Consider the following 112,602-nt stretch of genomic DNA (forward strand, 5'->3'; position numbering starts at 1 on the left):
CGTGCTGCTGAACCTAGGGCATGCATACGCCCGCTTGGGCCGCCAACCCGAGGCTCGGCAAGCCTACGGCAGCCTGCTGCAAAGCGCTGTACCCGAAGTACGCAGTGTGGCCCGGCAACAGTTAGCCGTTTTGGCTGCGGCCGATGGCAACTACGCCCAAGCCACCGCTCTGCTACGGCAAGCCTTGCTCGACAATCCGCGCAACACCGCTGCGCGCTACAACTACGAACTGCTTCGCCCCTACCAAGGCCGCCGCAACGAGCCCAATCTACCGCCCCCACCTGCCGAACGCCAGCCGCAGCCGGGTGGTGCCGGCGAGCAATCAGCCGATACGCAGCCGGCCCAAGCGCCGCCGCAAGCCGCCCCCGCTAGCGGCAACCAAGCCACTGGGCAAGGTAGCCAAACCGGCAACCTGGGCGGTAATACCAATCGGGCAACCGCACAGGGCAACAACCCTGGCAGCACGCAGGGCCTCGATACGAATGCCAACGACACCGGTGGTCCGCCAAACAACAGCGGCACCAGCGGCGAGGCGGCCAACCCCACCGATAACCGAGTAATTACCCGCCAGCGCTTGGCTCCGCTGAACCTGAACGAGGCGCAGGCCCGGCAACTATTGGACGCGCTGCAGGCCGCCGAGCAGCAGTATTTGCAGCAGCTGCCCCACAAAGCCACGCAGCGCCCCGACCCCCGCAAGCCCGCTTGGTAGCCCTAGGTGCCTGGCCGCCTAGTGCAGTAAGGCACCCGAAAATTCCTACTACTTTTGGCCTGTCGCTGCCATGCGGCAGCCCAGCCCGACTTTCTACTACAACCCCACCCTTTTACATTCATGCAGACGAAAGAAGTCTATATCATTTCGGCGGTGCGCACGCCCATCGGTTCGTTTGGCGGCAGCTTGGCCTCGCTTTCGGCTACCGAGCTGGGCGGCATTGCCCTGAAAGGCGCCCTCGAGAAAGCCGGCGTGGAGCCCAAAGAGGTGCAGCAGGTAATCATGGGCAACGTGATTTCGGCCAACCTGGGCCAGGCTCCGGCCCGCCAGGCTGCCCTGAAAGCCGGCCTAGGTTACGAGGTGGAGTGCACCACCGTAAACAAAGTGTGTGCTTCGGGTTCAAAGGCCATTATGATGGCCGCCCAAGCCATTATGCTGGGCCACGCCGATGTAGTGCTGGCCGGCGGTATGGAAAGCATGTCGAACGTACCGTACTACCTCGACAAAGCCCGCTTCGGTGCCAAGTACGGCCACAGCCAGATGATCGACGGCCTGATGAAGGACGGCCTGTGGGACCCCTACCACAACTACGCCATGGGCAACGCGGCCGAAAACACGGCCAAGAAGATGGGCATCACCCGCGAAGAGCAGGATGCCTTTGCCATTGAGAGCTACACCCGCAGCGCCAACGCGGCCAAAGCCGGCAAAAAGAAGGACGAAATCATTCCGGTTACGATTGAGCAGCGCGGCAAAACCGTGGTGGTTGAGGACGACGAGGAGTACACCAAAGTCGACTTTGCCAAAGTACCCGGCCTGAAGCCGGCTTTCATCAAAGAGGGTGGTACCGTAACCGCGGCCAATGCCTCTACCCTCAACGACGGCGCCGCCGCCGTGTTGCTGATGAGCAAGGAAAAGGCCGAAGCCCTAGGTGTTACGCCGATTGCGCGCGTACTGGGCTTTGCCGATGCCGAGCAGGCGCCGGAGTGGTTCACCACCTCGCCTTCGCTGGCTATTCCGAAGGCCCTGAAGTACGCCGGCGTAACGCCCGAGCAAGTCGACTTCTACGAAATCAACGAGGCTTTCTCGGTAGTATCACTTGCCAACAACAAGCTGCTTAAGCTAGAAGGCTCGAAAGTGAACGTGTACGGCGGTGCCGTGTCGCTGGGCCACCCGCTGGGGGCTTCGGGTGCGCGCATCGTAACCACGCTGCTGAACGTGATGCGTAACGAAGGCGGCAAGATTGGGGTAACCGGCATCTGCAACGGTGGCGGTGGCGCCAGCAGCCTCGTGTTCGAGAAATTGTAATTGCTGCTCGGCGAATTGCTGGCTCGCAGTTCGCTGGCTCATGCGCACTGAATTCCGGTGCCACGTCTTTCGGGTCGTGGCACCTTTTTTTTGCCTAGGGCAGCGCCAAGCCCTAGGTGCCTAAGTGGTATTTCTGCAAGCCCCGGGCAGGCAGCACCTTTACGAGCGCAACTGTGTTTAGCCAACTGCCCGAAAGCTTACGCGTAGCTTCGGCACAATTTTTCTAGGACAAGCGCAGTTAATTCGAAAGCGCATATTTGACGGCATGAACAAACTACTGCTGGCGGGCTCCCTCCTGCTGCTAGCGGCTCCGGCCTGGGCCCAACGCCCCCGCGTCTTCACCACATACTTCGATACCACCCACACCAAAAAGCGCGAAGTGTACCGCGCCTTGGTAGGGGCCGATACCGTGATGGAAGGCCCTTACAAACGCTTTTACCGCTCGGGCAAGTTGGAGGTGCAAACCAGCTACCGGGGCGGCAAGCCCGATAGCGCCTACGTGGAGTTTTTTGCAACGGGGCAGCGCCGACTTGAAGTAACCTTCAAAGAAGGCCAGCGGCAAGGACCTTTCCGCACGTTTTACCCCACGGGCAAAGTAGCGCAGGAAGGCTCTTACGTCGACGACCAGCCCACGGGCAATATCAAGATGTACCACCCCTCGGGCGAGCTGAAACTGGAAACCACGTTGGAGCGCGGTCAGCCCTCCGGTGTGGTGCGCCAGGTGTATGCCTCGGGCAAGCCCCAGGTTGAGATGACCTACAAGGACGGGCAGCCCAACGGCGTGGTGCGCACCTACTTCCCCAACGGGCAGCTGCAAAGCGAAGGCACCTACCGCAACGGCCTGTTGGCCGGCGGCTACAAAACCTGGTACAGCAACGGCCAGCTCGAAACGGAGGTGACCATGGACAACACCGGCCGCGGCACCATGCGCACCTACTACCCTACGGGCAAGCTGCGCACCGAGGGCAACTACGTGCCGGCCACCGTCGCTACCCGGCAGGTAACCAACCAGCTCGGCGACGACCTTACCAAACGCGCTCAACAGCTAGCCCCCGGCACGGCCAACCTCGAAGGCGCCGTGAAAACTTACTACGAGGACGGCAAGCTGAAAAGCACACAGAATTACAAAGCCGGTTTGCTGACGGGACTATCCCGCTACTTCTACCCGTCGGGCAAGCCGGAGCAGGAAGTGGTGTACTCCAATGCGGCCAAAGATCGTAAGGTGACGGTATTTTTCGAGGAAGGCGGCGTGAAGGAAGAGCAGGAGTACAAGAACACCCAGCGCAACGGCACGTGGCGCACCTTCTTCCCCAACAGTAAGCAGGTGCAGCGAAAGGAAACCTACCTCAACGGCCGTTTGGTGGGCGACCAAACCACCTACTTCCCTACCGGTCAGGTTCAGCGCAAACTCACCTTCGAGGGCGGCAAAGCCGTGGGCGCCGAGCAGGAATTCTACCAGTCGGGTAAGCTCCGGAGCGAAACTGCTTGGAAGGCTGGGCTGAAATCGGGCCCTTTCCGCCAATTGCGCGAAGATGGTACCCTGGAGGTACAAGGACAGTTCCGCAACAACCGCGAAACCGGCGTGTGGAGCTACTTCGGCCCCGATGGCAAAACCGTATCGGAAAAGAAGACTTTACGGAATGGGCAGGTAGTTGCCCCCGGTACCAAGTAAACCGCAGCCTGTAGGCTACAGCCACAACCGCCAACTCGTCCTGGGTTGGCGGTTTTCTTTTGCCCGAGGTAGCCTCAACCTAAGCATATGCCCTGCACATTTATATATGATGTAGCATATAATTAACGGGGCCAGCAGCGTTAATTAAAAAGTTAAGGGTTGGTTGTAACCATTGCCCTAGGTCGGAGTTTCCACCATCGCATTCAGGCCTCGAAAAAATTTTACCGCCAGATGCATCCTACGAAAATATTCGTAGTCTTTGGTTTGAATGGTGAGTGAAAAGGACGGCGGACCGCGGCCGTCGTTCTACCCGCTCCTGCTCGGCTTACTTGGCAGCTGCCCCGGCAGCTGGCAATGCTTACCGAACCTCGGCTGGCCTACTGCTAGGCTGCACTGCAAGCTTTGAAACTGCCGCACAACGAACAACCGCCGCCTACCTAGGTAAAAAATTATTCAAACACTAGGCAACGCCTCCCCCCGACTTTCCATCTACCCTTCTGAAAACGCCCTTGGAGCATAGCAGAAGGCGAATTGAAGATTAACAATAAAAAAATTTAGCTAGTACCTTGCGTTACAAAGTACCTATCATTACCTTTGAAGCGTTGAAAGAGTACGCCGCATGCGGGGCCCGGTAACCGACCGGACCGCCAGCCGCCCACCAACCGGGCTGCAACCCGCACACGGTATTTGGCGACTTTCAGCTACCAATACCTCCTTGAGGCTCAGCTGATAGTCTTGCGTCTGCCATCGTTGGTCGGACGGACAGCACCGAGTGGAACCGCGGCCACCGGCTGCCCGACGGCACCCCCCGTTCGTGTAACCTTTTTTCTTTCTCAGGTCATGTTACTTTCAATGTTCAACCGCGCCCTAATGGGTGCTGGCCTCCTCGCTGCATCCATTTCGCAACCCGCTGCCGCCAACTTCTCGGAGGTACCTAGCGCCCACACTGGCGTTCAAATCACGGGCTCCTTCAGCGGTACGCTCATCGACCAGTACACTGGCCGGCCTATTAACCAAGCCACCGTTGCCTTAATGCGCCACGACAACGAGCAACTGATTGCCGGTGCCGTAACCGCTGACAACGGCGAGTTCCGACTCGACCGCGCCACTTTCGGTCGTTACATGCTGCACGTCGAAATTGCTGGCTACGAGCCGCTTCACGAAGAAGTAGTCATTGCTGCCGGTCGCGATGTAGTAGACCTAGGCAGCTACGGCCTCATCCCGCTGAAGGCTGTTGCCACCAACTCCGCACAGCATAAAATGACGCTGGTAGCCCAGGACTAACCACCTGCTGCCTCGTATGCGCCTCCTTCCTTCTTTCCGCGCTTCAGTTATCCAACCGTGCCACGGCACGCTATTTAGCCCAACCGGGGAGCAAGCATTCGCAAAACCACCTTGCTCCCCGGCCTAACGGCCCTTCGCCTCCTTGCCTATCAGCGGATTCGATCCGCATTTTTTTCCGCCATGTACCTTGCTTAACAAGGTACATGTCAATGCAAAAGCACCCAAGCAGCCGTTGCGCTGCGCCTCACCTCACCATTTAAGCCCATGTTTGCACTATACTCATCCAAAGCCCTGTGGTGCGCTCTTCCGGTAGCGGTTTGCACGTCGATGGCTGCTCAGGCCCAACAAGCCCCTGGCTCGGTAGCCGGCACCTTGCTCGACAAAGCAAACAACCAGCCCCTGCCCTTTGCCAACGTGGTGCTGCTCCGCGCCCAAGATTCGACGCTGGTAACGGGTACCGCCACAACGGAAACCGGCCGCTTTAAGCTCGAGAAAGTTGCCCCGGGCACCTACGCCCTCCGCGCTACTGTGCTGGGTTATCAGCCGCTGCGCCGTACGGTAACGGTTGGCGCTGCAGGCGGCGATGTTGACCTGGGCTCGGTGGCGCTGCAACCAACCACGCAGCAACTAAAGGGCGTGACGGTAACGGGTGAGCGGACAGCGGTGGAGGACAACTTGGACAAGAAAGTCATCAACGTAGAAAAGGACCTGACGACCGTAGGCGGCACGGCCGTAAACGTGTTGCAAAACGTGCCTTCGGTGGCTGTTTCGCCCGATGGCACCGTGAGCATGCGCGGCAGCTCCAACATTACCATCCTGATCGACGGCAAACCCACCGGCGCGGCCAACGGCGGTGTGGGCAACCGGCTGGAGCAAATTCCGGCCAGCAGCATCGAGAAAGTGGAGGTGGTAACCAACCCCTCGGCCCGGTACGATGCGGCTGGCGCGGGTGGCGTCATCAACATCATCCTGAAGAAGCAAAAGAAAGACGGCTGGAACGGCCAGGCCACGGCCACCATTGGCACCCGCGACAAATACAACGGCAGCCTCAGCCTGAACCGCCGCACCGGCAAGCTGAACGTGTTTGGCTCGGCGGATGTGCGCGACATGGACTTCCGCTCGACGATGTGGATGGACCAGTACACCACCGTGGAGGGCAACTCGCTGCGCACCGCGCAGCAGGGCGGCAACCTGCGCCAAAATAAAACCTACAACGGCCGCCTGGGCTTCGATCTGAACCTGCCGGCCAACCAGAGCCTAACGGTAGCATTCGAGCCGAACCTGAACCGCAGCCGGAACACCGGCTGGCAAGTAGCCAACCTTACCGATGCCGCTGGCACGCGCCGCATTGCCAGCACCCTAGGTGTGCGCGAAAATGTTGACAACCACGAGGCATCGGCCGATTACCGCCGCACCTGGGAGCAGCACAAGGGCCGCGAGCTAACTGCCAACCTGGGATATACTTACCTGAACGCCAACGTGGTAGTAGGCCAACGCAACACCGAAGGTACCGCTACCGACGATTTGCGCGAGTGGAAACAAGACATAGGCGTGAACCTGCACGGCGTGGCAGGGCAAGTGGATTACACGCACCCCCTAGGTGAGAAAACGCGCTTTGATACGGGCCTTAAGGGCCAATGGCAAACCAACGAAGGCACCTACGATTTCATGCGCCAGGATGCCGAGGGCGAAGAAGCAAAGCGCGTAGCCGACCGCTCGTACGCCTACACCTTCAATGAGTACACCCAAGCCGCATACGCCACTTACCAAACCGAGGTGGGCAAATGGAAGGTGCAAGGCGGCCTGCGCGCCGAGTACACCAACACCAGCGGCTCTGTAAAGAACGGCCAAGGCCCCTTTAAGCTGGAGTACCTCAATTTGTTTCCGTCGGCTACGGTGGTGCGTGCCCTGCCCACGGCCGACCAGCGCGTGCAGCTGAGCTACTCGCGCCGCCTCAACCGCCCCAACTTCATGCAGTTGCTCGCCTTTCCGCTCTACCAGGATCAGCGCAGCTACCGCATCGGCGACCCCAGCCTGCGCCCCGAGTACATTAACGCGCTGGAGCTGGGCCACCAGATGACGCTGGGCCAGGCCAGCCTCAGCTCGACGCTGTTCTACCGCCAAACCAACAACGCCATTCAGCGCCTCACCAAAATCGATACGCTGGCCACTCGCCTCTACGGCAACGGCGCGGTAATCACGGGCCAGTACGCCGACAACTTTGGGCGGGCTTACAGCTACGGCGCCGAGGTATCCTGGAACCAGCCGCTGACTAAATGGTGGCGCGTAACGGCCAACGGCTCGTTGTTCCAGACGAATGTAACGGCCGCCACCGGCAACGAATCGAGCCGCCGCACCGTGTCGGGCACGGCCCGCCTGATGAACTCCTTCAGCCCCACACCCAAGCTCGATGTGCAGCTAACCGGCAACTACCGCGCGGCCGTGCTCACGTCGCAAGGCCGGGTGGCACCGGTAGGCTCAGTGGATATTGCCTTCCGTCATCGCCTCTTCAACGACAAAGCTGCGCTAACCCTGCGCGTATCGGATATCTTCAACACCCAGCGCAACCGCGTAGAGGCCTTCGCCCAAACGCCCACTACCGATTACCGCGCCACCATGTACAACAAGTGGGAGTCGCGCGTCGGCTACCTAGGTTTCTCTTGGTACATGGGCAAAAATAAGCCGCCGAAAAAGATTGAGAACCAGCCGCAAGGTGGCGGTGGCGGCTTCGGCGGCTAACCAGCCCCACGCCGGCCCTCTATCCTTCTGAACAACGCGCCGCGGGGCTGCTACTGAGAGGCAGTAGCCCCGCTGTTTGCCGGCTGAGTGCCCTTGCCTCTCACCCAATGATGTGGGCCCGTAGCCGAGCTCCTTTACGGCAGCATTATGGCAAAAATTTCCGAGGGGCAAAAACCTTGATTGCACACTTAAAACGCACATTTTCAGCTGCATCACATCATCGTGCGATTGATGCGCGCCTACCGGCCAAGCTACCTTTGTAACGTTAGTTCAGAGCAACCTAGGCACCGGTTAAGCAACTGAAAACCCAAGCACCCGCTGCCCTAGGTCGCCTAGCCAACGGCTCGCCCTGAGCAACATTTGGGCACCGGCACCCAGCAGTACCGCGGCTGCTCTCGCCTACCGCCCTCCTCAACACTGCAACTTCGACCAACTACTACTATGAAAACGACTGCTGCCTTCCGCTCCCTTTTTTCGGCCCTCGCCCTGATGCTGGCCCTTTACGCCACCGCCGCCGTTACCTCCCGAACAGGCCAGGTAACCGGCACCGTGCTCGACGCGGGCACCAAAGAAAGCATACCGCAAGCCCACGTGGTGCTGCTCCGGGCCCGCGACAACGCCTACGTAGCCACCGCCACCACCGCCCCCGATGGCAGCTTCCGCTTCAAAAACTTGCCCTTCGGCCAGTACAAGCTCCGCACCACCATCCTGGGTTACCAAGAGCCACAATCGACGCTGAAGGTAAACGCCTTGCAACCGCGCCTCAACCTAGGCAAGGTGCAGCTCGAGCCCGTGAACCTGCCCGCCGAGCAAGCCCCGCTGGCATTGGCCAATACCGCGGGCGCTTCGGCCCTCATTATGCACTAAGCTTTCTTTCTGAGCTATGGCCGAGCGGGGCCGCAGGTACCTTACCTGCGGCCCCGCTTGCGTTTGGGTTACCCGCTGCGGGCCCGCGGCATAAACATGTGCCCTAGGTACTGCGGCACCTAACCTTGTCCGTATGCGTTTCTGGCCCCGTATCCTTCGCCTGCTCATGTCCGCTTTCGTTGCCTTTGTGGTGCTGCTGATGTCCGGAACGCTGATTCCGCGCAACGCGGCGTTTCGGCAAACGCCCGATGGCGTGCCGATGTATGTGGTGTCGAACGGCTTCCACACCGATTTGGTATTGCCTATCCAAGAGCCCCGCACCCATACCAACTGGCTGCAGCGCACCGGCAACGCAGCTCTACAAGCGCGCTTCGCCGGCTACGAGTACATAGCGTTTGGCTGGGGCAACGAGGCGTTTTACCTCGAGTCGTACGGCGGGCGCATGCCCAAGCTGGGCACCGTGCTGCGAGCCGTGCTGCCGGCCCGTACGCTGATGCACGTAGGCTTTTACCGCGGGGCACCTAGGCCGCGCGAGCGGGTGGTACCGCTGCGTATTTCGGTTGATGAGTACCGGCAACTCACCAACTACATCGAGCAATCCTTCCGGCCCGACTCGCTCGGCAATTGGGCACTGCGCAACGAAGCCGGTTACTCGCCCGACGATTTCTTTTTCCGGGCTCGGGGCCGATACCACTCCCTACGCACCTGCAACGACTGGACCAACCAAGGCCTGCACCGCGCCGGCATTCGGGCGGCCCTTAAGGCTCCGCTGGCCGCCTCGGTGCTGTACCAAGTGCGCCAAGCCGCCGAAAAAAGTAAGTAGGCGGTGCAACACCTCGGGCGCGGCCGGGTCTTTGCTCGGTTTTCGGCCGCAGCGCCAGAGCAGAAATTTAAAACCTGCAGCGCTGTGGTGAGTTGTTGAGCCGTGCGTTGTCAATTCACTTTCAATGAGTTCAGTTTTTACTTCTTCCTCGCAGCAGCTGCCTAGGCTGTTGCTCGTCATTTTATTGCTGTTGCCGCTGAGCGTGTGGGCCCAAACCACCGGCTCGGTAACGGGCACTTTGCTCGATGGCTCCAACGGCCAGCCGGTGCCTTTTGCCAACGTGGTGCTGCTCCGCGCCCAGGACTCCACGCTGGTAACCGGCGCCCAAACCGCCGACAACGGCGCGTTCAAAATCGAAGGCGTGCCGTTTGGCAACTACTCGCTGCGCGTAACGCAGTTGGGCTACCGCCCGGCGCGGCGGCCCATTACGCTGTCGGCCGAGCAGGCTTCGTTGGCCCTAGGTCAGTTGCGCCTGCGCTCCACCACGCAGCAGCTGAAGGGCGTAACCGTAACGGGCGAACGGGCCATTGTGCAGGACAACCTCGACAAGAAGGTCATCAACGTATCGAAGGACCTGAGCACTGTGGGCGGAACCGCCGTGGATGTGCTGCAGAACGTGCCCTCGGTAAACGTGGACCAGAACGGCTCGGTGTCGCTGCGCGGCTCGCAAAACGTAACCATCTACATCGACGGCAAACCCACCGGCGCCGCTGGTGGCGGCCGTGCTGTCAACCTCGATCAGATTCCGGCTTCGCAAATTGAGAGCGTAGAAATCGTGACGAACCCCTCGGCTCGCTACGATGCCGAAGGCTCGGGCGGTATCCTGAACATTGTGCTGAAAAAGGAGCAGCGCAACGGCCTGAACGGCTCCGTAACGCTGAACGCCGGCACCCGCGATAAGTACAACGGCTCGGTGGCCCTGAACCTGCGCCAGGGCAAGTTCAACTTCTTCGGCAACTACGACGCCCGCTACGACAACCGCTTTACGCGCCGCAACCTCGACCAGGTAAGCACCCTGCGTGGCCGCGTAGAACGCGATTCAGCCATCGTGCTGACGCAGCGCGGCCGCGGCGACCGTACCGGCATGTCGCACAGTGGCCGTTTCGGTTTCGATTACACCCTCTCGCCGCAGCAAACCATTACGCTTTCGGTACAGCCGCGCCTGAACACCTCCGACGCCATTGAGACGCTGAACGCCAACCGCCGTTACGCTCCCACCGGCGCCGACCGCGGTTCGTTTATCCGCCGCAACGACTCCGAGGGCCGCAACCGCTCCACAGACTTCACGCTGGATTACCGCCGCACTTGGGCCGGCCAAAAACGCCGCGAGCTGATGGCCATGGCGGTGTTTACGCCCATCCGCAGCGAAAACATTACCGATTCGCGCCTCGACTCGGTGCAGGCCCGCCGCTTGCCCGCGCAGCCGCAACTGCAGCAGCAACGCAGCGACAACCGTCTCGACCAGGGCTCGGCCCAAATCGACTACGTGCATCCCTTGGGCGAAAAAGGCCGCCTCGACCTAGGGCTCAAAAGCGTGATGCGCCGCACCGATGCCGACTTCCAGTTTCTGCTCGGCCTATCGGATGCACTCCCGCTTACCTTCGACGCCAGCCGCTCCAACCGCTTTAAGTACGAGGAGTACATTCAGGCTGCTTACCTCACGTACCAGAACGTGCGCGGCAAGCTGAACTACCAAGTGGGCCTGCGCACCGAGCAAACCAACGCCCGCGGCCGCCAGCTCAACACGGCGCCCGCGCCCGGCGGCCAGCCCTTCCCGGCCGAGTTCCGCCGCAGCTACTTAGGGCTGTTCCCGTCGGTAACGCTGGCCTACGACGTTTCGCCTTCGCAGCGCGTGCAAGCCAGCTACTCGCGCCGCCTCAACCGCCCCGACGTCAACAGCCTCAATCCCTTCATCGATTACTCCGACCCGCTGAACTACCAGCAAGGCAACCCCTACTTGCTGCCCGAGTACATCAACGCCTCGGAGCTGGGCTACCAGTGGTTTAAGGGCCGCACCAGCGTTACGGGCACGGCCTTCTACCGCTACTCCACGGGCGTGGTGCAGCGCCTGCGCGAGCTCGACGCCGAAACGGGCATCACCACCACGCGTCCGCAAAACATCTCAAACAGCCGCTCCTACGGCGTAGAGGCTTCGCTGGCGCAGCCCTTGGCCAAGTGGTGGCGCGTGTCGCTCAACGGCTCGGCTTTCCGCAACGTAATTGCGGCCAGCACCGGCACCGAGCTCGACAACAAGAACTTCGCCTACACCGGCCGCCTGAACTCGGTGTTTACGCCCATCAAGTCGCTCGATTTGCAGGTGTCGGCGTTCTACCGCTCGCGCACCGTTACCACGCAGGGCTCGTTCGGCCAGATTTTCTCCACCGAGCTCGGCGCCAAGTACAGCGTGCTGAAAGACCGCGGCGCCATCACCCTGCGCGTTTCCGACGTGTTCGACACGCAGCAGTTCAACATCCAGTTCCGCGGCCCCAACTTCCGCAGCGACAACGAGTTTAAACGCGAAACCCGCGTGGGCTTCATCGGCTTTACGTATCGTTTCGGCCAGGCGCCCGGCGAGGGCGGCCCGCAGCGCGGCCGTGGCCGGGGCCGCGGCGAGCAGCAGCAACAGCCTCAGCAGGATGACAACCTAGGGGGCGGCGACTTTGGCGGGTAGGGGCCTCACCCCCCGGCCCCCACTCCCGCGGAGAGGGGGAGCTTGGTGTCAGCAACGATTCCGTTCAACGATTGCGGGGCCGCCGAACTTAGGTTCGGTGGCCCCGCTTATTTACCTGCCTGCTTAGGTTGCCAATGGCCCCGGGCACCTTGGGGGCGGCGGCCAAGGCGCGAGCCGCAGCCGCCGCAATCGTTGCACGGAATCGTTGCTGACGGCTGGCTCCCCCTCTCTACGGGGAAATGCGCGTCGAGCATTTCTTCGGGGGCCGGGGGGTGAGGCAAATCCAACCCAGGCAGTACCTTCGCGGCCACATTTCCGCATTCACCTCCCGAATGAGCGCTCAGAAACCCAGCATTCCCCGCGGCACCCGCGACTTTGGTCCTCAGCAGGTAGCCCGGCGCAACTATATCTTCGGCGTAATCCGCCGCGTGTTTGAAAAGTTTGGCTACGCGCCCCTCGAAACGCCTACCATGGAAAACCTGTCGGTGCTGACGGGCAAGTACGGCGAAGAAGGCGACCAGCTGTTGTTCAAAATTCTGAACTCGGGCGACTTCGCCAAGGATGTTACGGCCGAAGATTTGGCCGCCGGCGCCAAAAAGGTGCTGCCCAAAGTAGCCGAGAAGGGCCTGCGCTACGACCTCACGGTGCCCTTTGCGCGCTACGTGGTAATGAACCGCAACCAACTTACGCTGCCCTTCAAGCGCTACCAAATTCAGCCGGTATGGCGCGCCGACCGCCCGCAGCGTGGCCGCTACCGCGAGTTTGTGCAGTGCGATGCCGACGTGGTGGGCACCACCTCGCTGCTGTGCGAGGCCGAGATTGTGCTCATGATTGACGAGGTACTGTCGGCCCTAGGTCTGACGGACTTTACCATCAAGATCAACCACCGCGGCGTGCTTTCCGGCATTTACCAAGCCCTAGGTGGCGTGGGCACCGAGTCGGATTTGTTTGTGGCCATTGACAAGCTCGATAAGATTGGCGTGGAAGGCGTCAGCAACGAGCTGCGCCAGCGCGGCTTCCCCGACGAGGCCATCGAGAAGGTGTTCAACTACCTCGAAGTCGACGGTTCGTTCGAAGAGAAGCTAACCCAATTGCGCACCGCTTTCGGCACCGATGGCGTATTGGCCGATGCCGCTGCCGGCCCCGCCAAAGGCCTCACCGACCTAGAGCAGGTGCAGGGCTATCTGCAGGATTTCGGCTTCGAAAACTTCCAGCGCCTCGATTTCGACGTGACGCTGGCCCGCGGCTTGAGCTACTACACCGGTTGCATCTTCGAGGTGAAGGTGAACAACGTGCAGATGGGCAGCATTTCGGGCGGCGGCCGCTACGACAACCTCACCGGGGCATTCGGCCTACCGGGCCTCTCCGGCGTGGGCTTCTCCTTCGGCGTCGACCGCATTTACGATGTGCTTGAGGAGTTGCAGCTGTTCCCTGAAGGTGCCGTTTCGGCGCCGCTGTGCCTCATTGCCAACTTCGACCAAGAGGGCCGCGCCACCGTGCTGCCGCTGCTGCGCCAGCTGCGCAACGCTGGCCTGGCCGCCGAGCTCTACCCCGAGGTTTCGAAGCTGAAAAAGCAGTTTGAGTATGCCGATAAGCGCGGCATTCGGTACATGCTACTCGCCGGCCCCGATGAGCGCGCCGCTGGCTTGGTAAAGCTCCGCGACATGCGCGCCGGCAGCGAAGTTGCGCTGCCAGCGGGTGAGGTAATCAGCCAGCTATTGGAATACGGCGCCGAGCAACGCTAGCCTCGCTGACGGCTCGTTTTGCCAACCCCTTTTGCCACCAGCCCGCCGAGCCCTCTGCGGGCTGGTGTGCTTTTGGCACCTAGAGTTTAGTCGTTGTTTCCTCTGTCATCCTGAGCAGAGCGACTAGCTACGGCCCTACTCTAAACTTCCTGCCTAGGTCAAGCCGAAAATTTTCGGGCAAACGAGTAGCTTCCGGCTTTGCTAGCCCACCCACTAGCTCCACCCTTCCCCACCCATGCCCGATACGTTTCACCTCAACCCCGCTACTTACCTCGACCTAGACACCCTCGAACAGGTAATTCAGCAAAAACACAGCATTGCGCTCGGCGACGACGCCCGCCAGCGTATCGAGCATTGCCACCACTACCTGCACCAGCGCTTGGCGCAATCCGATGCGCCGGTGTACGGCATCAACACGGGTTTTGGGGCGCTCTGCAACACCAGCATTCCGCCCGCCGACCGCACCCAGTTGCAGCAAAACCTGATGATGTCGCACGCGTGCGGCACCGGGGCCGAAGTGCCCGCCGAGCTGGTGCGATTGATGCTGCTGCTGAAAGCCCAAAGCCTCAGCTACGGGCACAGCGGCGTGCAAGTGGCCACCGTGCAGCGCCTGCTCGATTTCTACAACCGTGGCATTGTGCCGGTGGTGTATCAGCAAGGCTCCCTAGGTGCTAGCGGCGACTTGGCCCCGCTGGCCCATCTGTGTCTGCCCCTGATTGGCCTCGGCGAAGTGCTGTTTGAGGGGTACCGCCTCGCTGCGGCCGATGCCATGCACTTGTTCAGCTGGCAGCCCATTGCGTTGCAAGCCAAAGAGGGCTTGGCCCTGCTGAACGGCACGCAGTTTATGCTGGCCTACGCCGTGCACACCACCTTGCGCGCCCGCCGCTTGCTGCAGGCCGCCGATGTAATCGGGGCTATTTCGCTCGAAGCGTTTGATGGCCGTCCCGACCCGTTTGATGAGCGCCTGCACCGCATTCGGCCACACGCAGGGCAAGTGGCCGTGGCGCGGCACATTCGGGAGCTGCTGCACGGTAGCGAGCTACAAGTGCGTCCCAAAACCGCTGTGCAAGACCCCTATTCCTTCCGCTGCATGCCGCAGGTGCACGGCGCCTCGCGCGATGCAGTGCAGCACGTAAGCCAAGTGGTTGAAACCGAGTGCAACGCCGTTACCGATAACCCCAACATCTTCCCCGAGAGCGACGCCATCTTGTCGGGCGGCAACTTCCATGGCCAGCCGCTGGCCTTAGCCCTCGATTACTTGGCCATAGCCGTGGCCGAACTTGGCTCGATTTCGGAGCGGCGCACCTATCAGCTCATCAGCGGGCAGCGCGATTTGCCGCCCTTCCTGGTGGCCGAGCCCGGTTTAAACTCCGGCCTGATGATTCCGCAGTACACGGCTGCCAGCATCGTCAGCCAAAGCAAGCAGTTGTGCACGCCCGCTTCGGTAGATAGCATTGTGAGCAGCAACGGCCAGGAAGACCACGTGAGCATGGGCTCCAACGCCGCCACCAAAGCCCTGCGCGTGCTCGAGAACACCGAGCAGGTGCTTGGCATTGAACTACTAAATGCCGTGCAAGCCCTGCAGTTCCGCCGGCCGGCGCGCAGCTCGGCTGCCCTCGAGCAAGTGGTAGAAGCGTTTCAGGCGCAAGTGAGCTTTGTGGCTACCGACCGCGTATTGTATCCGTCGCTGCACAAAGCGGCCGAGTTTGTACGTACCTACCAATGGGCCTAAGCCACGGCGCGCACCTTGGCGTTATTTTGCGCAAATGAAATATGAAAACGGGCGTTTGGGCGTTGGGGCGAGCATGATGCTGCGTTGCACGCTGTTGGGCTTGTTATTGGTGCTGAACTTAGGCTCGGCACTGGCGCAGGTGTGCTCCAACGATGCCTTTGGCCCCACGGCTTGCTTTCGGGTATACGACGATGCCACCGGCCAACTGCTCGATGGGCCCGGTCAGCCCGTTACGGTGCTCTGCGCGGGCTCGCGCATCCGGCTGCGCGACTGCAGCGGCCAGAACTACCCGCGGCAAAACATCCGGTACATCTTCGATTGCTTTTCGACTACCAATACCAACCTCGATACCCTAACGCACCGCACCGTGCCCAACACGCTGGGCACGCTCATCATTCAGCAGAACACCCCCAACCCGGGCGGGCCCGGCTACCCTACGGGCACGGGCCAGCTGTTTTCGCGGCGGTTTGAGGTGCGTGCCCGCCCGCAGCCCGATTTTACGTTCGCGTACTGCGGCACAGCTCGTACGCAGGTGCAAATCACTGTACTGCAGCCGCAAGCCAACGTGCAGTACGAGGTGCAGGTAGGCAGCGGCCCGCGCCAGCCCGTTACGCAGCCCACCGCGGTGTACGCAGCTACGCCCGGCGCCACTACCATTACGGTATTTGGCAACTACCGCGACGCCCGCATTTGCGAAGGTGCCACTACCAAGCCCTACCCCGTGCAGGCGGCGCCCCAAAGCCCTGTGTTGCAACGGCTGGCTGTGCAGGGCAACACGTTGGAGTTTGGGTTTGCCGCCCTGCAACCCGAGTACCGCTACGTGCTCGAGCAAGACGGCAACAGCGTGGCCGCTTTGCCGGCAGGCAGCACAACTTATTCGCTTGCCAACGGTGCCCTAGGTAGTTGCTACCGCTTGCGCCTCAGCGATGCATGCGGCAGCTTATCGTTGCCCTCGGCGCAGCTTTGCCCAGTCAGCCTTACCGCCACTTCAGCAAATGGGCAAAACCAGCTAAACTGGGTGCAGCCGCCCGGCAGCAACGTAACCGATTACCAAATCAGCCGCAACGGGCAAGTGCTGACTACCGTGCCTGCCACCACCACGGCTTACACCGATGCAGCCGTAACCTGCGGCCAAAGCTACCGCTACCAGATTACGGCGCGCACGGCCAACGGAACCTCACTCTCGGACACACGCACGGTGCAAACCAGCGTGGGCCAACCGCCCGCCCCGCCGCAGCTTTCAGTGTCCGTAGCGCTTGACAATACCGTTGAGGTAACTACCCTCGGCCCGGCCCTAGGTGCCGGTAACCGCCTGCAGCTGCGCCGCTTTGTGGGCGGCTCCGCACCGCAATTGCTGCCACCCGCCGGGCAACTGCCTGTTACCGACCAGCCGGGCACCGTAACGCGGCGTCGGATTCCGTGCTACACCGGCGTGCTACTTGATGCGTGCGGCACGGCTTCGGCCGAGGGCCCGGCGGCATGCCCGCCCGCCCTAGGTGCCCAGGCCGCCGATGCCGACGGCAGCCGGGTGCAGCTGCGCTGGACGGAACCCGCCGGCCAGGGAAGCGGCTGGACGTACCGCCTCCTCACCCTCGATGCCAACAACCGCGAGTTGCGCAATCAGCCCGTAAGCGACACTACGTACCTCGATGCTCAGCCGCCTGCCGAGCGCCAGGTGCTGCGCTACCGCCTAGCCGCCACCAGCAACGGGCGCACCGTGTACAGCAACATTGCCACCGTTAGCCGCCCGGTGGTAGTGGTGGTGCCCAACGCCTTCAGCCCCAACGCCGATGGCCTGAACGATGTGCTGGAGGTAAAAGGCCGCTTCCTGAGCACTTTCAACTTCACCATCTTCGACCGCAACGGCGTGGTGGTGTTCCGCGGCACCGACCGCACCCAAACGTGGGACGGTCGCGTGCGGGGCGTGGTGGCCGCGCCGCAGGTTTTTTCATTTCAGTTCGAAGCCATCGACGAAACCGGCCAGCGCGTGGTACAGCGCGGCACCATTACGCTGCTGCGTTAGGTACCCTTACCTGCTACTACTTGCGCCTTGCGCCGTACTTTTGGCGCCGCTGCGTGCTTGGGTCAACTCCAGAGCCACGTAGCCAATTCTTTTTTAACTAACAATCAACAACATACCTCGCTTATGTTTGATATGATGGGCATGATGGGTCGTTTCAAGGACCTGCAGGAGAAAGTGAAACAAGCCCAGGAAGAGCTGAAAAACATCACGGCAACGGCTGAGGCCGGCGGCGGAATGGTACGCGCTACGGCCAACGGCAAGCGCCAGCTGCTGAAGCTCGAAATTGACGAAACGCTGCTCTCGCCGCAGGATAAGGACATGGTGGCCGACCTGGTGGTGGCTGCCGTGAACAAGGTGATGGACGAGGTGAACGAGAAGTCGAAAGAGCACATGAAGCAGCGCACCAGCGGCCTGCTGCCCAACATTCCTGGTCTCGACTTAAGCGGCTTTGGCTTATAACACCCCAGCTGATGGCGGCTACAACGCCTCCGATGTAGCCGTAGTCATCCTGAATTGGAACGGGCAGCGCTGGCTGGAGCAGTTTCTCCCGTCGGTGCTGGCCCACTCCGACAATGCCCGCGTGGTAGTAGCCGACAACGCCTCCTCCGACAACTCGGTGGCTTGGCTGGCCGCGCACCACCCGCAGGTGCAAGTACTGCAGCACGCCGAAAACCTAGGCTTCTGCCAGGGCTACAACCATGCCCTAGGTCAGCTGCTAAACTATAAGTACTACGTGCTGCTCAACTCCGATGTGGAGGTAACAGCCGGTTGGCTGCGCCCCCTGCGCGAGCTGCTCGAAAGCAACCCCAAAGTCGCCGCCGTGCAGCCCAAAATAAGGGCTTACCACGCCCGAGCCGAGTTTGAGTACGCCGGTGCGGCCGGTGGCTACCTCGATCGGCTTGGCTACCCCTTCTGCCGCGGCCGTTTGTTCGATACCCTCGAAACTGACCTAGGCCAGTACGATGACACGCGCCAAGTAGCCTGGGCCACCGGCGCCTGCATGATGGTCAGCGCGGCAGCTTGGCATGCACAGCAAGGCCTGGAGCCTGAGTTTTTTGCGCACATGGAGGAAATCGACCTCTGCTGGCGCCTCTGGAACGCGGGCCACGAGGTATGGTACCACGGCGCTAGCACGGTGTACCACGTGGGCGGCGGCACCTTGCACAAGTCTAATCCCCGCAAAACCTACCTCAACTTCCGCAACGGCCTGGCGCTGCTGTACAAGAACTTAGCCCCCGGCGAGTTGTGGCCTACGCTGGTTACACGCATTGTACTCGACTACGTTGCCGCCGCCCAACTGCTGGCTAAAGGCAACGCTGCCGATGCCGCGGCAATCGTACGGGCGCATCGGCACTTCTTCGGTAAGCTGGGGTACTGGCGCACCCGGCGCCAACTGGCTAAGCCGCAGCTGCCCGCAGCCCAACGGCCCGGCACCTACCTAGGCAGTTTGGTGTGGGCGTATTTCGGCCAAGGCAAGCGGCGCTTTTCGCAGCTCGGGCTCGGGTAACCAAGCTTTGGGCATGGTGCCAGCTGATGAAAAAACGGCCGGCAAGTTTGCTTGCCGGCCGGTGTTGCTGATGCGTCCAGGCGTCATGGCCCTAGGTGCCGCTGCCCTTACAAATCCCACACGGTGCTGCGCTGGCGGCGCATGGCCCGGCGCACGTTCATCCAGAAAGCCAGGGCGAAGTACAGCACAATGGGCGAGCCGAACGTGAAGAACGAAGCATACACGAAGGATAGCCGCACACTGCTGGTTGAGAAACCCAATTTGTCGCCCAGGGCATTGCACACCCCGAAGCTCTGCTGCTCAATAAAGTCAGTAATTCGTTTCATAGCTGGGTGATGATCAAGGCAGTTCAGTCGATAATATAACTTGCGGCAAGCCGAACGTCAAGCAGAGCAGCGTAAAATTTGCTGGTGCTATGTCCGAAAAGCGGCTAATTGCGTTAAGGGTGCTGATTTTGCCGTTTGAATTTAGTTGCATGAGAGTTTCGCGCACCGCGCTCCTACGCCTCCTTCCGGTCGTTACGGCCGTTGTATTGCCTGCTTGTACGCTGCCGCGCATGCTGCGGGTTGCGCAAGAGGGCCAACAAGTTCAGGTGCGCCCCCCCGTGCTCGAGGCCAACGGCGAAAACGTGCTGGCCGAACTTGAAGTGCGCGTGCCGGCCGAGCACCTGCACAAAGGAGCGGTGTATGAGCTGCCGTTGCGCTACCGCTACGACAACGGCCTGCGCGAAGATACGGCCGGCACCGTACGCTTCGTGCTGGGCGAGTTCGTGTACGACGAGCAAGACCGCAACACGGTGGTGGCCAAAAAGCCCATTGCTTTCCCGTACGAGCCGCGCAAAAACCCCGGCCAGCTTGTAACCGTGCCGCAGGTGCGCCGCCTCAAGCCCGGCGGCAAAGTACTGAAGGCCGAAAAAGAGCTGCTGGTAGCCCGCGGCGTGGTGCTGCCCAGCCGCCTGGTGGTGCGCGAAGCCGAACCCGTCACCTACCTGCCCGAAGAAGCCAGCCTGGACGGCGGCGGCACGCGCGTGCTTCCGTTCTTTTTCGACGAAGGCCAGAGCACCATCCGCAACTACTTGGGCACCAACGTGGCTGCCCTGGAGGAGTTTATCGAAGCCAATCAGCACACCGAAAAGGTGATGATTGTGGCCGGCCACTCGCCCGACTCTCTCGACGCCCACGACCCGCGCCTATCCGACAAGCGGGTGCAGGCCCTGATGCGCTTCTACAAGCGCCGCCTCGACAACAACTCCTACCTGAACTCGCTCAGCTCGGTTAAATTCGAAACCCAGGCCTACCGCCGCCGCTGGGATTTGTTTCTGAGCAAAGTGCAGGCCTCCGCGTTGCAGCCCGAGCAGATCGATTCGGTAGTGAGCATCATCAACGACGCACGCGGTACCTGGGCCGAAAAGGAGAAGCAGCTGCACACGCTCTCGTTTTTCGACTACATCGAGCAGTACGTGTACCCCGTAATGCGCTTTGGCACCGTGGCCGTGCGCTACACCGCGCCGCAGCGCCTGCAATCCGAGATTTACATTCTCTCGAAGAAGATTGTAGAGAAGGAGCTGGAAGCCGATGCCCTCACGCCCGAAGAGTTGCGCTACTCCGCTACGCTTACCCCGTTGCTGGCCGAAAAACAGCGCATTTACGAAACCGCCGTGGCCACTTCGGGCCGCTGGGAAGCCTACCACAACCTGGCCGTGGTGCTGCTGGAGCGCTCCGAAAAAGAGGTGAGCGACAAAGTGCGCCGCGCCTATCAACGCCGGGCAGCTACCAACTTTACTTTGGCCGCCCACCGCAACCCCACGGCTACCATGTTCTCGCACGTGGCCACGGCCTGGCACCGCGCCGGCGACCGGCTCGAGGCCTTGCAGAATTACGACTACGCCATAAAGCTAGGCGGGCCCAAGCCCATCTTGGATAAGGTATTTGCCGATAAAGCAGCCCTCGAAATCGAGATTGGGCAAGTTGACGACGCACTTCGCAGCCTGAGCTACAGCGACAAGTCGTACCAGAACGTGATGAACCGCGCCCTCATTTACCTGACCAAGGAAAACTACGACGGCGCCGCGCAGATTTACCAAGAGGCGCTGAACCTCAAACCCAACGACCCCATGGCCTATTACTGCCTGGCCGTGGTAGCAGCCCGCGCCCAGCGCGAAGGCGACGTGGGCCAGTACCTACGCCGCGCGGTGCAACTCGACCGCTCCTTTGCGCAGCGCGCCGTGGAGGACCTAGAGTTCCGCAGCTACGCCAGCAGCAAAACGTTTGTAGAGGCCCTGCGTCAGTAGAAAAACAAACTCCCCTTCTCAGATGAGGAGGGGACGCCGCCGCTAAAGCGGCGGCTGGGGTGGTTGACAATCGTTGCTGACGTTGTTGAGCCCTTTGGCGATGCCCCCTGTGTCTATCATCTTGAGGCGCCAGCCGAGGGACCTCTTACCATGTCATAAACCAAGCCTAGGTCGTGCTGGCTTAAACATCCTTAGGTCAGCGCCTCTGGATGGCTGCGAAAACGACGTTGATCCATCAGCTAGCGGCTGCATTACGTGGTCAGGTGGAGGGCGCGGCTTTTCGTTCGGCTCCCGATTTGCCCACTCCCGCCTATCATTGTAGCTTTACGGGCCGGTTCCTCGCGAGCCGGCTTTTTTTCATTGACCCGACTTTTTCTTTCCTGACATCTACATGCGGACGATCCAATTCCGGGAAGCCCTGCGCGAAGCCATGTCCGAGGAAATGCGCCGCGATGCGAGCGTGTTCCTGATGGGCGAAGAGGTAGCCGAATACAACGGCGCCTACAAAGTAAGCCAAGGCATGCTCGACGAGTTTGGCCCCGAGCGCGTAATCGACACGCCCATTGCCGAGCTGGGTTTTGCCGGCATCGGGGTGGGCGCAGCCATGAACGGCCTCAAGCCGATCATTGAGTTCATGACGTTCAACTTCTCGCTGGTGGCCATCGACCAGGTAATCAACTCGGCCGCGAAGATGATGTCGATGTCGGGCGGGCAGTACACCGTGCCGATCGTGTTCCGCGGACCCACGGGCAACGCCGGCATGCTGTCGTCGCAGCACTCGCAGAACTTCGAGAACTGGTACGCCAACACCCCCGGCCTGAAAGTGGTGGTTCCGTCGAACCCCTACGACGCGAAAGGCTTGCTCAAGTCGGCTATCCGCGACCCCGACCCCGTGATTTTCATGGAATCGGAGCTGATGTACGGCGACAAAGGCGAAGTACCCGAAGAAGAATACCTAATTGAAATTGGCAAAGCCAACGTGGTACGCCAGGGCAAGCACGTTACCATCGTGTCGTTTGGCAAGATGATGAAAGTGGCCCTAGGTGCCGCCGACGAGCTGGCCAAAGACGGCATCGAGGCCGAAGTAATTGACCTGCGCTCGGTACGCCCCATCGATTATGCCACGCTGGTGGAGTCGGTGAAGAAAACCAACCGCATGGTAGTTGTAGAGGAAGCTTGGCCGCTGGCCAGCATCAGCTCGGAGCTGGCCTACCACGTGCAGCGCTACGCTTTCGATTACCTCGATGCGCCCATCCGCCGCATTACCTCGGCCGATGTGCCCCTGCCCTACGCGCCTACGCTCATCGAGGCGGCGCTACCCAACGTGGGCCGCACCGTAAAGGCGGTAAAAGAAGTGCTGTACCGCTAGCTTGCCGACAACCATTAGGGTTAAAAGCGACAACGCCACCGAAGCAATTCGGTGGCGTTGTCGCTTTTAACCGGTAATCAGCTCCCCCGGTTGGGCCAAGTTGCGCTCCAGCTGCCACACAAAGCCTAGCGCCAAGCCTACAACCAGCAGCACAGCCGCAACCAGCACCGGCCACCGCCGGGGGTTGCCCCGAAGCCAATGCAACAAGTGTTGCCCCTCGAAGCACAAAGCGCCGAGCAGCAGCAAATGCCAGGGCATTAGGTACCGGCACTCCATTGCCGTTGGCACAGCTGCCAGGCAAGGCAACGACACGGCCAACAGCACTAGGGCTTGTCGAAGGCTGAATTTTCCGCGCAGCGCAGCTAAGCCAAGAACGGCAACGCCCAAGGCCAACAACCCAAAATTGGCTGCCCGGTACCCCCAGCGCATGGGGCGTAGCTCCTGCAAGTAAGGCGTGGGGTACTTCACATCAAAACCGCTGATTAGGTGCCGGGCGTAGATGCCGGCCACCGTGGCCGGATGCCGGCTTATGGCTTGCAAGTAGGCGCCTAAGGTGGCAAATTCGGTTTGGCCTAGGTGCCGCAGCAAGGCCTGCCCATCAGGGTCGAAGTACAATACTTGCGCGGCGTGATGCTGCGGCCCAATGTTCGTTTCGTACTTCTGCACGGCCAGGCTCCAACCCAGCTTGTCTATTAAAGCGTCGTGCTTGTCGAAAGGGTTGTAGCGCGTGAGCACCAATGGGGTGTAGGCATTAAAATGCCGCACGTTTAGCCACAGCTGCGGCCCCAAAACGGCGCCCAGTCCCAACATCAGCAACGCAAGCCGCACCACGCGCGTGCGCCACCCTACCGCCGATACGCCTACCAACACCAGCACCGCTGGCAGCGCTATGGCGTACACGCTGCGCAGGTTCAGGCTGGCCCCGAGCAATGCGCCGGCGGCCACCACTTGCCACCCGCGCGGCGTGGGTGGCAACAGGCACCACAGCGCAGCCAGCAAGGCCAACAGCGCTGGAAAGTCGGTAAGGGGAAAGTTGAAGTAATCGCGCCAGAACGCAAACCCCAGGGCCACAAAGAGTAGCTGCGTCGCAAGCGTTTGCCGGGAGCCCGGCCGGTACCGTCGCCACACCGCCGGCACAGCCCACCCGAACAGCAGTGCCGCTATCAAGGCGCCAATTAGGCGGGTAAAAACAATGGGCGATACACCGCTAAAAAAGGCCACTACCCGGGCTGGCAGCAACAGCAAAGGCCACAAATACCCCCTCAACGAATTGTCGAAAGCCAAAAAGTTGAAGCGGTGCCCGGGCTCCAAAAACTCTACGGCAATGTACCAGTACAGCAACGCATCGTGGTGGAGCTGGTCGTAACCCGAAAACGGCAGGTACCCTAGGTACAGCAACAAAGCGACCAGCACGGGCAGCCCGCGGCGCTGCCTTTCGGATAAGTGCAAAATATGCGGTAACATTGAGTGTAAAGGTGGAGCAATAAACCGACTCCGTTTGCCTTGTTGCCCTCTTGTTTGGCTGCCCGCATGAATCACCGCCTCCACCTCCGCTTCGAGCAGCTTGAAAACGCGACCGAAAAATTGCTGCAATCGGCCGAAAACCTAGGCGAACAGGCCTACCAACTACCGGCCCCGGGGCAATGGTCGGCGGCGCATGTGGTGCACCATTTGCTGGCTTCGGAGGCGGCCATTGGGCAATACTTGCAGCAAAAACTGCGTGAGCAAACGCAGCTTGGCAGCGGTACCATGGCCATGCGCTTCCGGTCGGGGTTGCTGCGCCTGCTGTTGCGTTTGCCAGGCATCAAGTTCAAAGCCCCAAGCCGGGTGGCTGCGCTTACGCCAGCAACAGCTGCCGATTTGCCTTCGTTGGCCGATATGCGCGCGCAATGGTTGGCCAGCCGGCGCCAGCTCGAGCATTTGCTAAACGAGTTTCCGGGGCAGCTTATCAGCCGGGCAATTTTCAAGCACCCTAGGGCCGGGATGCTCACCATTCAGCAAACGCTCGATTTTATGCTCGACCACGTGCTGCACCACCAACAGCAGCTGGGGCGCATTGGCAAAGCGCTGCGCAAAGCAGCTTAGGAGCCGACTTGCGGGCTGCGTTCGATTTCGGCGTAGGAGCTGTGCCGGTCGAGCTGACCTAGGGCGGCTGCGAGTTCGGGCGGCGGGGTGGCAAGCTTGCGCAGGCGTAAATCAAGCCAGGCGCCATCCACGGTAATAATGGCCGACTCGCGCCCGTCGGCTTTGTAAATGGTGTGCACAATGCGCCACCGGCTGCCATCGGCGCTAAGCCCAGCCAGCTCGGCCCCCACCTTAATGGTTTCGTTCGGGCTAATTTCCTTCAGAAAGCGCGTGTCTTCGCGGAACAGGATGGGTCCGATGCCCAGCTTGGCAAACTTGGCGAGCGGAAAGCCGGCATCCTCCAGAAAGTCGAGGCGCAGCTGCGCGGCATAATCGTTGTAGGCCGAGTGGCGCATGTGGCCGTTCGGGTCGAGGTCGGCCCACCGAATGGGGTATTGTTTGTGGTATTGCATGGGTTGGCAAGTAAGCGCCCGGCTATGGGCTACGCGGCGGTTAGCCGCGGCGGGTGAGGCGCACTAAAAATTGTTGCTGATCGTCTTCGTCCACAAACTCAACATCGTAGCCGGCTTCCTCGGCATAATCCTGCACAATCGTAGGATCGGCGAACAGCCAGTTAAACTGCTGCCCGGTTTGGCCCTGGTAGCTCATCTGGTACTCTACCTCGCCGTAATAGGGTCCGTTTAGGTTGAAGTTGAGCGCGCCGTCTTCGTCTTCGTAGACGTAGCTGATGTCGGAGCTGGTGGCCAAAATTTGCCCGCCGGGCACCAGCAGCTGGTGTGCTTGTTTCAGGAATTTCTCCAGCCCCTCGAGCGTGCCCACCACCCCGAGGCCGTTCATGAGCATCAGCAGGGTGTCGTAGCGTTCGGCGGAGGTGGCGGTTAGCTCAAACACATCGTGGCAGGCTACCTCGCGCACGCCGCGCTGCTGCATTACCTGCACAGCCCCGGCCGAAACATCGATGGCCTTTACCTGAAAACCGCGGTTTTGGAGCTCCAAAGTGTGGGCACCGGCGCCGGCCCCTAGGTCGAGCACCCGGCCGCGGCACTCGTCGAGGGCGGTGCGCTCGAGCTGCGGCATTTCCCAAAGCGTGCGGAAGAAGTACTTGGCAGGCAATGGCTCGTCTTCGGCCACGCTGCTGTGCACCGTAATGGTAGCCGATTGGTTGCCGCCTAGGTAATCGAGCAGTGCCGCGCCAATGGGGTCGAAAGCAGAAGCCATGAGGGGGGGTTAGAGTCGGGAGGTGGGTGTTGGCAAAGCGCACGGGCCAGGGCAGAACCTCGACGCCACGTTGCGGCTACCAAACACCGCACGCTAAAAGCGGCGGATGAGTAGTACGCCAACCAGCAACAAAAGTATGCCGGCTACGCGGCCCGCCGATACGCGCTGCACGGGCAAGCCCAGCAAACCAAAATGATCGAGCGCCACCGATAGCAGCAGTTGCCCGGCAATGAGCAGCCCAAAGGTAAGCGCCACGCCCAGGCGGGGCGTGAGCAGCGTAACCGAGCCCACGTAAAAGGCCCCGATGATACCGCCCAGCCACACCATCGGCGACTCGGTGCGTGCAGCCCCTGCCAAGCTGCTCAGGCGCATGCCCGAACCTAGGGCAATTAGCAACAGGGTAACGGTGCCGATGGCAAACGATGCCAGCGCCGCCACCACCGGCCCGCCGCCGGCGCGGGCCAGCCGGGCATTTAGCGCTGCCTGCACCGGCAGCAAGGCGCCCATGCTTACGGCCAGCAGCATCAACAACAATCGATTCATAAAACGCAAATGAAAAAACGCGGCAAGTTAGCCACAACTATGCGCCAAGCCTTCGGGTTACCCAAACAAAGCTCTGCTTATGCCTACGCCCCCCTCCTCCGCACCGCGCTATACCAAAAGCACCTTGCCCACCAAACCGTGCGCCACGTGCGGGCGGCCGTTTGCCTGGCGTAAAAAGTGGAGCCAGTGCTGGGACGAGGTAAAGTATTGCGGCGAAAAGTGCCGGCGCAACCGCCCGGCCTTGCTTAGCGCCGAAGCCAACACCCGGCCCTAGGTGTATCCTTGGCCGAGGAGCTTGCGTTGAGCACTTACCACAACCTTCCGCAACCTCCCATGTCCTCGAACCTCGATTACCTCGACCCCAACCTGCTGCCGCTGGAACAAAAAGTTATTGCTTACCTCGAAGCCGAAGAAGCCGTGCGCCAGGCCGAGGTGGAGGCCCGCATGCTGCAAACGCCCCACCCGTCGGCTACCGACGTGGCGGCCAACAACTTTATCCAGAACATTCCGGCCGTGGAGCCGCCCCGCCCCTTGGCCGAAGTGCAGCAGCAAATCGAGCGGCTGCAGCAAACCGTTGCTCAACTGCGCGAAGAAGTAATGCAACTGCTGCCTGCCCGCGATGAGTGGGTAAAAGTTAACCTAGGGTACGGCCCCAGCCGCGTAGGCGCTTTCCGGCTCGACAATCCTACGCCCGACCAGCCAGAGTACATGCTGCGCGTGGTGCACTAACGTTATCAAGCAAAGGCACAAACGAAAAAAGCCGCTCCCTGATGCAGGAAGCGGCTTTTTAAGTACTCCGTAGGGGAATCGAACCCCTGTTGGCAGAATGAAAATCTGCAGTCCTAACCCCTAGACGAACGGAGCGTTTGTCGTTTGACGATGCAAAGGTAAGAAAGCTGATTTCAATTCCGCAAGCCGCAATCGTTGTTTGGGCACTAAAAACGCGGCTCAGCAAGCTACCGACTTGATTTTCACCCATTAAAAAATTAACACAAACACAACAATTAACAACTGGCTTCTCTTGCACGCCGGTAATAAGCCAAATATGCCAGCCGAGCGCGGACAAGCATAGGGCGCCCAGTGGCAACCTAGGAAGTCCGCGCTCGGCCAACACCTATATTTTTTCCGGAAGCAGCAGGGCCTCTTCGTAATTGCCAAGCACGGGCTGGCCGTTGCTGGCTTGCGTTACCGCCTCCACCAACAGTTTTCCGCCTACAAAAGCACCCTTCCACGATTCGCCAAGGCCCCCGAACACTTCCTCCCGGTCGCCGCGCGAGCGGAGCTTGTTGATGCCGACCTTGAAGGCCCGGATTTCCTTGGCCGTACGCTGCGCCCACTTCTGGTCGTCGGAGGCCAAGGCGGCCACCAGGGCGCCGTTCGAGATGTTCATCTCCCCTACCAGCTCTTCTACCCGATCCACGAGCACGACGCTGTCGATGGGGCCGAACGGCTCCTTAAAGTACAGCTCGCTTTGGCGTGGCAGGTTTACCAGGGCCCGCGGGGCACGGTAAGCCGAGCGGTCTTGGTTGGGCAAGAACAAGGAATCGTCGAGTTGGCCTTCGTAAATGGGCGTGGCACCGGTTTTCAGCGCGTCGGCGTAAAGGCGGTCGAGGTCTTCGGCCTGGCGGCGGTTGATAACGGGACCAAACGCCAGATCGGGCAGTTTGTCGTCGGGGTTATCAACCAAGGTTGGGTTGCCCACTTTTAGGCTGCGGGTGGCATTCCAGTAGGTTTCCAGGAACTTCGGAAACAAACTGCGCTGCACCACAAACCGCACGTAGGCAGTGCAGCGCTGCTTGCCGTAATCGTAGCCCTTCTTCAGCTGATCTTCGAGCGCCGCCCAGTCGGAGTAATTCCAAATGCCGTAGGTGTTCACGCCTTCCATCTCCAGCATGTAGCGCTTGTGCACCGAGGCCAGCGCATCGGCAATGTTGCGGCCGTTGTAGCGCCCGCCCACAAACGAAAGGCAGTCGATGGCATCGTTTTTCACAAGTACGTCGCTTAGCTCGCCGCCCGAGCCGCTTACCAGCGTTACGGGCAGGCCACAGCGGCGCGCAATGGCAAAGGTGAGGCTCAGCGAAATAAAGCCGCCATCGGTGGGCGTTTTGGCCACCGCCGCGTTGCCGCACAGCACTTGCACCAGCACCGCGTGCAGCAGCACCGACATGGGGTAGTTCCAGGAGGCGATGTTCGATACCACACCTAGGGGCTCGCGGTTGCCAAGCATGTCCTCGATGTTGTCGACGTACCACTGCACGCCGTCGATGGCGCGGTCGATGTCGGTAAAGCCCAGCTTATAGGTTTTGCCGATTTCCCACATCAGCAGCTTGCCCACGAGGTCGGCCTGTTGCCGCAGCTGATCGAGGCAGTCCTGCACGCGGCGGCGGCGCTCGTCCAAGTCGGTTTTGGCCCACTTATCGGCTTCGGCGTTGGCGAAGGTAACGGCCCGCAGCGCGGTGTCGCGGTCGAGCATGGGCAAAGCTCCGAGCACCGAACCATCAATCGGCGACACAAAATCCTGCGGCTTGCCGGGCTCCTGCCAGCGGCCCTCGAGCAGGTTGAGGTACCGGCCGCTTGGGTCGAAAATTTCGGGAGCGACTTGCTTTACCTGCGCCACGAGGCCGGCAAACGCTACTTCGGGCGAAATGATTTTAGGCATTGGGTAGTATGCAGATAGAAGTGAAAAACCACCGCTAAGCGCGGCCGGCCGCGGCAGCCCGTTGGCCGCCATGACGGCAACGATAGTGAACAACTTCCACAGTTGCCTCAGCTCCTGCCCCGCATTACCCAACGCTGCCGGCACCTAGGGCCGTGAATGGGCACAAGCCTACCTCGCCCAGCCTAGCCCAATCGCAAGCTGCCACAATGACAAAACTCGAGCATTTGTTTTTCTAGCGCGTAAAGGAATATTACTATTACCGTGGCAGGCCTACTGCCACCTTACCTGGCTGACTTACACGCTGCATTTGTCGAGCCGCCAATTTTAGTTGTCAGCCAGCAGCACCTGACGCCGGATATAACCACTCCCACGGCGCAGCAGGGCATAAAAAAAGGGCAGCTATGAGCCGCCCTCTTTTCCACAACCAAAACACCTAAAAAACTATTCTTTCGCAAAGATAAAGACAATCTTCGTGCCAGAAACTATTTTTTACAAAAAAGTACCTAGGGCAACCCGATGCTTACCGATAAGAGCTGCAATGCGCACCAAAGGTTGCATCGCCGCCTTCGTTGCGAAAGAAAGCATTGCCTTAACAGGCGAACATTTAAGTTGGTGCCCGACTTTTTCAACTTCGCCTAAATTTTTCGCTGGCGCTGGCAGCGCTACCTTGGTCCGCGAGCATTGCGGGGCGGAGCGTACTTTTGCAGCCCTTTCCCGTTCAGTAACTATGGATACACCCAATCCCGAATTCATGCGCGAGGCCATTCGCCTCTCGATAGAGAAGATGCAAGCCGGCCACGGCGGCCCGTTTGGCGCCGTTATCGTGAAAGACGGCCGAATCATCGCCCGCGGCTTTAACCAAGTAACGAGCACCAACGACCCCACTTGCCACGCCGAGGTTGACGCCATTCGCAAAGCCTGCAAGGAGCTCGGCACTTTTCAGCTCGACGGCTGCGACTTGTATACCAGCTGCGAGCCGTGCCCCATGTGCCTAGGTGCCATTTACTGGGCCCGCCCCCGCCGCGTATTTTACGGTAACACTAAACAGGACGCGGCTGCCATCGGCTTCGATGACCAGTTCATCTACGACGAAATCGAGAAGCCCCTCTCCGACCGCCAAATTCCGATGGAGCAAATGCTGCCCAACGAGGCCATTGCCGGTTTTCAGGCTTGGGAAAAACACGAGAGCCGCACAGATTATTAACCCAATTTTCATCCTGGGCTAAAGCGAAGGACACCATGACGCCTGAATAACCTAGGATTGGATAGTTAGGTTACTCACTGAGGTGAGAGGGTCCTTCGGCTAACGCCTCAGGATGACATACAGCAATTCGTCAGCTTCTATCAACAAGAAAGCCCGGCAACCGAGAGGCTGCCGGGCTTTTCCGTTGTAAGTAGCACCTAGGGCTTAGCGACGCATGCCCATCATGCGGGCCATTTGCAGCATGCCGCCTTTGCTTTGGCTCATTTTGTTCATGGTGCGCATCATTTTGCGCATCTCGTCGAACTGCTTCATCAGGTTGTTTACCTGCTGAATGCCCTGGCCCGAGCCGGCGGCGATGCGCTTGCGGCGCGAACCGTTCATGATATCGGGGTTGGCGCGTTCCTGCGGCGTCATCGAGCGGATAATGGCTTCGATGGGCTTGAACGCGTCGTCGTCGATTTCCACGTCCTTCATGGCTTTGCCCATGCCCGGAATCATGCCCACCAGATCCTTCAGGTTGCCCATCTTCTTGATCTGCTCGAGCTGCGAGAGGAAGTCGTCGAAGTTGAACTGGTTTTTGCGGATCTTCTGGTTAATGCGCTTGGCCTCTTCCTCGTCGAACTGCTGTTGAGCGCGCTCTACTAGCGAGATTACGTCGCCCATGCCCAGGATGCGCTGGGCCATACGGTCGGGGTAGAACAGGTCGAGCGCCTCCATCTTTTCACCCGTCGAGATGAACTTGATGGGCTTCTCCACCACGGCCCGAATCGAGAGGGCAGCACCGCCGCGGGCGTCGCCGTCGAGCTTGGTGAGCACCACGCCATCGAAGTTGATGCGCTCGTTGAACGACTTAGCCGTGTTCACAGCGTCCTGGCCGGTCATCGAGTCCACCACGAACAAGGTTTCGCTCGGGTTGATGGCGCGCTTCACCTGCTCGATTTCGCGCATCATCTCCTCATCCACGGCCAAACGACCGGCGGTGTCGATGATGACTACTTTCTTGTTGTTCTGCTTGGCGTGCTGAATGGCGTTCTGGGCAATCTGCACGGGGTTTTTGTTCTCCACCTCGGAGTACACCTCCACGCCGATTTGCTCGCCGAGCACTTTCAGCTGGTCGATAGCAGCCGGGCGGTACACGTCGGCGGCCACCAGCAGCACCGTGCGGTTTTGCTTTTTGATGAACGAGGCGAGCTTGCCGGCGAAGGTGGTTTTGCCCGAACCCTGCAAACCCGACAGCAGCACCACGGCCGGGTCGCCTTTGATGACGATGTCCTGCTTCTCACCGCCCATCAGTTCGGTGAGTTCGTCGTACACAATCTTCACCATGAGCTGGCCCGGCGATACTGCGGTGAGTACCTCGCGGCCCATGGCCTCGTCCTTGATCTTGTCGGTGACTTCCTTGGCCACCTTATAGTTTACGTCGGCATCAACCAGCGCGCGGCGGATTTCCTTAACGGTCGAGGCAACGTTGATTTCGGTGATGCTGCCTTGGCCCTTCAGGGTTTTGAAGGCGCGGTCGAGCTTGGTAGATAAATTATCAAACATGGGTTGTGCGTCGCAAAAGAATGCTTCGGGCAGAAGGCCTGACGCCGGCAGCAGCGCCCCTCGCGGGGCACCCGCCTAGCAGGCACCAAGCACAAAAATAGCCACAAAACCATGAATGCCGGTTCGGTGGTATACATTCGCGTTTCCCGAACACCAAAAAGTGCCTTGCCGTGCCCGCGCCGCTTCGTTTGCTGGTCGTTACCTACTACTGGCCCCCATCGGGCGGGGCAGGCGTGCAACGTTGCTTAAAGTGGGTAAAGCACCTGCCCGAAATGGGCGTGGAGCCCACGGTAATAACCGTTGACCCGGCCGTGGCGGCCTACCCCGTGCTCGACCCTTCGCTGGAAGCCGATGTGCCGGCCGGCGTGCGCGTGCTGCGCACCAGCACCATCGAGCCTTTTGGGGCGTATCAAAAACTTACGAACCGGCCCATTCCGCACGGTGGCTTTGCCAACGAAGGCCGCCCCTCGCTGGCGCAGCGCGTTGCCCGGTTTGTGCGCGGCAATTTGTTTCTGCCCGATCCGCGCCGCGGCTGGAACCGGTTTGTGCTGCGCCAAGTGGACGAGTTGCTGGAAGCCGGGGAGCGGTTCGATGCCGTGCTTACCTCGTCGCCGCCGCACTCCACGCAGCTGATCGGGCTGGAGCTGAAGCGCCGCTACGGCCTGCGTTGGTTGGCCGACATGCGCGACCCCTGGACGGATATTTACTACAACCAGGCCCTGCACCGCACCGCCTTGGCCCGCCGCATCGATGCGCGCTACGAACGGCAAGTGCTGGAAGCGGCCGACGTGGTAATAACGACCAGCTCCGACACCCGCCGCCTGCTCCTAGGTAAAGCATCGGGCCTGCCTACCAACAAGTTTGTGGTGCTGCCCAACGGCTACGACGAGGCCGACTTTCGGCAGCCCTCTGCCCCGCCCACCGATCAGCTGCTAATTACTTACGTGGGCACCATCACGGGCCAGTACCACGTGCAGCCGTTTTTGGAGGAAGTGGCGGCCTGCGCCCAGCGCCACCCCGACGTGCCGCTGCGCTTGCAGTTTGTGGGCCGCGTGGGCAAAGAGGTAGAGCGGCAAATTGCCCAAGCCGGCTTGCAAGAGCGCACTGATTTGCTCGAGTTTGTGCCCCACGACCAAGCCGTGGGTTATTTGCTGCGCAGCACGGCCCTGCTGCTGGCCATTCCTGATGTGCCGCACAACCTAGGGATTTTGCCGGGCAAGCTGTTCGAGTACATGGCCGCCAACAAGCCCATCATTTGCATCGGCCCCACGGGCTCCGACGCCGCGCACATCCTCGACGAAGCGCACGCCGGCATGGCATTTGGTTACGACGACCGCCGCGACATGCAGGAGCACCTGAAGCAATTGGTGGCGTCGTGGCAGCAAAACCCCAACCTCGATTTGCCGGCCTTTAGCCACTCGCGCTACTCGCGCCGCGCGCTTACGCAGCGCCTAGCGGGGCTTATTCGGGGGTAATACACGGCGGTAGCGCGGACTTCAGTCCGCGTTGGCCAGAACGAACAGAGCTGGATCGGCAGCACACAACAACGCCCCCAGCATGTGCCCGGAGCCAGGATTGATTTTACTATCTGTGGGCTGCGGACTGAAGTCCGCGTTACTTCTTGCTACGATTTCAGCCGGTCCAGCACTTTGCGCACGGGCTTGGGCAGGGCATCTAGCAAACCGGCCCGCAGCCGACCTAGGGCCGAGCGGCCGAGCTTTTGGCCTTGCCATTGCGCTAGGTTATCGGCGAGCTTTTCGGCCAGGGCTTTGTAGTGCGGGCGTTGGTAATGGCGGATGTTGTTGGTGACGTCGGCGCGGGTACGCACTGTGTCGCGCACATCAATGAGGTAGCAATTGGGCGTGCGCTCCACAAAGTCGGCCAGGGCTTGGTTCATCAGCCGGTGGCGTTCGGTGGCGCCGGCTTCGGCCGAATCCGGAATTGTTACTTCGGCACCGGTTAGCAGCAACAGCGGCACATTGGCGGGCAACTGCGCGCGCAACCAGGCTAGGTTTTGCTGAAAACGCTCGGGCGTAAGCGGCCCTAGGTACGTAAATGCCTGCCGGAAACGCCGCAGAAAAGCTTCGTCCATGCCGCGGAATTTGCGCTGCTGATAGCGGCGAGCCTGCTCGGCCGGATCAACGGTGGTCAGGTTTTGGTAGCCACCAAACGGTATGGCAATGCCGGTGGTGTTTTCACGGTACAGGTCTTGGGTATAGTCCATCAAGGGGCTATACACCACGGCATCGTAGCCGCCTTGCCACAGCAACGGCCGGAAAGCTTCGGCATCGAGAAAAGGCAAAGCGGCGGCCAGGCGTTGCTGCTCGCCGGGCGGCAGCGTGCGGCTCAGGCGCAGCAGCTCGGTGTGCTCGGTGTGTACCGGTATCTGATTGGCGTTGACGTAGTTAAAATCTTCAACCACGTCGAGCTGGTACGTCTGCAAATACGGCGTGAGTTGCCCTAGGTCGCAGCCGCCTTTGAGCAGCACGCGGAGGCGCGGCTTCGTTGCGCCCGACTGGGGCTTGGCCTCGTTCTCGGGGCGGTGCGTTATGGGGGTTATCCAGTCGGGCTGGGCGGTGGGGCTTAGCTGGGTAGCCACGTCGCCCTGCACCGCGAGTTGCGGAAAGCCTAGGTGCGCGTACGTCCACTGCTCCACCCCCAAGTGCAAAATGCGGCAGCTGAACGTAAACTGCTCCAGCTCATTGGTTTGGGCGTTGAGGCAGTACACGCCCACCAGGCCATAATCGCCGAAACGGTCGTGCACGCGCACGGTACCCCAGCGCAAAGCGGGGTTGGCCAAGCTGGCTTCCAGCTCGGCCACGGCTACGCGGCGCTTGGTGTAGTTCAGCTGGTTGGAGCGGTTGATGAGCTCGTCGATGCGGCCGAGGTCGGGGCGCAGGTTGTCGGCGCCTTCGCGCACTTCCACGCGCACTTGAGCATCGCGCAAAAAAGCCAAGTTGTCGCCTTGGTACTCGGCGCGGGCTTGCTGCTGCCGCTCGAGCAGGCGGTACTGCTCGAGGCGGGCGTAGGTGGGGTCGGGCTTACCTAGGGCGAGCAGTTGCGGGGCCAGGCGGGGCAAGTCGGCCGGGTCGGCTACTTGCAGCTTAGGGTTGTAGTGCAGCGCTTCGGCCCGGTTCATGGGGTTGTCGTCGAGGAACAAGGCATTGGGCGCCCGCAGCTGCATATCCTCGAGCAGTTGCTTGATGATGGGGCCCTTGGGCTGCCAGCTAACCCGCAAAAACACAAACCACTCGCGCACGCCCAGCTCCGCGAGCTTGACTTCCGCGGGCCCTAGGTCGTTTTTGCTGACGACGGTATGGATGATGCCCCGAGCCGCGGTGGCGCGCACCAGCTCCACGTTGTCGGCCAACGCTTCCACTTCGCCCTCCGACAGGGTGCCGCGCCAGAACGTATCATCCAAATCCCAGATGATGAGCTTGATCGGGTTTTCGGTTGACAGTTGCGAGTTGTCAGTTGTCAGATCAGGCATTGGGGAAAGCGTTGGGTTGTCAGTTGATCGTTCTCAATCGTTGGCAGTTATGCGTGCGCCCGTCGGCATAATTTTACCGGCGGCCCTCCGCGCATTACCCACAACCGGCAACTCACAACTTGGCTAGGGCGCAAAACTACGCAAACCCCGCCCCGATTGCCTACTTTTGCGCCCTTGCCGGCCTGGGTCGGCAAGCCACAAAACGCAAGGCATGGCCCTCGACCTCAACCATAAATCCATTCTGCTGACCGGCGGTACCGGTTCGTTTGGCAAACAGTTCGTGCAGTTGGTGCTCGATCGGTACCCCCAGGTAAAACGCCTCGTGGTGTTTTCGCGCGATGAGCTGAAGCAGTACGAAATGGCTCAGCAGTTTCCGCAGAGCAAATACCCGGCAATGCGCTACTTCATCGGCGACGTGCGCGACGCTGAGCGCATGAAGCGCGCCTGCGAAGGCATCGACATTATTGTGCACGCCGCGGCGCTTAAGCAGGTGCCGGCCGCCGAGTACAACCCGATGGAGTGCATCAAAACAAACATTTTCGGGGCCGAAAACGTGATTAACGCCGCTCTCGACTGCGGCGTAAAAGATGTGGTGGCCCTGAGCACCGACAAGGCGGCCGCGCCCATCAACCTGTACGGCGCCACCAAGTTGTGCTCGGATAAGCTGTTTGTGGCCGCCAACAACATGAAAGGCGCGCGCGACTTGCGCTTTTCGGTGGTGCGCTACGGCAACGTAATTGGCTCGCGCGGTTCGGTGGTGCCGTTCTTTTTGCAGGAGCGCCAGAAAGGCGTGCTGCCCATTACCCACCCCGACATGACGCGCTTCAACATCTCGCTCGAAGAGGGCGTTGACTTGGTGCTGTACGCGCTGGAGCACTCCTGGGGCGGCGAAATTTTCGTGCCGAAGATTCCTTCCTATAAAATCACGGAGTTGGCCACGGCCATTGCCCCCAACTGCGAGCAGAAGATTGTGGGCATCCGGCCCGGCGAAAAGCTGCACGAGGAGATGATTACCGAAACCGATGCCCTGAGCACGGTGGAGTTGGAGAAGTACTACGTTATTCTGCCCTCTACCCCGCCCTGGAGCGAGGAAGAGTTTATTCAGCACTTCGGCGGCAAGCGCGTGCCATTGGGCTTTCACTACGATTCGGCCAACAATACCGAATGGCTGGATGCCGAGCAGCTGCGCGAGGAGATTCGCCTGCACGTCGACGCGGAGTTCGAGGCTTAAGCTAATAGCCGAGCACCAAGCAAAAAGGGTCTGCTGTTCAGCAGACCCTTTTTGCTATTGCAGCACTTCCAAATTGCCCTTGAGGCGCTGGCCCGTGCGGTTGTGTATAAGTTCGTAGTAGTACACGCCGTTTGGCTGGTTGGCGCCCCAGTTGTTTTTATAGGAGTGGGATTCGAAGACGAGCTTGCCCCAACGATTAAAGATGCGGCACCGCCACTCGTAAGCCAGTAGCCCCTTGGCGTAAAAAGCATCGTTTTGCTGGTCGCCGTTTGGGGTGATGATATTTGGCAGGTCGGGGCAATCCTGAACGCGCAGGTGCACTTGCCCCGAAGTACTGCACCCGGCAGGGCTGGTTACGGTAACCTTGTAATCTCCGGTTTCGGCTGCGGTGAATGTGGGAGCCGTGCTGCCGTCGTGCCAGCGGTAGGTGCTGCCGGCGGGTTGCGAACCGGGGCTCAACACGCTCTCCTGGCCGTGGCAAAGCACGGTATCGGCAGTAAAGCTGACTTGTGGACGGGCATCTACCTGCACTACCTGGGAGGCCGTGAATTGGCGGCCATCGGTGGCCGTTACGCGCAGCGTTACGGTGTACTGGCCGCCCGCTGCATAGCTATGGGCAGGCGCTTGCCCGGCAGCCGTATTGAGTGGCCCCGATGATGGTTCGCCAAAGTCCCAGGCGTAGGCCGAGGCTGTTACAAATGGGCTCAGCGATGATGAAAACTGAATCGGCTCGCCTGCGCAGCTGCGGCCTGCCGTAACGCTGCCGGCTCCGGTAACTACCACGGGGGGCAAGTTTAGGTCGTTGGGCGAGAGTGGCAACGTGCCCGACCCTGCCGATCTAGGCTGTAGGTTAGGGGTGCCAAACTGCAGTTGAGCGGCATTGCCCAGGGCGTTGGGTTTGCTGATGCAGCCGACGAAGCTGTTGCCGTAGACAAGGTAGATCTTGCCGTCGGGCGCAAGCTTCATATCGGTAACGTAGGAGCCGTAACCCGGCCCCCTAGGTACTTGCACTTGGGTGCGGCTGGCATCAACTGCCTGCGCCGAGCCAGCTAGCAGGTTGTACTGCAAAGGGTAAGTGCCGGCAGAGTCGACATACAAGCGGGAGCAATCGGGCGAAAACTCGAGGCCTTTCAGCGCGCTAAGTATGCCGCCACCGCCGCTGTTGTTTGAATACCAGTTACGGCCCATAAAGCGGGTTGGCAGCACCTGAGCATTGTTCACCTCGCCGGTGGCCGTGTTGAAATCGGCAAGCTCGAGGTGGCCTTCGGTATAGCGCACAGAGGTGGGGCGTTGCGCACGCACATGCGACAAGAAGGCGAGCCTGCGGCCGTCGGGCGAAGCTTTCAGAATGCCACCCGAGCCGATCCAACGCGGCTGGTAACTAACTATTGGCACCGCGGCCAACCCCGCGGCCGACAAGAGCCAGCTCATGTATTGGCCTTCGTCGGAAACGCCGACCAACCACAGGTCTCGGCCGTTGGTGTGGCGCACCGCAGCCCAGTTGCTGCTGAGCCCATAGATAGGTGCTTGGGCGTGCAGCACCCACAGGGGCAGCTCCAGGCTGTCGCGCGCCACAATTCCTCCTAGTCCACCGCGGGCGCTCATATCAACTACCACGTAGGGCAAAAACAGGCGAGTATTGCCGCCCCCAACGGGGTACTCGTTGCTGTAAAACTCGCGTTGGCTGGCAAACACGTAGTAGCGCGAGCTGCTGCCTGGCTGTGGCAAAGCCATTACTTGCCGCCGGTTGAAACCAGAAAAGCGCAGCACCTGCGAAATGTTGCGGCCGGGCATGGGGCGCCAGTTACGGTCCCACACGGTGTAGGCATCGGAAGCAAACAGAAAATTACCGGCTGCATCGGAGATAGAAGCTGCTCCTTGTACAAACTTCCATTTGCCGTTGGTGAGCACACTTGGTGCTGGGCTGGCGTTGACAAACGACAGGCCCGTACTGTCGCCAAAATACCAGTTATGATACTCGCGCTGCGCCCAAACTGGGGCATTCACTAAAAACAACAGCAACATTACTAACCCCGCCCGATAACAATATTGTGTATAGCCCATTCTTACAAAGCAAAGTGAGGCAGCAGCGTAGCTCCTAGCTACGGAGCACGACGCCTATCTTTGAGGTTGCATGAGCACTACTGTATTCCGCCCCATTCCGTACGGCCGCCAGCACATCACCGAAGCCGACGTGCAGGCCGTTGTCGAGACGCTGCAATCCGATTTTCTGACCCAAGGCCCCAAAGTGGCCGAGTTCGAGCAACGGTTCGCCGAGTACATTGGCGTGGAGTACGCAGTGGCCGTGAGCAACGGCACGGCGGCTTTGCACCTCTGTGCCATGGCTTTGGGTGTGCAGCCGGGCCAGCGCGTCATCACCACGCCCATCACGTTTGCGGCCTCGGCCAACTGCGTGCGGTACTGCGGCGGCGAAGTGCACTTCGTGGATATTGACCCCGCTACGGCGCTCATCGACCTAGGCAAAGTACGCCAGCTGCTGGAGCAGCACCCCAAAGGGTATTTCAGTGGGCTGATTCCGGTGGATTTTGCCGGCCTGCCCGTGAACCTGGAACAAGCGCGCCAGCTGGCCGATGAGTTTGGCCTCTGGATTATCGAAGATGCCTGCCACGCGCCGGGCGGCTCCTTCCTCGACAGCCAAGGCCGCGAGCAGCGCTGCGGCAACGGGCAGCTCGCCGATTTGGCCATTTTCTCCTTTCACCCCGTTAAGCACATTGCTACCGGCGAAGGCGGCATGATTACCACCAACCGCCGCGACTTGTACGAGCAACTGCTGCTGCTGCGCACCCACGGCATCACCCGCGACGCGGCTCGCCTCGGCCTGCCCGACGAAGGCGGCTGGTACTACGAAATGCAGGAGCTCGGCTACAACTACCGCATGCCCGATATGCTCTGCGCCCTAGGTATTACGCAGCTGCAACGCGCCGATGAAGGCCTGGAGCGCCGCCGCCAACTGGCCCGGCAGTACGACGCCGCGTTTACTGAGGTGCCCGGCATTACGCCATTGGCTGGTGCCGCCGGACATGCCTATCACTTGTATGTCATTCAGGTAGAAGACCGTCGGGGACTTTACGACTTTTTGCGGGCACGCCAGATTTTTGCGCAGGTGCACTACATCCCCGTGCACACCATGCCCTACTACCAGCAGCTAGGCTGGCAGCGCGGCGACTTGCCGTTGGCCGAAGCCTACTACGCCCGCTGCCTGAGCTTGCCGATGTTCCCTTCGCTTTCCGATGAGGAGCAGCAATACGTAATTGATTCGGTACGGGAGTTTGTAGGGGCGTAATGACGGCCGACGCGTTCATCAGCCGGCTTGCCCTCGGTACTGCGCAATTTGGCTTGGCCTATGGTATCAACAACACCCTGGGCCGGCCTACCGACGAGGTGGTGCACCGCACCTTGGCCGAAGCGCAGGCGGCTGGCATAGCCCTACTGGATACCGCCGCGGCCTACGGCGACAGCGAAACTCGCCTAGGTCAGTGGCTAAGCAAGCAGCCCACCACCGCTTTTGAAATTGTTACCAAAGTCGGCGCGGCGCCGGCGAGCGAGGTCCTCGGTTCGGTGCAAGCCTCCTTAGCACGGCTACAGCAGCCACAAGTATACGGCGTGTTGTTTCACGACTTTGGTGCTTTGCAGCTCCAACCCGAAGCGTGGCAAGGCTTGCTAGCAGCCCGGGCAGCGGGTTATACCCAGCGCATTGGCGTATCACTCTACCATCCGTGGCAGGCCGAATGGCTGCTTGAGCACGGCTATCAACCTCAGTTGGTGCAGGTACCCTACAACGTACTCGATCAGCGTTTTGCCTCGCTGTTGCCCAGCTTGGCCAACGAGGGCATCGAGGTGCACGGGCGTTCAGCCTTTCTGCAAGGCTTGTTGCTACGCCCCTTGCATACGCTGCCCGCATTCTTCGAGCCGCTGCAGCCCAAACTGGCGCAAATGCGCGCGGTGGTTGCCGAAGTTGGTGTTCCGCTCGAGGCTGCGCTGCTGCTATTCGCGGCTACTGCACCAGGCATGAGCCGCGTGGTAATTGGCGTAGATTCGCCCGAAAACTTGCAAGCCAACCTTGCCGCGGGTGCTTACTTGCCGCAGTTCGGGCAACTGCGCGAGCAGCTACAAGCTTTTGCCGAACCTACCGACACGTACATTCTCCCTTACGCATGGCCAACCCCGCGCTAGCGCCCTACGCAAATATGTTTTCGCTGCACGAGCAGGTGGTGCTGGTAACCGGCGGCTACGGGCACCTAGGCAAAGCCATTGTGCTCGGGCTGGCAGCACACGGGGCCAAGGTGGTAGTGCTCGGCCGCAACGAAGACACCTATGCTGAAGCCTTTCCCGATATGGAAGGCCTCCACTTTCAGCACTGCGACGTAGCCGATACCGCTTCTGTGAAAGATGCCTATGCAGCCGTTCGGGCGCAACTGGGCTTACCGGCGGTGCTCGTGAACAACGCCTTCTACAGCCGCGGCAACCAGCCCGAGGCGCTTACCGACGAGGAGTTTGCCTTTGGCCTCGATGGTTCGCTCGGCAGCGCCTACCGCTGCATCAGGGAGGTACTGCCGTACATGCGCGAGCGGGGCGCTGGCAAAATCATCAACGTTGCCTCGATGTACGGCGTGGTAGCCCCCGACTTTGCGGCTTACCAGGCTACGCCGCAGTTTACCAACCCGCCGCACTACGGCGCAGCCAAGGCCGGGGTCATTCAGCTTACCAAGTACTTCGCCTCGTACCTAGGGCCGCACAACATCCAGGTAAACTGCGTTTCGCCTGGCGCCTTTCCGAGCTCCGGGGTGCAGCAACACGCCGAGTTTGTGCAGCAATTGGAGCAGCGTATTCCGCTGGGCCGAATTGGACAGCCGCAAGACCTAGCCGGTGCCTTTGTGTTTTTGGCCTCCAGCGCTTCAGATTTTGTAACGGGCCACAACCTGGTTGTCGACGGCGGATGGACAATTCGCTAACCCCCTTGCGCGTTGGTGCGTTGGTGCAGGCCCGTATGGGCTCCACGCGGTTGCCGGGCAAATCCCTGATGCCGCTGCCCCTAGGTAGTGCTACCTCGGTGCTGAGCCATGTGCTGGCGCGGGCCCAAGCTGCCAAGCAGGTACATGCGGTGGTGGTGGCTACCTCTGCCCTACCCACCGACGACGCCATTGCCCACGCCGCCCAAGCGTGCGGCGTTGCCGTTTACCGCGGCGATGAGCAGGACGTGCTGCGCCGTTTTAACGAGGCTGCCCAAGCACACCAGCTCGATGTGGTGGTGCGCCTCACGGGCGATAACCCCGCCATCGACCCCGGCTACCTCGACCGCGCCGTAGCTGCGCACCTTGCCAGCAAGGCCGACTACACCCTTACCACGGGGTTGCCCCTAGGTGCCAATTTCGAAGTATTGAGCCAGCAGGCCCTGGCGGCCGCATTCGCGCAAGCCACAGCGGCCGAGGAGCGTGAGCACGTAACCCCGTACCTTCGGCGGCACCCCGAGTTGTTTCGGCTGCAAACGCTCGACTTCGGAACCGCTGCCGTACCCGCTACGCTGCGCCTAACCCTCGATTACCCCAGCGACTACGCCTTGCTGCACCTGCTCTTCAGCACCTTGCCGCCCGGCTTCGATTTGGCGGCGGTGGGCAAGCTGCTGCGGCTGCACCCGTGGTTGGCGCACATCAACGATCAGAACACGCAAGTAAAAGTGTAAGCTATGGCTGCTCCTGCTTCGCCCCGGTTGGTATTTCGTGCCGATGGCAACCCGCGCATCGGCTTGGGCCACGTAATGCGGCTGCTGGCGTTGGCCGACATCCTGGGCCAGCAGTACCCAACGGTATTTGTGGTGCAGGAGCCTTGGGCCGAGCTGATGCAGCTGCTGCGCGCTGCCTGCGACGAGGTGGTAGAAGCGCCGCCTATGCCGTACGAGGGCGAACCGGCTTGGCTGGCGCAGCAGGTACTACAGCCCACCGACGTGCTAGTGCTCGACGGCTACGGGTTCGAATTCAACTACCAGCAAGCCGTACGCCCCCACGTAGCTCGCCTGGTTTACATCGACGACCTGCATAGCTTTCCGCAAGCCGCCGACCTCATCCTTAACCCGGCTGGCGGTATTTCGGCCAAAGATTACGAGCTACGCCAGCCCGGCGCGCAAGTGCTTTCGGGCCCACGCCACGCGCCGCTGCGTCCGGTTTTTCAGCAGGCAGCCCAACAACCAACCCCAACAGATGCATCGGCCCACACGGTGCTGGTGTGCCTAGGTGGCGCCGACCCTACGCAGCAAACCCAGCGCATTACGCATATGCTGCTTGAGCTCGAGCCCATACAACAGGTACACGCCGTGGTGGGCAGCGCCTTTGCCGGTTGGGATGCCCTGCAAAGCTGGGCCAACGATCAACCACGTCTGCTGCTGCACCGAAATTTAGGAGCGGCCGAGATGTGCGCCCTCATGCAACAATGCGGCACGGCCGTTTGCTCGCCCAGCACCATCAGCTACGAGTATTGCGCGGCCGGGGGCGGCCTGCTGTTTGTGCAGCCAGTAGCCGACAATCAGCACGACATCGATTTGTTTTTGCGCAGTTCGGGCCTGGCGTTGCCGTTCCATGCGGCTACCAATGTGCTTACCTCGCCCGAGGCCGGCCGCTTAGCCGAGCAAATGCGCCATGCACAGCGCCGGCAGTTCGATGGCTTAGCTCCGCAGCGCTTGCACCAAGCGTTTGCGGCGCTGCTGTTGCCTGCACCCACGTTTCGCTTACGGCTGGCAACCGCAGCCGACTCCGATTTGCTGTTTGCCTGGAGCAACGACCCAACCGTGCGGCAGTTCTCCTTCAACCCCAACCCGATTGAGCGCGCCGAGCACGACGTTTGGTTTACGAGCCGCCTCAACAATCCCGAGGCGGTTCTGCTCATCGCCGAGGACGATGCCACTCACACGGCCCTAGGTCTCATTCGGTTTGCCATTGCTGGCACCGAGGCCACGCTCAGCTACCAAATAGCCGCCGAACACCGCGGCCGTGGCTTGTCGGCGCCGCTGCTAGCTGCCGGCACCGAGGCACTACACCAGCTCCGGCCACAGGTGCAGCGGGTGTTGGGCCACGTGCAACTCCGGAACGAGGCTTCCTTGAAGTCGTTCCGGCGGGCGGGGTTTGCTGAGCTACCAACGGCCGCGGCAACGCACCCCGAATCGCTTACTTTTGCGTGGGTTTATTAAGCCTCCCGTTACTTATCAGCACCCGGACATTTACCCCAACCGGCTGCGTATTAGCCTCTGCCCTCTGCAAAGCAGACGCCAGGTGCTGCACGTCGGTTTCCACTTGTTTGCCTGCCTCAGCGGAATGAACATACAGATTGGCTCCCGCCTGATTGGCCCCGATCAGCCGCCCCTCATCATTGCCGAGCTTAGCGGCAACCACAACCAGTCGCTCGAGCGCGGCTTGGCCATCGTCGATGCCATGGCCGCAGCGGGTGCGCACGCCATTAAGCTGCAGACGTATACCGCCGAAACCATGACGCTACGCGGGGCTTACCGCATCGACGACCCGACATCGTTGTGGTACGGGCGCGAGCTGTATGAGCTCTACGAGGAGGCCCACACCCCTTGGGAGTGGCACCAAGTGTTATTCGACCGCGCCCGGCAACACGGCATGTTGGCTTTCAGCTCGCCTTTCGATGAAACGGCAGTCGATTTTCTGGAAACGCTCGACGTGCCGGCTTATAAAATTGCTTCTTTCGAGAACACCGATTGGCCCCTACTGCGCCGCGTAGCTGCCACCGGCAAGCCCGTGATTATGAGCACCGGCGCAAGCAAATTGGCCGAGGTAGCCGAAGCTGTAGATGTGCTGCGCAGTGCTGGCTGCAAAGAGTTAGTGCTGTTGAAATGTACCAGCACCTACCCCTCAACGCCCCAAAACACCAACCTGCGCACCATTCCGCACTTGCAGCAGCTGTTTCCGGATGCGTTGGTGGGCCTCTCCGACCATACCATGGGCGTGGGTGCCGCCGTAGCCGCCGTGGCCCTAGGTGCTTGCGTGGTGGAAAAGCACGTGACCTTGCGCCGTGCCGATGGCGGCGTTGATTCGGCCTTCTCGCTTGAGCCCGAAGAAGTTGCCCAACTGGTTACGGAAACCGAACGCGCTTGGCAAGCCTTGGGCAACGTGCAGTACGGCGTGCAGCGCGCCGAAGAAAAAAGCCGCTTGTTTAAGCGTTCCATCTACGTGGCGAAGGACATCCGATTCGGCGAACCGTTCACGGCCGACAACATTCGGGTGGTGCGCCCCGGCGACGGACTGGCACCTAGGTTCTACGACCAGGTGCTCGGCCGCACGGCTCGCCACGACCTGAAAGCTGGTACGCCGCTCACCTGGGACGTGCTCTAATGCCGGTTTGGCCACCTACCACCCGGGTTGCCCGCCTGCGCGATGCGCTGCAGTTGCGCTTTACGCCGCTGTTTGCTTCGTTGCCCGCCACCACCCTCGAGCCTATTTCGCCGGCCAACCCGCTGAAGCGCTTGGCCAAAGTACTCGGCTATACGGCGGTGCGGCTGGTGGGCAATATGTTTCGGCCCATCCGCAACCCCGAGCAGTTGCGTGGCGCGGTGTGGCTGTACGTGGTGAGCCAAAACAACTACGACTCGCTGCGCTTTATTCGGGAGCACCGTTCCGATGCTGTGCTCGTGGCTGGCCAAGCCAAGCAAATCGGCCGCTACAACCAGCAGGTAAATCGCCTCTCCTTACGTCGTAAGGTACTCTATTACTGGCAACTGCCCGAAGTGCTCCTGGGCTTGTGGCGCAGCGAAGGACCTGGGGCCTGGCGTTTTTTCGATCTGGTCTTCAACGCCATTGGCTACTACGAGGTGTACCGACGGGCGCTGCGGCATTACCGGCCGAGGGCCGTGGTATTTGCCAACGACCACAACGACGACGCCCGGGCCCTGTTGCTGGCCTGCATAGCCGAAGGCGTACCGACGGCCTACGTACAGCACGCGAGTGTGAGCACCAACTTCCCGCCCCTAGGTTTCGATTTGAGCTTGCTCGAAGGGCAGGATGCATTGGATAAATACCGCCAGTGCGGGCCGGTGCGGGGCCAGGTGCAACTGGTGGGCATGCCCAAGGCCGATGCTTTCATTCGGCGACGCAACCAGCAACCTAGGGTACAGCGAGTAGCCATTGCCGCCAACACCCTCGACGATAGCGCCGGGCTGCTGGCCGCCTTGGAGTACCTGCTCGGCAACTTCCCGCACCTCAGCTTTACTTTTCGGGCCCACCCCAGCGACCCGCGCAGCTTTGCCGAGTTGCGCCAGCGGTTTCCGCAGCTGCGCTTTTCGGATGCGCGGCAGGAGTCGGTGTTTGAGTTTCTACAGCAGCACGACGCGCTGATTGCCGCCGACACCTCCACGCACCTCGAGGCGACCCTGCTCAACTTAGTCAGCTTGTACTACCGCTTCAGCAACCACGGCGTAGCCGACGACTACTACGGCTACGCCGCGCATGGCTTGATCGATCGGGCCTTCGGCTTGCCGGAGCTGGGCGAGTTGCTGAACCGTTACGCCCAACACAAACCTCTCGAGCATTATCAGCGCGCGGCGTATTACTGCGCCACCCTCGGCACTGCGCACGAAGGCCACAGCCAAGAGCTGGCCCTGCAGAGGCTAGATTTATGGCTAAGATAACCTATTGACCAGTTGTTAGTTATACACTAAATGACCAAGCTCAACGCTGGCAAACCCAGGGCAAAGGCGTTACTTTAGCCCAATGCCAACCGCTACCTCAACCACGCCTAAGCAGCCCGTTGCTGCACGCCAGAGCCAGCAAAACATGCTGGCCTACGTGCTGCGGCATTTTTGGATGGCTTACGAGGCGGCGCCACTGCATATCGGTTACGGCGGGCTGAACCCCGAGGCAACGGTTCAGGTTGAGGCCGAGCAAACCTCCTTTTTCGAACAAGCCGAGCCCTACCCTGCCGAGCCCTTGTGGCGCGAGTGGGCGGGGTGCCGGCTGCCGTTCTTCTTTCAGCCCGAACTACCCACCGAGCTAATCACGCTGGAGCCGGGCCGCGCTACCATCCATGCCGATGTGGTTGCCAACGCGTTTTACTTGCTCAGCGGTTGGCAAGAGTACTACTCGCCCGAGCGCGACCACCACGGGCGCTTTCCGTACCGGGCAAGCGTGCAGCAGCGCTACCAATTTGTAACGGTACCGGTCGTCAATTACTATTTCGATTTGCTGCGCACCGCCGTGGAGCACGTGCTTGGCCACGCACTGCCCCGGCGCGCGTGGCCACAACACGCACCGTTTGCCTGCTGGATTACCCACGACGTGGACAACTGCCGCAGCGGCTGGAAAGCCGAAGGCAAAAAGGCCCTGCGCGCCGGCCAGGTAGGCACTTTTGTATCGTTGCTTACGCGCCGCCTAGGCGGGCGCGATGCCTGGGATAACCTTGACGCGGTGCAGCGCGAGGTGGCCGTGCACGGGCAAACGTCCTCGTTTTTCATGCTTGGCAACCCCAAGCCCGCCCCCAACGGCACGCCCAACGCCGATTACGACGTGCGCCATCCCCGCTATCAGCGCTGCTTGCAGCGGCTGCGCTCGGGCGGGGCCGAAATTGGCGTGCACGGCAGCATTGGCACCAGCACCAGCCCCGAAGCCCTGCAGCGCGAGATAAGCCAACTGCCGCCGCCCATTCGGGGCAACCGCTTTCACTACCTGAGCTGGGAGCCGCAAAGCACCCCCGCCGTGCTCGACGCGGCCGGCGTGCAGTTCGATACCACCCTAGGTTTTGCCGAACATTTTGGCTTTCGGCACAGCTACTGCCTGCCCTTTTGGCCCTACAACTTTGCCACGGGCGGCTGCCATCGGTTTCTGGAGATTCCGCTGAACCTGATGGACGCTACCCTGCACCACCCCAATTACCTGCAGCTTGGGCCCGAGGAAATTCTGCCCACTGTGCGGCCCATGCTGGCCGAAATAGAGCGTTTTGGTGGGGTGTTTACCCTGCTGTGGCACAACGAAAATTTCTCGCGGCGCAATCACCGCAACGGCCCCAAGCAGTTCCACGCGTTGGTGCGCTACCTTCGTGGCCGTCATGCCGCGTTTGTGGTGGGGTCCGATGTGTTGGCCCGGTTTGCCCCTACGCCGGCCTGACAACCGCCACCTGTCAACTCTGCACTGAATTTTGGGCATCGTCCGGCGCCAAGGGCTGCGCAATACCATCATATCCTACATCGGCCTGGGGCTGGGCTTTGTCAACACGGTTTTCGTGTTGCCCCGCATTCTCGAAGATGAGCAATTGGGCCTCACGCGGGTGCTCATTTCCATCGCCACCATCTACGCGCAGTTGTCGGCGGTGGGCTTTGCGAGCATGGGCATCCGGTTTTTCCCGTACTTCCGCAACCGCGAAGCCGGTCACCACGGTTTCCTGCCGTTTTTGCTGGGACTGCCCCTGCTGGGCTTTGCGCTGATGACGGCGCTCTACCTAGGGGGCAAGCCCTTGGTAATGGAGCAGTACGCTTCCGACGCGGCTCTGCTCGGGCCTTATTACCAATGGGGCGTGGTGCTGGCGTTGTTCACGCTCCTCTACTCGCTGCAGGATGCTTACCTGAAAGCCCTGTACCACACGGCTTTTTCGTCGTTTGTGCAAGAGGTATTGTTGCGCCTACTCGTGGCGGGTGCGGCGCTGGCGTTTGGTGCGGGCCTGCTCACGTTCCATCAGTTTGTGTTGCTTTACATCGGCCTGAACAGCGGCATAACCCTGCTGCTCACGGCTTACCTGGCGGCTATAGGCGAGTTGCATTTGCGCCCGCAACGCGAGGTGCTGCAAATACGGCCCATGCGCGAATTGCTAGGCTTTGGGGGCTTTGCCCTGCTCTCCAATATCTCGGGCACGGTCATTAGCTCCATCGATGCCCTGATGGTAGGCTCCAAGCTGAACCTAGGCGCGGCGGGCGTGTATTCGGTGGCATTTTTCATCAGCACGGCGCTAACCATTCCGTTCCGTTCGCTCTACAAAATTGCCTTTCCGCTGCTGGCCGACTATTGGAAACAGCACGACCTAGGGCGCATGGCCGCGTTTTACCGCAGCACCACCCGCCTCAACACCGTGTTGGGCTGTTACTTAGCATTGGGCATAGGCCTGAATCTCGACTTCATTTATTCGCTGATGAAGCCCGAATACGCTGCCGGTGCTGCGGCCGTTCTCATTTTGCTGGTCGGGCGCTTGTTCGATGGCATAACCGGCGTAAACGGGCTAATTGTGGTTACCTCGCCGCGCTACCGCTACGACCTTATATTCAACGCTACACTCGCGGTTCTTACCGTGCTGCTCAACCTGTTGCTCATTCCGCGCTACGGCCTAGGTGGCTCGGCAGCGGCTACCTCACTGGCGCTGGTGCTCATCAACGTGGCGCGCACGTGGTTTGTGTGGCACAGTTATGGCTTGCAGCCCTTCGACAAGCGCATACCGCTGTTGCTGGGCATTGCGGCCGTGGCCGGCGTGGTAGCCTGGCTGGTGCCCAACTTTACATCGGTTTGGCTGACAATGTTCGTCCGCTCGGCGGCGCTTACCGCGGTGTACGGCGGCTTGGCGCTTGCAACCCGCGCAGTGCCCGAAGCCACGCCGCTGCTGCAAAAAATCCTGGGCCGGAGCAAAGCGTAGCTTCGTCCGGCCCAGGATTTTTTGCAGGCCTAATCACGCGCAAAAGCAGCGCTTACTACACTGCCTCAACCGCCGAATTGGTTTCAATAACCACTTCGTCCTCAGCTGGCTCGCGAGTAAGACGCTGCAGGTAGCGCACCACCAACACCAACACCGCGGCAGCACCTAGGGCAGCCGCGGCCATGGGCAGCGTTGGGCCTTCGGACTTCGTTAACTGCTCAAGCACGTCCTTGTCGTTGCGAATCATGAATATGCCCAGCCACGCAATAAAGTTGTTTACGGCGTGCACCAGAATGCAGGCCCGCAACGAGCCCGTGCGGTAGTACAGCCACCCCAGAAACACACCAAACAAAGCCGCAGCCAACGACTGGGCCGGGTTGAAGTGGATAATGCCAAACAACAAGCTGGTTTGCAGAATGGCCTTGGTGGGGCCGTAGTTTTTCATCAGCCCGGGCAACAATACGCCCCGAAACAGCCACTCCTCGAATACCGGCGCCATTACGCACAGCACCACAAACGACAGTAACGGTTGCGTTGCCAGTTGCAGCAACGCCTTGGGCAGCGCCCAGGTTGGCAAGCCCAACCACTCCACCGGAGCGCGTACGAGTAGCAGAGCGGCCCCTGCCAGGGTAAGAATGGCATATAGCCCGGCGCCATCGTAGCGGCTTTGCCAGCTCGCGGGCACCACGCGGCTTGGGCCGGCGTAGCGCTTCAGAAACCAAACCAGCAGCGCCGGCGCTATGGAGGCTATTGCCAGGCCGTAGCGCTCGGCGTCGTCTTTCGGCAGCCAATTGAGCAACAGCAGCATTGGGATGCCTGCAACCACCGAAGCGAGCAGATACCAGCCGAGCACCGCCCAGCTTTCGCCGTACGTGGGATATGCTTTTTTGGCGCGGCGCGAGGCGGCGGGCGCGGCCATCATGTAGGGTTCTTGCGGAAAAACGTGTTCCATTGCTTAAGAATATCAGGCCCAAAATACAGGCAAAAGCACAACGGGCCAGCAGCGCTGCTGCTGGCCCGTGGCAAAAGCAAAGGCAAACCCTAGGTAATCAAAGGGCCCACAGGCTTAAGCAACCGTGTTGCCCACGGGCTCGACGGTGGAATTCACCAGCTGTCCTTGGCCCAGCTTGCTGTTCTTTTTGCCGTACGCGAAGTAGATGATCAGGCCAATTGCCAGCCACACGAACAAACGAATCCAGGTGTCCTGGGGCAGCGAGAACATCATCACCAAGCAGGTAACGATGCCCAAAACCGGCACCACCGGCACCCAGGGCGTGCGAAACGCGCGCGGCGCGTTGGGCTCGCGCTTGCGCATGATGAGCACGCCTACGCATACCATCACGAAGGCCAGCAATGTACCGATGCTGCACATTTCGCCCACCACGTGAATGGGCACGAAGCCGGCAAACAGGCTAATGAACAAGCCCAGCAGCAGGCTCGATTTGAGCGGCGTCTGGAACTTGGGGTGTATTTGCGAGAACACCTTTGGCAACAGCCCATCGCGCGACATGGAGAAGAACACGCGGCTTTGGCCTAGCAAATCGACCAGGATAACCGAGGTGTAGCCGATCAGAATGGCCCCGATGATGGCCGTGCTTAGCCAGCCGTAGGGTGTTTTTTCGATGGCAATGGCCACCGGCGCGGCGCTGTTCTTAAACACGGTGAAGTTGGCGAGGCCCGTCATAACGTAGCCGAACAGCACGAACAGCACCGTGCACACCAGCAGCGAGCCAATGATGCCGATGGGCATGTTGCGCTGCGGGTTCTTGGCTTCTTGCGCCATGGTAGCCACAATATCGAAGCCGATGAACACGAAGAAAACCACGCCCGCCCCGCGCAAAATGCCGCTCCAGCCAAACTCGCCGAAGGTGCCCGTGTTGGCCGGAATGTACGGGTGGTAGTTGGCCGGGTCGATGTACTGCCAACCCAGAGCAATGAACACCAGCACCACCGACACCTTAAGGGCCACCACAATGGCATTAAACCACGCCGAGCCCTGCGTGCCGCGCGCAATAATGGCCGTAATGGCCAGCACAATGAGCACGGCGGGTAGGTTAACCAAGCCGCTCACGGTGCTGCCATCGGCCAGGGTAGCCGTTTCCCACGGCGACATCATGAGCTGCGGCGGCACGTGGAGGCCGTACTTGCTGAGGAACTTGCCCAGGTAGTTCGACCAGCTAATGGCCACGGTAGCGGCGCCCACGGAGTACTCCAGCACCAAATCCCAGCCGATAATCCAGGCAAATAGCTCGCCCATGGTGGCGTAGGAGTAGGTGTAGGCCGAGCCGGCCACCGGCACCATGGAGGCAAACTCGGCGTAGCACAAGGCCGAAAAGGCACACCCGATGGCAGCAATTACAAACGACAACGTGATGGCCGGGCCGGTGTGGTTGGCGGCAGCAATGCCCGTGAGCGAGAACAAGCCCGCCCCAATAATTACCCCTACCCCAATGGCAATGAGGTTGAACGGACCTAGGCTGCGCTTAAGCGTGTGCGTGCCGCTCTCTGCGGCTTCTTGCCGCAGCAGCTCCAATGATTTTTTAAGCATACAATGGTTGGTGCACGCGCTGCTGCACGTGCGAACGAAAATGCGCCGTGGCGCTGCTCCTGCCCTTGCTTAATGCAGCTGGGCGGGCAGCCGACCGGCAAATAGGAAAATGGTTACCGCAACGGGTGGGCGCGGCGTCAAGCAAGCCCTAGGTAGCTGCACTGGCGCTTAGGCGTGGCAGCTCGGCCTGGCCGCGCCGGCTGGCCTCAACAACAACAGCAACATGCGCAGCCAAGCCCATGCGCAGCCAAAGCAGCGCGGTTTAGCAAGCGAGGTGCAGAAGCACGGTGGAGACCAGAAACGGGGAAGTGGCAGAAAAAGCCCACAGCTACTTGTTTTTATATGGTCAGGAATTGGCACCGTTCCGGATGATCCGGAGGGTTGCCGGCGCTTCAGGGAGCCTGTCTCTCCACGCCTCTGTATAAAAACAATCCTTCAGAGCAAAGAATTGATGGGGCAAAGGTAGCCTGCAAACCGCCGATTGTGCAAACGCCCCGGTGCGCCTAGGTGCTTGGCGCCGCTCAGGAGGCCGGCAGCCGACGCATGCGGTAGCAGCTCATGGCCGTGTCGCCGAGCTGCTCGAGCAGGCGGTAGTTGGCGAGCAGGCCCACGGCTGCCCCCACCACGGGCAGCAATTGGGCCAGCTTGGCCAGGTCGATGTAGTCGCGGTATTCTTGCTGAAAGGTGCGCCAGTCGAAGGCGTTGACATCGGCGGGCAGGGTTTGGCGGTAGGCCTCCCAGTTGGCCAAGCGCTGGTACACCTCGTTGCGGGTTTGCTGGCTGCTGAAGGTTAGCTGAAACACGTGCAACAAGAACAGGCGCTCGGTGTAGTCGCGCACGTCGTGGCCGTAAAGTGCGGCAATGTCGAAAAGCAGTTTAAGCTTGATGCCGAGCAGCAGCGGAAAATCGGCCAGGCTCAGCAAAAACCCGCCCGCCCCGGTAACGGCACCCTCGGCGGCGGCGGTGTTGCGGTAGTACTTGATGCGCTGGCGCACCGCGGCCTCGCGCTGGGCCAAGGCCGCGTGTTGCAGGGGTTGCCGCGTGGTGTGCATCGAGCCGAACAGCACGCCGCGCACCATTTGCTTGATAGCCGTGGTGAGTGCTTGGTGCACACGCTCGGGCAGCAACGCGTTCAGGCGGGTTTGCACGTGGCGCGCAAAGCGGTTGAGGGCCGAGGGCGGCCGCTGCATGCGCTGCTGCCACGCGCGAAGCTCTTGGTAGGCTTGCTGTTCGTCGGGGGTCATGGGGCGAGTGGCTTGGATTACGCAGCCGCGGGTACCCAATCTTACCCAAGTTGGCAGGCGGGGGTTGGGGTTTGCCGCTACATATTAGCCGATTTACCCGTTTATTAGCGCCTCGCTGACAAACCCACTACCCCCTACTGGTTACCTCATGAAACCTGCTTTACTCTGCTTGTTGCTGTGGTTGGGAGCCTCAGCCGTGTACGCCCAAAAACGCCCGGCCAAGCAGCCGGCACCGGTTGCCAAGCCCGCTCAGCCTGCTGCGCCCGTCGCGCCACCCCCTGCCCCGGCCCCCGTGCTGTCGGAAGCCGAGCAAGTGGTGCAGCGCCAACTGGAGGCCTACAACGCCCGCAACCTCGATGCCTTTGCGGCCACTTACCACGAACAGGTGGAGCTGCTTACGTTTCCGGCTGTGCTGCGCTCCAAAGGCATAGCCAAGCTGCGCGAAGGCTACGGGCAGTTTTTCGCCCAAACGCCCGACCTGAATTGCCAGATTGTGCACCGCACGGTGCTCGGCAACAAGGTTATCGACCACGAGCGCGTAACGGGCCTGCCCAACGGCCAGGTGCTGGAGGCCGTGGCCATTTACGAGGTAGAAAACGGCCTGATCCGGCGCGTCACGTTTGTGCAGTAGCGCCTACTTCAGGCTGTAAATTCGCTCGATGATTTCCACCACTTTCAGTCCGTCGTGGGCGTTGGTGGTGGCTACGGTTCGGTGCTGCAAGGTGTCAATCACGTTTTCGATGAGGTGCACGTGGTTGGCGGCGCTGCCTTGGTAAGTGCCGTAATCGTTGGCGGGGTTGGTGCGGGGCAGCGCGGGCAGTTGGTAATTGCGGATGTGGCAATACTCCACCTTGTCCATGTACTGGCCCGCAATGCGCAGGCTGCCGTGCTCGGCCACCACCGTAATGGAGCTTTCAAGGTTACGGTCCCACACGCTGGTGCTGTATTGCAAGGTGCCGCTGCCGCCCCGTACCAGATCGAACGCCACAAGGCCTGAGTCTTCGAACTCGGTAAGCTCGTGGTGGTTGAAGTCGCGGAACCGGGCCTCGATGTTGGTGATGTCGCCAAACACCCAGTACAACAAATCGACGAAGTGGCTGAACTGTGTGAACAGCGTACCGCCATCGAGGGCGCGCGTGCCGTGCCAGCTGCCGGGGCGGTAGTAGCGGGTGTCGCGGTTCCAGAAGCAGTTGATTTGCACCAAGTAAATCTGCCCTAGGTGGCCTTCGTCGTACACCTGCTTGAGCCAGGCGGCAGGCGGCGAGTAACGGTTTTGCATCACCCCAAACACCAGCCGGTTGGTTTGCTGCGCCGTTTGCACAATGGCTTCGGCATCGGCGCGGCGCAGGGCCAGCGGTTTTTCTACCACCACGTGCAGGCCGTGGCGCAGCGCCTGCGTGGCCTGCTCGGCGTGCAAATAATTGGGCGTGGCCACGGTCAGCACATCGGCGGCGGGGCCTTGCCCTAGGTACTCCTCGAGCGAGGCAAAGCACGGCACCCCCGCAAACTCGGCTGCCAAGGCCGCGTGCAGCGCCGCATCGGTGTCGATAAGAGCCACCAAACGCGCCGCGGGGCTGCGGGCTACCAAGGCGGCGTGGCGCCGGCCAATGTGCCCGGCCCCGCAAATCACAAAACGAACAACCGGCAAGGCAGCCGCGCCCAAGCCGGTACCGGAGGTACTTGCAGCAAACACGCCGCAAGCTCCGAAAAAAGCGGCTTCCGACGAGCCTTGTTCATCATAAGATAAACGCGCGAGGGCTCCGCAGCAACCGCCGCGGAGCCCTCGGCCCTAAAAGCCACGGCCCGACCTAGAGAATGCGCTTGAGCTCCTCGAAGCTGCCATTGGATACCGAGCGGTTGGTGCAGCCCAGTTGGCGGGCACTGTTCTGGATGCTCGTAACGCGCGAGCCGGGGTTGGGGTGCGTGCTCAGGAACTCAGGCGAGCGGGCACCGCCCTGCTTTTCGGCCTTGATGAAGAAGCCCGCGGCGCCGTCGCAGGCGTAATAGCGCGTGCCGTTGAGGTACACGGTAGAGTACTTATCGGCCTCTTGCTCGAAGGTGCGGCTGAACTTGAGCTGGCCCAGGCCGGCGGCAATTTGCGTGAGCATGTTGGGGTTTTTGCCCAGCACCACCCCCATCAGCAGGCTGATGCCGTACTGGCGCTGCAGCAGCTGGGTGCTGTGGCGGCGGTCGGCGTGGGCAATTTCGTGGCCGATTACGCCCGCCAGTTGGCTTTCGTTATCGAGGAACTTGATGAGCCCCGTAAACACGTAGATGTGGCCGCCGGGCGTGGCAAACGCATTTTGCATCTGGTCGTCCTTGATGATCTTGACATCCCAGGCAAACTGGTTACGGTACTTGATGTTGCCGTTGTCAAGCACGCGCTTCACCACGCCGTCGAGCAGCTGGTAGGCGCGGGCGTTGCTGCCGCGCGACAGCAGCTGGCCTTTGGCTTGGTAGAGCGAATCGGTTTGGTGGGCCACCTGCGCCCCCAGGGCAATGTCCTGGTCGACGGAGAAAATGTTGAAGCCCTGGTGCGGTTTGTTGATGGCGGCGGTGGTGAGGCCGGCTAGTGCCGTGAGGCCCGCCAGCAGGCCAAGAAAAGAGCGGGTCATGTGCGTGGTAATCGGGTTGATGACGACGAGTTGTACGGGCGCAAGAAAAAACAGTGCCAGCCGCGCTCAACCTTGCGCCCAGGCTTGCACCACCTCCGCTACGTAGCTCACCTGCGCAGCCGGCATGGCCGGGTGAATGGGCAGCGAAAGCACCGTGCGGCACAGCTGATCGGCCACCGGAAACGCCCCCGGCGAGTAGCCTAGGTGTTGGTAAGCCGGCTGCAGGTGCAAGGGCGTTGGGTAGTACACCACCGAGGGCACGCCGTGCTGCTTCAGAAACTGTTGCAAGGCAGCGCGCTCGGTTTGGCTGGCCAGCGTAAGCGTGTACTGATGAAACACGTGGGTGCTGCCCGCCTGCCGGGCCGGTATGCGTAAGCGCGGCAAATCACCTAGGGCGGTATCGTAGCGGGCGGCAATTTGCTGGCGCGCGGCCGTCCAGGCGCCTAGGTGCGGCAGCTTCACGCGCAATAAGGCAGCTTGCAACGTATCGAGGCGGGAGTTGAGGCCCACGCAGTGGTGAACGTATTTCTGGCCGGGGCGCTGGCCGTGGTTGGCTAGCTGGTAGAGCTGCGCGGCGCGGCCAGCATCGTGGGTGAGTACGGCCCCGCCGTCGCCGAACGCGCCTAGGTTTTTCGAGGGAAAAAACGAGGTAGTACCTGCCTCGCCAACCGTGCCGGCTGCCACCGAGCAGCCATCGGGCAGTTGCCAGGTGGCCCCAATGGCCTGGGCGTTGTCCTCGATGAGGGCGAGACTGTGCTGTTGGCACAGCCGCTGCAGGGCGGTTAGGTCGGCGCACTGGCCGTAGAGGTGCACAACCATAACGGCCCGTGTGCGGGGGGTAATGGCTGCGGCGGCAGCGGCCGGATCGAGCGTGAAGGTATGAGGCAGAACATCGGCCAGCACCGGTTTCAGGCCCAGCACGGCCACGGCCTCGGCGGAGGCCACGTACGTAAACGCGGGCACTATTACCTCGTCGCCGGGTTGCAAACCCAGGCTCATCAGGGCGAGCTGCAGGGCGTCGGTACCGTTGGCGCAGGGCACCACGTGGGCGCCGCCTAAGTAGGCGCCCAGTTCGTTGGCAAACAACTGAACCTCCGCACCCTGAATAAAATCGGCGGCCTGCATAACGCGCTGCAGGGCGGCCTCGAGGGCGGTTTGCAAGGGGGCGTGCTGCGCCGGTAAATCGAGCAGTCGGACGGGTGACGCGGGCACTTCGGAACGCACAGAAACCGGCAAAACAACGTGGAAAAGCCGAAATATAGCGCTACCTCTGGGTTTGCGCAGGATGAGTGGCACAAAACCCGGGCCAGGCTGGCATCCTAGTCGCCAAACATGCGTAACCTACTATGTATGGCCTGCGTTTAGCGGGCCAAGATGGCCGCAGCCGCGCGCGGCTTCCTTCCCACCCTAACCCCGACGATCATGTTTAAGAAATCCATTTCCACGCACGCCCTCGCCCTGCTGTTGCTGGGTGGCGGCCTTGCCTTCAGCCAAGCCAGCTGCAACCGCGCCGAGCGCCAGGAAACCGCCTCCGAAACGGGCGCCGCTACCAACGATGCCTACAACGACTTCAAAACCTTTGTAGCCAACACCGAGGCCCGCGCCGACAGCATGGGCGACCTGACGGAAGCCGAGTACAACGAAGAAAGCACCCAGCTCAAGAGCGATTACGACAGCAAAGTTGCGGCTGCCGAGGCCGATATGGCCACTTGGGATGATACGCGCAAAACGGAGTACGAGCAGCTGAAAACCCGCTACAACACGGCCTACACGCGCCGCGAAGAAACCTATCGTAACCGCGGGGCCGTGGCTACGAGCACTACCACGGGGGGCAGCTCGGCCGCGGGCAACAGCTCGATGAAGCCTGTTTTGGGCATCGGCAACATGGGCAAATATTACAAGCCCAGCAACCCGTCGGCTAGCCTTACCGCCGCCAACGCCCGCCAGACGTACGAAGACTTCGTGCAGATGGTGAAGCAGAACGAAGACCGCTACGACATCAACGACTGGCGCAACATCAACGCCGACTGGCGTGCCCTCGACCAGAAGTACGAGCAAATTAAGGGCGATGTAAGCACCGGCGACAAAGCCGAAATTGCCAAGGAAAAGCTGAAATACGCCGCCTTTAAATCGTACGACAAGGCCGAAACCCGCGTGTCGCAGGGCGCCGACCTGGCCACCGGCAACCGCGAAGAGGCAGCCGCCAAAGGCTCGGGCGTACGCCTGGAGCAGTCGGCCCGCAACGCTGGCTCCGACGCCAAAGAGGTTGGCAAAGACGCCGCTGAAACCGGCAAGGACGCTGGCCAAAGCGCTAAAAACGTAGGCCAAAAAGTTGGCGGCGCCGTAAAGGGCGCTTACAAAGAAGTGAAGTCGGAGGTTAAGAACACCGACAAGGACTAAGCTACTGCTCCCACTACCCATACGCCTATTGCAAAAAAGCCGGCCCCCTAGGTCGGCTTTTTTGTTTTTAGCTGCCGCGCCGCCAAGCACGCAGCAGCCACAACAGCTTCAACAAATCGAGGCTCCGTAAGCTGGGCTTGGGTTGCAATACTTGCCGGCGCAGCCACGGCTCGGCCAGCGCCAGGGCTGCCAATGCCGGCCCCGCCAACCCTAGATGCCGCAGGCGCTGGCCGGCGGCCAGCAGCCGGGTACGGGCGCCGAGGCCGTAGGCGCGGTGGAGCTGCAGCAGGTTGTGCGCAGCGGCCTGGCTTTTTTGCAGAAACACCTCGGCCGGCTCGAGCACGGCGTGCTCCACGGGGTTGTGCAAATGGTACACCGGAACGCCTTGTTGGCCAAGCTGCCAGCCCAGTAAGGTATCCTCGTGGCCGTATTGCTGCAGTCTTTCGTCGAGCGGAAACTGCCGGAACACAGCCGCGCTAATGAGCACGTTTTTCAGGCTGAGCTGCGCATGTGGTGCCTGTTGCCGCACCGCGGCGGAGCGCGCTTCGCGCGCACGGCCGTAGTGCCACCGCAGGCAGTGGCGGGCATCGGAAGGTGGATTGGGGCTGTACGCGGTGCCGCCCACCAACACCGGCGCGCGGCCAAGGGCATCGGCGTACCGCGCCAAAAAATCGGGCGCGGCCACGCGTACGTTGTTATCGAGCAGCAACAGCCATGGATACAGCGCCGCGGCAGCCAGCCGGTTGCGAATGGCCGCGCGCCCTAGGTTATGCGGCAACTCGTGGTAGCGCACACCCGGCAACCCGGCAATTTCGCGGTTTCGTTGCTTAACCGCTTCGTCGGAGCCGTCGTCGAAGCAAAGCACCTCCACGGGGCCAGGCCACAGCGCAGCCTGGCTTACCAGCGCCTGTGCCAGCGCCCGTACATCGCAGTTGTACACCGGTATGAGTACCGAGAGGCCAGGCATGAAGCAGTTGGCTAAACGAAGTGCAACAAAGCCGACCTAGGCAAGGCGCCGCGCTACAGCCAGGTGGTTACGCGCAGGTCGTCGTTGGTGATGACGCGCAGCTTGCCGTCTTCGCAGCGGAGTACGCGCTTGGGGTAACGCCGGATGAGCTCGTAGTTGTGGGTAGCCATTAGCACGGCCGTGCCGGCGTTGTTGATTTCCATAAACAAGCGCATGATGCCGTCAGTCACGTCGGGGTCGAGGTTGCCGGTGGGCTCGTCGGCCAGCAGTACCATGGGCTCGTTGAGCATGGCGCGGGCAATTACCACGCGCTGCTGCTCGCCGCCCGAAAGCTGGTGGGGCATTTTGCCGGTTACGCCTGTTAGGCCCACGCGCATGAGCACATCCTGCACGCGCTGCTTCATTTTGGCTTTGTCGCGCCAGCCGGTAGCCTGCAGCACAAACAGCAGGTTTTGGGCCACCGAACGGTCGTAGAGCAGCTGAAAATCCTGAAACACGATGCCCAGCTTGCGGCGCAAGTACGGCACTTTTTCGGGGGCCAAGTTGCGCAACGAGTAGCCTACCACCGTGCCCATGCCCTCGTGCAATGGCAAATCGGCGTACAGAGTTTTCAGCAACGAGCTTTTGCCCGAGCCCGTGCGGCCCACCAAGTAAGCAAACTCGCCTTTGCCCAACTCAAACGACACGTTTTGCAGGATGGTGTTTACGTCCTGCATCACGTAGGCGTCGCGGAGCTCAATAACGGCGGAGTTATCCATGGCTTCGGAAAAGTAGCGGAATGGGCGGTGGCAGCCAAGGCATACGGCCGCTTACCTAGAGCAAGTTTTGGGCGTGCGGGCTGCCGCGTCGGGGCAGGCTGGCTACAGGTTCAGGGGTTGCAGCTTGCCAAACTCCAGCTGCTCAATTACGGCGGCCAACTCCACTTCCTTGCCCTCTAGGCCGTAGCGGTGCAGGTCTTTCAGGGGGCGGTCGGCGCGGAAGTAGGCAATCAGCACGAAATCGTTGTCGCGCAGCTGAATGTAATCCGGAATCTTGGCCTTGCCTTTGACTTTGATGATGTACATGTAGTTAGTACCGAGTACTGAGATATGAGAAGTGAGACCCGACTGGCCTTTCGACCAAAGTCTAACGTCTCACATCTCAATTCTCAGGTCTAACATTTAGGCGTTTACGCGCTTGTGGTCGGCCAGGAAAGTGGCGAGGCCTTTGTCGGTAAGCGGGTGGCTGAGCAAGCCCGTAATCACGTTGAGCGGGCAGGTTACCACGTCGGCCCCGATTTCGGCGCACTGAATGAGGTGCGGCACGTGGCGCAACGAGGCGGCCAGCACTTGCGTGGGGTAGCCGTAATTGCCGAAGATGTTCACAATTTGCTCGATCAGCTGCAGGCCGTCGTGGCCGATATCGTCGAGGCGGCCCACAAACGGCGACACGTAGGTAGCACCGGCTTTGGCAGCCAGCAGGGCTTGGCCGGCCGAGAAAATCAACGTGCAGTTGGTTTTGATGCCGTTTTCGGAGAAGTGCTTGATGGCCTTGATGCCGTCGCGGATCATGGGCACTTTCACCACGATGTTGGGGTGCAACTCGGCCAGGGCTTCGCCTTCGCGCACAATCTCGTCGAATGTGGTACCAATTACTTCGGCCGAAACGTCGCCATCCACCAGCTCGCAAATGCGCTTGTAGTGCGCCATTACGTTGTCGTGCCCGCCGATGCCTTCTTTTGCCATCAACGAGGGGTTGGTGGTAACGCCGTCGAGCACACCCAGCTCCACGGCTTCCTGAATGTCCTTCAGGTTGGCGGTGTCAATGAAAAACTTCATCCGGAAAAGCTTAAAGCCCTAAAAACAAAAGATGCCCCAAAGCTAACCGTTTGTTGGCGGCGAAGGAAACGAACCTTCGCCTCGGGTAGTTGGGGCAGGGACAAAAAAAAGCGAACCAGTATCGCACCGCTCAACCACCTACCCTTGCTACCTTCCGGTCCTGGGGGAGTTCAGCAGGAGCTGGTCGTACTGATTCGCCGTTGCAAAGGTAACACGCCGGGCCGCGGATTTGCAAACCCAAGCGTGTTTTTTCTGGTTTTAGGGGTTAAAAGGCAGCAGGCGGAGTGCCATGCCAAAGCTCAACTGGCTCACGTAGTGCACAAAGCTGTACTCGCGGTTGTCGAGCTTTATTTCGGTGGCGGCTTTGGTGAGGCCGCGCTCGTATCGTGCCGTGAGCAGCACCCGGCCCAGCTCGTAGCCCATGCCGGCTTGCACCGCTAGGCCGTGCCGGCGCATGCTGTGGTTGATGCTGCTCACGATGCGCAGTTCGTAATCCTGCTCGGCGCGTTCGTAAGCGGTTGGGATGCGCACCGCAAACACGGGCCCGCCCAACACGCGCAGCCGCTTGCTTAGGCGGTAGCCCACGGGCACAGCAACGTTAAGCCGCTGCCAATCCTGCGCCGATGCCATCGACCAGAAGTCGCCAGTGGTGGGCTGCTGGGCGGTGTTGTTGATGTGGTGCCAGCTTTGGCTGCGCGAATAAGCCAACTCGGGCTGCACAAACCAGCGCCGCTCGGGCCCGCCAAAGTTGTGGCGCGTCCAAAACCCAATACGAAAGCCCGCCGAGGGCGTGGTGAGGCGCGGAATAATCTGGTACTGGCCCACCACAAAGCCCGGCTCGGGGTTTGTCACCCGAAACAAATCGTGGCCCATAAGCAGGCCACCTTGCCAAGCCGCCGGGGCGCCGGTGGCGGTGCTATCGGGCAGCGTTTGAGCCCACGAAAACACGGGCGAGCAAAAAAGGAGAAGTAGAAGTTTTTTCAAGCAACAGGAGGTAAAGCGGAGTTGGGGGTATTCTGTAAAAAAACTAATTCTGCCCGCACCATGCAACGACAAAACTCCGTGTACCCGCTGTTTATCAATAAATTGAAACAAGCCATTGGTACCATCCAAGTTTGGTACTATCGAACGATGCAGCCTGCAACCGTGCGTGGCGTGGGTGCCGGGTTTTGCGGCGAACCAGGCACCTAGGGGTTGGATAGCTCGGCTCTGGCGCCCTACCTTTGCCCATGCCTCAACAGATTTTGATCCTTGATTTCGGGTCGCAGTACACGCAGCTGATAGCGCGGCGCATCCGCGAGCTGAACGTCTTCTGCGAAATCCACCCCTTCACGCACGCCCCGGACCTCACTGAGGACATCCGGGGCGTTGTGCTTTCGGGCTCCCCCTGCTCGGTGCGCGACCCCGAAGCCCCCAACCCCGACCTCAGCAAGTACCTAGGCAAAGTGCCGGTGCTGGGCGTGTGCTACGGAGCGCAGCTGCTGGCCCACCAGGCTGGCGGCGAGGTGCTGCCGGCTACCATTCGGGAGTACGGGCGGGCGCGCCTCTCCGACCTGCGCGCCGAGAACCCGCTCATGCATGGCATCAGCCTGAACTCGCAGGTGTGGATGTCGCACGGCGACACCATCAAAACACTGCCCGCCAACTACCACGTTATTGCCAGCACGCCCGAGGTGCGGGTGGCGGCATTCCAGATTGAGGACCAGCCAACCTTCGGCATTCAGTTTCACCCCGAGGTAACCCACTCCGCGCAAGGCAAGCAGCTGCTGGAAAACTTTGTGGTGAGCATTTGCCGCTGCGCGCAGGACTGGACGCCGGAGCACTTCGTGGACGGCGCCGTGGCCGCGCTGCAGCAAACCATTGGCCCCGACGACCAGGTAATCCTGGGCCTGTCGGGCGGCGTCGATTCGTCGGTGGCGGCTTTGCTGCTGCACCGCGCCATTGGCCCTAGGTTGCACGGCATTTTCGTGAACAACGGCCTGCTGCGCAAAGAGGAGTTCGAGAGCGTGCTCCACTCCTACCAAGGCTTGGGCCTGAACGTAACGGGCGTGGATGCGTCGGCGGAGTTCTACGCCGCGCTGGCCGGCCTCACCGACCCCGAAGCCAAGCGCAAAGCCATTGGCCGCACCTTTATTGAAGTGTTCGACCGCGAAGCGCACAAAGTGGAAGGCGCGCGGTGGTTGGCCCAGGGCACCATTTACCCCGACGTGATTGAGTCGGTATCGGTAAAAGGCCCGGCCGTAACCATCAAGAGCCACCACAACGTGGGCGGCTTGCCCGAGCGTATGCACCTGAAAGTGGTGGAGCCGCTGCGCATGTTGTTCAAGGACGAAGTGCGCGAGGTGGGCGATACCCTAGGTCTGCCGCACCACATTTTGCACCGGCACCCCTTCCCCGGCCCCGGCCTGGGCATTCGCATCCTGGGCGACATCACGCCCGAAAAAGTGCGCCTGCTGCAAGAAGCCGACGCCATATTCATCGACGCGCTGCACCAAACCGGCCTCTACGAAAAGGTATGGCAAGCCGGCACCATTTTGCTGCCCATTCAGAGCGTAGGTGTGATGGGCGACGAGCGCACGTACGAGCAAGTGGTGGCGCTGCGCGCCGTAACCAGCGTGGATGGCATGACGGCCGACTGGGCGCACCTACCCTACGAGTTCCTGGCCGATGTATCGAACCGCATCATCAACCAGGTGCGCGGCATCAACCGCGTGGTGTACGACATTTCGTCGAAGCCGCCGGCAACGATTGAGTGGGAGTAGGCAGCAGCAAATGAGTTGTAAAGCCGCATCGGGAAACCGGGGCGGCTTTACTTCATGTATTTTACCAGACTAGTAAGCTCAAGCCAAGCATGCTTCGTTTCGCTTGGCGCCTTCCGCAGGTAATCATCTGAAAGCAAGACACCACTTCGCTGCTTATCACCAAAGTTGGCAAAGCCCTTATCTTTGCTTTGGTGCCGAATATTGGCAATCCCCCTTTTTGTCGACCTCTGACAAATGGTTACTACCCTTCGCCGGGTGAAGCACTGTGTAGCCCTGGCCGTAGCGCTCTTAGTCGTTCAGGCTACTGCCCAAGCGCAGCACGGCCAACACGCCCCCACCCCGCTTAGCACCCCCGACCGCCCCGGTGTGCACGGCATGCTGGTTTTTGGCACTGGCCGGGTGTATGCCTCGCACCTGCCCATGTTCCACAGCCCGCACGATTACCAGGTGCTGCTGGAAATTATTCTGAGCGACTCGGCCAAAGCTGCCTACGCAGTTAGCCAGCGCAAACACCCCAACGAGCAGGTGTATACCCTCGAGCCGGAGAAGTTTGTGCTGCCGGCCATGCTGCAGCAGCCGCGGCCATTCAAGGCAACGCTTTACCGCGGGCATTTCGAGCGGGGTGGCACGCCCATTGCCGGCGGCGTAACGGTACGCATTGCCAAAGTGCTCTACGCGAAGCAGCTACAAGCCAACCCCGACCCCGAGGCCAAAGCCGAGTACGTGCTGATCGGCAACGAGCAGGAGCAATTCCTGGTGCACCGCATTGGCGCCCGGCCCAACTTCGATCAGGTGCTGCGCGTGCGCCTGCCCGATGCCCGCAGCCGCAAGCAGCTAGCCCAACAAGGCAGCTTGCTGCTCACGCAGCCCCGGCTAGCGGCCAGCGTGGAGCCTATTGCTGCCCCCGCAACCATTAACGGCGAAGTGGCCGGCCGCAAATTGGCGGTGCAAGCCAGCGGCAGCCTCTATCTCGAGCACGAGGACCTGAAGTAGGCCATGCGCATTCATTGCTTTCAACACATCAGCTTTGAAACTCCGGGGCTGATTGCCGATTGGGCACGGCAGCAGGGCCACCAACTCAGCATTACCCGTTTCGACGAGCCAAACCCGCAACTACCCAAGCTGAACGCGGTTGATTGGCTGGTGGTGCTTGGCGGCGCCATGAGCGTGCACGACGAGGCACGGCTTGCGTGGTTGGCGCCCGAAAAGGCGTTTATCAGCCAAGCAATTGCCGCCGGCAAAACGGTACTGGGTATTTGCCTAGGTGCGCAGCTAGTGGCCGATGTTTTGGGAGCCCCCGTAACCCAAAACCACCTGCCCGAAATTGGTTTTTATTCAGTGCAGTTCTCCGAGGCAGCGCAACGGCATCCGCTGTTCGCTCACGCTGGCGCACAGGCAACCTTCCTGCACTGGCACGGCGACACCTTTGCCCTGCCGGCAGGCGCTGCAACCGTAGGTGCCTCGGCTGCTTGCCAACAGCAAGGCTTTGTGTACGGCACGCGAGTGGTGGGCCTGCAGTTCCACCCCGAAATGACGCCCGAAATTCTGCAGCAGATGATCCGGCACGATGGGCACGAACTGATACCTGGCCCGCACGTGCAAACCGCTGACGAGCTGCTTGCCGGTTTAAAACACCTAGGAGAAGGCCAGCAGTTTTTGGTTGGTTTGCTCGATGCGTTGGCGCTGCAAGAGCAGGCTTAAGCGCCGCCTTTCAGCAACTCCTCGGCCTCCAAAAACAGCGCTGTGCAATCGAGCAGCTCCACGAGCTGCGTCAGCTCGGCGAGGGTGAACACCATGGCCATGCGCGTAGCGGGCGTGGGTACGGCAATGCAGCGCGCGTCGGGGTCGCACGGGGGGCGCGAGCTGGTGGTGCACTGCCGGTAGGTGCTGGCAATGCGCGTGCGAAAATCGGCCAGCTCGGCTGGGGTAAGCGCCAGCCCTAGGTTGCCAAAGCATAGATGCACGAAACCGGCTGCCCGGGGGCAACGGGCCGTGTACCCAAAGGTGTTGTGGTGAAGTAGCTGCGCCATACGAATCAGCGAGGGTAAACGCGTAGCAAAACACGGCTCAGGCCGAAACGGCAGCCGCATGCCGCACCGGTGTGGCATGGCGCTTGGCGGGCCGCTGCCGGCGCCACCACAGCAGAAAACCCGTGACGGTGATGACGGCGCTGCTCAGGGCCAGTAGGCTGTAAATAATCTTGATTGCGAGGCCGCCGTATTGCCCGTAGTGCAGGGTGCGCAAGGCAAAGTCGAAGCGTTCGGCGGGGCGTAGGTTCTGCTCGCGAAACACCTTTCTCACCTGCACCGCGCCGGCTGCGTTGCCGAACTCCACTTTGCTGGCGGTGCGGCCCCAAATCCAGGCGCTGCTGGGGGCCCGGCCGAGCACCGCAACGGATGCCTCGGGCTTGCGCGGGAAGTTTACCCGCACCAGCTCCAGGCCCGGCTCTAGGCGTTGGGCTTCGGCAATCAGCACATCGAGGTTGGCGGCGACCGTGGGCAGGGCCTTCTCTTTCTTCTCTTTGTCGTCGGCGAAGATCTTCTTCAGATCGAAAGCGTCCCAGCTCATCCAGAGGCCGCTGCCAGCCAATACCACATTGAACACCAAGGCCCACGAGCCCAGCACGCGGTGCAAACCCGAGGAAGCCGTGCGCCAGTTTTTCCAGCGGATGGCGGTGCGCAGCAGCAAGGCATCGAGCAAGTGCTTGCGGTACACCACAAAGCCGGTAAGCACCGAGCCAAGCAGGGCAATGGCAAAAACGCCAGCCAACGCCTCGCCCAACTTACCCATGAAGAAGCTGTAGTGCAGGATGATGAGCTGATCGGTGAAAGAACCGAACGACTTACCCAGTACCTGCCCCGTGTACGGATTGACGAACAGCCGGCCGGGCTCCTGGTTTTCGTAAATGCGGATTTCGAGCGACTCGTTGGGCGCTTGCGGTATGTACCGAAACGAGTAGAACTGCGCAGCCGGCTCGGCGGCTTTGGCCCGTCGGTACAGCTCGTCGTACCCCAGGCGCCGCTCCCCTACTGCCACCCGAAACAGCTCGGGGTGCAACTGCTGGTTCAGTTCTTCGCGGAATACCATGAGGGAGCCCGTGCAGAAGAACACCAGGATAAAGGCTCCGCAAACGAGCCCCAACCAGGAATGCAGCGTAAAGAGGCGGCGCTTGATGTTCATAAACAGTAGCGTTCGGGATTTTTCTTGCTTCGCCTAGGTGCTTGCCCAGCCGCGGCCCGGTTGGCAGGTTTGCCGATGCCATTCACTCACCTAAGTACCAAATCAAAGTCGGCCACTAGGCCTTGGCTGAGCGAACACCAAAGCGGAAAGAAGGATGCCCCGAGGCAGTTCGGAAGGTTAGAAAGAGTAGCCGGCCGTGAGGTTGAAGCGGGCGCCGTTGCCGCGGGTGTAGTTGGCATCGGTGCCGTTGAACTGCGCAATGGGTGTGTAATACGCGTTGTTCAGCAGGTTTTCTACGCCCAGCGTCAGGCGTAGCTTTTCGGTGAAGCTGTACGTCGAGGTGAAGTTGACGAGGCCGAACGAATTTACAGCACCCTCGCCCGAAGCGTAGGCGCCGGTGCGGGCGTTGCGGTTGAAGCGCGTGCGCGTGCCCGAGTACACGTAGTTCAGGGCCAGGCTTAGGGGTTCGATGGGCTGGTAGCGCACGTAGGCCGTGGCCTTGGGCGGGGCAATGCGGTTGCCGTTCAGCCACACGCCTTGTAGCACGTCCTGGCCGTTTACCCGCGTGGTCAAGGTGGCCCGTCCTTCCACCCACGACCACGAACCACCTAGGCTCAGGATTTTCAGCGGGGCGAAGTCGGCCGTAAGCTCGTAGCCCCATACGCGCTCGGGGGCGCGCTGCGGCACCAGTATGCCGTTGCCCTGGTCGACGAGGTTGGCCCCTAGGTCGGATTTGCTCACGAAGTACACGCCGCTCAGCGTCAGGGGGCCCAGTTCGCTGCTGGCACCGGCCTCGTAGTTGCGCACCACAATGGCTTCGGTTTCGAGCAACGACAACGTGTTGGCGCGAGCGGTACGCAGCGTACGGCCCAGCTCGTAGAGCGAGAAGCCTTCGGAATAGCTCACGAAGGGGTTCAGCCACTTGTAGCGGGCGTAGCGCAGGCCGGCGTTGTATACCGCGGTCTTGTACTTAAGCGTTCCGCCTTGCACCGCAACGCCGCCCACGTAGGTGTTGCCGCTTTGGGTGCGCAGGGTGGTGTAGTCGGGCACTTTTACTTGGATGTTCTCCACGCGGGCCCCGCCTTTTAGGATGAAGTGCTCGAACAGCGTAGCGCGCAGCTGCGCGTAGGGCGCCAGGTTGCGCATCTGCATGCGCGGCGTCCAGAGGCGGCCGTCTACCAGGTTTTGCACGGTTTCGTCGCCAAGCAAATCGAGGCCGTAGGTTACATCGGCGTTAAACTGCTCGCCCGTCAGGATGGGCGTGTTCAGGTTTATGCGCAGGCCCAGCTTGTTGGAGTTGATTTCGGATTGCCCGCCGCCCTCGAAGAACGTCGGCTCGGCATCGTAAATGGTGCGGAAATCCTGCCAGTAGCCGGTTACCTCCACGCTGCTGCGCAGCGGGAGCACCTCTTGGCCGCGGTAGGTTAGGTAGGCGTTGTGGTTGTGGCGGGTGCCTTCATCAACCCCACCGCGGCTACCTTTCACGCCAATGGTCGGAAACTGCCCGTACTTGCCGGCGCGCAGCACATAGTCGGAGTTCTGGCGCGAGCTGAAGTAGTTGTACATCAGCTCCAAGCGGTTCTTTTCGTTAAGATCATAGCCCAGCTTGCCAAAGCCGTTGTAGGTTTTGGTTTCGCCTAGGCCGTAGCGCGGCGAAATCACCTCGCCGCGGGCGTCCTTGTACACGCCGCTCTGGTCGAAAGTGCCGCTCACCACGTAATCGAAGTTGCCGGGCTTGCCGTAGAACTGCTGCGTAGCGCGGTACCCCAACGAGTTGCCGGGGTGCGCCACGTTGCCGTTCACACCTAGGGTAGTAAGGCCGCCAAATTTCTGGCCAGCCACAGGGCGCTTGGTGATGTAGTTGATGAGGCCGCCGTCGGCGCCGTTGCCGAAAATGGCGGTGGCACCTTTGATAACCTCCACGCGCTCAATCACGGTGGGGTCGATGGTGCGGATGTCGCGGCCTCCGGCGCGCAACGGCGTGCTTTGCGGAATGCCATCGATGAGCACCAGCACATTGCGGCCGCGCAGGGTTTGGCCCACGTTGCCGGTTTGGTTGGTGGTGAGGCCCAGGCCCGGTACGGCATTGCCCACCACAGCCGCCAGGTTGTTGGGCGTAGCAGCGGCTTGCAGCTGAATTTCGCGGGCGTTGAGGATGGTAGCCGAAACCGGCGTTTCGCGGATGGGCTCGGCCCGGCGGCTAGCCGACACAATTACCTCGCCCAGCTCGGCGCGGTTTTCGGCCAGCACCACGTCGGCCAAGGTTTGGGTTTGGGCCTCTTGCACTTGCACCCGCTGTTGGGTGGCGGTGTAGCCCACGGCCGTAACGGCCAAGGTGTAGTCGCCGGCGGGTACGTTGCCAATTTCAAACGTGCCGCTGCCATCGGTAGCGGCGCCTAGGTTGGTGTTGAGCAGGCGCACCGTGGCACCCGGCAGGCCAGTGCCCTTGGCATCGCGCACGTTGCCGCGCAGCGTACTTAGGGTTTGGGCAAACACAGAAACGGAAACCAGCAGCCCGCTCAGGGTAAATAGCAAGCGGGCGAAAAAGCGAGAAGACATTGGCAGCGGTTTAGAACAAGTCCAAATACGCCGCAAAGGTAAAAGCGAGTTCCAACTGCCACAAACTTTATTTAGATTAATTCTAATTAGTCCGAATTAACTGTTCAGCATCAGCGCAAAAAAGCCGCTACGGGCGGTAGCGGCTTATGCCGGGGCCGTTGCGCCGTACGAGGCTGGCCTTAGCGCAAGCCCACGGGGTTTTGCACTTCTACCTCAAGCCGCTCCAGCTTGGTGATGGGCACGTACTGGTTGTCGTGGGCTTGGTTGGAGTATCCGATGCCCTGGAACAATACGCCCGAAATCGGGCCGGAATTGGCCAGCTGCTGCTGAAAGCCCGGCCCGTTTTGATGCAGCTGCGACCCAAAGTAGTACAGCAGCTCGAAGCCCGTGGCGGCAAACACTGAAGGCGGAATGTTTTGCTGCTGCGTGTACAATTGCCGAAAGCGCCGCACGCCGGGCAGCGTAGCATCGAGGTGCTTGGGCTGCACAAAATAGATGTCGCGGCGGTCGAGCTGACCTAGGCTGATGCTGGGGTTGTCGAGCCACGAAGCGTAAGCCAGCAAGGGTGCTGTGAGGCCCTGGCTTTGCATAACACCTAGGGCATATGGCCCGGCCTTACGGTGGTCTGAAGCCACCACCAAATGGCCGGCACTTTTCAGATCGACGCCCCCAAAACCTGCGTTCAGCGACTCGGGGTTGTTCGAGTCGATGCGGCGTACGCCCAGTACGCGGCCTCCCAGGCTTTCGTAGGCGCGCTTGTAGGCTTCGGCAAATGCGGCTTCGTCCTTATTGTCCTCATGAAAGATAACAGCCGGGCGCCCACCTAGGCTGCGGTAGGCGTACTCGGCGGCCAGCCGCCCTTGCGTGGCCAGGCTCGGCTCGAACAGGTAGTACCAAGCGTTGTCCTGCACCAAGGCGCCGTCCTGCGACAACGGGTTTACGGCCACAATCTGGTTTTGCTGAGCATAACGCGCCAGGATTTTTGCCCCGGATTTGTATACCGGCCCGACGATCATATCCATCGAAGCCAGCTCGGGCAAGGCCAGCACTTGTTTCAGGCCCAGGGTATCGGCGCCGGTGTCGTAAGCAAACAAATTCAGGCTGCGACCCTCGCGCTGCAACGAGTCGGCCGCCAACTTCAGGCCTGCGTACAGGTCGGTAACAAACTGTAGGCGCCGGCGCGTTTCCCAGCTCGGGTCGTCGAATTCAAAGGGCAGCAGCACGGCTACGTTGTAGCTGCTTTTGCGCTGCGCCCGCGGGCGCGGCGTGTAGCGCGCCCGATCGAGGCTGAATTGCTTGACCACTTGCTCCAGCTGCCCACGGTCGGCATCGGTATAGAGGCCACCAAACACCAGTTGCTCGGCGTAGGCGCGGGCCACGGTGGTATCCTGCGGGTAGCGGCGCACCAGGTTTTGCCACAAGGCTTTGTCGCGCAGGCGGGCCAGGTAAGTAGCTTTCATGGCTTGCTGCTGGGTGCGTAGCTGGCCAGCGGGTATTTCGCCCAGCACGCGCAGGGCGTTGTCGGCCTCGCCTTGCTCAAACGATACCTGCGCCTGCAGAAAATACGCCTCGCTCAGGCCCGGCCACTGCGGGTACTCGGTGCGCAGCAGGTTTAGCATTTGCTCGGCCTCGGCCCACTTGCGGGCGCGGGTAGCCGCCACGGCGTAGAGGTACGCGGCCTCGGGGCCGCGGCTATACTTAGCTGCGGGCGGGGTAAGCGGCAGCAGTTCGTCCATGGCCAGCTCGAAGCGGCTTTGGTCGATGAGCGTTTTGCCGTTGCGGTAGCGCGTATCAGGGTCGGAGGAGCCTAGGTTGGCTGGCAAGGGCGGAGCTGGCTTGGCTGCCGGAGCCGCCGCAGGAACCACAGCCGGCTTGGCCGCGGAGGTGCTCGTTGCAGTGGCGGGCTTGGCGGCCGGCTTGGACACAGCGCCACCTGCCGGCGGCACCGCAGCTTTGCCGGCCGGGGCGGCTTTGCCGGTGGTGCTGGGGGCAGTGGCGTTGCTTGCGGCAGCCCCCGGTTTCGGAGCAGGGCTGGCCGGCTTGGCAACGGCGGGCTTGGCCGCGGCCGGCTGCGTACGGGCCGGCTGCTGCGCCACGCACGGCATCACCAACCAAGTAGCTACTGCAAGACAAGCAAAAGAAAACCGCATATATAACTGAGTGGGCAAAAGAGACCTGAAAAGCACCGGCGCGAGCAGGCCGGCGGGCAAAGGTACGTAGTTGCGCTACCCAACGATACAAGCTCGGCACAGCAACTATTTTACCTGATAGTAAAACTATCATTACAAAAAGCTTGTATATATTGCGTCGTCATTTCACACCCAGCTATGTTGCACTCTACTTTGAACCCGACTCCTGAACTTTCCTCCGCCGGTCTCGATCGGCCGCAGCCCACGCCCATTACCGTAGCGGCTGGCGACGGCATCGGCCCGGAAATCATGACGCAGGTGCTGCGCATCCTGAAAGCGGCGGGGGCATCGTTGGCGCCGCAGTTTATCGAGGTAGGCGAGCAGTTGTACCGTTCGGGCCACAGCTCGGGCATTGCGCCCGACGCCTGGGACTCTTTGCACCATACCCGCGTGCTGCTGAAGGGCCCGATTACCACGCCCCAGGGCGGCGGTTACAAGTCGCTGAACGTAACGCTGCGCAAAACCCTGGGCCTCTACGCCAACGTGCGCCCGTGCCGCTCGCTTGCGCCGGCCGTTAGCTCGTTGCACCCCAAGCTGGATGTGGTGATTATCCGCGAAAACGAGGAAGACTTGTACGCCGGCATTGAGCACCAGCAAACGCCCGACGTGGTGCAGTGCCTAAAGCTGGTTACCCGCTCGGGCTGCGAGCGGATTGTGCGCTACGCCTTCGAATACGCCCGCAACCACGGCCGCCGCAAGGTAACGTGCATGACGAAGGATAACATCATGAAGCTGACCGACGGGCTGTTTCACCGCGTGTTCGACGAAATCGGCCGCGAGTACCCCGATATTCAGCAGGAGCACCAGATCATCGACATCGGCACGGCCCGCTTGGCTACGCAGCCCGAGCGCTACGACGTGGTGGTGACGCTGAACCTGTACGGCGATATTATTTCGGACGTGGTAGCCGAGCTTACGGGCTCGGTGGGCTTGGCTGGCTCGGCCAACATCGGCCGCGACTGCGCCATGTTCGAGGCCATCCACGGCTCGGCCCCCGACATTGCCGGCCAAAACATTGCCAACCCCTCGGGCCTGCTGCAAGCGGCCGTGCTGATGCTGCAGCACCTAGGGCAAACCCAGGCCGCAGCCCGCGTACAAAACGCCTGGTTGTGCGCCCTCGAAGACGGCCTGCACACCGCCGATATTTACCGCCCGGGCCACAGCGCCGAGCTGGTAAGCACCAAAGGTTTTGCCGATGCCGTGGTAGCACGCCTAGGTCAGGAGCCCAGCAATTTCCAGGGGCAGTCTATCAGCACCGGCCTAAACCCCACGCCCGCTGCTGCCACCACCACGCCGTCGGCTACGGCCCCCGCAAAAGCCGAGCCCGTGCAGCAGTTGGTGGGCGTCGATATCTTTTTGCGCTGGCAGCACGGCACGCCCACCAACTTGGGCGAGCAGCTAACGGCCATGGGCGGCGAGCGGCTGAAGCTGAAGCTGGTAACCAACCGCGGCGTGAAAGTGTACCCCGATGGCCAGCCCGAAACCTACTGCACCGACCACTGGCGCTGCCGCTTTGTGGCCCCGGGCTCGGCTCCCGAAATCGGCTACGGCCTTGTGCCTTTCATCGATGTGCTGGCGCTGCAACACCGCCTCACCGATGCCGGCCTCGAAATCGTGAAAACCGAAAACCTGTACCTGTTCGACGGAGTACGCGGCTTTTCGTTGGGCCAAGGCGAATAGCGCCGGCATTAACAAAATTTTAAGATCAGCTTAATCTCAGCTTAAGCTTGTGTGCCGCCCTTTGCAGGCGAAAATGAAGAGGAGCGGCTAGTAGCCCGGCAGCGGGGGCCAGCCCCCGCTGCTGTTCTTCGCGCACGCCGCCAAAGTATCCCGGTTGCTTAGCGCGCCGGCTGAGGTGTCAGCCCCCTTCATTGCCACATCCCGCTTATGTTTACTACCCTCCGACCCGAGCTTAACGAAAAGCTCTTTTTGCGCGACCCGCAGGAAACCGACCTAGGCCGCAAAATCATTCAGGTAAGCGTGCAGCTAATTGATGAGCTGGGCTTCGAGCAGTTTACCTTCAAGAAACTCGCCCAACAAATCGGCTCCACCGAGGCCTCGCTTTACCGCTACTTCGAAAACAAGCACCGCCTGCTGGTGTACCTGGTTTCGTGGCACTGGGCGTGGCTGCGCTTCCAAATTCGGTTTCATACCCACAACATTGCCGATGCCGAAGGGCGCCTGCGCCTGATTCTGAGCATCATTACGCGGGCCCACCGCGACCACGCCGCCACCACCGACCTCGACGAAGCCGCCCTGTACCGCATTGTGGTAACGGAAGCCTCCAAAACTTACCTGACCAAGGAGGTTGACGAGGTAAACCGCGACGGTTTTTACCGCGAGTACAAGCGCCTGGCGGCCGATATCGTGTCGGTAGTGCAAGAGATTAACCCGGCCTACCCCTACCCAAACTCCCTCGTGAGCACGCTGATTGAAACGGCCCGCAAGCAGCTGTTTTTTGCCCAGCACCTTCCTTCCCTCAGCGACGCCACCGACGCCAACAAGGTCGAATCGCAAATCCTGTATTTCCTCGAAAGCCTCGCTTTTTCGGCACTTCGGCAACAATAAGCCGGTCTGTTCGCTTTAGTAGGGCCCGTAGGTGCCCTAACTGTTGAACTGCGTTGCCGCGCAGTGCTTCGCACCTCGCCACTTTAACCACCAGCCGGCCCGCGCCGGCAACTGCTTACTACCACATGGCCGATTCGCAGCCCTACGCCTCGCTTACGCCGGGCCAACGCTTGTGGCGCCTGTTGGGCGCCGAGCGCCGCGACATCACGTACCTGTATGTATACGCCGCCTTGGCGGGCGTTATCAACCTCTCGCTGCCGCTGGGGGTGCAAAGCGTCGTCAACTTCGTGTCGAGCGGCGCCGTGAGCACCTCGCTCGTTGTGCTCATTCTGTTTATCGTGCTGGGCACGCTCGTGGTGGGCGGCTTGCAGGTAATGCAAACCTACCTCGTGGAGTTTGTGCAGCAGCGGCTGTTTGCCCGCGTGGCCTTCGATTTTGCCGTGCGCCTGCCGCGCGTGCGCACCGAGGCCCTAGGTGGCCAGTACCTGCCCGAGCTCATGAACCGCCTGCTCGACGCGCCCACCCTGCAAAAAGGCCTGGCCACGCTGCTGCTCGAGTTTACGGCGGCCGGTCTGCAAATCCTGTTCGGGCTGGTGCTGCTGTCGTTCTACCACCCCATCTTCATTGCGTTTGGCTTGCTGTTGGTGGGCTTGCTGGCGCTGCTGCTGCGCGCCACCGGGCCCAAAGGCCTCAGCACCAGCCTCACCGAGTCGAAGTACAAGTACCGGGTAGTGGCTTGGCTCGAAGACGTGGCCCGCACGGTGCACACCTTCCGGCTGGCGCCGCGCCGCCCCATCGTAATCAGCCGCACCGACGATTTGGTGGGCGGCTACCTCACGGCCCGCCGCGGCCACTTCAAAGTGCTGCTCACGCAGTATTTCGGCTTTGTCGCGTTCAAGGGCCTGATTACGGCTGCCCTGCTGATGATTGGCTCGTGGCTGCTCATCAACAAGCAAATCAACATCGGGCAGTTTGTGGCGGCCGAAATCGTAATCATTCTTACCATCAACGCCGTCGAGAAGGTGCTCATCAAGCTCGACGTGCTCTACGATGCGCTTACCTCGCTCGATAAAATTGGCCACGTGCTCGATCTGCCGCTGGTGCCCGACCAAACCGGTGCCGGCCTGGAGCTAAACAACACGGGCAAGGGCTTGGGCGTGGAGCTGCGCGACGTGCATTACCAGTACCCCGATAGCCGCAGCCCCGTGCTCGAGGGCATCTCGTTGAACCTGACGCCCGGCGAACACCTAGGGCTGGCCGGTTTCGATGGCTCGGGCAAAACCACGTTGCTGCGCGTGCTGGCCGGCTTGTTGCACGACTACACCGGTGTAGTAGCCTACGACAGCATTGCCCTGCGCGATTTGTCGCCGGCGGCGCTGGGCGCGGCCGTGGGCGAGAACATCTCGCACCAGCACTTGTTTTCGGGCACGGTGCTCGAAAACATCACGCTCGATCAGCCCAACATCAGCCCCGCCGACGTAACGTGGGCCTTGGAGCTGGTGGGCCTGCGCGACTACTTTTTCGCCCGCCCCGACGGCCTAGCCACGGCCCTAGGTGCCGGAGTACCCGTGGCTGACTACGTGCGCCAAAAGCTGCTGCTGGCCCGCGCCTTGGTGCGCCGCCCGCGCTTGCTGTTGCTCGATCAGTTTTTGCCCAACGTGGAGCCCGCCGAGCGCCTGCGCGTGATGCAACGCCTCGTGGACAAGGAACACCCCTGGACGCTTGTAGTGGCGTCAAACGACCCGCGCCTGCTGTCGTTGTGCCCGCGCACCGCGCTGATGCGCGACGGCCGCTTGGTGGTAGACGGCCCATATGCCCAAGCCGCCCAAGAACCCGAATTGCGCGCCCTGCTGGCCCAGTAAATTTCATCTTCATGGAGCACTTGCCCGAACCAACTCCGCCGCTCCTGCCGTTGCCGGCAATGCGTGCCCTGGTGGGCTGCTCCCCTTCATACTGCTATTAACCCATGCCCTTCGCTGAGCATCCAAGTCCCGAAACCCACCCCTCGGCCGGCGTTTTCCGCTCCTTCGAGATGGTGCAAACGCCTTCGGCCGGCCGCACCCTGGCCCGCTGGTGCGCCGGGCTAAGCCTGGGTATCCTGCTGGCTGGTTTTCTGCCCTGGACGCAGAACATCCGCTCGGGCGGTACGCTTACCACCCTGCGCCCCCAAGACCGCCCCCAAACCGTGCCCAGCACCATTGCCGGCCGCATCGAGCGGTGGCGCGTGCGCGAGGGCCAGTTGGTGAAACGCGGCGACACCCTCGTGGAAATTGCCGAAATCAAAGACAAGTACTTCGACCCGCAGCTGCTGGCCCGTACCCGCGAGCAGTTGGCGGCCAAGGAAGGCTCCTTGCGCGAAAACGTCGCCAAAGGCCAAGCCCTCGAAGCCCAGCAAACCGCCCTGCGCGCAGGTTTGCAGGTGAGTTTGAGCAAGGCCCGCAACAAGGTGGAGCAAACCCGCCTAAAGCTGAACAGCGACCAAGCCGAGCTGCAAGCCGCTAACAACGACTTCGCCATTGCGCAGCAGCAGCTGCAGCGCCAAGAGGCCTTGTACCGCCAGGGCCTGAAGTCGCTGACCGAGCTGGAGCAGCGCCGCCTGAAGTTTCAGGAATCGACGGCCAAGCGCCAGTCGGTCGAAAACAAAGTGGCCGCTACCCGCCAGGAGCTGCTGAACGCCGAGCTGGAGCTGAACTCCTTGCAGGCCGAGTACCAGGACAAACTGGCCAAATCCGAATCGGACCGCCGCAGCACGCTGGCGTATCAGTACGATACCGAGGGCCAGATTTCGAAGATGCGCAACGAGTACGCCAACATCAGCATCCGCTCGGGCTTTTACCGCATTACGGCTCCGCAGGATGGCTACGTGGTGCGCGCCCTGAAGGCGGGCTTGGGCGAGATGGTAAAGGAAGGCGAATCAATTGTGACGGTGATGCCCGACAAGCCGCAGCTGGCCGCCGAGTTGTTTGTGCAGCCCATGGATATTCCGCTGTTATCGGTGGGCCGCAAAGTGCGCCTGCAGTTCGATGGCTGGCCCGCCCTGGTGTTTTCGGGCTGGCCGGGCACCAGCTTCGGTACCTTTGGCGGCGTAGTGGCCGTAATCGACAACCTCGACTCGCAAGGCCGCTACCGCATTCTCGTAACCCCCGACCCCGAAGACGAAGCCTGGCCTAAGCCGCTGCGCGTGGGCTCGGGCGTGTACGGCTGGGCCCTGCTCGACGACGTGCCCATTTGGTACGAGCTGTGGCGTCAGCTCAACGGCTTCCCGCCCAACTTTGTGGGCTACGGCGGCGGCGACACCAAAGGCGACAAAGCCAAAGGCACCAAAGACAAATCGGCTAGCAGCACCTCCGAAGAAACCGAGATATGATACCCAAGCGCCGATTTTGGCTGACCACGCTGCTTGGCGCTGCGCTGCTCGGAACCACCGCCACGGCCCTGCCCACCCCGGCAGCGGCGCAGGTACCTAGGGCCGCTCCGCAGCCCGCCGATACCAGCACCGTGTTTACCCTAGGTGATTTGCTCACGATGGTGGGCGAGCAGCACCCCGTAGCGCGCCAGGCCGGCCTGCTGCCCGAGCGTGCCCGCCAGGAGGTACGCCAGGCCCGCGGCATGTTCGACCCAGCCGCCAGCAGCAAATTTTACCGCAAAGAGTTCGGCGGCAAAGACTACTGGAACCTCTGGGACAACACGCTGCGCGTGCCCACTTGGTTTGGCCCCGATGTACGCCTTGGGTACGAGCGCAACGTGGGCCCGCGCATCAGCCAGCAAGACGCCACCCCCAACGCCGGCCTCAGCTACGTGGGCTTGTCGTTGCCGCTCGGCCAAGGCCTGCTGATTGACGAGCGCCGTGCCGCCGTGCGCCAGGCCCAGGCGTTGGTAAACCTGGCCGAGGCCGAGCGCATTGGCGCCCTCAACAAGCTGCTGCTCTCCGCCGTGAAGGAGTACTGGGACTGGACCTTGGCCTACGAGCGCCGCCGCCTGCTGCAAACCAACCTGCAGTTGGCCGAGGTGCGCTACAACGCCGTGCGCGAGCGGGTGCGCCTAGGTGATTTGGCCGCCATCGACTCGGTGGAGGCCCTTACCGAGCTGCAAAACCGCCGCGCCCAGCTGGTGCAAGGCGAGGTAGAGTGGCAAAACGCCACGTTGGTGCTCAGCAATTTTCTGTGGGATGCCCAGCAGCGCCCCCGCGAGCTGCCCATTACCGTGCGCCCGCAGCCGCTGCCGCCCGCCCAGGCGTGGTCGGCACCGCCCAATGTACCGCTCGAAACCCTGGTGGAACAAGCTCGCCAGCAACACCCCGAGCTGCTGAAAGCCCGCGCCAAGCTGGGCCAGCTGGAGGTGGAGCGCCGCCTGGCCCAAAACAAGCTGCTGCCCAAGCTTTCGGTTGATTACAACCTGCTGATGACCGGCCGGCCTTACAACCCCGAAATGGGCTACGGCCCGGCACCCGTATTCAACAACAACTACAAGCTGGGCGTAAGCTTTGCCTACCCGCTGCTGCTGCGCCAGGAGCGCAGCAAGCTGCAAATCACCCAGCTGAAAATCCGCGAAACAAACCTGGGCCTCGAGCAAACCACCCGCGAAATCGACACCGGCGTGCGCACCGTGGCCAACGACCAGCGCGCCCTAAGCCAGCAGTTGCAGGTGCAGGAGCAAGTGGTAGCCAACGCCGAGCGCCTGCGCAACGGCGAACAAATTCGCTTCGAAAACGGCGAGAGTTCGGTGTTCCTGCTCAACTCGCGCGAGGCGTCCCTCCTCTCAGCACGCATCAAGCTAGCCGAGTTGCAAGCCAAATACGCCCAAACCCTGGCGGGCCTGCGCTTCGCGTCGGGCTCCGCACCGATTGCGGAGTAATTAGCACCTAGGCATAAATGAAAAGCCCGGCAGTTTATGGCTGCCGGGCTTTTCTGTTGCTAGTTGATCACCCGCTGGCCTGACGCGAAAAGCCGTAAACTTCTGATGGAGATATGAGAAGGTGCAAGAGGGCGTTTTCGGATAGTGCTAAATAACTAAACCATGGGACAAAGCCACTGCTTTAGCTTACCCAGATATTGCCAAATTGCCATGACTCAGCAAAAGCCATTCGATGCATTGTACCTGATTAAACCAAGCTGCTTACTTTTCTTCATGGTGTTTTCTGCTTGCTCGAACAAGCACCTTAATAGTTCCATCTGTAACAATCAAGAATTTATAACCAAGCACTTCAGTCACAGCACATTCGCTCAAAGGAAGAAAGGGACTTTATTGTTTTTTACTACTTATCGCAGCAACTGTTCTAACGAATTTATTTTAGAACTGAAGAATCAGCAGTATTCGCTTTTGCGAGACTCGCTGGAATACGTGCCGGATGCTGTGACACCAGCAAACGTGTGTAATTATGTAGCGTCTTTGCAGCGTGAGCTAGACTCCTTGCAAATCAGGGAATACATTGGCGAACCAGATGGTCTTGGAACAAGGATGGTGTTATACATGGAAGACGGCAGTATGATCTTCCAAACCGAGGAAGTGACGCGCATCACCTACTACAGGACTTTGAAGAACATCAGCCAAGCACGATATCTCTGCAACAATTGGTACTTAGGAAGATATTAGTCTTGGTCAAAACGGTCTTGAAGCAGCGTTTTGGTAAATACAGGTTATCATAACGCAACTTATCTACTCCACCAAATCCTCAATCCGGCTGATACTGCTCCGGCAACGCACGTTCGGGCGTTTGGTCATTCAGGCAATAGAGCTTACCTGCCATCGACCATCGGCGTGCACAAACTGAATGCTGTTGATGCCCACAATATCGGGCTCTACGGAGCCGGGCGTAAACCGTGCCTCATAAGTGCTAAAGCGGTGGGCCACTTTGCCGAACACCTCGGTGGTGTGTTTAACTTCGGTTTCCTCGAAGCTCGTGAATTTGCCAGCGGCTAGGTTCGCCTCAATGCTACTGATAAAGGCATCGAGCGTGAGTAGCTGTGGCTCGGCGCCGTTGGCATTTATTAGGATGGCCTGGGGCAGAAAGATGCGGCGCATCAGGCGGAAGTTGGGCCGCTTGCCGGGGCCAAAACTAATGCAGTCGTACAAATCGTGCACCACGGCGTTGAGTTCGGTGAGCAGCAGCATAACCGGGCATAGTTTAGCGGTGAAGCACAGGACACAAGCAGGCCGAGCGGGGCCCAGTTCAGTACTGCGCTCCGTGTACGCACAACTGCCCGCCTAGGTGCTTTGTGCTTGCTTGCAGCGTTATATCTTGTGGGCTGCATGAAGCTCGCCTCCTCCTCTCCCGCCCCCATGACTTGGGAACGGCTGCTCTCGCGCCGCCGCTACCCCGAGCAGCCGCAATTGCACGTGGTGTCCGACGCTGCGCCTGTGCGCGGCGCCTTCGTGGCCGATTACGACCGCGTGGTGTTCAGCTCAGCCTTCCGCCGGCTGCAGCGCAAAACCCAGGTGATGCCCATGCCCGAAACTGACTTCGTGCACACGCGCCTCACGCACTCGCTCGAAACCGCCTGCGTGGGCCGTTCCCTAGGTCGGATGAGCGGCCGCCTGCTGATGGAGCAAGACGAGGAACTGGCCCAGCAACTCCCCTACTTCGACGCCGACTGCGGCGACATTGTGGCCGCCGCCTGCCTGGCCCACGACATCGGCAATCCGCCCTTTGGTCACTCCGGCGAAGATGCCATTTCCAGCTACTTCCGCTCGCCCGCGGCCGAGCCGTTTGTGCGCGTGCTCAGCCCCGCCCAACGCGCCGACTTGCAAAACTTTGAGGGCAACGCGGCCGGGTTCCGAGTGCTTACCCATACCTACGCGGCGCATAGCTCGGGTTCGGCTGGGTTGGGCCTTACCTACGCCGTGCTGGGCGCTTTCACCAAGTACCCGCGCCCCTCCGTGGTCGAGGACCACGATAAAACCGGCGGCGTAAGCGAGAAAAAGTACGGCCACTTTCAAACCGAGGCCGAGCGTTTTCGGCACGTAGCCCACGACCTAGGGCTGCTGCCCAAATCCGACGAAGCCGGCTTTTACCACCGCCACCCGTTGGCCTTTTTGGTAGAGGCCGCCGACGACCTCTGCTACCGCATCATCGATTTTGAAGACGGTTTAAAGCTCGGCCTCATTCCGCACCACGAAGGCCTGGAGCTGCTCCGCGATATGCTGGCCGACGACCCCTCGCGCCCCCGCAGCGTAGAGTGGCGCGATTGGCGCGAAGAGCTGGGCTACGTGCGCGCCCGCCTCATCGGCAAGCTGGTAGCCGAAGCGGCCCAGCTGTTTGCCCAACACGCCCCGGCCATGCTGCGCGGCGAGTACGATGCGAGCCTGATCAAGGAGCTAAGCTGCTGGCACGAGCTGCAGCAAGTAGCCCTGCTCTCGGTGGAGCGCCTGTACCGCAGCCGCCCCGTGCTGCAAATCGAGGCCGCCGGTTTCGAGGTACTCGGCGGCCTGCTCGATGCCTTTCTGCACAGCATCTTCGACCCGGCCGCCAGCCCTAGGTCGCGCAAGCTCCTCGACCTGATACCACCGCAGTTTCGGGCGGTAGGTCCGCAGTTGGGCTTATCGGCCTACGAGCAAATCATCCTGCTCACCGACTACGTGGGCTCCCTCACCGACCAGAACGCGCTTGGCCTCTACCGCACCATCAAAGGCATCGATTTGCCGAAAGGGTTTTAGGCATATGCGCCGTTCCGGCAGTTGTCATTGCGAGCCAAGCGAAGTAATCGGTCCTGGGCAGGGCACAACCGTTCACTCAGCAGCAACCGAAAACTGGCTATGCGCAATAACTACCGCTTTGCTGTACAGGCAGAGGCCTTTTCCAAGTAAGTACAAATGGTAGCAGGCCAATGCCTATGAGTAGCCCGCCCACGATACCATGTCTGGCTTGCATTGAGAAATCCTGAAATGGCCAGCTTAACAGGCTAATTGCTTGCAAAACCGCTTCTTGCTTTTCGTAATGCGTCTGCGAAATGATGATGCAAAACACAAATAAAAGCAGTGGAATCATCCGGCTTTCTTGCCGATTCCATATCACCAAACCCGAGAGCAGACAGCTCATTAAAACTGTAATCCCCAAGCATAGAGTGAGGCTGCTAACATTTCTGATAGGACAGCCGCAATATCCTCTTGTGGTCTTAGCTTGAGAACGGACTGGTAAAACCTCTCAACCCAGCCCTGTTGATACGCCTTTAGCAAAGGAACAAAGCGAATAAACCCGAGTATTCGTGCACCCAGCACCAGAAAAGGAATGCTCATGCAGTGCATGGCAAGTAGCCTCCAGTTTATACCTCTGAATCAGATAGGCATGTATTACAACAGTATTGCGGCGAAAGTAAAAAGCTGCTCCCTACGCATCGGCTAACCGCCTTTACCGATGCTGCCCACCGACCACAACGCGCTGAGCCGCACCTTTAAATATATCGGCTTGCCGAAGGGGTTTCAGCATGACAGTAAAGTAGATTTTGTTTGTACCATTATGCATAGAACGGTAGACAAATGAGCCCGAAAATGTACGACGGCGTATTCCAGCGGCACTACCTCGCTGAGCACTGGCACAAAGGAATAGTATCTGCTTTAGCTATCTGGTTGCCGGCTTTCTTAGCAGTTCGTGGTTTGCTGATCGATTCAACTGAGGTAGCAATTGGGTTTGCCAGCGTTGTAAGCACCGTATTTCTGCTAACCGTGATTACACATTACGAAGGATTTTCGGTTGACCTTGCGAAGGGTAACTACAGGAGGTACACCTGGGTTGCCGGGTTACGCTTCGGAAAATGGCACCCCTTGCCCAAAGTAGTGCTGGTTAAGGTTCGTGCAATGAGGAAAAAACACGCTCTTCCTTTGGATACAGTTCCCGTGCCCATTGGAGTTGTCGCAACCGAGCACGTTTGGCAGGTATTGCTGAGCGTTGAGCAATCGATGGTAGGCATTGTTGCCGCCAATACGCGAAAGGCAAAGGCTATCGGCATTGCCCACCAATTGGGCGCCCTACTATGCACCGATGTCGTTTGCGAAGAAGGGTAGGTACTTGGCACGCCAACCAAAACCGTCTTCGCGTTTGTCCTAAACTCAATCGGCGTTACCCGAATCAGCGCTTTACCTTTGCCTGTACTTCGGCGGGACAAACTGCGCCCGCCCGTTGTTACCACTCTATGCAGCAAGCAACCGACCTCAACCTCGCTACCAGCGACCAGCTTTTCACCCGCGCTAAAGATCTGATTCCCGGCGGCGTTAACTCGCCCGTACGTGCTTTCCGTGCTGTGGGCGGCCACCCCGTGTTCATGAAATCGGCGCAGGGTGCGTGGCTGACCGACGTAGACGGCAACCGTTACCTCGATTTTATCAACTCGTGGGGCCCGATGATTTTGGGCCACGCTCCGCAGATCGTGCTGGAAGCTGTGCAGCGTGCTTTGCCCGATTCATTGTCGTTTGGTGCACCTACGCGCCGCGAGGTTGAAATGGCCGAGCTGATTTGCGACATGGTGCCCAGCGTAGAGAAAGTGCGTTTGGTAAATTCCGGCACCGAGGCCACTATGTCGGCCATTCGGGTAGCCCGCGGCTACACCGGCCGCGACAAAATCCTGAAGTTTGAAGGCTGCTACCACGGCCACGGCGACTCGTTCTTGATTTCGGCTGGCTCGGGTGCCCTCACCCTAGGTACGCCCGATTCGCCCGGCGTAACCGAGAGCGTTGCCAAAGACACCCTTACGGTGCCCTACAACGACCTAGGCGCCGTGGAGCAGGCCATTACTGCCAACCCGAACCAAATTGCGGCCATCATTCTGGAGCCCGTGGTGGGCAACATCGGGTTGGTGCCGCCCGCCGACGGCTACCTGCAAGGCTTGCGCGAGCTGTGCACCAAGCACGGCATCGTGTTCATTTTCGATGAAGTGATGACGGGCTTCCGCTTAGCCCGCGGCGGTGCCCAGGAGCTGTTCGGCATTCAGCCCGACATGACGACCCTAGGTAAAATCATCGGCGGTGGCATGCCGGTGGGTGCCTACGGCGGCCGCGCCGAAATCATGGATCAGGTAGCCCCTGCCGGCAAGGTGTACCAAGCGGGCACGCTCTCGGGCAATCCCATTGCCACGGCCGCAGGCATGGCGCAGCTGCGCTACCTCAACGAGCACCCCGAGGTGTACGAGCAGCTCGAACGCACCAGCGCCCGCCTCGCCGAGGGCACCTACGAAATTGCCGCCGAGCTGGGCCTCAACTACACCGTAAACCGCGTGGGCTCGATGTGGAGCGTATTCTTCACGCAGCAGCCCGTAACCGACCTGGCTTCGGCCAAAACCTCCGACCTGGAGGCGTTCGGCCGCTACTTCCGGGCCATGCTCAACCGCGGCGTGTACCTAGCCCCGTCGCAGTTCGAGGCCCTGTTTGTGAGCACCGCCGTAACCGACGACCTCGTCGACTTCTACCTGAGCGCCTGCCGCGAGTCTATGCGCGAGGCGCACGGCTTGTAAGTTCCTCTATAGCCTGTCATCCTGAGTGAAGCGAAGGACCTTACCACGCGAGATAGTAATTACTACCTAGGCGTGATAAGGTCCTTCGCTTTGCTCAGGATGACAGGCGAGAGCAAGATGACAGATAAAGGATAACAGCCACATCAGCACCAAATTCCGCCCGCTCCGGCAAGGAATCAAATAAAGCGCTCCATCAATAGGCTCAGCAGTTTACCTTTGCCCGGAAAACTGTTTGCCTGTTGCCCATGCCTTACCGTTACCGTTTTGGGTTTTGGAGCTTGCTGCTAGTGCTGCTGATTGTGCCGATGGGGTTGCGTGCCCAATCCGAGAACACCGCTGCGCAAAACAAGCAACTCTTCGACCGCGCCGTAGACGAAATCAACTTCCGCACGATGGAAACCGTCTACGACAAGTCCTTTACGCGCCGCAAGTACCCCGTAACCCTGCGCACGGCCAAAGCCCGCAAGGAGTTCGACGACTACGCCGGCCGCGACGACCTGAAAACGCTGTTCCGCAACTACAACAGCGTGGCCGAGCGGTACAAACAACGTTTCGGCAAAGGCCGCACCGATTTAGCCGAGTTTGAAAAGCAGCTGAACAGCGTGCTGGTCGACCGCAACTTCGAATTCTTCATCCGGGTGCTCCCGCGCGACGAGCGCGTGGCGCTTATTCACTCGCTGCAGCGCTACATCAAGCAAGCCAGCGCCCAGTTCAACGCCTCCCAGGACCCCGCCCCCGAGGAGCTGATGGCCGATGCGGCCAACGTCCCCCCCGCCGATGTGGATGCCCAGGCCGAAGAGCCTACTGCCAAGCCGCTCGAAGATCCGCAGCCCAGCCCCGAAGAACTCACGGAGCCCACCCCGAGCACCCGGCCCACCGGCCGCACCTTCGGCGAAACCGCCCCGCGCCCCGCGCACGATTGGCTCGACTACACCACGCTGCTTTGCTCGGTGTTTTCGCTGGCCCTGATGCTGTACCTCACCATGTCGGTTATTCCGGGCATGCGGGCTCAGATAGAGGCCCTCGGCGCCCAGCCCGACTACGAGGAGGAAACTGCCGACGAACCTGCCGAGGGTGCCCCCAAACGCCGCACCGCCATGGTGCTGCCCACCGACCGATACGAAGACGACGAAAATTAATTAATAATGAACAATTAATAATGAATAATTAAGGCCTAAGAAGGGCATTCGTGCTACTTCTACTCTGCGTCAATTATTCATTACTAATTGCTCATTATTAATTATTAATAGACCATACATGATTCTTACCGACGAGCAAATTCTGGCCGAGATGGAGCGCGGCACCATCGTAATTGAACCGTACGACCGCGCTTGCCTGGGCACCAACTCCTACGATGTGCACTTGGGCCGCTACTTGGCCACATACCGCGACCACGTGCTCGACGCGCGCAAGCACAACCAGATTGACGTGTTTGAGATTCCGGAAGAAGGCTTCGTGCTCACCCCCGAAACCTTGTACCTGGGCGTAACCGAGGAGTACACCGAAACCCACGCGCACGTGCCTTTCTTGGAAGGCAAAAGCTCTGTGGGCCGCCTCGGTATCGACATTCACGCCACGGCAGGCAAAGGCGACGTAGGCTTCTCGAACACTTGGACGTTGGAAATCAGCGTAACGCAGCCCGTACGCATTTACCGCGGCATGCCCATTGGCCAGCTCATCTACTTTGCGGTGGAGGGCGCCATCCAAAATTACTACAACCGCAAGCCCAACGCCAAGTACAACCAGCGCACCGACAAGCCCGTGGAGTCGATGATGTGGATGAACAAATTTTAGGCAATCGCCTGAGGATGAACCGGCTGGCTTTTTGCACGTATGTAGCAAAGCCAGCCGGTTGCGTTTTCGCTAGTTTGCAGCCGAAGGCCGAACTGCCTGGCACACTTTTTCGTTAGGGAAAAGCGTAGGCTGCTTCGGCGCCCCAAACATTGTTTCAGCGGCTTCGGCCCTCAATAATATTTGCCATGACTACCATTAAGATGATTGCAACGGTTGTGCTGGCATCGGGTATGGCACTCGGTGCGCAGGCGCAGCAACCTTCTGCCAAAAAGAACCCCGTTGTGCAACAGCGCGCCGAGCGGTTATCGAACCAGATGGCCCGCGAGTTGCGCCTTAACAACTACCAAACCACCCGGCTGCGCGCCATCAACGACGATAAAGTAGCCAAAATGGCTGCCATCGAAACGCGTTACGCCGGCAACAGCAAGCTGATTGACGAGCAGTGCCAAGGCGTGTGCCGCGAGCGTGACCAAGAGTTGCGCGCCGTACTCACTACCGAGCAGTACAGCGACTACTACGGCCGCCGCCCTGTGTACTACAAGTACGACAAGGACTACGCCGCCCAGGCCACCGATATTATGCTGGTAAAAGCCGTGCAAAACCCGCTGCCGGCCAGCGCTAAAGGCGCCACCATTTCGCAAACCAAGGACGACAGCAAGCCCGCTCCGCGCAGCCGCTAGCCGGTCAGTTTCATCATAGAAAAAGCCCTCTTGGCAGCTGCCAAGCGGGCTTTTTTGGTGTAGCACCTAGGCTTAAACCTCTTACTTCTGGTTGCGCTCCTCCTGCTCCACGTGCTGGGCCAGCTCCCGACCTAGGGCCCGCAGCTTGGCACCCATGTACTCGTCGTTGGTGGCAGCCACAATGCTTTCGGCCAGCGAGCCGATCATGTCCACGTAAAAACGCTTCATCTCGTTCACGGGCATCTCCTTGGTCCAGAGGTCAATCTTCATGGTACCCTGCTGCTCCCGGTCCCAGATGCTGACGTTCATGGCCTTGGCAAAGTGAATATCGGCGCCGGCATCGGTGGCGCTCCAGCTGATGGCCTCCGGAATCTTCTGGTCGTCGAGGGCAATGCTGAAGCGGATTTCAGATTTTTTCATGGCAAAAAGACGGTTGAAAGTCGTCCGGTAAGTGGCGAGTAAAAAACGGCTGTCATCCTGAGCCCAAGCGAAGGACCTTTTCACGCCCGAACAACACGGGGCTGGGTAGTTACTATCCGACGTGAGAAGGTCCTTCGCTTGGGCTCAGGATGACAGATGTATTGCTGGCGTACGATTACACGTAATTGTTGAGCATCACCGGCATCACGAGCATCAAAATGTTCTCGTTGTCGTCGGCTAGGGTCGGCATCAGCAAGCCGGCGCGGTTGGGCGTGCTTAGCTCGAGGGTGATTTCCTCTGAGTCGATGTTCGAAAGCATTTCAATGAGGAAACGCGCGTTGAAGCCGATTTCCATGTCCTCGCCGTCGTACTGGCAGGGCAGTTTTTCGTTGGCTTCGTTCGAGAAATCGAGGTCTTCAGCCGAAATCGTCATTTCCGAACCGGCCAGGCGCAAGCGCACCTGGTGCGTGGTTTTGTTCGAGTAAATGGCGATGCGCTTCACCGAATTCAGGAACTGGCCGCGGTCGATGATGAGCTTGTTCGGGTTCGAAACCGGAATAACGTTCTCGTAATCGGGGTACCGCTCGTCAATCAGGCGGCACACAAGGCGCATCTGGTTGAACGAGAAGAACGCGTTCGACTGGTTGAACTCCATGCGCACGGTGGTAGCCTCGGAGGGCAGCGCACCCTTCAGCAGGTTAAACGCCTTGCGCGGGATGATGATGTTGGCCGTTTGGCCGGGGTTCACGTCTTGGCGGCGGTAGCGCAGCAGGCGGTGCCCGTCGGTAGCCACAAACGTGGCCTGCCCGTCGGCCAGTTGCACCAAAATGCCGGTCATGGCGGGGCGCAGCTCGTCGGTGCTAACGGCGAAGATGGTTTTGTTGATGGCCCGCTGCAGCGCCTGCGACGGAATTTCGACCGGAGCCGAGCCTTTTACCACGGGCACGCGGGGAAAGTCGGTAGCGTTTTCGCCGGCTAGCTTGTAGCGGCCGTTGGCCGAAGAAATTTCGATGCCATACGTCTCCTCGTCGATGGTGAAGGTTACCGGCTGGTCGGGCAGGTTCTTCAGGGTGTCGAGCAGAATGCGGGCCGGGGCGGCGATGCGGCCGCTTTCGCGGGCCTCCACCGGCAGCTCGGTAATCATGCTCGTCTCCAGATCGGAGGCGGTAATTGTCAGCTTCCCGTTCTCAATTTCAAACAGAAAGTTCTCTAGGATGGGCACCACGGGGTTGTTCGTGACGACACCATTAATGCTCTGGAGCTGCTTAAGCAACGCCGAAGACGAGACGATGAACTTCATACAGGGGTTTGGGAAGGGTTCTGACGGTAGAGAGCAAAGATAGGAAGCCTGCGGAGAGTTTTCAGAAAGTAAAAACACTGCCCGCACCCGTTTTGCGCAGGCAACGGCAGGCCTGTGGTCGGCGACGCGGCTTAATGTAGGCCAAGGAAACAAAATAACCTCGACAATATCCCAACCTTTCCCGGTTTGCCGCGGTAAAAGGCCAAATAACATATGAATAGCGCTATACACCAGGCCTAGTCCACAGGATTTTTGCAGGCCGACGGTGAAAAAACAAGCTATTTTTGTGTTATTGAAAAGCCACACCGCGTATCCGCCTACGGTTGCTTGCCGCCACCTGTGCCAATTGTTCATCGCATGAGTCTTCCCCGTCTCCACCACTTGGTTTACCAAAGCTCCGCCACCCGCGAGCTAAGCGAGCTGGAATTGCAGGACCTGCTGCAGCAGTCGCGGGCCTGGAACGCGGCGCACAGCCTTACGGGCATGCTGCTTTACAGCCAAGGCAACATTTTGCAAGTGCTGGAAGGCCCGGCCGACGAGGTGCACTACATTTTTGAGCGCATCAGCCGCGACTGCCGCCACCACAACATTACCCGGCTGGCCGACGGACCGGCGGAGCAGCGCTACTTTTCTGACTGGACGATGGGTTTTCAGGCCATTCGCCCGGAAGAATACGCCAAGCTAACCGGCTACCGCAACCCCTTGGCCGATGCCTACCTGGCCCCCAGCCCCGACGACGAGGCCGATTCGTTGCACTTGCTGCTGAGCACGTTTGTGCGCCGCGAGGCCATCCTCATCTGACCTTTTTCCCTAGGTACCAATGCGCCGCGGGGCGCCCAGGGCACATGGCCCCGGGCGCCCCGCGGTTTGATGGGCCGTTGCACCTAAGAAGCGGCGGGCGCCGAGCCGTTGAGCTGAGCCTCCAGGGCAGCAATGCGCCCGGCTTGCTCGCGCACCAGGCGTTCCAGCTCTAGGTTGCGGAAGGCCACTTTGCTTTCGAGGTCGGCGTAGGCGCGTTGCAATTCGTCTTCGCGGGCGCGCAGCATCTGTTCCACCATTTTTTGCTTGTGGATGTCGGTGCAGGTGCCAAACCATTTGAGCACTTGCCCGTTGGCATCGCACATGGGCATGGCCCGGCCCAGGTACCAACGGTAGGTGCCGTCGTGGCGCCGAAAGCGGTACTCCACCTCGTACAGCTGCTGGGTACGCAGCGAGTTGGTCCAACGCTCCAGGCAGCGGCCGAGGTCGTCGGGGTGAATAACGGGTTCCCAGCCCCACTCTTTGGTTTGCTCCAAGGTTTGGCCCGTGTAGTCGAGCCAGCGCTGGTTGAAGTAGGTAACACCGCCGTCGGGCCGGGCTATCCAGAGAATTTCGGACACGGTTTCGGCCAGAAACAGAAACTCCTGTGCCCGCTGCTGCAACTGGGCTGTTTCTTGATGCGCCTCGGTGATGTCGCGGCTGGCGCCCTCGAAACGCACGGGCTCCCCGGTGGTGGGGTGGCGGCGCACGCGCCCGGTCGAGCGAATCCAGCGCACGGTGCCGTCGGGCCAAACCACACGGTACTCCCTAAAATAACGGCCCGGCCCGCTGGGGTCGAGGGTAGCTTCGATGTTGCGTTGCACGTTCGCCCGGTCGTCGGGATGAATGGCATTGAGCAGATCCGAAAGGGTCACGGGTTTGTCGGCGGGCAAGCCGTAGAGCAGCTTGCATCGTACCGACCACGCCAGCACGCGGCTGGGCAATTCCATCTCCCACACCCCTACACCTGCCGCTTCGAGCACCGACTCGAGGCGGGACAGTTCGGCAACCGGATCGGTATTCGTATGCATAATAAAGTAGCCTAGTACTGGCCCGGATTACGGATGGGTTAATTCAATTTCGAGCCCCGATTGAAAATACAAAGTTAGCAGACGACGTGCGCCATCGTGGCTGCGGCGCATGCGCGTAATTAGGGCTTGGGAGGTGCCGTGGGCCAGTTGCATCACCAAATAAGGCTGGCTAAGAAAACTACTGCGCTCCAACGACCACGTGCCAGCCAACTGGGTGCCACCGCTTTGCGTGGCTAAGTGCAGGGCTTCGGCGCTGAGGAGCACCTGCTCGGCTTCGGCCCAACCCGGCTCGGGGCGGCGGCCGTCGCGGCGGCTTACCACGCGCCACCCCACGCACAGGGGCTCGGGTGTGAGTGTCTGCAGGTTAAGATCGTAATATAAGTCTTGGCTAATAAATTCTAACACGGGCAGCAAAGAAGCGCGTAATTTGGCCGCGTCAAACCATTTTGAACTTCACCATACGACCAGAAGCCACCCGCGACCGTAAGTACCTATGAGCTGTCACACCCAAGACGTACTTACCATGAGCTCGAGCCCACGTGCGACTTCACCTGACGCGCTGCCGCCAGCCACCTCCGAGAATTCGCAAGAATTGGATGCCGTGCTGACCGAGGCGAGTTTAGGTAATACAAAAATAGGAGAAAGTATTACAGATGCGCAACCGTCAGGGCCAGGTTCTGCCAATAACCTTAGCACAACGGGCGGCCGCGTTGGCCGCCCGCCCCGCACCGGCGCAGTGCCCGTTACGTGGTCGGTGCGCGGGGTAGAGCGCGAAACCCGCGACGCTTTGGAGCAGGCTGCGCGGCAGTTGGGCAAAACCTTGGGCCAGTACCTCAACGACGAAGTACGGCAGTTTGCCCTAGGGCAGGCCGAGCTGGAGGCAGCGTCGTCGGCGGAGCAAGTACGCGTGTTGAAAGAGCAAGTACAGCACTTGCGCGAACTGGTGGAAAACCTGGCCGCGCTGCTGGGCACCCGGCCCGAGGCACCTGCCCAGCCGCCACGCACCTAGGGCATTGGTGCCAAGGCCCTAGGTGCGTAGGCCTACTCGCTGGCGAAGGAGGCGTACTTGCGCTTGCGCAGCCAGGCGCGCACCAACCCAAAGCCGGCCAGCAGCGCCAGCGGAGCGCCTAGGTTTAGTAGCTGCCATTTGCTCTTCTCGGAGTTCACCTTCACCTTGTCGAGCGGGCGCAGGGTGATTTCTTTGCCGCGCACCGAAATCAGGCCGGTTTCGTCGAGCAGGTAATCCACGGCGTTCTGCACCAGTTCGCGGTTGGCAAAGCGGGTGGTAGCCAGGCGGTCGAAGCCCAGGGGTACGGGGCGGCCGGTTTTGGGGTCCACGTCGTTGCGCACCAAGTCGCCGTCCGACACGAGCACGATTTTGCCGGGCTTGGCTTGCGGGCTTTGCGCCGGCACAAATTGCGAGGTTCCGGGCTTGGTGCGGTTGGCAAACAACGAGCGGAACTGCCCTTCGAGCAAGTAGCCCACGGGCTTGGGGCCGCTGGTGTAGAGCTTGGGGTCGGCGGGCAGGCGGGCGTCGTTCAGGTTGATGGGCACGGGCGCGGGCAGCACGCGGGTGTAGCGCGAGGTGTACATCAGCGGTGTTTTGCGGATGCCCTTGGCCTTCACTGTATCAATGGTGCTCACAAACTTCAGGTACACCGCATCGAGGTTGCGTACGATGGGGTGCGGGCTGTAACCGTTGACAATAGGGTAAAACTGCCACGGCATGGGCTCAACGTTGGGCTTGTTGCCCGTCATGCCCGTTACCAGCGGAATCAGCCCCGAATTGATGTCCAAAATCAGGTCGCCGTTGACGCGGGCACCGTAGGTGAACAGCAAGTCGGTGAGGTTCAGATCGAGAGGGAACGAGAGCATGCCGCCGCGGTTGGCGCTGTCGAGGTTCACGCGCATGGCATCCACGAAGAACAAGGCCCGGCCGCCTTCGGTGATAAACTTATCGAGCTTGTATTTCTCCGGCTCGGTGTAAGCGCGCTCGGGCTTAGCCACAATCACCGCCGAAAGCGACTTCATGTTCTGCTCGGTTACCTTGTTCAGGTCGATGCGGTACACGTTGTGGTCGCGCTGCAAGGTGGCAATCAGGTCGTAAAGCTGTGCGTTGTCGGGCTCTCCGTGGCCTTCCACAATGCCGATGAGCTTGCGCTGGCCCGGCTCCAGGCGCCGGATGGCACTGGCCAGCTCGTATTCCAAGCCTTCGATGCTTTGGTTGAGGCGCACATCGGGTGGGGCGGCCTGGTTGCCGCGCAGCAGCAGCACGTTTTCTTCGCGGCTGCCCACCGTAACGGTAGCCCACGGGAAGATGATCTTCTCGACGCGCTTGCCGTTTTCGTTGGCCCCTAGGTTGGTTGGGTTCAGTCCTTTCTGAATGAGGCGCTGGTACTCCTTCTGGCGCTCGGCCTCGGAAGTTGCGGCCGAAGGGTCGACGAACACGTAGCGCAGCTTGGTGCCGGCGTGTACCTGCATTTCGTCGAGGGTTTCGCGCGTGGCTTGTGACAAGCGACGGAAGGCTGGCGGAAAGTCGCCGGCCAGGTATACCGTAACGGTTACGGGCTCGGGCATTTGCTCCAGCAGCTGCTCCGTTGCCGGCGACATGCTGTAGCGTTTGTCCTCGGTGAGGTCGAGGCGGAAAAAGAACTGCTGCCCGATAAAGTTGAGCAGTACCAGACCTAGGATAATGAAGCCGAAGCGCAGCAAATCGCGCTGCTTGCGCGAGGCCGGAGCGGCAGCGGTAACGGGTGCGGGCGTGGCGGCGGGAGTTGTTTCCATGCGTCAGAGAGTCCGGCAGGTTACCAGTTACGGCTTTGCAATACGAGGCGCGTAGCCAGCAGCATAGCGGCTACTACCGATATGAAATACAGCACGTCGCGCGAGTCGACGAGGCCTTTGCTTAGGTCGCGGTAGTGCGCGGCTATGCCCAGCTGGCCGATGTAGTAGGCCGTGGAGCCTTCGAACAACGAAGCCAACGAATCGAAGCCGGAGTACACCAGAAAGCATCCTACCACGGCCACCAAAAAGGCAATGATTTGGTCGCGCGTGAGGGCCGAGGCTAGCACACCAATGGCCGCAAAAATGGCCGCGAGTAGCGCCAAGCCAATCAGCGAACCAGCAAAGGCTGCCGAATCTATGTTGCCCACCGGCGAGCCAAGTTGGTACACCGAGTAGTAGTACAGCAGCGTGGGCACCAGAGCCAGCAACGCCAGCAGTAGGCAGGCCAGGTACTTCCCTCCTACTAGCTGCCCATCGGTAAGTGGGCGGGTGAGCAACAGCTCAATGGTGCCGGCCTTCTTCTCTTCGGCAAACGTGCGCATGGTAATGGCCGGAATCAGGAACAGGAAGATCCAGGGGGCCAGGTTAAACAGTGTTTGCAGATCGGCAAAGCCATAATCGAGCACGGAGCTGTCGGGGAATACCCACACGAACAAGCCCGTGGCAACCAAAAACACACCCAGCACCACGTAGGCTACCGGCGAGTTGAGGAAGGCGTTGAATTCTTTTCGAAGGACGGCGAACATTCAGCGGAATGTGCAGTGATGAGTAGAGAACGGTAAGCTCCCCTCCTCAGATGAGGAGGGGACGCGGCAGTTTACTGCCGCTGGGGTGGTTGAAGGGCGTCGGATAGTAACTTCTACCCGGTGCAAGTTGTGCAGCCGAGGTCAACCACCCCGGCCTTCGGCCACCCCTCCTCATCTGAGGAGGGGAATTGGTCGTTCTATTTTTTAGTGGTCAGCTGCTGGAATACCTGCTCCAACGACTGCTCTTCTTGCCGCAGACCTAGCAGCAACCACCCTTGCTGAGCGGCCAGTTGCGAAATGGCGCGGCGTTGGTCGCCGCGGCCATCGGTGCGGATAACCCAAACGCCACCCGCCGCTTGCTCCACGGCTCTGATGCCCGGTAGCTGTCGCAGCGACGTTGGGTCAATGGTACCCTCGAACTCGGCGCGAATGATGGTTTCGCCTTTGGCCAGCGCCCCTAGGTCGCGCACGGGCGAATCGGCTACCAACTGCCCGCGGCTGATGATGACCACCCGGTCGCAGAGGGCTTGCACTTCGGGCAAAATGTGCGTGCTGAAGATGACGGTTTTATCCTGACCTAGCTCGCGAATAAGCTGCCGGATTTCGCCGATCTGGTTGGGGTCGAGGCCGGTGGTGGGTTCGTCGAGGATAAGCACCTGCGGATCGTGCACCAAGGCCTGGGCCAACCCTACGCGCTGCCGGTAGCCTTTGGAGAGGGCACCGATTTGCTTGTTCTGCTCGCGCGTAAGGCCTACGCGGGCCACCAGCTCTTTTACCCGTTCGCGCAGCGCACCGCCCGACAGGCCGTGCACCCGCCCGATGAAATCGAGGTACTCGTGCACGTACATATCGAGGTAGAGCGGGTTGTGCTCGGGCAAGTATCCCACGCGGCGGCGCACCTCCAGCGGGTGCTCTACCACGTCGAAATCGGCAATGCGCACCGTACCTGCGCTGGGCGGCAGGTAGCCGGTGGCAATCTTCATGGTGGTGCTTTTGCCGGCGCCGTTCGGGCCCAGAAAACCTAAGATTTCGCCCCGGCCCGCCGAAAAACTGATGTCGTTGACGGCGGCCTGGGTACCAAAAAGCTTGGTCAAATGTTGGATTTCAACCATAGGAAGGGCGAAAGTACTGCGTTAGTTGCTCTTTGCTGCACTAGCTACCTAGGGAGTTAGCGGCGGCGCAAGGAGGCCTCCCCGATCCACGATGCTACGAGCGGCACAATTACCCACAAGCCCAGCAGCACGAGCCAAGCCGCCGCAAGCAGCACGAACAGCGCCTGCACCCGCCTTCGTTCCGGCAGTGCACGGCGCCATTGGCGCAGGTTGTACCACAGCAGCACCCACGATAAGGCCCAGATCCAGAGCATCGTGCATTAGCCTTTTTTCGGCTGCAAGGGCCGCATTTCCATGTCCACGATGTGGAAGTTGAACGGTGTTTCGATGGCGTACACAATGGCACCGGCAATGTCCTCGGGTTGCATCATCGAGGGGTTGGCGTTGGTGCCGGGGATGTCGTCGAAGAAGTTGGTTTGGGTAGAGCCCGGGTACAAGCACGTAACCTTGATGCCATCCTTGCGCACTTCCTTGAACAACGAGTGCGAAAAGCCGCGCACCGCGTACTTCGTGGCGCAATAACCGGCCATCATCTCGATGCCGTTGAGGCCCGCGATGGACGAAATGTTGACGATGTGGCCCAACTGCTGCTTGCGCATTTGCGGCAGCACGGCTTTGGTGCAGTAAAACGTGCCGTGCACGTTGGTATCGAACATGGTGTGCCAATCCTCCGATCGGAAACCATCAACTTCGCCCGAAATACCCAGTCCGGCGTTGTTTACCAGCACCGTTACCTCCTGCCCCAACTCGCGCTGGGTGTTGGTAAAGGCTTCTTGCACCGATAGCTCGTTGCGCACGTCGCACTCAAAAAACTGAAACCGCTCGTGTTGCAGGTTTTCTGGCGCGCGGCGGCCCCAGCCGGCCACCACTGCGCCGCGCTCGAGCAGCAACTGCGCCGTGGCCAGGCCAATACCTTTGCTGACGCCCGTGACAATGGCTACCTTGCCGTTCAGATCCATAGTTTTCTGGTTGGAAAAAGTTTTGAGCTCGTTGGTAAAAGCCGCGCAAGATAGGGCCCGGCCGTGGGTAAGGGCATACGCAGGCAAGGCCTTGCTGTTGGGAGCACCGCTGCTGCTCCTAGGTTGCCGCAAAGACCAGGAAGGTGACTGCTTCAAGAGCAGCGGCCCCGTCACCACCGAGCGCCGCGAGCTGGCAGCTTTTCATGTGCTGCGCCTCTACGACAACGTGGAAGTAACCGTGGTGCAGGATACCGAAACCTACGCCAAGGTGCGCACCGGCCGCAATTTGCAGGAAGACTTGAAGCTGAACGTGCAGGACGGCACGCTCACCATCAGCAACACCAGCCGCTGCAACTGGGTACGCCGCTACGATGTGCCGCGCCAGGTAACGCTGCACGTGCCGCGCCTCACCGATGTGTTTCATGTGGGCGAGAAAACCATGCGCACCGAAGGCACCTTCCTGCAGGACACACTATTTTTGCACCTCTCCCGCGCCGGCGACCTAGAGTTCAACGTGGAGTGCAAGTACCTGTGGGTTGATTTGTACGAGCTGGGCGACATGAAACTCAGCGGCCAGTCGGACGAACTCATAGCTACCGTCGGCGACCTAGGGCGTTTGTTCGCCAAGGACCTTACCACCAAGCGCGCCTCCGTACACCTCGATAAACTCAGCGACGGCGACGCGCACGTGCGCACCCTCGATTTCCTAGGTGCCACGGTAGCCGGCACCGGCACGCTGTACTACAGCGGCCCGCCGGCGCAGAAGGACGTGAAAGTGACAGGCAAGGGCAAAGCGGCGGCAGTGCAATGAGCAAGGAGCAATGAGCAATGAGCAATGAGCAATGAGGCTACGCCCGGCTTTTGGGCAGGTTACTCCAATTGCTCATACTTAATTGTTCATTAAGCTAAATATCCCCCAGCTGCGGGCGCATCAGGATTTCCTCAATTACCGCTTGCGGCGAGAGGCTGTAGGCACCGTACACGGCTTCGGCCACGTCTTCGGCTTTCATAAAGCGTTCGGCGGGCAAGTCTACGCCTTCCCAGCTGGCAGTTAAAGTAGCCCCGGGCAAAATAGCCGTAACGCGCAGGTTGCTGTGTTTTAGCTCTTCGCGCAGGTTCTTCGTCATGCCATAAAGGGCAAACTTGGCTACACCGTATGCCCCGCCGTTGGGGTACGCCGTAACGCTGGCCGTGGAGCACATCGTGAAGATATGGCCGCCCCCCTCCTGCTCGAGCATGTGCGGCAGCAAGCCGCGCGTAACGTCATAAGCACTGAGCAGATTTACCGCCAGCATTTCGCGCATAACGGAGCCATCGGCGGCGTCGTCTTGCAAGCGGCCGGGGGTAAAATACCCGGCGTTGTTTACCAGCACATCAACGCTGGTACCTAGGCCCAGCACAAAATCCACGAAGCGGCGGGCCTCGTTGGCACGGCTTAAATCAACGGGCAGGGCGTGCAGCGGCGTTTGCGGAAAGCGCGCCTGCAAATCGGTGCGCAGCGCCTCGATACTATCGGCCGAGCGCGAACACGTGACCAGCTGGAAGCCGGCTTCGGCAAATCGAATTAAAATTGCCCTTCCAATGCCCTTGGTGCCACCCGTTACTACAATTGTTTTCTGCATAAGCCGTAAGATTGTTTCGCCGTTCGTACGTATGTGAGCGGGAAGCGTGCCACCCCGTGGGCACGTTGCTCTCCATTTTTTCGCCAGCCTAGGTTTATGGTCAAAGTTTTCGGCCAATATCTGCTTTTCCTGCAGAGCATGCTCGTCCGCAAAGAACGCGTGCGCGTGCTCTGGAACCGCACCCTCGACGAAGCCGTGAGCATCGGCATCGATTCGGTGTTCATCGTCAGCATTGTAGCGGCCTTTATCGGTGCCGTAACGTGCGTGCAAATTGCCTACAACCTCACCAACCCGCTTATTCCGAAGGCCACCATCGGCTTTATGGTGCGCGAAATGACCATCCTGGAATTGGCTCCCACCATCACCAGCATTGTGCTGGCTGGCAAAGTAGGCTCCAGCATTGCCGGCGGGCTGGGCACCATGCGCATCACCGAGCAAATTGATGCCCTGGAGGTAATGGGCATTAACTCCACTTCTTACCTAGTGTTTCCGCGCATCCTGGGGGCCATCATTACGTTTCCGTTGCTGGTAATCCTGGCCATGGTACTCTCAATCCTAGGTGGTTATCTGGCCGGTACGCTCTCGGGGGCCTTGTCAGCGCAGGAATACATCGAAGGCATCCGCGACGCCTTCATCCCCTACAACATCGCGTTTGCGCTGATTAAATCGGTGGTGTTTGCCTTCTTGGTGTCGTCCATTTCGGCGTACCGCGGCTTCTTTACCGAAGGCGGCGCGCTGGAGGTTGGCGCCAGCAGCACCACGGCCGTAACCCACTCCATTATTGCCATCCTCGTCGGCGACTTTGTGCTGGCTTACACGCTTTTGTAATAGGTTTTAGGTATTGACACTTAGGTTTTAGGGCGCTCGTGCGCACTACTCCAAAAACCTAATTCACTGATTCCTAAGTCCTCTACTTCCATGATTGAAGTACACAACGTTCATAAGAGCTTCGGCGATTCGCCCATTCTCAGGGGCATTACCTGCACTTTCGAAACGGGCAAGTGCAACCTGGTGCTGGGCGGTTCGGGCACGGGCAAATCGGTGCTGCTCAAATGCATCGTGGGCTTGTTGAAGCCCGACATCGGCTCCATCACTTTCGACGGCACCATTTTCACGAACAACAAAATTGAAATCCGGCAGGAAATCCGCAAACAGATCGGGATGCTGTTTCAGGCTTCGGCGTTGTTCGACTCCATGAACGTGTTCGAGAACGTAGAATTCCCGCTGCGGATGCTTACGCCCGACATGAGCAAGGAGGAGCGCCGCGACCGGGTGGAGTTTTGCTTGAAGCGCGTGGGCCTCGAAAACGCCGGCCCTAAAATGCCCTCTGAGTTATCGGGCGGCATGAAAAAGCGCGTGGGTATTGCACGGGCCATTGCGCCCAATTGCACCTACCTGTTCTGCGACGAGCCCAACTCCGGCCTCGACCCGCTTACCAGCATCAAAATCGACGAGCTGATTTACGAAATCACCCACGAGTACGGCATCACCACCGTCATCATCACCCACGACATGAACTCGGTGGTGGAAATCGGCGACCATATCGTGTTTTTGCACAAGGGCCTGAAGCTGTGGGACGGCACCAAAGACGAAATCCTCAACGCCCAAGTGCCCGAGCTCAAAGACTTCATTTTCAGCAGCAGCCTGGTGCGCGCCGCCAAAAAAGTGGAGCAGGAAGGCGGCACCATCGAAACCAACGTGGGCGAACCGATCCAGGGCGAGTAAGCGGCCCCCTAACTTGGGCTGAACACGCGTGGCGTTACAATAGCTTCATAACCTGCTACCAGCCCATGCGCTTGCGCAGGCTGGTAATGTGCGCCACGTGGTGACGCCCGTGCCACGCGTACATTACCAAGGCTTGGTCGAGGCGAATGGTTTGCTGCATGCCGGGGTGGTACCACGTGCGCAGCCATTGCTCGTCGGTTAGCTGGCTGATGAGCACCACCCAGCGGGCGTGCAAGGCATCGAGCAGAATGAGCGACACGTCGGGCGGCACAATGGCCACGTCGGGCAGCTCGGCCCAGCCGGCTTCGTCGTAGGGCTTAATGGTGGGGTTATCTTCGGTGAGGGCCAGCCGGAAGCGCATGTAGCTGTTCAGGTGCGAATCGGGCAGGTGGTGCAGCACTTGCCGCACCGACCAGCCACCCGGCCGGTACGGCGTGTCGAACTGAATGCCGTTGAGGCCGTCGAGGGCTTGGCGCAGCTCCGTGGGCAAGGCCATCAGTTGCTGAATGTACACGGCACGCTCCTCGGCCGTGAGCGGTTGCTCGGGCAGGCTGTAGTGGCCGATGGGGTAACGCAAGTCCTGCTCGGCGGCAGCGGTTTCGGGTGCAGACATCTTAACTCAAAAAGTAGCGGGTAAACGAAGGCGCAAGTCTACTGAATTAGCCCCACGTGTGCACGCCAACCCGCACCGCCCTAGGTAACAAATACACCAGCCGGCACTGGCAGCCCCTGCCCCCAAGGTGCGCACCTTCCACCTAGGGTTACTTGCTCGCAAAAAGCAGCGGCCTGCCCTTGCCGAAGCAAAAGCAGGCCGCTGCTGAAAACCAATGGGCGCAGGCGCTTACTCCTTGCCGCCGTTGCGCTTGTTCAATTCGTCGCGGATTTTAGCCGCCTTCTCGTAGTCTTCGCGCTCGAGTGCCTGGGCCAGCATCTTGGTCAGCTCGTCGAGCGACACTTGCCCGCTGGGTTCGCGGGTTTCGGTGGCCTCGGGGCGGGTGCTGCCGGTTTCGTCGTCATCGTCGTCATCGTCGTCGTCCGACTCGGCGCCCTCGTCCAAGTCCGACAAAATGATGCCGGCTTCGCTCATCACGCTTTCAACCGTATAAATCGGAACCCCGAAGCGCAAGCCAATGGCAATGGCATCGGAAGGCCGCGAGTCCAGCTCAAACGTGTTGGCGCCGTCGGTGCACACGATTTTCGAGTAGAACACGCCTTCTTTCAGGTCGGAAATCAGCACTTCGATAATGCTCACGTTTACCTGCTCGGCAAACGACTTGAACAAATCGTGGGTAAGCGGACGGTTCGGGTTGATTTTCTCGATCTGGATGGCAATGCTCTGCGCTTCGAACATGCCGATAATGATGGGCAGGCGCCGGTTGCCGTGCCGCTCGCCCAGGATTAGAGCAAACGACCCCGACTGCGATTGGCTCGACGACAAGCCCAGTATTTCGAGCTGAATTTTTTTCAAGGGACTTGGGTGCTTAGGGTCTGGGGGGCTGGGGTAAATACGAAACCTGGGGACTTACGGCCGTGCACCGGGCGCGTTGCAGCCTGTTGCAACGGCTGTGGGTGTTTGCGGCCCTAAGTCCCAAGCTCCTACGTCCCTAGCTCAGGTCCTTAACGGCCTGGGTCAGCTTGGGCAGCACGTCGAACACGTCGCCCACAATGCCGTAATCGGCCGCTTTGAAGAACGGTGCCTCGGGGTCTTTGTTGATTACTACAATGACTTTGGAGGAGTTAACGCCCGCTAAGTGCTGAATAGCGCCCGAAATGCCGCAAGCAATGTACAGGTTCGGCGAAACGGTGATGCCGGTTTGGCCCACGTGCTCGTGGTGGGGGCGCCAGTCAACATCGGATACGGGTTTGGAGCAGGCCGTAGCGGCACCTAGGGCCTTAGCCAGCTCCTCGATGAGGTGCCAGTTTTCGGGGCCTTTCATGCCGCGGCCGCCCGATACCACCTTGTCGGCTTCGGGCAGCGGTACGCCGCCGGTTTGCTCCTGCATGATTACCTGCTTGGGCGCGTCGGCAAAGTCGGCATCGGCCAACTGCGCCGAGAACGACTGCACTTGCGCGGTTTGGCCGGCGTTGTGCAGGGCCTCAATGCTGTTTTTCTTAACGGCAATGATTTTGCGGTCGTTTACCAGCACCACGTCGGAGAAGGCCTTGCCCGAGTAGGCACCGCGCTTCACCGTAAACTTGCCGCCCTCTACGCGGGGCAACTCCACCACGTTGGTGGCCAGGCTGGCCTGCAGGCGCACGGCCAGGCGCGAGCCTACCGAGGTGCCGATGTTGCTGTTGGCCAGCACAATTACCTGGGCCTGCTCCTGCTTGGCGGCGGCCGCGATGAGCTTGGTGTAGGCGCCGTTTACAAATTCTTTCAGGCGGGCATCGTTGTCGTACAGCACTTTGCCAATGCCTTGCTCACCAAGGCTGGCCAGGCTGGCTTCCGAGGCTTCGCCCACGGCAACAGCTGTAGCGGTGGTACCTAGTGCCTGGGCTACTTGTGCCCCGTACGAGGCCACTTCGAGCGAAGACTTTTTTACTTCGCCCTTATCGCATTCTACTACTACGAGTACAGACATTTTCGGAGAGGTTAGAAGTTAGAGCTCAGAGCTAAGAAAGGGTTTGCAAAGCGCCTCAGTGTCAAGAACCAACGTGGCAATACTTGGTTCTGAGCTCTAATATCTCAGTTCTGAAATTAGATAACTTTGGCTTCGTTGCGCAGCAAACGAATCAGCTCGCCGGCGTTTTCGGCTTCGATTAGCTTTACGCCTTGCTTTTTGGGCGGCAGGGCGTACTCCACTACTTCGGTTGCGGCGCCCTGGCCCGTGGCTTCCACCACTTTCAGCGGCTTGGTGCGGGCCGTCATGATGCCGCGCATGTTCGGGATACGGGGTTCGCACATCGGCTCCTGGCACGAAACCACGAAGGGCGTTTGCACCTCCACGATTTCCTTGCCGCCCTCGATTTCGCGCTCCAGCGTAGCCGAGTTGCCGCTCATGTCTAGCTTCATGGCAGGGGCCACCGTCGGGATGCCGAGCAGCTCGCCTACCATGCCGTGCACCTGGAAGCCGTTGTAGTCGATGCTTTCTTTGCCCATCAGGATGACGTCGTAGCCACCGTCTTTGGCCACGGCAGCAATTTGCTGGGCCACGAAGAACGCGTCGGTGGGTTTGGCATTCACGCGGATGGCGTCGTCGGCGCCAATGGCCAGGGCCTTGCGGATGTTGGGCTCGGTATCGGCCTCGCCTACGTTGAGTACCGTAACGGTGCCGCCGAGTTGTTCCTTGAGCTCGATGGCGCGGGTGAGGGCGTATTCATCCCAAGGGTTAATCACAAACTGAACGCCAGCCTTGTTCAACTCCTTGTTATCGGGCGTGAACGTAATTTTGGTGGTGGTGTCGGGAACGTTGCTGATGCAAACGAGGAACTTCATCAGGTCTGCTTATAAGTCAAAAGATGCGGGGAAGCCCCTAATTTCGGGCCGAAGATACTGGAAAATCCTGCCGATGGAAACCTCCCCGAGCCGCCTCCAGCAATTGCTGGCTTTCTACGAAGAAGATCCGAACGACCCGTTCACGGTATACGCCATTGCTACCGAATACCGTTCGGCGGGCAATGCCGATGCTGCCTGGCAGTTTTACCAAAAACTTCTGCTTGAACACCCTGATTACGTGGGCACTTACTACCACGCCGGCAAGCTGAAGCAAGAACTAGGCGCCGCCGCCGAAGCCGAACAAATTTTTCGGGCCGGATTGGTAACGGCCCGCAAAGCTGGCCAAATGCACGCCGCCTCCGAGCTGCAGCAGGCACTCAACCAACTGCTCGGCCTCGATTACGAAGACGATTAAGCAAAGCAGCTTCCGTAGGAGCGCCATAAAACCGGCCTTGACACCGGTTTTGTGGCGTGTTGCTATCGGCTAGGGCACGGTTGCGCCGCGCGGCTTTCGGGCCCTAGGTGCAGGGCAAGGGCTAAGGCCGGGTGCAATGATTCGGTGTTTGTGCGTTATTTGGCTTGCCCAAACGTCAGCGCGCCATGGCCTCCCCCTTTTTTGTTCGCATCGATTACGGCCAAGGCTTCCTTGTGGTGGTGCTGGGCTGCATGGCCACGGGCGAAGTGCGCTGGCAGCGCCGCTTTCCGGCGGTGTTGTGGGAAATGCTCCCGCCCGAGGACACAGCCGATTTGTTGGCCGATGCCTTTTTTCTGGAGCATCCGCACATGGCCAACGACGCCTTGTTTCGGGCCCGTTTTTCAGCCGATCTGCAACTAGCGCTGGAGTCGTACCCGGCTCAGGCGTACTAAGCTAACTTGCTGTTGAGCTTGCAATTAGCCGAAACCTGCCGGCTTTGCACGGGGTAAAAGAATGGATCAACCAAAATCCATTCGCACCCATGGCTCATCACCAAAAGCTTCGGACCGACGACTTCGACGAGCGCGGCCGCAACCAATACGAGCACAACGACAGCCGCCGCAGTGGCCGCGCCGACGACACCTACGAGCAGCGCAACTACGGCAACAGCCGCGAAGGCGAATCGGGGCGTAGCTCCTACGCAAGCTCGGGCCGCGTGGGCGCCTACGGCCAAAACAACCAAGGCCCCAACCAAGGCGACCAGACGCGCCACGACCAGCACCGCGAGCAGGATTACCGCGGCAACCGCAGCCGCTACGAGGACGATAACGACCGACGCGGCATGACCGGCGACTATGACCAAGGCCAGGGCCGCAGTTACGGCCGCGCCGTACAGCAGCAAGGCGAGTTTCAGTACTACACCCGCGACAACGCCCAGTTTCGCGGATACCCCGACGACGACGACCGCCGCCAGTACGCCACTCGCCAAGACGATGCCCCCTCCTACGTGCACTACCAGCACCAGCGCCCGGGCGGCATAACCCCGCGCGACTACCATAGCGACGATGCCCGCGTGCGCGGAAACGAAGCCTCGCGCGGCCGCGACCAGTACTCGCGCGGGTTTGCCGACCGCGGCCACAACCCCTACGCCAGCGGCTACGACCAGCGCTCCGGCGGCGGCAACAATGAGCGCAGCGGGTACGAAGACCGCCGCGGCCACAGCGGCTACGAAGAACGCGACAACCGCCGCAACGACCGAGACGAACGCAACAGCCGCCAAGAGTTCGGCTACGGCAACGACTACTCCAGCTCGCTCTACGACGACAACAGCCGCAACCGAACCAACCGCGCCTACGACAACGACGACGACCGCAACCGCGGCTACAACAACCCCGACGAGCGCCGCAGGCGCTAGCAATAGTTACTGAACCCCGCAAGCAAAGCAGCCCGGCACCTTGAGGTGCCGGGCTGTTTTGCTTGCGGAGCCAGCCAGGCACTAGGCCACCGAGCAAGCCACAACAGAACGTTAATCAATTGTCACCCTGATTATTATTACTCTGTATGCGCTGGCCTTTGGTATCAGAAAGGTAACTTACTATTTACCCAAGCAACTCCTTCCCTGCTGTGGCTTAACCATGGAAAACCTAACCGAAACCCAAGCCCGCGCCTACGTGCACCAATGGCTCAGCAACCACCCCGAGCGCATTGAGGGCCGGCGTGCCAATTCGTTTGCGCTGCGGCAGTGGCACGATGCCGCCGTGCTCCGCCTGCGCCAGGGCATTGCGGCCGATGCCGAGTTTATCCTCAACCGCTTCGCTACCAAATCGGAAACGCACTCCATGGGGTAACGCGGCCCGCCTAGGTGCTTTTGCTTATAACACCGATCGGGCAGCCTATTTCTGCTCGGTGTAGTTCTGGAAGGTGTATAGAAAGCCCAACGACAGGGTTTGGCTAGCCTGAATTTTCGTGTCCTGATCGTAGTCGTACAGGCCGATGCCCGTAACGGCCACGTTGATGTAGCGGTTTACTTTGGCCGTAATGGCCAGCTCCAGGCGGTGGTCGATTTTGCGCCAGTTTAGTTTCTCGTAGTTGGCAAAAAGCAAATAGCGGCCTTTTAGGGTCACGTTTTGCATAATTTCCTTGTCGAATTCCGACAGCACTTGCAGGGCCAGAATTTCGTAGCGCACCTGCCGGGGCGGGCGCACGCCGTACGGGCTGTCGCCCACGGTAGCTACAAAGCGCCGCGGGTCGTTTACAACGGTAATGCGCGGCGAAAACGGCGAGAGGCGCAGCTTGAAAAACGTGGCCGGGTGGTACTCGAACCCGTACGACGAGGTAATAAACGCGGGCGCAAACCACGACGACACAAAGCGCGCCCGCTCGGTGCCGGCCGAGTCTTTTTTGTACTCGTAGCCCGGCGCAAACTGCGTAAGCAAGTTCAGCGAAGCAAACATATCCCAGTCGGAGCTGATGCTGTAGCCGTACTTGGTGTCGAGGAACAGACGGTCGAGGTTTTTGCGGTAGCCCTGCCCCTTGTTGTGGGCAAAGGCAAACAGCACATCGGCTTGGTTATCCCAGCTGTTGCGGCCCAGCCGGTAATTGGCCTGCGTGTTTAGCAAGCCGTTCAGGCCCAAAAAGCTAACGCCGCCGCCTTTCCAGTTATCGGAAAGCAGCGCCTCGCTGATGTTCAAAGAAGCTTTCAGCTTGGTGCGCCACGGCGAAACCGTATCGGGCGGGGCGGTTAATTCAATTTGCGCTTGGGCGGTGCCAGCACACCAGAGCAGGCCTAAGGCGAGCAGCCAACGGGTAACAATCCATTTCATGATGCGGCAAAGATGCTTAGCCCGGCCGAGCTTCGGCACAGGCGCGGTCCGGTTATCGACGGGTAGCGGGAGCATGCGCACCAACTTCCTCAAATAAGCCAAAGCTATCTTGCCTTGGTTTAGTGTTTGTATCAAATTCGGCTGCAGAGCTGCTGTTCTTGAACTATGCCGGGATTTTGGCTGTCGGAGGTGAATGCGGAAGACCACCTTGCCCTTGCTCAGCGGCGTACTGCTGCTGGGTGCCCACAGCAACCTACAGGCCCAAACCCCGGACGCGCACAATAACCTAGACGCGCCTTTTGTGCGCCACATTCGGCCCGACCGCCCCGGCCAAACCGTAACCACCAGCATGTTGCGGCCCGGGCAGTTTCAGGTAGAGGTAGGCACGCAGCGCGAGCTGCCCGCTGCGGGTTTGGGCACTACCGCCTCGGTGGGTCTGCTGCGCGTTGGCTTCTTCAATCACATGGAGCTCCGCTTGGCGCAAGGCTACGTACACCAGCCGCCCCGCCCCACGCGCGAGGGGGCGCCAACGGTAGCTTTCGGCTTGGCGCCGCTTATCCTAGGTGCCAAATGGCTGGCCTCCACAAGGCAAGATGCCCGCTCGCAGGTAGTGTTTCTGACGGAGCTGACCCTGCCCCAAACCGGCGACCGAAGCCTACACCTGACCAAGCCGCTGGCTGCCGCCCGGGCCTTGGTATCGCAGCAAATTGGGCAGCGCTACGGGCTGGAGGCCAACCTGGGGTTCAGCCAGAGCGGGTTTCGGGCGGCCGACACCAAGCAAGGGCAGTTTTTGTACACGCTGGCGCTCAACGGGCCCCTAGGTAAGCGCTTTGGCTTTTTTGCTGAGGGCTACGGCACCGGGCGGGGCAGCTACACCTACGGCACCACGGCCGGCCTAAACTGGCGTCCATTGCCCGGCTTACGCCTCGATGTAACGGCCGGACGCACACTCGGGGGCCACCAACATACCACCTTTGGCGGCGGATTAAGCTTACGGTTGCCGCACTAGCTTTTGCTGTAAATCTCCCGCCCGTATCACATCATCATGTGATTGGCTACACGGCGCATCATTCATAGGTTTGTCCTATTACATAATTGATAAAGGCAAGCTTTATGTTCGTACAGATTGTTCGTGGCTATGCGTTAATAAGCGTCTTGGCACTTGCCTCAGTGGCAGCTAACGGCCAGACACCCAGGCAGGTCCCGTTCCGCACGATTACCGGCCTCGGCGACCCGGAGCCTGCCAGCCCCCGTGTTGGCTTAGTTGAAAGCACGCCCGAGGAAGCCCTGGCAGCGGCCCCAGCCACGCCGGCTGCCCTAGGTGGCCCGGCAACGCCCGCAGGCCAGGCAGCCGACACAGCAGCCAGGCCAAGGCCCGGCATGCCACACAAGGCGCGCCCCAGGCCTTAGTGGCCAGTACGGTAAGCAGCAATCATTCAGGTTAATACACCCCAGTAACACAAAGAGCGCCCCATTGGGGCGCTCTTTGTGTTGTTGTCGCTACTTGCGGGCACTATTGCGCATCGAGCTGGGCTATGGCTTTGCGCAGGTCTTCTTCGGTGCGGATGTTGATTTTCAGGGCCTTGAAGCGCTCGGCGTCGGCTTTGGGCAGCACGGCCTCAAGCTGCTTGTTGCCGGGCTTGGCAATTTTGGCCACGGCGCCGCTAGGGAGCTTCACATGAAACTCGTTCACGTCCATGATTTCGTTGTAGTCGCGGCCGGAGTTGTAGCCTTGGTCCCGCTCGCTCTTGATGAAGATTTTGCGGGGCAGTTTGTAGAGCTCGTACTTGCCGCCCTGGCGGGCGTACAGCACCTCCACAAACGCGTCCCGGATGGCGGCCGTGGGGCTGCTCAAACGCTGGTAAAAGTGCTCGGCCACCACGGTAGCCTTGCCGTCGACGCCGGGCAGGGTTTCGCGCAACACAAACTTATCGACCTGGTTCAAGTCCACCATGATCGAGTCTTTTGAAGGGCGCAGGGCCAGCAGGCGCTGCGAAAACGAGTCGTACTTCAGGGGCAAATCCGAGGCTTGCACACCGCGGCGCATGTAAATGGTGCCCGGCAGCCAGCGCGGCACCGTATAGGGCGTGCCCTTCATGCCGATGTAGCGGTTGTCGAACGGCACGGCCATGCTGAAGCTGCCCAAGCGGCCCATGGCGGCTAGGTTTTCGTTGGCCCCGACGCCGGTGGTTACAGCCGTGGAAGCCGGGTTTGTTTGCGCCAGGGCGGGCGCTGCCACAAGGGCCAACAAACCAATCAACAATCGTTTCATGGTGCTGAGCGGAGTTTACGGGTTAGTTCTCGCCCAATGTAAGCACCAAATCATCAGCATTCACCAGGGTGCCTTCGTTCAGGTTCACCAGGTGCACGCTTGCGTCGTTGGGGGCCGTAATGGTGGTTTCCATTTTCATGGCCTCGATGATGAACAGCGGCGTGTTGCGCTTCACCTTCTGGCCGCTTTCCACCAGCACCTTCGAAAGCAAGCCTTGCAGCGGCGCCCCAATCTGGCGCGGGTTGGCTTTGTCGGCTTTGGGATTCGACACGGTTTTTACCTCCACCGACCGGTCGCGGATTTCGAGGTTGCGCGTCTGGCCGTTCAGCGTGAAGAAGATGGTGCGGCAGCCGTCGTCGTTTACGGTACCTACCGACTGCAGGCGCACGATAATGCTCTTGCCGCGGGCAATGTCGATGATGGTTTCTTCGCCCGGCTTAAGGCCGTAGAAGAACACGCGCGTGGGCACCACCGACACGTCGCCGTACTGCTGCAGGTGCTTCCAGTACTGCTCGAACACTTTGGGGTAGAGCAGCCACGAAAGCAAATCGGTGAAGCGGGCACCGGGGCCAAACTTCTCCTGAAACCGCTCCCACTCCTTGTCGAAGTCGATGGGCTTAAGGTGCTCGTTGGGGCGGTCGGTGAAGGGCTGTTCGTCTTTCAGGATGATCTTCTGCAGCTCGTGGGGCCAGCCGCCTTCGGGCTGCCCGATGTCGCCGCGGAACAACTCGCGCACCGACTCGGGGAAGCTGATGGTGTGGCCCTTCGTCAGCACGTCCTCGGTGGTGAGGTTGTTTGATACCAGGAAAAGAGCCATGTCGCCTACCACCTTCGACGAAGGCGTCACCTTCACGATGTCCCCGAACAGCTCGTTTACCTCGGCGAAGGTTTCCTTGATGAGCTCAAACTTATCGAGCAGACCTAGGCCCGCTGCCTGCGGACGCAAGTTGGAGTACTGCCCGCCCGGAATTTCGTGCTGAAACACTTCCGAAGTACCCGCTTTCAGGCCCGACTCGAAGGGGTAGTAGTAGTCGCGAACGGTTTCGAAGTAGTTCGAGAATTCGTTGAGGCTGTGCTGGTCGTACTCGCGGTGGCGCTCGGTGCCGCGCAGCATCTCCACCACCGAGTTGAAGTTGGGCTGCGAGGTAAGGCCCGACAACGAACCTAGGGCCACGTCGATTACATCAACACCGGCTTCAACCGCTTTCAGGTAAGTAGCTGGTTGTAACGACGATGTATCGTGCGTGTGCAGGTGAATGGGCATGCTCACGGTTTCGCGCAGCGCGGTAATCAGCTCGGTGGCCGCGTACGGCTTCAGCAGGCCGGCCATGTCCTTGATGCACAGGATGTGCGCACCGGCGTCTTCGATTTGCTTGGCCAGGCGCAGGTAGTACTCGAGGTTGTACTTGTGGTTGCGCTTGGGGTCGAGGATGTCGCCGGTGTAGCAAATGGCGGCTTCGGCTAGGCCTTGGGTTTTGTTGCGCACGAAGCCGATGCAGGCCTCCATGCCCTTCATCCAGTTCAGCGAGTCGAAGATGCGGAACACGTCGACGCCGGTTTCCCAGGCTTGCTGCACAAAGCGCTCCGTCAGGTTATCGGGGTAGGCTTTGTAGCCCACGCCGTTGGCCCCGCGGATGAGCATCTGCAGCAGAATATTGGGCACGGCTTCGCGAATCTTGGCCAGTCGGTCCCAGGGGTCTTCTTTCAGAAAACGCATGGCCACATCGAAGGTGGCGCCGCCCCAGCACTCGAGCGAGAAGGTTTGCGGGTGCTGGCGGGCGTAGCGGTCGGCCACCTTCAGCATGTCGAAGCTGCGCATGCGCGTAGCCAGCAGGCTCTGGTGCGCGTCGCGGAAGGTGGTGTCGGTGTAATGAATGAGCGGATCGTTGCGCAACCATTGCGCAAAGCCTTCGGGCCCTAGGTCGGTGAGGCGCTGCTTGGTGCCGGGAGGCACGGCCGAAAGCGGCGGGGTAACGGCCCAGCCGGGTTCGTTGTTGGGCTGAAACGAGCCCGACGCTGCCTGCCAGCCCGCCACGTGATTTACTTGCGGCAGCTTGGGTTTAGGCAGCTCCTTCTTCGGGTCGACGTGGCCTTTTACGTCGGCGTTGCCGTTCACAATCAAATCACCTAGGAACTCGAGTAGGCGCGTGCCGCGGTCGAGGCGCGGCTTGAACTTGAACAGCTCCTGGTGGTCTTTGATGAAGTCGACGTTGGCTTGCCCGGCCACAAACTCGTGATGCGCAATGATGTTCTGCAAGAACTGAATGTTGGTGCGCACGCCGCGTACCCGGAACTCGTCGAGGGTACGCTGCATCTTTTGGGCGGCGCCCTCCAGCGTGGGCGCGTGCGCCGACACCTTCACCAGCAGCGAGTCGAAGAAGGGCGAAATTTTTACGCCCTGGTACACCGAGCCTTGGTCGAGGCGAATGCCAAAACCACCGGCCGAGCGGTAGGCCACAATGGTGCCGTAATCGGGCTTGAAGTCGTTTTCGGGGTCTTCGGTGGTGATGCGGCACTGAATGGCGTAGCCGATTTTCAGCGGCTTTACGTCGCTACCTAGGCCAATTTCGGGGTCTGAGAGGCGGCGGCCGTCGGCAATGTGCAGCTGCGTTTTAATCAGGTCGATGCCCGTAATCATTTCGGTTACGGTGTGCTCTACCTGAATGCGGGGGTTCACCTCGATAAAGTAAATACGGTCGTGCTCGGGGTTTACCAAGAACTCCACGGTGCCCACGTTGTTGTAGCCCACTGCTTTACCTAGGCGCAACGAGTACTCGTAGAGCAGGTGGCGCATGTGGTCGGGCAGGTTCAGCGAGGGGGCCACTTCCACCACCTTCTGGTAGCGGCGCTGCACCGAGCAGTCGCGCTCGTAGAGGTGAATGATGTTGCCGTGGGTATCGGCTACCAGCTGCACCTCGATGTGCTTGGGCCGCTCCACAAACTTCTCGAGGAACACGGTGTCGTCGCCGAAGGCCTTTTTGGCTTCGTTGCGCGCCTCAAAAAAGCCTTTCTCCAACTGCTCGTCGTCGCGGATTACGCGCATGCCGCGGCCGCCGCCGCCGGCCGCCGCTTTCAGCATCACGGGGTAGCCAATTTGGTGGGCTTCGTCGCGGGCTACCTCGTAGCTTGTAAGGGGTTGTTGGCTGCTTTCGATGATGGGCACCTGGCAGCGCACGGCCACCTCCTTGGCGCGCACTTTATCGCCTAGGGCCTCCATCACCTCGGGCCGCGGGCCCACAAACGTAATGCCCTCCTCGCCGCATCGGCGGGCGAAGGTGGCGTTTTCCGACAGAAAACCGTAGCCTGGGTGAATGGCATCGACGCCGTTGGCTTTGGCCACCCGCAAAATCTCCTCTATGTCGAGGTAAGGCTTCAGCGGGTCCTCGTCGCGGCCCACTTGGTAGGCCTCGTCGGCCTTGTAGCGGTGCAACGAGTAGCGGTCCTCGTAGGTGTAAATCGCGACGGTCTGGATGCCTAGCTCGGTGGCGGCGCGCAGCACGCGAATCGCAATTTCACCGCGGTTCGCGACGAGTAGTTTGCGGATGTTCATAACTCGGTTGTGGTAGTGGAGGAATGCAGGGATTGGTCCGAAGCTACGTAAAACAAGAAGCTTCCGTCGAGCTTGCCGGCGGGCCAACTCGGCAATATTGCGCAGTTAATTTATACTAACTAAGCAAGATCATCTTGACTTAAAGCAATTTATATAGGCCGCAAAATTTTTCATGCGCGAGGTACCCAGCCAGCCGAATTGGCTATTACACAACAATTTGGTAACACCGCCGCTTGATTTCGAGGCGGCAGCGCCTAGGTGCCAGCAAACCTTACCGCCACGAGGGGGTTGTTTCGGGGTTCTTCAACCCCAACCTACCGCATGGATTTCTCCGGCAAAACCATTCTGGTCATCGGCGCCTCATCGGGCATCGGCTTGGCAACGGCCCAATTGCTTGGGCAGCAAGGCGCCACGCTCATCACGGCTTCGCGCCACCAATCGGATGAGCTGCAAGCCCTAGGTGCCACCCACCTGCCGCTCGATGTTACGCAGTTTGAGGCC

The 112,602-nt window shown here is 60.4% G+C and carries 101 protein-coding genes, 1 tRNA gene, 1 other RNA gene and 1 riboswitch (2 of these 104 cut by a window edge); of the genes, 58 read left to right on the top strand and 45 right to left on the bottom strand.

Annotated elements, in window-relative coordinates; translation table 11 throughout:
- From D3Y59_RS06050 to D3Y59_RS06110, 13 genes are all read left to right on the top strand, one after another.
- Nucleotides 1-709, top strand: partial view of a hypothetical protein gene (locus D3Y59_RS06050; RefSeq protein WP_119444233.1) — the 3' portion only. The gene continues 179 nt to the left of window position 1, outside the view; 709 of the gene's 888 nt are visible here — the last part of the coding sequence; its start codon lies beyond the left edge, outside the window; it ends in the stop codon at nucleotides 707-709.
- Nucleotides 710-829: 120 nt separating this feature from the next.
- Nucleotides 830-2,014 carry an acetyl-CoA C-acyltransferase gene (locus tag D3Y59_RS06055; protein ID WP_119444234.1) on the top strand — a complete coding sequence of 395 codons (1,185 nt, stop codon included), beginning with the start codon at nucleotides 830-832 and terminating at the stop codon, nucleotides 2,012-2,014.
- Nucleotides 2,015-2,279: 265 nt separating this feature from the next.
- Nucleotides 2,280-3,686, top strand: coding sequence for a toxin-antitoxin system YwqK family antitoxin (locus tag D3Y59_RS06060; RefSeq protein WP_119444235.1), 1,407 nt, complete (start codon nucleotides 2,280-2,282; stop codon nucleotides 3,684-3,686).
- 840 nt (nucleotides 3,687-4,526) lie between these two features.
- Complete coding sequence (locus tag D3Y59_RS06065) at nucleotides 4,527-4,970, top strand: carboxypeptidase regulatory-like domain-containing protein (RefSeq protein ID WP_119444236.1); 444 nt, start codon at nucleotides 4,527-4,529, stop codon at nucleotides 4,968-4,970.
- Between the two features lie 264 nt (nucleotides 4,971-5,234).
- Nucleotides 5,235-7,709 carry a TonB-dependent receptor domain-containing protein gene (locus tag D3Y59_RS06070; protein WP_119444237.1) on the top strand — a complete coding sequence of 825 codons (2,475 nt, stop codon included), beginning with the start codon at nucleotides 5,235-5,237 and terminating at the stop codon, nucleotides 7,707-7,709.
- Between the two features lie 441 nt (nucleotides 7,710-8,150).
- Complete coding sequence (locus D3Y59_RS06075; RefSeq protein ID WP_119444238.1) at nucleotides 8,151-8,576, top strand: carboxypeptidase regulatory-like domain-containing protein; 426 nt, start codon at nucleotides 8,151-8,153, stop codon at nucleotides 8,574-8,576.
- A gap of 166 nt (nucleotides 8,577-8,742) precedes the next feature.
- On the top strand, nucleotides 8,743-9,399 hold the full coding sequence (locus D3Y59_RS06080; protein WP_162910594.1) for a TIGR02117 family protein: 657 nt from the start codon (nucleotides 8,743-8,745) through the stop codon (nucleotides 9,397-9,399).
- 124 nt (nucleotides 9,400-9,523) lie between these two features.
- Nucleotides 9,524-12,070: a TonB-dependent receptor domain-containing protein gene (locus tag D3Y59_RS06085; RefSeq protein ID WP_119444240.1), complete on the top strand. Its 2,547-nt coding sequence runs from the start codon at nucleotides 9,524-9,526 to the stop codon at nucleotides 12,068-12,070.
- A gap of 332 nt (nucleotides 12,071-12,402) precedes the next feature.
- Nucleotides 12,403-13,815 carry a histidine--tRNA ligase gene (gene hisS, locus D3Y59_RS06090; RefSeq protein ID WP_119444241.1) on the top strand — a complete coding sequence of 471 codons (1,413 nt, stop codon included), beginning with the start codon at nucleotides 12,403-12,405 and terminating at the stop codon, nucleotides 13,813-13,815.
- 235 nt (nucleotides 13,816-14,050) lie between these two features.
- Nucleotides 14,051-15,547 (top strand): histidine ammonia-lyase, encoded by a 1,497-nt coding sequence (gene hutH / locus D3Y59_RS06095; protein WP_119444242.1) that lies wholly within the window; start codon nucleotides 14,051-14,053, stop codon nucleotides 15,545-15,547.
- 34 nt (nucleotides 15,548-15,581) lie between these two features.
- Nucleotides 15,582-17,570, top strand: coding sequence for a T9SS type B sorting domain-containing protein (locus tag D3Y59_RS06100; protein ID WP_119444243.1), 1,989 nt, complete (start codon nucleotides 15,582-15,584; stop codon nucleotides 17,568-17,570).
- Nucleotides 17,571-17,693: 123 nt separating this feature from the next.
- Entirely contained in the window at nucleotides 17,694-18,029 is a 336-nt protein-coding gene (locus tag D3Y59_RS06105; RefSeq protein ID WP_059071100.1) for a YbaB/EbfC family nucleoid-associated protein, read from the top strand.
- The gene (locus D3Y59_RS06110) at nucleotides 18,019-19,077 is read left to right on the top strand and encodes a glycosyltransferase family 2 protein (protein WP_119444244.1); all 1,059 of its coding nucleotides are present in this window, start codon (nucleotides 18,019-18,021) and stop codon (nucleotides 19,075-19,077) included. Before D3Y59_RS06105 ends, D3Y59_RS06110 begins: the two co-directional genes overlap by 11 nt.
- Nucleotides 19,078-19,184: 107 nt before the next feature.
- Here the strand turns inward: D3Y59_RS06110 and D3Y59_RS06115 are convergent, their stop codons facing one another.
- Nucleotides 19,185-19,403 (bottom strand): PspC domain-containing protein, encoded by a 219-nt coding sequence (locus D3Y59_RS06115; protein ID WP_119444245.1) that lies wholly within the window; start codon nucleotides 19,401-19,403, stop codon nucleotides 19,185-19,187.
- A 230-nt stretch (nucleotides 19,404-19,633) separates the two neighbouring features.
- Between D3Y59_RS06115 and D3Y59_RS06120 the strand changes: the two genes are divergently transcribed.
- Both D3Y59_RS06120 and D3Y59_RS06125 read left to right on the top strand, forming a co-directional pair.
- Entirely contained in the window at nucleotides 19,634-21,367 is a 1,734-nt protein-coding gene (locus D3Y59_RS06120; RefSeq protein ID WP_162910595.1) for a tetratricopeptide repeat protein, read from the top strand.
- A 391-nt stretch (nucleotides 21,368-21,758) separates the two neighbouring features.
- On the top strand, nucleotides 21,759-22,736 hold the full coding sequence (locus D3Y59_RS06125; RefSeq protein ID WP_119444247.1) for a pyruvate dehydrogenase complex E1 component subunit beta: 978 nt from the start codon (nucleotides 21,759-21,761) through the stop codon (nucleotides 22,734-22,736).
- A 66-nt stretch (nucleotides 22,737-22,802) separates the two neighbouring features.
- Here D3Y59_RS06125 and D3Y59_RS06130 read toward each other — a convergent pair whose 3' ends face one another.
- Entirely contained in the window at nucleotides 22,803-24,200 is a 1,398-nt protein-coding gene (locus tag D3Y59_RS06130) for a hypothetical protein (protein WP_119444248.1), read from the bottom strand.
- A gap of 66 nt (nucleotides 24,201-24,266) precedes the next feature.
- On the opposite strand from D3Y59_RS06130, the gene D3Y59_RS06135 reads away from it, so the two are divergent.
- Entirely contained in the window at nucleotides 24,267-24,821 is a 555-nt protein-coding gene (locus D3Y59_RS06135; RefSeq protein ID WP_119444249.1) for a DinB family protein, read from the top strand.
- Here D3Y59_RS06135 and D3Y59_RS06140 read toward each other — a convergent pair.
- The 3 genes from D3Y59_RS06140 to D3Y59_RS06150 form a co-directional block, all read right to left on the bottom strand.
- A complete protein-coding gene (locus D3Y59_RS06140; RefSeq protein WP_119444250.1) occupies nucleotides 24,818-25,273 on the bottom strand; it encodes an acyl-CoA thioesterase in 456 nt (151 codons plus the stop codon). The genes D3Y59_RS06135 and D3Y59_RS06140 overlap by 4 nt on opposite strands.
- A 40-nt stretch (nucleotides 25,274-25,313) precedes the next feature.
- Nucleotides 25,314-26,039, bottom strand: a complete 726-nt coding sequence (locus D3Y59_RS06145; protein ID WP_119444251.1) for a class I SAM-dependent methyltransferase — start codon at nucleotides 26,037-26,039, stop codon at nucleotides 25,314-25,316.
- A gap of 93 nt (nucleotides 26,040-26,132) precedes the next feature.
- Nucleotides 26,133-26,582 (bottom strand): DMT family transporter, encoded by a 450-nt coding sequence (locus tag D3Y59_RS06150; RefSeq protein ID WP_119444252.1) that lies wholly within the window; start codon nucleotides 26,580-26,582, stop codon nucleotides 26,133-26,135.
- Between the two features lie 79 nt (nucleotides 26,583-26,661).
- Here D3Y59_RS06150 and D3Y59_RS06155 point away from each other — a divergent pair, with 79 nt between their 5' ends.
- On the top strand, nucleotides 26,662-26,856 hold the full coding sequence (locus tag D3Y59_RS06155; protein WP_119444253.1) for a DUF2256 domain-containing protein: 195 nt from the start codon (nucleotides 26,662-26,664) through the stop codon (nucleotides 26,854-26,856).
- A gap of 59 nt (nucleotides 26,857-26,915) precedes the next feature.
- Complete coding sequence (locus tag D3Y59_RS06160) at nucleotides 26,916-27,311, top strand: hypothetical protein (RefSeq protein ID WP_119444254.1); 396 nt, start codon at nucleotides 26,916-26,918, stop codon at nucleotides 27,309-27,311.
- A 63-nt stretch (nucleotides 27,312-27,374) separates the two neighbouring features.
- Here D3Y59_RS06160 and D3Y59_RS06165 read toward each other — a convergent pair.
- Nucleotides 27,375-27,446 (bottom strand) — tRNA-Glu (locus tag D3Y59_RS06165).
- Nucleotides 27,447-27,696: 250 nt separating this feature from the next.
- Nucleotides 27,697-29,241 (bottom strand): aldehyde dehydrogenase family protein, encoded by a 1,545-nt coding sequence (locus D3Y59_RS06170; RefSeq protein ID WP_119444255.1) that lies wholly within the window; start codon nucleotides 29,239-29,241, stop codon nucleotides 27,697-27,699.
- A 727-nt stretch (nucleotides 29,242-29,968) separates the two neighbouring features.
- Between D3Y59_RS06170 and D3Y59_RS06175 the strand changes: the two genes are divergently transcribed.
- Nucleotides 29,969-30,445: a nucleoside deaminase gene (locus D3Y59_RS06175; RefSeq protein WP_119444256.1), complete on the top strand. Its 477-nt coding sequence runs from the start codon at nucleotides 29,969-29,971 to the stop codon at nucleotides 30,443-30,445.
- 204 nt (nucleotides 30,446-30,649) lie between these two features.
- Here D3Y59_RS06175 and ffh read toward each other — a convergent pair whose 3' ends face one another.
- Entirely contained in the window at nucleotides 30,650-31,990 is a 1,341-nt protein-coding gene (gene ffh, locus D3Y59_RS06180; protein WP_119444257.1) for a signal recognition particle protein, read from the bottom strand.
- 170 nt (nucleotides 31,991-32,160) lie between these two features.
- On the opposite strand from ffh, the gene D3Y59_RS06185 reads away from it, so the two are divergent.
- Entirely contained in the window at nucleotides 32,161-33,465 is a 1,305-nt protein-coding gene (locus D3Y59_RS06185) for a glycosyltransferase family 4 protein (protein WP_240410551.1), read from the top strand.
- Nucleotides 33,466-33,614: 149 nt separating this feature from the next.
- On the opposite strand, the gene D3Y59_RS06190 is transcribed toward D3Y59_RS06185, so the two are convergent.
- Nucleotides 33,615-35,480, bottom strand: a complete 1,866-nt coding sequence (locus tag D3Y59_RS06190) for a hypothetical protein (RefSeq protein ID WP_119444258.1) — start codon at nucleotides 35,478-35,480, stop codon at nucleotides 33,615-33,617.
- 211 nt (nucleotides 35,481-35,691) lie between these two features.
- Between D3Y59_RS06190 and pseB the strand changes: the two genes are divergently transcribed.
- Complete coding sequence (pseB, locus tag D3Y59_RS06195; protein WP_119444259.1) at nucleotides 35,692-36,711, top strand: UDP-N-acetylglucosamine 4,6-dehydratase (inverting); 1,020 nt, start codon at nucleotides 35,692-35,694, stop codon at nucleotides 36,709-36,711.
- A 54-nt stretch (nucleotides 36,712-36,765) separates the two neighbouring features.
- On the opposite strand, the gene D3Y59_RS06200 is transcribed toward pseB, so the two are convergent.
- Nucleotides 36,766-38,718: a T9SS type B sorting domain-containing protein gene (locus D3Y59_RS06200; RefSeq protein ID WP_162910596.1), complete on the bottom strand. Its 1,953-nt coding sequence runs from the start codon at nucleotides 38,716-38,718 to the stop codon at nucleotides 36,766-36,768.
- Nucleotides 38,719-38,845: 127 nt separating this feature from the next.
- Between D3Y59_RS06200 and pseC the strand changes: the two genes are divergently transcribed.
- The 9 genes from pseC to D3Y59_RS06245 all read left to right on the top strand — a co-directional run bounded on the left by pseC (nucleotide 38,846) and on the right by D3Y59_RS06245 (nucleotide 49,347).
- Nucleotides 38,846-40,015, top strand: a complete 1,170-nt coding sequence (pseC, locus tag D3Y59_RS06205; RefSeq protein WP_119444261.1) for a UDP-4-amino-4,6-dideoxy-N-acetyl-beta-L-altrosamine transaminase — start codon at nucleotides 38,846-38,848, stop codon at nucleotides 40,013-40,015.
- On the top strand, nucleotides 40,015-40,905 hold the full coding sequence (locus D3Y59_RS06210) for an aldo/keto reductase (protein ID WP_119444262.1): 891 nt from the start codon (nucleotides 40,015-40,017) through the stop codon (nucleotides 40,903-40,905). Before pseC ends, D3Y59_RS06210 begins: the two co-directional genes overlap by 1 nt.
- Nucleotides 40,887-41,684 carry an SDR family NAD(P)-dependent oxidoreductase gene (locus D3Y59_RS06215; RefSeq protein WP_240410552.1) on the top strand — a complete coding sequence of 266 codons (798 nt, stop codon included), beginning with the start codon at nucleotides 40,887-40,889 and terminating at the stop codon, nucleotides 41,682-41,684. The genes D3Y59_RS06210 and D3Y59_RS06215 overlap by 19 nt, the downstream gene beginning before the upstream one ends.
- The gene (locus tag D3Y59_RS06220) at nucleotides 41,669-42,412 is read left to right on the top strand and encodes a cytidylyltransferase domain-containing protein (RefSeq protein ID WP_119444263.1); all 744 of its coding nucleotides are present in this window, start codon (nucleotides 41,669-41,671) and stop codon (nucleotides 42,410-42,412) included. The genes D3Y59_RS06215 and D3Y59_RS06220 overlap by 16 nt, the downstream gene beginning before the upstream one ends.
- 3 nt (nucleotides 42,413-42,415) lie before the next feature.
- The gene (gene pseG / locus D3Y59_RS06225) at nucleotides 42,416-43,909 is read left to right on the top strand and encodes a UDP-2,4-diacetamido-2,4,6-trideoxy-beta-L-altropyranose hydrolase (RefSeq protein WP_119444264.1); all 1,494 of its coding nucleotides are present in this window, start codon (nucleotides 42,416-42,418) and stop codon (nucleotides 43,907-43,909) included.
- A gap of 124 nt (nucleotides 43,910-44,033) precedes the next feature.
- Nucleotides 44,034-45,074, top strand: a complete 1,041-nt coding sequence (gene pseI / locus D3Y59_RS06230; protein WP_119444265.1) for a pseudaminic acid synthase — start codon at nucleotides 44,034-44,036, stop codon at nucleotides 45,072-45,074.
- Entirely contained in the window at nucleotides 45,074-46,366 is a 1,293-nt protein-coding gene (locus tag D3Y59_RS06235) for a glycosyltransferase family protein (RefSeq protein ID WP_240410553.1), read from the top strand. The genes pseI and D3Y59_RS06235 overlap by 1 nt, the downstream gene beginning before the upstream one ends.
- Nucleotides 46,367-46,448: 82 nt before the next feature.
- Nucleotides 46,449-47,837, top strand: coding sequence for a polysaccharide deacetylase family protein (locus D3Y59_RS06240; protein ID WP_119444266.1), 1,389 nt, complete (start codon nucleotides 46,449-46,451; stop codon nucleotides 47,835-47,837).
- 31 nt (nucleotides 47,838-47,868) lie between these two features.
- A complete protein-coding gene (locus D3Y59_RS06245) occupies nucleotides 47,869-49,347 on the top strand; it encodes an oligosaccharide flippase family protein (RefSeq protein ID WP_119444267.1) in 1,479 nt (492 codons plus the stop codon).
- A gap of 55 nt (nucleotides 49,348-49,402) precedes the next feature.
- On the opposite strand, the gene D3Y59_RS06250 is transcribed toward D3Y59_RS06245, so the two are convergent.
- The 3 genes from D3Y59_RS06250 to D3Y59_RS06260 form a co-directional block, all read right to left on the bottom strand.
- Nucleotides 49,403-50,299, bottom strand: a complete 897-nt coding sequence (locus tag D3Y59_RS06250; RefSeq protein WP_119444268.1) for a CPBP family intramembrane glutamic endopeptidase — start codon at nucleotides 50,297-50,299, stop codon at nucleotides 49,403-49,405.
- A gap of 114 nt (nucleotides 50,300-50,413) precedes the next feature.
- A complete protein-coding gene (locus D3Y59_RS06255) occupies nucleotides 50,414-51,895 on the bottom strand; it encodes an amino acid permease (protein ID WP_119444269.1) in 1,482 nt (493 codons plus the stop codon).
- Nucleotides 51,896-52,230: 335 nt separating this feature from the next.
- Nucleotides 52,231-52,323: riboswitch (SAM riboswitch) on the bottom strand.
- Between the two features lie 93 nt (nucleotides 52,324-52,416).
- Nucleotides 52,417-53,139, bottom strand: coding sequence for an EcsC family protein (locus D3Y59_RS06260; protein ID WP_119444270.1), 723 nt, complete (start codon nucleotides 53,137-53,139; stop codon nucleotides 52,417-52,419).
- A gap of 148 nt (nucleotides 53,140-53,287) precedes the next feature.
- Between D3Y59_RS06260 and D3Y59_RS06265 the strand changes: the two genes are divergently transcribed.
- Nucleotides 53,288-53,770: a nuclear transport factor 2 family protein gene (locus D3Y59_RS06265; RefSeq protein ID WP_119444271.1), complete on the top strand. Its 483-nt coding sequence runs from the start codon at nucleotides 53,288-53,290 to the stop codon at nucleotides 53,768-53,770.
- A gap of 3 nt (nucleotides 53,771-53,773) precedes the next feature.
- Here D3Y59_RS06265 and D3Y59_RS06270 read toward each other — a convergent pair whose 3' ends face one another.
- The 3 genes from D3Y59_RS06270 to D3Y59_RS06280 all read right to left on the bottom strand — a co-directional run bounded on the left by D3Y59_RS06270 (nucleotide 53,774) and on the right by D3Y59_RS06280 (nucleotide 56,978).
- Nucleotides 53,774-54,787: a Gfo/Idh/MocA family protein gene (locus tag D3Y59_RS06270; RefSeq protein WP_119446355.1), complete on the bottom strand. Its 1,014-nt coding sequence runs from the start codon at nucleotides 54,785-54,787 to the stop codon at nucleotides 53,774-53,776.
- 160 nt (nucleotides 54,788-54,947) lie between these two features.
- Entirely contained in the window at nucleotides 54,948-55,754 is an 807-nt protein-coding gene (locus D3Y59_RS06275) for a M48 family metalloprotease (RefSeq protein WP_119444272.1), read from the bottom strand.
- Nucleotides 55,755-55,820: 66 nt separating this feature from the next.
- Nucleotides 55,821-56,978 (bottom strand): DegT/DnrJ/EryC1/StrS family aminotransferase, encoded by a 1,158-nt coding sequence (locus tag D3Y59_RS06280; RefSeq protein WP_240410554.1) that lies wholly within the window; start codon nucleotides 56,976-56,978, stop codon nucleotides 55,821-55,823.
- Between the two features lie 198 nt (nucleotides 56,979-57,176).
- On the opposite strand from D3Y59_RS06280, the gene D3Y59_RS06285 reads away from it, so the two are divergent.
- On the top strand, nucleotides 57,177-58,154 hold the full coding sequence (locus tag D3Y59_RS06285; RefSeq protein WP_162910597.1) for a DUF6565 domain-containing protein: 978 nt from the start codon (nucleotides 57,177-57,179) through the stop codon (nucleotides 58,152-58,154).
- Between the two features lie 67 nt (nucleotides 58,155-58,221).
- Here D3Y59_RS06285 and D3Y59_RS06290 read toward each other — a convergent pair whose 3' ends face one another.
- The 6 genes from D3Y59_RS06290 to D3Y59_RS06315 form a co-directional block, all read right to left on the bottom strand.
- Nucleotides 58,222-59,121, bottom strand: a complete 900-nt coding sequence (locus D3Y59_RS06290) for a glycosyltransferase family 2 protein (protein ID WP_119444274.1) — start codon at nucleotides 59,119-59,121, stop codon at nucleotides 58,222-58,224.
- 53 nt (nucleotides 59,122-59,174) lie between these two features.
- Nucleotides 59,175-59,879, bottom strand: coding sequence for a cell division ATP-binding protein FtsE (locus D3Y59_RS06295; RefSeq protein WP_119444275.1), 705 nt, complete (start codon nucleotides 59,877-59,879; stop codon nucleotides 59,175-59,177).
- A 102-nt stretch (nucleotides 59,880-59,981) separates the two neighbouring features.
- A complete protein-coding gene (locus D3Y59_RS06300; RefSeq protein WP_119444276.1) occupies nucleotides 59,982-60,185 on the bottom strand; it encodes a fructose-6-phosphate aldolase in 204 nt (67 codons plus the stop codon).
- Between the two features lie 96 nt (nucleotides 60,186-60,281).
- Entirely contained in the window at nucleotides 60,282-60,938 is a 657-nt protein-coding gene (fsa, locus tag D3Y59_RS06305; RefSeq protein WP_119444277.1) for a fructose-6-phosphate aldolase, read from the bottom strand.
- Between the two features lie 104 nt (nucleotides 60,939-61,042).
- Nucleotides 61,043-61,139: signal recognition particle sRNA small type (gene ffs, locus D3Y59_RS06310), an RNA gene on the bottom strand.
- 57 nt (nucleotides 61,140-61,196) lie between these two features.
- Nucleotides 61,197-61,886 carry an outer membrane beta-barrel protein gene (locus tag D3Y59_RS06315; protein WP_119444278.1) on the bottom strand — a complete coding sequence of 230 codons (690 nt, stop codon included), beginning with the start codon at nucleotides 61,884-61,886 and terminating at the stop codon, nucleotides 61,197-61,199.
- A 281-nt stretch (nucleotides 61,887-62,167) separates the two neighbouring features.
- Between D3Y59_RS06315 and guaA the strand changes: the two genes are divergently transcribed.
- The 3 genes from guaA to D3Y59_RS06330 all read left to right on the top strand — a co-directional run bounded on the left by guaA (nucleotide 62,168) and on the right by D3Y59_RS06330 (nucleotide 65,401).
- A complete protein-coding gene (guaA, locus tag D3Y59_RS06320) occupies nucleotides 62,168-63,700 on the top strand; it encodes a glutamine-hydrolyzing GMP synthase (RefSeq protein ID WP_119444279.1) in 1,533 nt (510 codons plus the stop codon).
- Nucleotides 63,701-63,934: 234 nt separating this feature from the next.
- Complete coding sequence (locus tag D3Y59_RS06325) at nucleotides 63,935-64,693, top strand: hypothetical protein (RefSeq protein WP_119444280.1); 759 nt, start codon at nucleotides 63,935-63,937, stop codon at nucleotides 64,691-64,693.
- Between the two features lie 3 nt (nucleotides 64,694-64,696).
- Nucleotides 64,697-65,401, top strand: a complete 705-nt coding sequence (locus D3Y59_RS06330) for a type 1 glutamine amidotransferase (RefSeq protein ID WP_119444281.1) — start codon at nucleotides 64,697-64,699, stop codon at nucleotides 65,399-65,401.
- Here the strand turns inward: D3Y59_RS06330 and D3Y59_RS06335 are convergent.
- The 4 genes from D3Y59_RS06335 to D3Y59_RS06350 form a co-directional block, all read right to left on the bottom strand.
- Nucleotides 65,398-65,730, bottom strand: coding sequence for a DUF6686 family protein (locus tag D3Y59_RS06335; RefSeq protein WP_119444282.1), 333 nt, complete (start codon nucleotides 65,728-65,730; stop codon nucleotides 65,398-65,400). The two genes, D3Y59_RS06330 and D3Y59_RS06335, sit on opposite strands and share 4 nt — an antisense overlap.
- Nucleotides 65,731-65,767: 37 nt before the next feature.
- Nucleotides 65,768-66,880: a PepSY-associated TM helix domain-containing protein gene (locus tag D3Y59_RS06340; RefSeq protein WP_119444283.1), complete on the bottom strand. Its 1,113-nt coding sequence runs from the start codon at nucleotides 66,878-66,880 to the stop codon at nucleotides 65,768-65,770.
- Between the two features lie 177 nt (nucleotides 66,881-67,057).
- Nucleotides 67,058-69,439, bottom strand: a complete 2,382-nt coding sequence (locus D3Y59_RS06345) for a TonB-dependent receptor (protein ID WP_119444284.1) — start codon at nucleotides 69,437-69,439, stop codon at nucleotides 67,058-67,060.
- A gap of 179 nt (nucleotides 69,440-69,618) precedes the next feature.
- Nucleotides 69,619-71,589 (bottom strand): ABC transporter substrate-binding protein, encoded by a 1,971-nt coding sequence (locus D3Y59_RS06350; protein ID WP_162910598.1) that lies wholly within the window; start codon nucleotides 71,587-71,589, stop codon nucleotides 69,619-69,621.
- A gap of 288 nt (nucleotides 71,590-71,877) precedes the next feature.
- On the opposite strand from D3Y59_RS06350, the gene D3Y59_RS06355 reads away from it, so the two are divergent.
- The 6 genes from D3Y59_RS06355 to D3Y59_RS06380 all read left to right on the top strand — a co-directional run bounded on the left by D3Y59_RS06355 (nucleotide 71,878) and on the right by D3Y59_RS06380 (nucleotide 79,788).
- Nucleotides 71,878-73,308, top strand: a complete 1,431-nt coding sequence (locus D3Y59_RS06355; RefSeq protein ID WP_240410591.1) for an NADP-dependent isocitrate dehydrogenase — start codon at nucleotides 71,878-71,880, stop codon at nucleotides 73,306-73,308.
- A gap of 207 nt (nucleotides 73,309-73,515) precedes the next feature.
- Complete coding sequence (locus D3Y59_RS06360; RefSeq protein ID WP_119444287.1) at nucleotides 73,516-74,196, top strand: TetR/AcrR family transcriptional regulator; 681 nt, start codon at nucleotides 73,516-73,518, stop codon at nucleotides 74,194-74,196.
- A 125-nt stretch (nucleotides 74,197-74,321) separates the two neighbouring features.
- A complete protein-coding gene (locus tag D3Y59_RS06365) occupies nucleotides 74,322-76,058 on the top strand; it encodes a peptidase domain-containing ABC transporter (RefSeq protein ID WP_119444288.1) in 1,737 nt (578 codons plus the stop codon).
- A 104-nt stretch (nucleotides 76,059-76,162) separates the two neighbouring features.
- Nucleotides 76,163-77,563, top strand: a complete 1,401-nt coding sequence (locus D3Y59_RS06370) for an HlyD family secretion protein (RefSeq protein ID WP_119444289.1) — start codon at nucleotides 76,163-76,165, stop codon at nucleotides 77,561-77,563.
- Nucleotides 77,560-79,050, top strand: a complete 1,491-nt coding sequence (locus D3Y59_RS06375) for a TolC family protein (RefSeq protein ID WP_119444290.1) — start codon at nucleotides 77,560-77,562, stop codon at nucleotides 79,048-79,050. Before D3Y59_RS06370 ends, D3Y59_RS06375 begins: the two co-directional genes overlap by 4 nt.
- Before the next feature lie 210 nt (nucleotides 79,051-79,260).
- Nucleotides 79,261-79,788: a hypothetical protein gene (locus tag D3Y59_RS06380; protein WP_119444291.1), complete on the top strand. Its 528-nt coding sequence runs from the start codon at nucleotides 79,261-79,263 to the stop codon at nucleotides 79,786-79,788.
- A 129-nt stretch (nucleotides 79,789-79,917) separates the two neighbouring features.
- On the opposite strand, the gene D3Y59_RS06385 is transcribed toward D3Y59_RS06380, so the two are convergent.
- A complete protein-coding gene (locus tag D3Y59_RS06385) occupies nucleotides 79,918-80,307 on the bottom strand; it encodes a nuclear transport factor 2 family protein (protein ID WP_119444292.1) in 390 nt (129 codons plus the stop codon).
- A gap of 168 nt (nucleotides 80,308-80,475) precedes the next feature.
- Between D3Y59_RS06385 and dgt the strand changes: the two genes are divergently transcribed.
- Nucleotides 80,476-81,849, top strand: a complete 1,374-nt coding sequence (gene dgt / locus D3Y59_RS06390) for a dGTP triphosphohydrolase (RefSeq protein ID WP_240410555.1) — start codon at nucleotides 80,476-80,478, stop codon at nucleotides 81,847-81,849.
- Between the two features lie 381 nt (nucleotides 81,850-82,230).
- Here dgt and D3Y59_RS06395 read toward each other — a convergent pair whose 3' ends face one another.
- On the bottom strand, nucleotides 82,231-82,428 hold the full coding sequence (locus tag D3Y59_RS06395; RefSeq protein ID WP_162910599.1) for a hypothetical protein: 198 nt from the start codon (nucleotides 82,426-82,428) through the stop codon (nucleotides 82,231-82,233).
- Nucleotides 82,429-82,668: 240 nt separating this feature from the next.
- On the opposite strand from D3Y59_RS06395, the gene D3Y59_RS06400 reads away from it, so the two are divergent.
- From D3Y59_RS06400 to D3Y59_RS06420, 5 genes are all read left to right on the top strand, one after another.
- The gene (locus D3Y59_RS06400; protein ID WP_119444295.1) at nucleotides 82,669-83,193 is read left to right on the top strand and encodes a hypothetical protein; all 525 of its coding nucleotides are present in this window, start codon (nucleotides 82,669-82,671) and stop codon (nucleotides 83,191-83,193) included.
- 128 nt (nucleotides 83,194-83,321) lie between these two features.
- On the top strand, nucleotides 83,322-84,635 hold the full coding sequence (gene hemL / locus D3Y59_RS06405) for a glutamate-1-semialdehyde 2,1-aminomutase (RefSeq protein WP_119444296.1): 1,314 nt from the start codon (nucleotides 83,322-83,324) through the stop codon (nucleotides 84,633-84,635).
- A gap of 245 nt (nucleotides 84,636-84,880) precedes the next feature.
- The gene (locus D3Y59_RS06410; protein WP_119444297.1) at nucleotides 84,881-85,774 is read left to right on the top strand and encodes a hypothetical protein; all 894 of its coding nucleotides are present in this window, start codon (nucleotides 84,881-84,883) and stop codon (nucleotides 85,772-85,774) included.
- A gap of 118 nt (nucleotides 85,775-85,892) precedes the next feature.
- Complete coding sequence (gene dcd / locus D3Y59_RS06415) at nucleotides 85,893-86,429, top strand: dCTP deaminase (RefSeq protein WP_119444298.1); 537 nt, start codon at nucleotides 85,893-85,895, stop codon at nucleotides 86,427-86,429.
- A 185-nt stretch (nucleotides 86,430-86,614) separates the two neighbouring features.
- Nucleotides 86,615-87,109, top strand: coding sequence for a hypothetical protein (locus D3Y59_RS06420; protein WP_119444299.1), 495 nt, complete (start codon nucleotides 86,615-86,617; stop codon nucleotides 87,107-87,109).
- An 81-nt stretch (nucleotides 87,110-87,190) separates the two neighbouring features.
- On the opposite strand, the gene gldC is transcribed toward D3Y59_RS06420, so the two are convergent.
- Together gldC and dnaN are read right to left on the bottom strand one after the other, a co-directional pair.
- Nucleotides 87,191-87,529, bottom strand: coding sequence for a gliding motility protein GldC (gldC, locus tag D3Y59_RS06425; protein WP_119444300.1), 339 nt, complete (start codon nucleotides 87,527-87,529; stop codon nucleotides 87,191-87,193).
- 175 nt (nucleotides 87,530-87,704) lie between these two features.
- On the bottom strand, nucleotides 87,705-88,829 hold the full coding sequence (dnaN, locus tag D3Y59_RS06430; protein ID WP_119444301.1) for a DNA polymerase III subunit beta: 1,125 nt from the start codon (nucleotides 88,827-88,829) through the stop codon (nucleotides 87,705-87,707).
- Nucleotides 88,830-89,186: 357 nt separating this feature from the next.
- Between dnaN and D3Y59_RS06435 the strand changes: the two genes are divergently transcribed.
- Nucleotides 89,187-89,630: a BLUF domain-containing protein gene (locus D3Y59_RS06435; protein WP_119444302.1), complete on the top strand. Its 444-nt coding sequence runs from the start codon at nucleotides 89,187-89,189 to the stop codon at nucleotides 89,628-89,630.
- Between the two features lie 83 nt (nucleotides 89,631-89,713).
- Here the strand turns inward: D3Y59_RS06435 and D3Y59_RS06440 are convergent, their stop codons facing one another.
- Complete coding sequence (locus D3Y59_RS06440; protein WP_119444303.1) at nucleotides 89,714-90,658, bottom strand: PAS domain-containing protein; 945 nt, start codon at nucleotides 90,656-90,658, stop codon at nucleotides 89,714-89,716.
- Between the two features lie 27 nt (nucleotides 90,659-90,685).
- On the bottom strand, nucleotides 90,686-91,063 hold the full coding sequence (locus tag D3Y59_RS06445; RefSeq protein ID WP_119444304.1) for a hypothetical protein: 378 nt from the start codon (nucleotides 91,061-91,063) through the stop codon (nucleotides 90,686-90,688).
- A gap of 331 nt (nucleotides 91,064-91,394) precedes the next feature.
- On the opposite strand from D3Y59_RS06445, the gene D3Y59_RS06450 reads away from it, so the two are divergent.
- On the top strand, nucleotides 91,395-91,667 hold the full coding sequence (locus D3Y59_RS06450; protein WP_119444305.1) for a hypothetical protein: 273 nt from the start codon (nucleotides 91,395-91,397) through the stop codon (nucleotides 91,665-91,667).
- Between the two features lie 32 nt (nucleotides 91,668-91,699).
- Here D3Y59_RS06450 and gldG read toward each other — a convergent pair whose 3' ends face one another.
- The 5 genes from gldG to D3Y59_RS06475 form a co-directional block, all read right to left on the bottom strand.
- Nucleotides 91,700-93,442 (bottom strand): gliding motility-associated ABC transporter substrate-binding protein GldG, encoded by a 1,743-nt coding sequence (gene gldG, locus D3Y59_RS06455; protein WP_119444306.1) that lies wholly within the window; start codon nucleotides 93,440-93,442, stop codon nucleotides 91,700-91,702.
- Between the two features lie 20 nt (nucleotides 93,443-93,462).
- Nucleotides 93,463-94,188 (bottom strand): gliding motility-associated ABC transporter permease subunit GldF, encoded by a 726-nt coding sequence (gene gldF / locus D3Y59_RS06460; RefSeq protein WP_119444307.1) that lies wholly within the window; start codon nucleotides 94,186-94,188, stop codon nucleotides 93,463-93,465.
- A gap of 197 nt (nucleotides 94,189-94,385) precedes the next feature.
- Complete coding sequence (gldA, locus tag D3Y59_RS06465) at nucleotides 94,386-95,300, bottom strand: gliding motility-associated ABC transporter ATP-binding subunit GldA (protein ID WP_119444308.1); 915 nt, start codon at nucleotides 95,298-95,300, stop codon at nucleotides 94,386-94,388.
- A 56-nt stretch (nucleotides 95,301-95,356) separates the two neighbouring features.
- Nucleotides 95,357-95,554, bottom strand: coding sequence for a hypothetical protein (locus D3Y59_RS06470; RefSeq protein ID WP_119444309.1), 198 nt, complete (start codon nucleotides 95,552-95,554; stop codon nucleotides 95,357-95,359).
- 6 nt (nucleotides 95,555-95,560) lie between these two features.
- On the bottom strand, nucleotides 95,561-96,259 hold the full coding sequence (locus tag D3Y59_RS06475; RefSeq protein WP_119444310.1) for an SDR family oxidoreductase: 699 nt from the start codon (nucleotides 96,257-96,259) through the stop codon (nucleotides 95,561-95,563).
- A 10-nt stretch (nucleotides 96,260-96,269) separates the two neighbouring features.
- Here D3Y59_RS06475 and D3Y59_RS06480 point away from each other — a divergent pair, with 10 nt between their 5' ends.
- On the top strand, nucleotides 96,270-97,070 hold the full coding sequence (locus tag D3Y59_RS06480; RefSeq protein ID WP_205590877.1) for a head GIN domain-containing protein: 801 nt from the start codon (nucleotides 96,270-96,272) through the stop codon (nucleotides 97,068-97,070).
- Nucleotides 97,071-97,164: 94 nt separating this feature from the next.
- Here D3Y59_RS06480 and D3Y59_RS06485 read toward each other — a convergent pair whose 3' ends face one another.
- Complete coding sequence (locus tag D3Y59_RS06485) at nucleotides 97,165-97,881, bottom strand: SDR family oxidoreductase (protein WP_119444311.1); 717 nt, start codon at nucleotides 97,879-97,881, stop codon at nucleotides 97,165-97,167.
- 96 nt (nucleotides 97,882-97,977) lie between these two features.
- On the opposite strand from D3Y59_RS06485, the gene D3Y59_RS06490 reads away from it, so the two are divergent.
- Nucleotides 97,978-98,709 carry an MlaE family ABC transporter permease gene (locus tag D3Y59_RS06490; protein ID WP_119444312.1) on the top strand — a complete coding sequence of 244 codons (732 nt, stop codon included), beginning with the start codon at nucleotides 97,978-97,980 and terminating at the stop codon, nucleotides 98,707-98,709.
- A gap of 90 nt (nucleotides 98,710-98,799) precedes the next feature.
- Nucleotides 98,800-99,606 (top strand): ABC transporter ATP-binding protein, encoded by an 807-nt coding sequence (locus D3Y59_RS06495; RefSeq protein ID WP_119444313.1) that lies wholly within the window; start codon nucleotides 98,800-98,802, stop codon nucleotides 99,604-99,606.
- 55 nt (nucleotides 99,607-99,661) lie between these two features.
- Here D3Y59_RS06495 and D3Y59_RS06500 read toward each other — a convergent pair whose 3' ends face one another.
- The 4 genes from D3Y59_RS06500 to D3Y59_RS06515 form a co-directional block, all read right to left on the bottom strand.
- A complete protein-coding gene (locus tag D3Y59_RS06500; protein WP_119444314.1) occupies nucleotides 99,662-100,219 on the bottom strand; it encodes a YfiT family bacillithiol transferase in 558 nt (185 codons plus the stop codon).
- 228 nt (nucleotides 100,220-100,447) lie between these two features.
- Complete coding sequence (locus D3Y59_RS06505; RefSeq protein WP_119444315.1) at nucleotides 100,448-101,074, bottom strand: bifunctional nuclease family protein; 627 nt, start codon at nucleotides 101,072-101,074, stop codon at nucleotides 100,448-100,450.
- A 136-nt stretch (nucleotides 101,075-101,210) separates the two neighbouring features.
- Entirely contained in the window at nucleotides 101,211-102,188 is a 978-nt protein-coding gene (locus D3Y59_RS06510) for an electron transfer flavoprotein subunit alpha/FixB family protein (RefSeq protein ID WP_119444316.1), read from the bottom strand.
- 116 nt (nucleotides 102,189-102,304) lie between these two features.
- A complete protein-coding gene (locus D3Y59_RS06515) occupies nucleotides 102,305-103,042 on the bottom strand; it encodes an electron transfer flavoprotein subunit beta/FixA family protein (protein WP_119444317.1) in 738 nt (245 codons plus the stop codon).
- A 73-nt stretch (nucleotides 103,043-103,115) separates the two neighbouring features.
- Between D3Y59_RS06515 and D3Y59_RS06520 the strand changes: the two genes are divergently transcribed.
- The 4 genes from D3Y59_RS06520 (at nucleotide 103,116) to D3Y59_RS06535 (ending at nucleotide 105,304) form a co-directional block, all read left to right on the top strand.
- Nucleotides 103,116-103,457: a tetratricopeptide repeat protein gene (locus D3Y59_RS06520; protein WP_119444318.1), complete on the top strand. Its 342-nt coding sequence runs from the start codon at nucleotides 103,116-103,118 to the stop codon at nucleotides 103,455-103,457.
- Nucleotides 103,458-103,642: 185 nt separating this feature from the next.
- A complete protein-coding gene (locus tag D3Y59_RS06525; RefSeq protein ID WP_119444319.1) occupies nucleotides 103,643-103,909 on the top strand; it encodes a hypothetical protein in 267 nt (88 codons plus the stop codon).
- A gap of 89 nt (nucleotides 103,910-103,998) precedes the next feature.
- A complete protein-coding gene (locus tag D3Y59_RS06530; RefSeq protein ID WP_162910602.1) occupies nucleotides 103,999-104,871 on the top strand; it encodes a hypothetical protein in 873 nt (290 codons plus the stop codon).
- 220 nt (nucleotides 104,872-105,091) lie between these two features.
- Nucleotides 105,092-105,304 carry a hypothetical protein gene (locus D3Y59_RS06535; RefSeq protein ID WP_119444321.1) on the top strand — a complete coding sequence of 71 codons (213 nt, stop codon included), beginning with the start codon at nucleotides 105,092-105,094 and terminating at the stop codon, nucleotides 105,302-105,304.
- Between the two features lie 45 nt (nucleotides 105,305-105,349).
- Here D3Y59_RS06535 and D3Y59_RS06540 read toward each other — a convergent pair whose 3' ends face one another.
- Nucleotides 105,350-106,279: a DUF3078 domain-containing protein gene (locus tag D3Y59_RS06540; RefSeq protein ID WP_119444322.1), complete on the bottom strand. Its 930-nt coding sequence runs from the start codon at nucleotides 106,277-106,279 to the stop codon at nucleotides 105,350-105,352.
- 193 nt (nucleotides 106,280-106,472) lie between these two features.
- Here D3Y59_RS06540 and D3Y59_RS06545 point away from each other — a divergent pair, with 193 nt between their 5' ends.
- Complete coding sequence (locus tag D3Y59_RS06545) at nucleotides 106,473-107,288, top strand: transporter (protein ID WP_119444323.1); 816 nt, start codon at nucleotides 106,473-106,475, stop codon at nucleotides 107,286-107,288.
- A gap of 504 nt (nucleotides 107,289-107,792) precedes the next feature.
- Here D3Y59_RS06545 and D3Y59_RS06550 read toward each other — a convergent pair.
- Together D3Y59_RS06550 and D3Y59_RS06555 are read right to left on the bottom strand one after the other, a co-directional pair.
- Nucleotides 107,793-108,551, bottom strand: a complete 759-nt coding sequence (locus tag D3Y59_RS06550; RefSeq protein WP_162910603.1) for a hypothetical protein — start codon at nucleotides 108,549-108,551, stop codon at nucleotides 107,793-107,795.
- 22 nt (nucleotides 108,552-108,573) lie between these two features.
- On the bottom strand, nucleotides 108,574-112,101 hold the full coding sequence (locus D3Y59_RS06555) for a pyruvate carboxylase (protein WP_119444325.1): 3,528 nt from the start codon (nucleotides 112,099-112,101) through the stop codon (nucleotides 108,574-108,576).
- A 321-nt stretch (nucleotides 112,102-112,422) separates the two neighbouring features.
- On the opposite strand from D3Y59_RS06555, the gene D3Y59_RS06560 reads away from it, so the two are divergent.
- Nucleotides 112,423-112,602, top strand: partial view of an SDR family NAD(P)-dependent oxidoreductase gene (locus D3Y59_RS06560; RefSeq protein WP_119444326.1) — the 5' portion only. Its footprint extends 534 nt past the window's final position; 180 of the gene's 714 nt are visible here — the first part of the coding sequence; its start codon is at nucleotides 112,423-112,425; its stop codon lies off the right edge, out of view.

The sequence above is a fragment of the Hymenobacter oligotrophus genome (assembly GCF_003574965.1).
GTDB classification, from domain to species: domain Bacteria; phylum Bacteroidota; class Bacteroidia; order Cytophagales; family Hymenobacteraceae; genus Solirubrum; species Solirubrum oligotrophum.

What these genes read in the sequence shown, in the direction of transcription:
- D3Y59_RS06055 (WP_119444234.1), top strand. Translation starts at nt 830, where the DNA reads ATGCAGACGAAAGAAGTCTATATCATTTCGGCGGTGCGCACGCCCATC.
- D3Y59_RS06060 (WP_119444235.1), top strand. Translation starts at nt 2,280, where the DNA reads ATGAACAAACTACTGCTGGCGGGCTCCCTCCTGCTGCTAGCGGCTCCG.
- D3Y59_RS06065 (WP_119444236.1), top strand. Translation starts at nt 4,527, where the DNA reads ATGTTACTTTCAATGTTCAACCGCGCCCTAATGGGTGCTGGCCTCCTC.
- D3Y59_RS06070 (WP_119444237.1), top strand. Translation starts at nt 5,235, where the DNA reads ATGTTTGCACTATACTCATCCAAAGCCCTGTGGTGCGCTCTTCCGGTA.
- D3Y59_RS06075 (WP_119444238.1), top strand. Translation starts at nt 8,151, where the DNA reads ATGAAAACGACTGCTGCCTTCCGCTCCCTTTTTTCGGCCCTCGCCCTG.
- D3Y59_RS06080 (WP_162910594.1), top strand. Translation starts at nt 8,743, where the DNA reads ATGTCCGCTTTCGTTGCCTTTGTGGTGCTGCTGATGTCCGGAACGCTG.
- D3Y59_RS06085 (WP_119444240.1), top strand. Translation starts at nt 9,524, where the DNA reads ATGAGTTCAGTTTTTACTTCTTCCTCGCAGCAGCTGCCTAGGCTGTTG.
- hisS (WP_119444241.1), top strand. Translation starts at nt 12,403, where the DNA reads ATGAGCGCTCAGAAACCCAGCATTCCCCGCGGCACCCGCGACTTTGGT.
- hutH (WP_119444242.1), top strand. Translation starts at nt 14,051, where the DNA reads ATGCCCGATACGTTTCACCTCAACCCCGCTACTTACCTCGACCTAGAC.
- D3Y59_RS06100 (WP_119444243.1), top strand. Translation starts at nt 15,582, where the DNA reads ATGAAATATGAAAACGGGCGTTTGGGCGTTGGGGCGAGCATGATGCTG.
- D3Y59_RS06105 (WP_059071100.1), top strand. Translation starts at nt 17,694, where the DNA reads ATGTTTGATATGATGGGCATGATGGGTCGTTTCAAGGACCTGCAGGAG.
- D3Y59_RS06115 (WP_119444245.1), bottom strand. Translation starts at nt 19,403, where the DNA reads ATGAAACGAATTACTGACTTTATTGAGCAGCAGAGCTTCGGGGTGTGC.
- D3Y59_RS06120 (WP_162910595.1), top strand. Translation starts at nt 19,634, where the DNA reads ATGCTGCGGGTTGCGCAAGAGGGCCAACAAGTTCAGGTGCGCCCCCCC.
- D3Y59_RS06125 (WP_119444247.1), top strand. Translation starts at nt 21,759, where the DNA reads ATGCGGACGATCCAATTCCGGGAAGCCCTGCGCGAAGCCATGTCCGAG.
- D3Y59_RS06130 (WP_119444248.1), bottom strand. Translation starts at nt 24,200, where the DNA reads ATGTTACCGCATATTTTGCACTTATCCGAAAGGCAGCGCCGCGGGCTG.
- D3Y59_RS06135 (WP_119444249.1), top strand. Translation starts at nt 24,267, where the DNA reads ATGAATCACCGCCTCCACCTCCGCTTCGAGCAGCTTGAAAACGCGACC.
- D3Y59_RS06140 (WP_119444250.1), bottom strand. Translation starts at nt 25,273, where the DNA reads ATGCAATACCACAAACAATACCCCATTCGGTGGGCCGACCTCGACCCG.
- D3Y59_RS06145 (WP_119444251.1), bottom strand. Translation starts at nt 26,039, where the DNA reads ATGGCTTCTGCTTTCGACCCCATTGGCGCGGCACTGCTCGATTACCTA.
- D3Y59_RS06150 (WP_119444252.1), bottom strand. Translation starts at nt 26,582, where the DNA reads ATGAATCGATTGTTGTTGATGCTGCTGGCCGTAAGCATGGGCGCCTTG.
- D3Y59_RS06155 (WP_119444253.1), top strand. Translation starts at nt 26,662, where the DNA reads ATGCCTACGCCCCCCTCCTCCGCACCGCGCTATACCAAAAGCACCTTG.
- D3Y59_RS06160 (WP_119444254.1), top strand. Translation starts at nt 26,916, where the DNA reads ATGTCCTCGAACCTCGATTACCTCGACCCCAACCTGCTGCCGCTGGAA.
- D3Y59_RS06170 (WP_119444255.1), bottom strand. Translation starts at nt 29,241, where the DNA reads ATGCCTAAAATCATTTCGCCCGAAGTAGCGTTTGCCGGCCTCGTGGCG.
- D3Y59_RS06175 (WP_119444256.1), top strand. Translation starts at nt 29,969, where the DNA reads ATGGATACACCCAATCCCGAATTCATGCGCGAGGCCATTCGCCTCTCG.
- ffh (WP_119444257.1), bottom strand. Translation starts at nt 31,990, where the DNA reads ATGTTTGATAATTTATCTACCAAGCTCGACCGCGCCTTCAAAACCCTG.
- D3Y59_RS06190 (WP_119444258.1), bottom strand. Translation starts at nt 35,480, where the DNA reads ATGCCTGATCTGACAACTGACAACTCGCAACTGTCAACCGAAAACCCG.
- pseB (WP_119444259.1), top strand. Translation starts at nt 35,692, where the DNA reads ATGGCCCTCGACCTCAACCATAAATCCATTCTGCTGACCGGCGGTACC.
- pseC (WP_119444261.1), top strand. Translation starts at nt 38,846, where the DNA reads ATGAGCACTACTGTATTCCGCCCCATTCCGTACGGCCGCCAGCACATC.
- D3Y59_RS06210 (WP_119444262.1), top strand. Translation starts at nt 40,015, where the DNA reads ATGACGGCCGACGCGTTCATCAGCCGGCTTGCCCTCGGTACTGCGCAA.
- D3Y59_RS06215 (WP_240410552.1), top strand. Translation starts at nt 40,887, where the DNA reads ATGGCCAACCCCGCGCTAGCGCCCTACGCAAATATGTTTTCGCTGCAC.
- D3Y59_RS06220 (WP_119444263.1), top strand. Translation starts at nt 41,669, where the DNA reads ATGGACAATTCGCTAACCCCCTTGCGCGTTGGTGCGTTGGTGCAGGCC.
- pseG (WP_119444264.1), top strand. Translation starts at nt 42,416, where the DNA reads ATGGCTGCTCCTGCTTCGCCCCGGTTGGTATTTCGTGCCGATGGCAAC.
- pseI (WP_119444265.1), top strand. Translation starts at nt 44,034, where the DNA reads ATGAACATACAGATTGGCTCCCGCCTGATTGGCCCCGATCAGCCGCCC.
- D3Y59_RS06235 (WP_240410553.1), top strand. Translation starts at nt 45,074, where the DNA reads ATGCCGGTTTGGCCACCTACCACCCGGGTTGCCCGCCTGCGCGATGCG.
- D3Y59_RS06240 (WP_119444266.1), top strand. Translation starts at nt 46,449, where the DNA reads ATGCCAACCGCTACCTCAACCACGCCTAAGCAGCCCGTTGCTGCACGC.
- D3Y59_RS06250 (WP_119444268.1), bottom strand. Translation starts at nt 50,299, where the DNA reads ATGGAACACGTTTTTCCGCAAGAACCCTACATGATGGCCGCGCCCGCC.
- D3Y59_RS06255 (WP_119444269.1), bottom strand. Translation starts at nt 51,895, where the DNA reads ATGCTTAAAAAATCATTGGAGCTGCTGCGGCAAGAAGCCGCAGAGAGC.
- D3Y59_RS06260 (WP_119444270.1), bottom strand. Translation starts at nt 53,139, where the DNA reads ATGACCCCCGACGAACAGCAAGCCTACCAAGAGCTTCGCGCGTGGCAG.
- D3Y59_RS06265 (WP_119444271.1), top strand. Translation starts at nt 53,288, where the DNA reads ATGAAACCTGCTTTACTCTGCTTGTTGCTGTGGTTGGGAGCCTCAGCC.
- D3Y59_RS06275 (WP_119444272.1), bottom strand. Translation starts at nt 55,754, where the DNA reads ATGACCCGCTCTTTTCTTGGCCTGCTGGCGGGCCTCACGGCACTAGCC.
- D3Y59_RS06285 (WP_162910597.1), top strand. Translation starts at nt 57,177, where the DNA reads ATGTTTAAGAAATCCATTTCCACGCACGCCCTCGCCCTGCTGTTGCTG.
- D3Y59_RS06290 (WP_119444274.1), bottom strand. Translation starts at nt 59,121, where the DNA reads ATGCCTGGCCTCTCGGTACTCATACCGGTGTACAACTGCGATGTACGG.
- D3Y59_RS06295 (WP_119444275.1), bottom strand. Translation starts at nt 59,879, where the DNA reads ATGGATAACTCCGCCGTTATTGAGCTCCGCGACGCCTACGTGATGCAG.
- D3Y59_RS06300 (WP_119444276.1), bottom strand. Translation starts at nt 60,185, where the DNA reads ATGTACATCATCAAAGTCAAAGGCAAGGCCAAGATTCCGGATTACATT.
- fsa (WP_119444277.1), bottom strand. Translation starts at nt 60,938, where the DNA reads ATGAAGTTTTTCATTGACACCGCCAACCTGAAGGACATTCAGGAAGCC.
- guaA (WP_119444279.1), top strand. Translation starts at nt 62,168, where the DNA reads ATGCCTCAACAGATTTTGATCCTTGATTTCGGGTCGCAGTACACGCAG.
- D3Y59_RS06325 (WP_119444280.1), top strand. Translation starts at nt 63,935, where the DNA reads ATGGTTACTACCCTTCGCCGGGTGAAGCACTGTGTAGCCCTGGCCGTA.
- D3Y59_RS06330 (WP_119444281.1), top strand. Translation starts at nt 64,697, where the DNA reads ATGCGCATTCATTGCTTTCAACACATCAGCTTTGAAACTCCGGGGCTG.
- D3Y59_RS06335 (WP_119444282.1), bottom strand. Translation starts at nt 65,730, where the DNA reads ATGGCGCAGCTACTTCACCACAACACCTTTGGGTACACGGCCCGTTGC.
- D3Y59_RS06340 (WP_119444283.1), bottom strand. Translation starts at nt 66,880, where the DNA reads ATGAACATCAAGCGCCGCCTCTTTACGCTGCATTCCTGGTTGGGGCTC.
- D3Y59_RS06345 (WP_119444284.1), bottom strand. Translation starts at nt 69,439, where the DNA reads ATGTCTTCTCGCTTTTTCGCCCGCTTGCTATTTACCCTGAGCGGGCTG.
- D3Y59_RS06350 (WP_162910598.1), bottom strand. Translation starts at nt 71,589, where the DNA reads ATGCGGTTTTCTTTTGCTTGTCTTGCAGTAGCTACTTGGTTGGTGATG.
- D3Y59_RS06355 (WP_240410591.1), top strand. Translation starts at nt 71,878, where the DNA reads ATGACGCAGGTGCTGCGCATCCTGAAAGCGGCGGGGGCATCGTTGGCG.
- D3Y59_RS06360 (WP_119444287.1), top strand. Translation starts at nt 73,516, where the DNA reads ATGTTTACTACCCTCCGACCCGAGCTTAACGAAAAGCTCTTTTTGCGC.
- D3Y59_RS06365 (WP_119444288.1), top strand. Translation starts at nt 74,322, where the DNA reads ATGGCCGATTCGCAGCCCTACGCCTCGCTTACGCCGGGCCAACGCTTG.
- D3Y59_RS06370 (WP_119444289.1), top strand. Translation starts at nt 76,163, where the DNA reads ATGCCCTTCGCTGAGCATCCAAGTCCCGAAACCCACCCCTCGGCCGGC.
- D3Y59_RS06375 (WP_119444290.1), top strand. Translation starts at nt 77,560, where the DNA reads ATGATACCCAAGCGCCGATTTTGGCTGACCACGCTGCTTGGCGCTGCG.
- D3Y59_RS06380 (WP_119444291.1), top strand. Translation starts at nt 79,261, where the DNA reads ATGACTCAGCAAAAGCCATTCGATGCATTGTACCTGATTAAACCAAGC.
- D3Y59_RS06385 (WP_119444292.1), bottom strand. Translation starts at nt 80,307, where the DNA reads ATGCTGCTGCTCACCGAACTCAACGCCGTGGTGCACGATTTGTACGAC.
- dgt (WP_240410555.1), top strand. Translation starts at nt 80,476, where the DNA reads ATGACTTGGGAACGGCTGCTCTCGCGCCGCCGCTACCCCGAGCAGCCG.
- D3Y59_RS06395 (WP_162910599.1), bottom strand. Translation starts at nt 82,428, where the DNA reads ATGAGCATTCCTTTTCTGGTGCTGGGTGCACGAATACTCGGGTTTATT.
- D3Y59_RS06400 (WP_119444295.1), top strand. Translation starts at nt 82,669, where the DNA reads ATGAGCCCGAAAATGTACGACGGCGTATTCCAGCGGCACTACCTCGCT.
- hemL (WP_119444296.1), top strand. Translation starts at nt 83,322, where the DNA reads ATGCAGCAAGCAACCGACCTCAACCTCGCTACCAGCGACCAGCTTTTC.
- D3Y59_RS06410 (WP_119444297.1), top strand. Translation starts at nt 84,881, where the DNA reads ATGCCTTACCGTTACCGTTTTGGGTTTTGGAGCTTGCTGCTAGTGCTG.
- dcd (WP_119444298.1), top strand. Translation starts at nt 85,893, where the DNA reads ATGATTCTTACCGACGAGCAAATTCTGGCCGAGATGGAGCGCGGCACC.
- D3Y59_RS06420 (WP_119444299.1), top strand. Translation starts at nt 86,615, where the DNA reads ATGACTACCATTAAGATGATTGCAACGGTTGTGCTGGCATCGGGTATG.
- gldC (WP_119444300.1), bottom strand. Translation starts at nt 87,529, where the DNA reads ATGAAAAAATCTGAAATCCGCTTCAGCATTGCCCTCGACGACCAGAAG.
- dnaN (WP_119444301.1), bottom strand. Translation starts at nt 88,829, where the DNA reads ATGAAGTTCATCGTCTCGTCTTCGGCGTTGCTTAAGCAGCTCCAGAGC.
- D3Y59_RS06435 (WP_119444302.1), top strand. Translation starts at nt 89,187, where the DNA reads ATGAGTCTTCCCCGTCTCCACCACTTGGTTTACCAAAGCTCCGCCACC.
- D3Y59_RS06440 (WP_119444303.1), bottom strand. Translation starts at nt 90,658, where the DNA reads ATGCATACGAATACCGATCCGGTTGCCGAACTGTCCCGCCTCGAGTCG.
- gldG (WP_119444306.1), bottom strand. Translation starts at nt 93,442, where the DNA reads ATGGAAACAACTCCCGCCGCCACGCCCGCACCCGTTACCGCTGCCGCT.
- gldF (WP_119444307.1), bottom strand. Translation starts at nt 94,188, where the DNA reads ATGTTCGCCGTCCTTCGAAAAGAATTCAACGCCTTCCTCAACTCGCCG.
- gldA (WP_119444308.1), bottom strand. Translation starts at nt 95,300, where the DNA reads ATGGTTGAAATCCAACATTTGACCAAGCTTTTTGGTACCCAGGCCGCC.
- D3Y59_RS06470 (WP_119444309.1), bottom strand. Translation starts at nt 95,554, where the DNA reads ATGCTCTGGATCTGGGCCTTATCGTGGGTGCTGCTGTGGTACAACCTG.
- D3Y59_RS06475 (WP_119444310.1), bottom strand. Translation starts at nt 96,259, where the DNA reads ATGGATCTGAACGGCAAGGTAGCCATTGTCACGGGCGTCAGCAAAGGT.
- D3Y59_RS06485 (WP_119444311.1), bottom strand. Translation starts at nt 97,881, where the DNA reads ATGCAGAAAACAATTGTAGTAACGGGTGGCACCAAGGGCATTGGAAGG.
- D3Y59_RS06490 (WP_119444312.1), top strand. Translation starts at nt 97,978, where the DNA reads ATGGTCAAAGTTTTCGGCCAATATCTGCTTTTCCTGCAGAGCATGCTC.
- D3Y59_RS06495 (WP_119444313.1), top strand. Translation starts at nt 98,800, where the DNA reads ATGATTGAAGTACACAACGTTCATAAGAGCTTCGGCGATTCGCCCATT.
- D3Y59_RS06500 (WP_119444314.1), bottom strand. Translation starts at nt 100,219, where the DNA reads ATGTCTGCACCCGAAACCGCTGCCGCCGAGCAGGACTTGCGTTACCCC.
- D3Y59_RS06510 (WP_119444316.1), bottom strand. Translation starts at nt 102,188, where the DNA reads ATGTCTGTACTCGTAGTAGTAGAATGCGATAAGGGCGAAGTAAAAAAG.
- D3Y59_RS06515 (WP_119444317.1), bottom strand. Translation starts at nt 103,042, where the DNA reads ATGAAGTTCCTCGTTTGCATCAGCAACGTTCCCGACACCACCACCAAA.
- D3Y59_RS06520 (WP_119444318.1), top strand. Translation starts at nt 103,116, where the DNA reads ATGGAAACCTCCCCGAGCCGCCTCCAGCAATTGCTGGCTTTCTACGAA.
- D3Y59_RS06525 (WP_119444319.1), top strand. Translation starts at nt 103,643, where the DNA reads ATGGCCTCCCCCTTTTTTGTTCGCATCGATTACGGCCAAGGCTTCCTT.
- D3Y59_RS06530 (WP_162910602.1), top strand. Translation starts at nt 103,999, where the DNA reads ATGGCTCATCACCAAAAGCTTCGGACCGACGACTTCGACGAGCGCGGC.
- D3Y59_RS06535 (WP_119444321.1), top strand. Translation starts at nt 105,092, where the DNA reads ATGGAAAACCTAACCGAAACCCAAGCCCGCGCCTACGTGCACCAATGG.
- D3Y59_RS06540 (WP_119444322.1), bottom strand. Translation starts at nt 106,279, where the DNA reads ATGAAATGGATTGTTACCCGTTGGCTGCTCGCCTTAGGCCTGCTCTGG.
- D3Y59_RS06545 (WP_119444323.1), top strand. Translation starts at nt 106,473, where the DNA reads ATGCGGAAGACCACCTTGCCCTTGCTCAGCGGCGTACTGCTGCTGGGT.
- D3Y59_RS06550 (WP_162910603.1), bottom strand. Translation starts at nt 108,551, where the DNA reads ATGAAACGATTGTTGATTGGTTTGTTGGCCCTTGTGGCAGCGCCCGCC.
- D3Y59_RS06555 (WP_119444325.1), bottom strand. Translation starts at nt 112,101, where the DNA reads ATGAACATCCGCAAACTACTCGTCGCGAACCGCGGTGAAATTGCGATT.